The sequence below is a fragment of the Delftia sp. WSY_12 genome (genome assembly GCF_043104645.1).
GTDB classification, from domain to species: domain Bacteria; phylum Pseudomonadota; class Gammaproteobacteria; order Burkholderiales; family Burkholderiaceae_C; genus Comamonas; species Comamonas tsuruhatensis.
Genome location: NZ_JBICKW010000003.1, coordinates 337035 through 447944, shown reverse-complemented (window position 1 = coordinate 447944; position 110910 = coordinate 337035). Strand labels below are relative to the sequence as shown.

The 110910-nt window shown below is 68.6% G+C and carries 106 protein-coding genes and 1 tRNA gene (2 of these 107 running past the window's edge); 68 read left to right on the top strand and 39 right to left on the bottom strand.

All coding sequences use genetic code 11. The features are described from left to right. The 6 genes from recG to ubiA form a co-directional block, all read left to right on the top strand. Positions 1-2176, top strand: the 3' portion of a protein-coding gene (gene recG, locus ACF8LI_RS02305; protein WP_392411907.1) for an ATP-dependent DNA helicase RecG. 89 nt of this gene lie to the left of the window's left edge; 2176 of the gene's 2265 nt are visible here — the last part of the coding sequence; the start codon falls outside the window, past its left edge; its stop codon occupies positions 2174-2176. A 343-nt stretch (positions 2177-2519) separates the two neighbouring features. Then, positions 2520-3293, top strand: a complete 774-nt coding sequence (locus tag ACF8LI_RS02300; RefSeq protein ID WP_043789162.1) for an MHYT domain-containing protein — start codon at positions 2520-2522, stop codon at positions 3291-3293. A 226-nt stretch (positions 3294-3519) separates the two neighbouring features. Continuing rightward, positions 3520-4485 carry a LysR substrate-binding domain-containing protein gene (locus ACF8LI_RS02295; protein WP_016449154.1) on the top strand — a complete coding sequence of 322 codons (966 nt, stop codon included), beginning with the start codon at positions 3520-3522 and terminating at the stop codon, positions 4483-4485. A gap of 120 nt (positions 4486-4605) precedes the next feature. Beyond that, positions 4606-5193 carry a Dps family protein gene (locus ACF8LI_RS02290; RefSeq protein WP_016449155.1) on the top strand — a complete coding sequence of 196 codons (588 nt, stop codon included), beginning with the start codon at positions 4606-4608 and terminating at the stop codon, positions 5191-5193. A 50-nt stretch (positions 5194-5243) separates the two neighbouring features. Then, positions 5244-6041 carry a phosphatase PAP2 family protein gene (locus tag ACF8LI_RS02285; protein ID WP_016449156.1) on the top strand — a complete coding sequence of 266 codons (798 nt, stop codon included), beginning with the start codon at positions 5244-5246 and terminating at the stop codon, positions 6039-6041. Positions 6042-6167: 126 nt separating this feature from the next. Further along, the gene (gene ubiA, locus ACF8LI_RS02280) at positions 6168-7037 is read left to right on the top strand and encodes a 4-hydroxybenzoate octaprenyltransferase (protein WP_016449157.1); all 870 of its coding nucleotides are present in this window, start codon (positions 6168-6170) and stop codon (positions 7035-7037) included. A 74-nt stretch (positions 7038-7111) separates the two neighbouring features. Here the strand turns inward: ubiA and proC are convergent, their stop codons facing one another. From proC to ACF8LI_RS02260, 4 genes are all read right to left on the bottom strand, one after another. Further along, on the bottom strand, positions 7112-7951 hold the full coding sequence (gene proC, locus ACF8LI_RS02275; protein ID WP_043789166.1) for a pyrroline-5-carboxylate reductase: 840 nt from the start codon (positions 7949-7951) through the stop codon (positions 7112-7114). A gap of 32 nt (positions 7952-7983) precedes the next feature. Next, the gene (locus tag ACF8LI_RS02270; protein WP_280047574.1) at positions 7984-8775 is read right to left on the bottom strand and encodes a VOC family protein; all 792 of its coding nucleotides are present in this window, start codon (positions 8773-8775) and stop codon (positions 7984-7986) included. A gap of 38 nt (positions 8776-8813) precedes the next feature. After that, positions 8814-9830, bottom strand: a complete 1017-nt coding sequence (locus tag ACF8LI_RS02265; protein WP_016452013.1) for a tripartite tricarboxylate transporter substrate binding protein — start codon at positions 9828-9830, stop codon at positions 8814-8816. A 65-nt stretch (positions 9831-9895) separates the two neighbouring features. Beyond that, positions 9896-11593, bottom strand: a complete 1698-nt coding sequence (locus tag ACF8LI_RS02260; protein WP_071954198.1) for a thiamine pyrophosphate-binding protein — start codon at positions 11591-11593, stop codon at positions 9896-9898. A gap of 95 nt (positions 11594-11688) precedes the next feature. Here ACF8LI_RS02260 and ACF8LI_RS02255 point away from each other — a divergent pair, with 95 nt between their 5' ends. Next, positions 11689-12384 carry a GntR family transcriptional regulator gene (locus tag ACF8LI_RS02255; RefSeq protein WP_016449162.1) on the top strand — a complete coding sequence of 232 codons (696 nt, stop codon included), beginning with the start codon at positions 11689-11691 and terminating at the stop codon, positions 12382-12384. 7 nt (positions 12385-12391) lie between these two features. On the opposite strand, the gene ACF8LI_RS02250 is transcribed toward ACF8LI_RS02255, so the two are convergent. The 3 genes from ACF8LI_RS02250 to ACF8LI_RS02240 all read right to left on the bottom strand — a co-directional run bounded on the left by ACF8LI_RS02250 (position 12392) and on the right by ACF8LI_RS02240 (position 15895). Continuing rightward, positions 12392-13549, bottom strand: coding sequence for an esterase-like activity of phytase family protein (locus ACF8LI_RS02250; RefSeq protein ID WP_392411903.1), 1158 nt, complete (start codon positions 13547-13549; stop codon positions 12392-12394). A gap of 11 nt (positions 13550-13560) precedes the next feature. Further along, positions 13561-15057: a glycerol kinase GlpK gene (glpK, locus tag ACF8LI_RS02245; protein ID WP_392411901.1), complete on the bottom strand. Its 1497-nt coding sequence runs from the start codon at positions 15055-15057 to the stop codon at positions 13561-13563. Positions 15058-15130: 73 nt separating this feature from the next. After that, on the bottom strand, positions 15131-15895 hold the full coding sequence (locus ACF8LI_RS02240; RefSeq protein ID WP_016452008.1) for a DeoR/GlpR family DNA-binding transcription regulator: 765 nt from the start codon (positions 15893-15895) through the stop codon (positions 15131-15133). 277 nt (positions 15896-16172) lie between these two features. On the opposite strand from ACF8LI_RS02240, the gene ACF8LI_RS02235 reads away from it, so the two are divergent. The 27 genes from ACF8LI_RS02235 to ACF8LI_RS02105 all read left to right on the top strand — a co-directional run bounded on the left by ACF8LI_RS02235 (position 16173) and on the right by ACF8LI_RS02105 (position 34056). After that, positions 16173-17252, top strand: a complete 1080-nt coding sequence (locus tag ACF8LI_RS02235) for an ABC transporter ATP-binding protein (protein ID WP_017406111.1) — start codon at positions 16173-16175, stop codon at positions 17250-17252. Position 17253: 1 nt separating this feature from the next. Beyond that, a complete protein-coding gene (locus ACF8LI_RS02230) occupies positions 17254-18336 on the top strand; it encodes an ABC transporter ATP-binding protein (protein WP_016449167.1) in 1083 nt (360 codons plus the stop codon). Continuing rightward, positions 18333-19226 carry a carbohydrate ABC transporter permease gene (locus tag ACF8LI_RS02225; protein WP_016452005.1) on the top strand — a complete coding sequence of 298 codons (894 nt, stop codon included), beginning with the start codon at positions 18333-18335 and terminating at the stop codon, positions 19224-19226. The genes ACF8LI_RS02230 and ACF8LI_RS02225 overlap by 4 nt, the downstream gene beginning before the upstream one ends. Positions 19227-19302: 76 nt before the next feature. Further along, positions 19303-20118: a carbohydrate ABC transporter permease gene (locus ACF8LI_RS02220; protein WP_013804448.1), complete on the top strand. Its 816-nt coding sequence runs from the start codon at positions 19303-19305 to the stop codon at positions 20116-20118. Between the two features lie 174 nt (positions 20119-20292). Further along, on the top strand, positions 20293-20601 hold the full coding sequence (locus tag ACF8LI_RS02215; protein WP_016449169.1) for a DUF2160 domain-containing protein: 309 nt from the start codon (positions 20293-20295) through the stop codon (positions 20599-20601). 100 nt (positions 20602-20701) lie between these two features. Beyond that, a complete protein-coding gene (locus ACF8LI_RS02210) occupies positions 20702-22435 on the top strand; it encodes an ABC transporter substrate-binding protein (RefSeq protein ID WP_016449170.1) in 1734 nt (577 codons plus the stop codon). Positions 22436-22793: 358 nt separating this feature from the next. Continuing rightward, on the top strand, positions 22794-24383 hold the full coding sequence (locus ACF8LI_RS02205; RefSeq protein ID WP_392411899.1) for an FAD-dependent oxidoreductase: 1590 nt from the start codon (positions 22794-22796) through the stop codon (positions 24381-24383). 14 nt (positions 24384-24397) lie between these two features. After that, positions 24398-24544 (top strand): hypothetical protein, encoded by a 147-nt coding sequence (locus tag ACF8LI_RS02200; protein ID WP_191625539.1) that lies wholly within the window; start codon positions 24398-24400, stop codon positions 24542-24544. A gap of 359 nt (positions 24545-24903) precedes the next feature. Continuing rightward, a complete protein-coding gene (locus ACF8LI_RS02195; protein ID WP_016449172.1) occupies positions 24904-25065 on the top strand; it encodes a hypothetical protein in 162 nt (53 codons plus the stop codon). Beyond that, positions 25062-25430 (top strand): 50S ribosomal protein L14, encoded by a 369-nt coding sequence (gene rplN, locus ACF8LI_RS02190; RefSeq protein ID WP_016449173.1) that lies wholly within the window; start codon positions 25062-25064, stop codon positions 25428-25430. Before ACF8LI_RS02195 ends, rplN begins: the two co-directional genes overlap by 4 nt. A 10-nt stretch (positions 25431-25440) precedes the next feature. Beyond that, positions 25441-25761 (top strand): 50S ribosomal protein L24, encoded by a 321-nt coding sequence (rplX, locus tag ACF8LI_RS02185; RefSeq protein ID WP_016449174.1) that lies wholly within the window; start codon positions 25441-25443, stop codon positions 25759-25761. A gap of 10 nt (positions 25762-25771) precedes the next feature. Further along, positions 25772-26311, top strand: a complete 540-nt coding sequence (gene rplE / locus ACF8LI_RS02180) for a 50S ribosomal protein L5 (RefSeq protein ID WP_016449175.1) — start codon at positions 25772-25774, stop codon at positions 26309-26311. An 8-nt stretch (positions 26312-26319) separates the two neighbouring features. Further along, positions 26320-26625 (top strand): 30S ribosomal protein S14, encoded by a 306-nt coding sequence (rpsN, locus tag ACF8LI_RS02175; RefSeq protein ID WP_012202967.1) that lies wholly within the window; start codon positions 26320-26322, stop codon positions 26623-26625. Between the two features lie 20 nt (positions 26626-26645). Continuing rightward, complete coding sequence (rpsH, locus tag ACF8LI_RS02170; protein ID WP_016449176.1) at positions 26646-27041, top strand: 30S ribosomal protein S8; 396 nt, start codon at positions 26646-26648, stop codon at positions 27039-27041. A gap of 24 nt (positions 27042-27065) precedes the next feature. Beyond that, on the top strand, positions 27066-27599 hold the full coding sequence (gene rplF, locus ACF8LI_RS02165) for a 50S ribosomal protein L6 (protein ID WP_016449177.1): 534 nt from the start codon (positions 27066-27068) through the stop codon (positions 27597-27599). Between the two features lie 11 nt (positions 27600-27610). Next, positions 27611-27976, top strand: a complete 366-nt coding sequence (gene rplR / locus ACF8LI_RS02160) for a 50S ribosomal protein L18 (protein ID WP_012202970.1) — start codon at positions 27611-27613, stop codon at positions 27974-27976. Positions 27977-27991: 15 nt separating this feature from the next. Further along, a complete protein-coding gene (gene rpsE / locus ACF8LI_RS02155) occupies positions 27992-28513 on the top strand; it encodes a 30S ribosomal protein S5 (protein WP_016449178.1) in 522 nt (173 codons plus the stop codon). Positions 28514-28527: 14 nt separating this feature from the next. After that, complete coding sequence (gene rpmD, locus ACF8LI_RS02150) at positions 28528-28710, top strand: 50S ribosomal protein L30 (protein WP_012202972.1); 183 nt, start codon at positions 28528-28530, stop codon at positions 28708-28710. 11 nt (positions 28711-28721) lie between these two features. Continuing rightward, a complete protein-coding gene (gene rplO, locus ACF8LI_RS02145) occupies positions 28722-29153 on the top strand; it encodes a 50S ribosomal protein L15 (RefSeq protein ID WP_016449179.1) in 432 nt (143 codons plus the stop codon). A 24-nt stretch (positions 29154-29177) separates the two neighbouring features. After that, the gene (secY, locus tag ACF8LI_RS02140) at positions 29178-30497 is read left to right on the top strand and encodes a preprotein translocase subunit SecY (RefSeq protein ID WP_012202974.1); all 1320 of its coding nucleotides are present in this window, start codon (positions 29178-29180) and stop codon (positions 30495-30497) included. 132 nt (positions 30498-30629) lie between these two features. Then, a complete protein-coding gene (gene rpmJ, locus ACF8LI_RS02135) occupies positions 30630-30743 on the top strand; it encodes a 50S ribosomal protein L36 (protein WP_003050535.1) in 114 nt (37 codons plus the stop codon). 22 nt (positions 30744-30765) lie between these two features. Further along, the gene (gene rpsM, locus ACF8LI_RS02130; protein WP_012202975.1) at positions 30766-31131 is read left to right on the top strand and encodes a 30S ribosomal protein S13; all 366 of its coding nucleotides are present in this window, start codon (positions 30766-30768) and stop codon (positions 31129-31131) included. An 18-nt stretch (positions 31132-31149) separates the two neighbouring features. Beyond that, positions 31150-31554 (top strand): 30S ribosomal protein S11, encoded by a 405-nt coding sequence (gene rpsK / locus ACF8LI_RS02125; RefSeq protein WP_012202976.1) that lies wholly within the window; start codon positions 31150-31152, stop codon positions 31552-31554. Positions 31555-31644: 90 nt separating this feature from the next. Continuing rightward, complete coding sequence (gene rpsD / locus ACF8LI_RS02120; protein ID WP_012202977.1) at positions 31645-32268, top strand: 30S ribosomal protein S4; 624 nt, start codon at positions 31645-31647, stop codon at positions 32266-32268. A gap of 112 nt (positions 32269-32380) precedes the next feature. Beyond that, positions 32381-33379, top strand: coding sequence for a DNA-directed RNA polymerase subunit alpha (locus ACF8LI_RS02115; protein ID WP_012202978.1), 999 nt, complete (start codon positions 32381-32383; stop codon positions 33377-33379). A 186-nt stretch (positions 33380-33565) separates the two neighbouring features. After that, positions 33566-33958 (top strand): 50S ribosomal protein L17, encoded by a 393-nt coding sequence (gene rplQ, locus ACF8LI_RS02110; RefSeq protein WP_012202979.1) that lies wholly within the window; start codon positions 33566-33568, stop codon positions 33956-33958. A 21-nt stretch (positions 33959-33979) separates the two neighbouring features. Then, positions 33980-34056: transfer RNA gene (locus ACF8LI_RS02105), tRNA-Met, on the top strand. A gap of 82 nt (positions 34057-34138) precedes the next feature. Here ACF8LI_RS02105 and ACF8LI_RS02100 read toward each other — a convergent pair. Beyond that, the gene (locus ACF8LI_RS02100; RefSeq protein WP_016449180.1) at positions 34139-34456 is read right to left on the bottom strand and encodes a hypothetical protein; all 318 of its coding nucleotides are present in this window, start codon (positions 34454-34456) and stop codon (positions 34139-34141) included. Positions 34457-34750: 294 nt separating this feature from the next. Between ACF8LI_RS02100 and ACF8LI_RS02095 the strand changes: the two genes are divergently transcribed. Beyond that, a complete protein-coding gene (locus tag ACF8LI_RS02095; RefSeq protein ID WP_392411897.1) occupies positions 34751-36256 on the top strand; it encodes a DASS family sodium-coupled anion symporter in 1506 nt (501 codons plus the stop codon). A gap of 12 nt (positions 36257-36268) precedes the next feature. On the opposite strand, the gene ACF8LI_RS02090 is transcribed toward ACF8LI_RS02095, so the two are convergent. From ACF8LI_RS02090 to ACF8LI_RS02060, 7 genes are read right to left on the bottom strand one after another with little or no spacing between them, the layout of a single operon-like run. Then, on the bottom strand, positions 36269-36856 hold the full coding sequence (locus tag ACF8LI_RS02090; protein WP_016449182.1) for an alkylhydroperoxidase domain protein: 588 nt from the start codon (positions 36854-36856) through the stop codon (positions 36269-36271). After that, complete coding sequence (locus ACF8LI_RS02085; RefSeq protein WP_392411895.1) at positions 36853-37548, bottom strand: CMD domain protein; 696 nt, start codon at positions 37546-37548, stop codon at positions 36853-36855. Before ACF8LI_RS02085 ends, ACF8LI_RS02090 begins: the two co-directional genes overlap by 4 nt. Then, positions 37545-38657 (bottom strand): putative FMN-dependent luciferase-like monooxygenase, encoded by a 1113-nt coding sequence (locus ACF8LI_RS02080; RefSeq protein ID WP_392411893.1) that lies wholly within the window; start codon positions 38655-38657, stop codon positions 37545-37547. Before ACF8LI_RS02080 ends, ACF8LI_RS02085 begins: the two co-directional genes overlap by 4 nt. Further along, on the bottom strand, positions 38638-40329 hold the full coding sequence (locus tag ACF8LI_RS02075) for an ABC transporter ATP-binding protein (protein ID WP_199960541.1): 1692 nt from the start codon (positions 40327-40329) through the stop codon (positions 38638-38640). The genes ACF8LI_RS02080 and ACF8LI_RS02075 overlap by 20 nt, the downstream gene beginning before the upstream one ends. After that, a complete protein-coding gene (locus tag ACF8LI_RS02070; protein ID WP_252653280.1) occupies positions 40326-41282 on the bottom strand; it encodes an ABC transporter permease in 957 nt (318 codons plus the stop codon). The genes ACF8LI_RS02075 and ACF8LI_RS02070 overlap by 4 nt, the downstream gene beginning before the upstream one ends. Further along, the gene (locus ACF8LI_RS02065; protein WP_012202987.1) at positions 41279-42226 is read right to left on the bottom strand and encodes an ABC transporter permease; all 948 of its coding nucleotides are present in this window, start codon (positions 42224-42226) and stop codon (positions 41279-41281) included. Before ACF8LI_RS02065 ends, ACF8LI_RS02070 begins: the two co-directional genes overlap by 4 nt. A 28-nt stretch (positions 42227-42254) precedes the next feature. After that, entirely contained in the window at positions 42255-43928 is a 1674-nt protein-coding gene (locus tag ACF8LI_RS02060; protein WP_392411891.1) for a TIGR04028 family ABC transporter substrate-binding protein, read from the bottom strand. Between the two features lie 217 nt (positions 43929-44145). Between ACF8LI_RS02060 and ACF8LI_RS02055 the strand changes: the two genes are divergently transcribed. From ACF8LI_RS02055 to ACF8LI_RS02045, 3 genes are all read left to right on the top strand, one after another. After that, positions 44146-44730: an OsmC family protein gene (locus ACF8LI_RS02055; protein ID WP_392411889.1), complete on the top strand. Its 585-nt coding sequence runs from the start codon at positions 44146-44148 to the stop codon at positions 44728-44730. Positions 44731-44755: 25 nt separating this feature from the next. Further along, complete coding sequence (locus ACF8LI_RS02050) at positions 44756-45583, top strand: VOC family protein (RefSeq protein ID WP_392411886.1); 828 nt, start codon at positions 44756-44758, stop codon at positions 45581-45583. 116 nt (positions 45584-45699) lie between these two features. After that, a complete protein-coding gene (locus tag ACF8LI_RS02045) occupies positions 45700-46956 on the top strand; it encodes an Hsp70 family protein (protein WP_280047565.1) in 1257 nt (418 codons plus the stop codon). 167 nt (positions 46957-47123) lie between these two features. Here ACF8LI_RS02045 and rsmI read toward each other — a convergent pair whose 3' ends face one another. Then, positions 47124-48065, bottom strand: a complete 942-nt coding sequence (gene rsmI / locus ACF8LI_RS02040) for a 16S rRNA (cytidine(1402)-2'-O)-methyltransferase (protein ID WP_012202992.1) — start codon at positions 48063-48065, stop codon at positions 47124-47126. Here rsmI and ACF8LI_RS02035 point away from each other — a divergent pair. From ACF8LI_RS02035 to ACF8LI_RS02025, 3 genes are all read left to right on the top strand, one after another. Then, positions 48065-48481, top strand: coding sequence for a YraN family protein (locus ACF8LI_RS02035; protein WP_016450729.1), 417 nt, complete (start codon positions 48065-48067; stop codon positions 48479-48481). The two genes, rsmI and ACF8LI_RS02035, sit on opposite strands and share 1 nt — an antisense overlap. A gap of 73 nt (positions 48482-48554) precedes the next feature. Next, complete coding sequence (locus ACF8LI_RS02030; RefSeq protein ID WP_016451992.1) at positions 48555-49163, top strand: SIS domain-containing protein; 609 nt, start codon at positions 48555-48557, stop codon at positions 49161-49163. Next, positions 49160-49891 carry a BON domain-containing protein gene (locus ACF8LI_RS02025; protein WP_154835992.1) on the top strand — a complete coding sequence of 244 codons (732 nt, stop codon included), beginning with the start codon at positions 49160-49162 and terminating at the stop codon, positions 49889-49891. The genes ACF8LI_RS02030 and ACF8LI_RS02025 overlap by 4 nt, the downstream gene beginning before the upstream one ends. A gap of 199 nt (positions 49892-50090) precedes the next feature. Here ACF8LI_RS02025 and ACF8LI_RS02020 read toward each other — a convergent pair whose 3' ends face one another. The 4 genes from ACF8LI_RS02020 to ACF8LI_RS02005 all read right to left on the bottom strand — a co-directional run bounded on the left by ACF8LI_RS02020 (position 50091) and on the right by ACF8LI_RS02005 (position 54076). Then, positions 50091-51002, bottom strand: a complete 912-nt coding sequence (locus tag ACF8LI_RS02020) for an NAD(P)-dependent oxidoreductase (protein ID WP_279493536.1) — start codon at positions 51000-51002, stop codon at positions 50091-50093. Positions 51003-51102: 100 nt separating this feature from the next. Continuing rightward, on the bottom strand, positions 51103-52239 hold the full coding sequence (locus tag ACF8LI_RS02015) for a PilT/PilU family type 4a pilus ATPase (protein ID WP_016450725.1): 1137 nt from the start codon (positions 52237-52239) through the stop codon (positions 51103-51105). Positions 52240-52368: 129 nt separating this feature from the next. After that, positions 52369-53001 carry a cyclic nucleotide-binding domain-containing protein gene (locus tag ACF8LI_RS02010; RefSeq protein ID WP_016450724.1) on the bottom strand — a complete coding sequence of 211 codons (633 nt, stop codon included), beginning with the start codon at positions 52999-53001 and terminating at the stop codon, positions 52369-52371. 31 nt (positions 53002-53032) lie between these two features. Then, entirely contained in the window at positions 53033-54076 is a 1044-nt protein-coding gene (locus ACF8LI_RS02005) for a type IV pilus twitching motility protein PilT (RefSeq protein ID WP_016450723.1), read from the bottom strand. A 37-nt stretch (positions 54077-54113) separates the two neighbouring features. Here ACF8LI_RS02005 and ACF8LI_RS02000 point away from each other — a divergent pair, with 37 nt between their 5' ends. Beyond that, entirely contained in the window at positions 54114-54839 is a 726-nt protein-coding gene (locus tag ACF8LI_RS02000; RefSeq protein ID WP_392411883.1) for a YggS family pyridoxal phosphate-dependent enzyme, read from the top strand. 38 nt (positions 54840-54877) lie between these two features. Here the strand turns inward: ACF8LI_RS02000 and ACF8LI_RS01995 are convergent, their stop codons facing one another. After that, positions 54878-56161, bottom strand: coding sequence for a branched-chain amino acid ABC transporter substrate-binding protein (locus tag ACF8LI_RS01995; RefSeq protein ID WP_016451988.1), 1284 nt, complete (start codon positions 56159-56161; stop codon positions 54878-54880). Between the two features lie 26 nt (positions 56162-56187). Beyond that, positions 56188-56910: a TetR/AcrR family transcriptional regulator gene (locus tag ACF8LI_RS01990; RefSeq protein ID WP_016446678.1), complete on the bottom strand. Its 723-nt coding sequence runs from the start codon at positions 56908-56910 to the stop codon at positions 56188-56190. Between the two features lie 159 nt (positions 56911-57069). Here ACF8LI_RS01990 and ACF8LI_RS01985 point away from each other — a divergent pair, with 159 nt between their 5' ends. The 5 genes from ACF8LI_RS01985 to ACF8LI_RS01965 all read left to right on the top strand — a co-directional run bounded on the left by ACF8LI_RS01985 (position 57070) and on the right by ACF8LI_RS01965 (position 64681). Continuing rightward, a complete protein-coding gene (locus ACF8LI_RS01985) occupies positions 57070-58665 on the top strand; it encodes an AMP-binding protein (protein ID WP_392411880.1) in 1596 nt (531 codons plus the stop codon). A 16-nt stretch (positions 58666-58681) separates the two neighbouring features. Then, positions 58682-61975 (top strand): carboxyl transferase domain-containing protein, encoded by a 3294-nt coding sequence (locus ACF8LI_RS01980; protein ID WP_392411878.1) that lies wholly within the window; start codon positions 58682-58684, stop codon positions 61973-61975. Between the two features lie 102 nt (positions 61976-62077). Beyond that, positions 62078-63220, top strand: coding sequence for an alanine--glyoxylate aminotransferase family protein (locus ACF8LI_RS01975; protein WP_012203005.1), 1143 nt, complete (start codon positions 62078-62080; stop codon positions 63218-63220). A gap of 38 nt (positions 63221-63258) precedes the next feature. Next, the gene (locus ACF8LI_RS01970) at positions 63259-63678 is read left to right on the top strand and encodes an FKBP-type peptidyl-prolyl cis-trans isomerase (RefSeq protein ID WP_016446675.1); all 420 of its coding nucleotides are present in this window, start codon (positions 63259-63261) and stop codon (positions 63676-63678) included. 88 nt (positions 63679-63766) lie between these two features. After that, a complete protein-coding gene (locus ACF8LI_RS01965; protein WP_047219585.1) occupies positions 63767-64681 on the top strand; it encodes a DMT family transporter in 915 nt (304 codons plus the stop codon). Positions 64682-64690: 9 nt separating this feature from the next. Here the strand turns inward: ACF8LI_RS01965 and ACF8LI_RS01960 are convergent, their stop codons facing one another. Further along, positions 64691-65872, bottom strand: a complete 1182-nt coding sequence (locus ACF8LI_RS01960) for a Fic family protein (protein ID WP_043789210.1) — start codon at positions 65870-65872, stop codon at positions 64691-64693. A gap of 124 nt (positions 65873-65996) precedes the next feature. After that, positions 65997-67568 carry a nitric oxide reductase transcriptional regulator NorR gene (norR, locus tag ACF8LI_RS01955; protein ID WP_043789212.1) on the bottom strand — a complete coding sequence of 524 codons (1572 nt, stop codon included), beginning with the start codon at positions 67566-67568 and terminating at the stop codon, positions 65997-65999. Positions 67569-67688: 120 nt separating this feature from the next. Between norR and hmpA the strand changes: the two genes are divergently transcribed. Continuing rightward, entirely contained in the window at positions 67689-68915 is a 1227-nt protein-coding gene (gene hmpA / locus ACF8LI_RS01950) for an NO-inducible flavohemoprotein (RefSeq protein ID WP_343739836.1), read from the top strand. Positions 68916-69027: 112 nt separating this feature from the next. Here hmpA and ACF8LI_RS01945 read toward each other — a convergent pair whose 3' ends face one another. Then, positions 69028-69285: a DUF3297 family protein gene (locus ACF8LI_RS01945; protein ID WP_016446670.1), complete on the bottom strand. Its 258-nt coding sequence runs from the start codon at positions 69283-69285 to the stop codon at positions 69028-69030. Positions 69286-69405: 120 nt separating this feature from the next. Here ACF8LI_RS01945 and ACF8LI_RS01940 point away from each other — a divergent pair, with 120 nt between their 5' ends. Next, positions 69406-70710, top strand: a complete 1305-nt coding sequence (locus ACF8LI_RS01940; protein WP_074920757.1) for a DUF445 domain-containing protein — start codon at positions 69406-69408, stop codon at positions 70708-70710. 166 nt (positions 70711-70876) lie between these two features. Here the strand turns inward: ACF8LI_RS01940 and ACF8LI_RS01935 are convergent, their stop codons facing one another. Beyond that, positions 70877-71044 carry a hypothetical protein gene (locus ACF8LI_RS01935; protein ID WP_392411875.1) on the bottom strand — a complete coding sequence of 56 codons (168 nt, stop codon included), beginning with the start codon at positions 71042-71044 and terminating at the stop codon, positions 70877-70879. On the opposite strand from ACF8LI_RS01935, the gene ACF8LI_RS01930 reads away from it, so the two are divergent. Beyond that, positions 71043-73070 (top strand): ligand-gated channel protein, encoded by a 2028-nt coding sequence (locus ACF8LI_RS01930; RefSeq protein ID WP_154835977.1) that lies wholly within the window; start codon positions 71043-71045, stop codon positions 73068-73070. The two genes, ACF8LI_RS01935 and ACF8LI_RS01930, sit on opposite strands and share 2 nt — an antisense overlap. Before the next feature lie 121 nt (positions 73071-73191). Next, the gene (locus ACF8LI_RS01925) at positions 73192-74136 is read left to right on the top strand and encodes a siderophore ABC transporter substrate-binding protein (RefSeq protein ID WP_392411874.1); all 945 of its coding nucleotides are present in this window, start codon (positions 73192-73194) and stop codon (positions 74134-74136) included. On the opposite strand, the gene ACF8LI_RS01920 is transcribed toward ACF8LI_RS01925, so the two are convergent. Continuing rightward, positions 74112-75113 carry an arsenic resistance protein gene (locus ACF8LI_RS01920; protein ID WP_392408172.1) on the bottom strand — a complete coding sequence of 334 codons (1002 nt, stop codon included), beginning with the start codon at positions 75111-75113 and terminating at the stop codon, positions 74112-74114. The two genes, ACF8LI_RS01925 and ACF8LI_RS01920, sit on opposite strands and share 25 nt — an antisense overlap. A gap of 127 nt (positions 75114-75240) precedes the next feature. Continuing rightward, positions 75241-76923, bottom strand: coding sequence for a sigma-54 interaction domain-containing protein (locus tag ACF8LI_RS01915; protein WP_392411872.1), 1683 nt, complete (start codon positions 76921-76923; stop codon positions 75241-75243). A 221-nt stretch (positions 76924-77144) separates the two neighbouring features. Here ACF8LI_RS01915 and ACF8LI_RS01910 point away from each other — a divergent pair, with 221 nt between their 5' ends. Genes ACF8LI_RS01910 through ACF8LI_RS01885 form a run of 6 tightly spaced genes read left to right on the top strand, consistent with a single transcriptional unit; the run spans position 77145 to position 83887 of the window. Continuing rightward, positions 77145-78692 (top strand): acyl-CoA carboxylase subunit beta, encoded by a 1548-nt coding sequence (locus ACF8LI_RS01910; protein ID WP_017406246.1) that lies wholly within the window; start codon positions 77145-77147, stop codon positions 78690-78692. A gap of 28 nt (positions 78693-78720) precedes the next feature. Beyond that, complete coding sequence (locus ACF8LI_RS01905; protein ID WP_016451976.1) at positions 78721-79740, top strand: tripartite tricarboxylate transporter substrate binding protein; 1020 nt, start codon at positions 78721-78723, stop codon at positions 79738-79740. 10 nt (positions 79741-79750) lie between these two features. Further along, positions 79751-81859, top strand: a complete 2109-nt coding sequence (locus ACF8LI_RS01900) for an acetate--CoA ligase family protein (RefSeq protein WP_392411870.1) — start codon at positions 79751-79753, stop codon at positions 81857-81859. Then, entirely contained in the window at positions 81856-83217 is a 1362-nt protein-coding gene (locus ACF8LI_RS01895; RefSeq protein ID WP_074920747.1) for an acetyl/propionyl/methylcrotonyl-CoA carboxylase subunit alpha, read from the top strand. The genes ACF8LI_RS01900 and ACF8LI_RS01895 overlap by 4 nt, the downstream gene beginning before the upstream one ends. An 11-nt stretch (positions 83218-83228) precedes the next feature. Further along, positions 83229-83453: an acetyl-CoA carboxylase biotin carboxyl carrier protein subunit gene (locus ACF8LI_RS01890; protein WP_016446660.1), complete on the top strand. Its 225-nt coding sequence runs from the start codon at positions 83229-83231 to the stop codon at positions 83451-83453. After that, complete coding sequence (locus ACF8LI_RS01885) at positions 83450-83887, top strand: PaaI family thioesterase (protein ID WP_016451973.1); 438 nt, start codon at positions 83450-83452, stop codon at positions 83885-83887. Before ACF8LI_RS01890 ends, ACF8LI_RS01885 begins: the two co-directional genes overlap by 4 nt. A gap of 7 nt (positions 83888-83894) precedes the next feature. Here the strand turns inward: ACF8LI_RS01885 and ACF8LI_RS01880 are convergent, their stop codons facing one another. Genes ACF8LI_RS01880 through ACF8LI_RS01870 form a run of 3 tightly spaced genes read right to left on the bottom strand, consistent with a single transcriptional unit; the run spans position 83895 to position 86424 of the window. Next, positions 83895-84323, bottom strand: coding sequence for a hypothetical protein (locus ACF8LI_RS01880; RefSeq protein ID WP_016446659.1), 429 nt, complete (start codon positions 84321-84323; stop codon positions 83895-83897). 35 nt (positions 84324-84358) lie between these two features. After that, positions 84359-85738, bottom strand: a complete 1380-nt coding sequence (locus ACF8LI_RS01875) for a heavy metal sensor histidine kinase (protein WP_043789226.1) — start codon at positions 85736-85738, stop codon at positions 84359-84361. Then, a complete protein-coding gene (locus ACF8LI_RS01870) occupies positions 85735-86424 on the bottom strand; it encodes a heavy metal response regulator transcription factor (RefSeq protein WP_026062596.1) in 690 nt (229 codons plus the stop codon). Before ACF8LI_RS01870 ends, ACF8LI_RS01875 begins: the two co-directional genes overlap by 4 nt. 153 nt (positions 86425-86577) lie before the next feature. On the opposite strand from ACF8LI_RS01870, the gene ACF8LI_RS01865 reads away from it, so the two are divergent. The 7 genes from ACF8LI_RS01865 (at position 86578) to ACF8LI_RS01835 (ending at position 96013) form a co-directional block, all read left to right on the top strand. Beyond that, on the top strand, positions 86578-86988 hold the full coding sequence (locus ACF8LI_RS01865) for a hypothetical protein (protein ID WP_223275155.1): 411 nt from the start codon (positions 86578-86580) through the stop codon (positions 86986-86988). 176 nt (positions 86989-87164) lie between these two features. Further along, complete coding sequence (locus ACF8LI_RS01860; protein ID WP_392411867.1) at positions 87165-88466, top strand: TolC family protein; 1302 nt, start codon at positions 87165-87167, stop codon at positions 88464-88466. Positions 88467-88496: 30 nt separating this feature from the next. After that, positions 88497-89861 (top strand): efflux RND transporter periplasmic adaptor subunit, encoded by a 1365-nt coding sequence (locus tag ACF8LI_RS01855; RefSeq protein WP_392411865.1) that lies wholly within the window; start codon positions 88497-88499, stop codon positions 89859-89861. Positions 89862-89872: 11 nt separating this feature from the next. Continuing rightward, positions 89873-93046: a CusA/CzcA family heavy metal efflux RND transporter gene (locus tag ACF8LI_RS01850; protein ID WP_392411863.1), complete on the top strand. Its 3174-nt coding sequence runs from the start codon at positions 89873-89875 to the stop codon at positions 93044-93046. A 202-nt stretch (positions 93047-93248) separates the two neighbouring features. Then, a complete protein-coding gene (locus ACF8LI_RS01845; protein WP_392411861.1) occupies positions 93249-94736 on the top strand; it encodes a purine-cytosine permease family protein in 1488 nt (495 codons plus the stop codon). Next, positions 94733-95485, top strand: coding sequence for a carbon-nitrogen hydrolase family protein (locus ACF8LI_RS01840; RefSeq protein ID WP_016451966.1), 753 nt, complete (start codon positions 94733-94735; stop codon positions 95483-95485). Before ACF8LI_RS01845 ends, ACF8LI_RS01840 begins: the two co-directional genes overlap by 4 nt. A 177-nt stretch (positions 95486-95662) precedes the next feature. After that, complete coding sequence (locus ACF8LI_RS01835; protein WP_016446650.1) at positions 95663-96013, top strand: DUF4148 domain-containing protein; 351 nt, start codon at positions 95663-95665, stop codon at positions 96011-96013. Positions 96014-96082: 69 nt separating this feature from the next. Here ACF8LI_RS01835 and ACF8LI_RS01830 read toward each other — a convergent pair whose 3' ends face one another. Further along, the gene (locus ACF8LI_RS01830) at positions 96083-96505 is read right to left on the bottom strand and encodes a hypothetical protein (protein WP_016446649.1); all 423 of its coding nucleotides are present in this window, start codon (positions 96503-96505) and stop codon (positions 96083-96085) included. A 119-nt stretch (positions 96506-96624) separates the two neighbouring features. On the opposite strand from ACF8LI_RS01830, the gene ACF8LI_RS01825 reads away from it, so the two are divergent. After that, positions 96625-97647 carry a hypothetical protein gene (locus ACF8LI_RS01825; protein ID WP_026062354.1) on the top strand — a complete coding sequence of 341 codons (1023 nt, stop codon included), beginning with the start codon at positions 96625-96627 and terminating at the stop codon, positions 97645-97647. Between the two features lie 87 nt (positions 97648-97734). Here ACF8LI_RS01825 and ACF8LI_RS01820 read toward each other — a convergent pair whose 3' ends face one another. The 3 genes from ACF8LI_RS01820 to purU form a co-directional block, all read right to left on the bottom strand. Then, a complete protein-coding gene (locus tag ACF8LI_RS01820) occupies positions 97735-99246 on the bottom strand; it encodes an FAD-linked oxidase C-terminal domain-containing protein (protein ID WP_074920736.1) in 1512 nt (503 codons plus the stop codon). Between the two features lie 151 nt (positions 99247-99397). Further along, positions 99398-100321, bottom strand: a complete 924-nt coding sequence (locus ACF8LI_RS01815; RefSeq protein ID WP_017405258.1) for a LysR substrate-binding domain-containing protein — start codon at positions 100319-100321, stop codon at positions 99398-99400. Between the two features lie 19 nt (positions 100322-100340). Then, positions 100341-101189, bottom strand: coding sequence for a formyltetrahydrofolate deformylase (gene purU / locus ACF8LI_RS01810; RefSeq protein ID WP_013804418.1), 849 nt, complete (start codon positions 101187-101189; stop codon positions 100341-100343). 73 nt (positions 101190-101262) lie between these two features. On the opposite strand from purU, the gene ACF8LI_RS01805 reads away from it, so the two are divergent. Continuing rightward, positions 101263-103218 (top strand): bifunctional diguanylate cyclase/phosphodiesterase, encoded by a 1956-nt coding sequence (locus tag ACF8LI_RS01805; RefSeq protein ID WP_016451962.1) that lies wholly within the window; start codon positions 101263-101265, stop codon positions 103216-103218. 3 nt (positions 103219-103221) lie between these two features. Here the strand turns inward: ACF8LI_RS01805 and ACF8LI_RS01800 are convergent, their stop codons facing one another. Beyond that, a complete protein-coding gene (locus ACF8LI_RS01800) occupies positions 103222-104106 on the bottom strand; it encodes a ChaN family lipoprotein (RefSeq protein WP_392411859.1) in 885 nt (294 codons plus the stop codon). Between the two features lie 161 nt (positions 104107-104267). On the opposite strand from ACF8LI_RS01800, the gene ACF8LI_RS01795 reads away from it, so the two are divergent. Both ACF8LI_RS01795 and ACF8LI_RS01790 read left to right on the top strand, forming a co-directional pair. After that, a complete protein-coding gene (locus ACF8LI_RS01795; RefSeq protein WP_392411858.1) occupies positions 104268-106166 on the top strand; it encodes a type IV pili methyl-accepting chemotaxis transducer N-terminal domain-containing protein in 1899 nt (632 codons plus the stop codon). Positions 106167-106194: 28 nt separating this feature from the next. Next, a complete protein-coding gene (locus ACF8LI_RS01790; protein ID WP_016446642.1) occupies positions 106195-106866 on the top strand; it encodes a response regulator in 672 nt (223 codons plus the stop codon). Positions 106867-106870: 4 nt separating this feature from the next. Here ACF8LI_RS01790 and ACF8LI_RS01785 read toward each other — a convergent pair whose 3' ends face one another. The 3 genes in view from ACF8LI_RS01785 to ACF8LI_RS01775 are tightly spaced (at most 26 nt apart) and all read right to left on the bottom strand, a layout consistent with a single transcriptional unit that may run on beyond the window. After that, entirely contained in the window at positions 106871-108112 is a 1242-nt protein-coding gene (locus ACF8LI_RS01785; protein ID WP_392411856.1) for an MFS transporter, read from the bottom strand. Beyond that, entirely contained in the window at positions 108109-109176 is a 1068-nt protein-coding gene (locus tag ACF8LI_RS01780) for a class I SAM-dependent methyltransferase (RefSeq protein WP_392411854.1), read from the bottom strand. Before ACF8LI_RS01780 ends, ACF8LI_RS01785 begins: the two co-directional genes overlap by 4 nt. A 26-nt stretch (positions 109177-109202) precedes the next feature. Beyond that, on the bottom strand, positions 109203-110910 hold the 3' portion of the coding sequence (locus ACF8LI_RS01775; protein WP_392411852.1) for a TonB-dependent receptor. 287 nt of this gene lie beyond the right edge of the window; 1708 of the gene's 1995 nt are visible here — the last part of the coding sequence; its start codon lies beyond the right edge, outside the window — the gene reads right to left on this strand; the stop codon is at positions 109203-109205.

Sequence of the window (110910 nt, the reverse complement as noted above, 5' to 3'; positions counted from 1 at the left end):
CGCAGGCAAGGGCGGCGCCAGGAAGGCCGGCAAGGCCTCTGCCACTTCGGGCGACAAGGCCGCCTCGCCTGCACAGCCCGCCGCCAGGCCTGCCGCCAGTCCCGCGCAGAAGGCGCTGCAGAAAATGGGCCTGGTGCGCGACATCGACCTGGCGCTGCACCTGCCGCTGCGCTATGAGGACGAGACCCGCATCACCGCGCTGCGCAATGCGCGCGAAGGCGATACGGTGCAGATCGAGGCCACGGTCACCCACAGCGAAGTGCAGCTGCGCCCTCGCCGCATGCTCAAGGTCACGGTGGACGACGGCACGGCCGAATGCGTGCTGACCTTCTTCAGCTTCTACCCTTCGCACCAGAAAACCCTGTCCGTGGGCGCGCGGCTGCGCATACGCGGCGAGGTCAAGGGCGGCTTTTGGGGACGGCAGATGCTGCACCCCGCGTTCCGCGCGGCCGGGGGGGATCTGCCCACGGCGCTCACGCCCGTCTATCCGGTGGCGGCAGGACTGCCCCAGGCCTATATCCGCCGCGCAGCGGCCACGGCGATGCTGCGGGCCGACCTCTCCGATACGCTGCCCGCAGGAGAGCACCCGCCCGTGGCCCATTTCCACGGCAACGGCGGGCTGCCGCCGCTGTTCAGCCTGCGTGACGCGCTGCAGTTCCTGCACCATCCCACGCCCGATGTGGCCCTGGCCACGCTGGAAGACCATTCGCATCCGGCCTGGCAGCGCCTGAAGGCCGAGGAACTGCTGGCCCAGCAACTGTCGCAATACGAGGCCAAGCGCGAGCGCGCGCGGCTCAGGGCGCCCGTGCTGCGCGCATTGCCCATGGACAGCGCCCAGGGACTGACGCGCCAGTTTCTCGACCAGTTGCCCTTTGGCCTGACCGGTGCCCAGCAGCGCGTGGTGGGCGAGATCCTCGCCGACATGCAGCGCCGCATGCCCATGCACCGGCTGCTGCAGGGCGATGTGGGATCGGGCAAGACGGTGGTGGCGGCGCTGTCGGCCGTGGCCTGCATCGAGGCCGGCTGGCAGTGCGCGCTGATGGCGCCCACCGAAATCCTGGCCGAGCAGCATTTCGGCAAGCTGGTCGGCTGGCTGGAGCCGCTGCTGGCTCCGCTGGGCAAGCGCGTGGCCTGGCTGGCCGGCGCGCAGAAGAAGAAGGAGCGCACCGCCATGCTGGAGCTGGTCCGCAGCGGCGAGGCGGCCCTGGTGGTGGGCACGCATGCCGTCATCCAGGACCAGGTGGAGTTCAAGAACCTGGCGCTGGCCGTCATCGACGAGCAGCACCGCTTCGGCGTGGCCCAGCGGCTGGCGCTGCGCCAGAAACTCGCAGCCTCGGGCATGGAGCCCCATCTGCTGATGATGAGCGCCACCCCGATCCCGCGCACCCTGGCCATGAGCTACTACGCCGACCTGGATGTCTCCACCATCGACGAGCTGCCGCCTGGGCGTACGCCCATCGTCACCAAGCTCATTGCCGACAGCCGCAAGGACGAAGTCATCGAACGCATCGGCGCCCAGGTCGCCCAGGGGCGCCAGGTCTACTGGGTGTGTCCGCTGATCGAGGAAAGCGAGGCGCTGGACCTGTCCAACGCCACGGCCACCCACGCCTACCTCAGCGAGATGCTGCCCGATGTCATGGTCGGCCTGCTGCATTCGCGCATGCCCACGGCCGAGAAGAAGGCGGTGATGGAGCTGTTCTCGGCCGGCGTCATGGGCGTGCTGGTCTCCACCACGGTGATCGAAGTGGGCGTGGATGTGCCCAATGCCTCGCTCATGGTGATCGAGCATGCGGAGCGCTTTGGCCTGTCGCAGCTGCACCAGCTGCGCGGGCGCGTGGGACGGGGCGCTGCAGCTTCGGCCTGCGTGCTGCTGTATTCGGTGGGAGACAGCGGCCGCCTGGGCGAGACGGCCAAGGACCGGCTGCGTGCCATGGCCGAAACCAACGACGGCTTCGAGATCGCGCGGCGCGACCTGGAGATTCGCGGTCCGGGCGAATTCCTGGGTGCGCGCCAATCAGGCGCTCCCATGCTGCGCTTTGCCGATCTGGAGCAGGACCTGATGCTGCTCGACTGGGCCCGCGAGCTGGCGCCTCGCATGCTGGAGCAGCACCCGCAACTGGCCCAGCGGCATGTGGACCGCTGGTTGGGCGGCAAGGCCGAATTCCTCAAGGCCTGATGGGCCGGCCCCCGCTTGCGGGATGTTTCTGTTACGTATTTTTACGCGCACGGGCGCTGCCCGGTGGCGGCCTGCTCCGCAGGCCTGCAGCCCGCGCCAGGCAAGGTTTGCGTGTGCGTTGTAGCTGTCGGTAGGGAGCGCTTCATGCGGTCCTGGCGGTGACATCTGCGCGCGGCGACGGCATTGAGTATTTGTGACATTTTGGTACATTGAGTCGCAAAAAACAGGGTAGGTCCATCCGGGAGGGGATGGCCTGCCACTCCTCCCCACGCTTCCCCACGGGGAGGACGGCCGTGATCACTCTTGTGTTGTCCCATCTTTCTGAGAATGAGGAGCCGTCCACATGAATGAAGCCGTTCAAGCGAATGAACTCGTCGAGACCTCCTGGCGCATGGGCCTGGTGGCCCTGTCCTATGGCATTGCCGTGCTGGGCTCCTTCGTGGCCCTCACGGCGGCGCAGCGCATTCGCGGGCGCACGGGAATCAGCTGGCTGAATCTGCTGGCGGCCGGCACGGCGCTGGGCGGCATAGGCGTGTGGTCCATGCATTTCACGGGCATGCTGGCGCTGAACCTGGGCATGGGCTCGGGCTACTCCATGGTCGAAACCCTGGTGTCCCTGGTGGCTGCCGTCGCTGCGACCTCGGTGGCGCTGGCCTTTGTCGCGCGGCGGCCCGAAAGCGGGTTGCGCGTGCTGGGCGCCGGCACCCTGCTGGGCCTGGGCGTGGCCTTCATGCATTACCTGGGCATGTACGGCATGCGCTTTCCCGGCTTCATCGTCTGGTCCGTTCCCACCGTGGTGCTGTCCGTGGCCATTGCCGTGGTGGCGGCCAGCGCCGCTCTTTGGCTGTCGTTTCGCACCGGCTCGCTGGGCATGCGGGCGCTGGCGGCTGCCGTGATGGGGGCGGCAGTATGCTCCATGCATTACACGGGCATGGCCGCAGCAGACTTTGTATGCATTTCCGAGACACAGCGGTATGCTCGGCCGCAAGGTTTTGCCGTGATCAGCGCTTTGGACCTTCCCGTCTTTACCGTGATCGTGGCCATAGGCCTGGCAGCATTGATAGGCATGGACCAGCTCATGCAGCAGCGCGACCGGATGCGCCGGCCGCTGCACTAGGTGGATAAATGCAAAAAGCCGGCAGGTCGGGGAGCGCGCAGTGGTCATGCGTGGACGAGGACTGGCACAATCGAAATAGGACAAATCCTAGAGTCTGCACAGGAACTTTTGAGGGGAGCACCCCGGCAACCGGGCCGCAAGGCCTGGTTGCACAAAGGTTTCGGCCCAGGTTCCAGGTCTAAGACCATCGTATTTCCCGAGGTTCCCTCCCAGACACAGCTCGCCAATGACACTTACCGAACTCAAATACATCGTGGCCGTGGCACGTGAAAAGCATTTTGGCCGCGCCGCCGAAGCCTGTTATGTGTCCCAGCCCACGTTGTCCGTGGCGATCAAAAAGCTGGAGGAGGAGCTCGATGTCAAGCTCTTCGAGCGCAGTGCCGGCGAAGTGTCGGTCACGTCGCTGGGAGAGGAGATCATCCGGCAGGCGCAAAGCGTGCTGGAGCAGGCCGCCGAGATCAAGGAAATCGCCAAGCGCGGCAAGGACCCGCTGTCGGGCGTGCTCACGCTGGGCGTGATCTACACCATCGGCCCCTACCTGCTGCCCGATCTGGTGCGCAACTCCATCCTGCGCACGCCGCAGATGCCGCTGATGCTGCAGGAGAATTACACCATCAAGCTGCTGGAGATGCTGCGCACGGGCGAGATCGACTGCGCCATCGTCGCCGAGCCCTTCCCCGACACCGGCCTGGCGCTGGCGCCGCTGTATGACGAGCCCTTCATGGCTGCCGTGCCCAGCACCCATGCGCTGGCCCAGAAGGACCATGTCTCCACCAGCGATCTCAAGAACGAGACCATGCTGCTGCTGGGCTCGGGCCACTGCTTCCGCGACCATGTGCTCCAGGTCTGCCCCGAGTTCGCACGCTATGCCAGCAATGCCGAAGGCATTCGCCGCACCTTCGAAGGTTCGTCGCTGGAGACCATCAAGCACATGGTGGCCGCCGGCATGGGCGTGACCCTGGTGCCGCGCCTGTCCGTGCCCGCCGATGCGCTGGAGACCACGGCGCGCCGCCGCAAGACCGACGAGCCGCACATCCGCTACCTGCCCATCCTCGAGGACGACGGCTCGGCCCCGCCCACGCGCCGCGTGGTCCTGGCCTGGCGCCGCAGCTTCACGCGCTACGAGGCCATCGCCGCCCTGCGCAACGCGGTCTACGCCTGCGCCTTGCCCGGCGTCAAACGCCTGTCCTGATGACTGCACCGCTGCGCGGGCCGTGCCTCCAGGGCCACCGCGCTTGCGTTATCGTTGCTTTCGGTCTCCGGGCGGTCTGCCCGGGGCATATTCCATCCGTACGAAGTTGAAAGGGATCCCATGGCCAAAAATGCCAGCAAAGACAAGTCCGGTGCAAAGAAGCCAGAGGCCGTGCAGGCCGCCAAGACCGTGCAGGCAGCAACGGCCGATGTCGCACCGGTGTCCGTGCGCTCCAGCGCCATCCACATCGGCATCAGCGACAAGGACCGTGCCGCCATCTCCAAGGGCCTGTCGGCCCTGCTGGCCGACACCTACACGCTCTATCTGACAACGCACAACTTCCACTGGAACGTCACGGGCCCGATGTTCAACACACTGCACACCATGTTCATGGGGCAGTACACGGAACTGTGGAACGCCGTTGATCCCATCGCCGAGCGCATCCGCGCCCTGGGCCATTTCGCACCGGGTTCCTATGCCGACTTCGGCAAGCTCACCAGTCTGGCCGACGTGCCCCACGATCCGCCCAAGGCCCTGGAGATGGTGCGCATCCTGGTGGCAGGCCATGAAGCCGTGGCACGCACGGCGCGCAGCCTCTTCCCGCTGGCCGACAAGGCCAGCGACGAGCCCACGGCCGACCTGCTGACCCAGCGCCTGACCGTGCATGAGCAGACCGCCTGGATGCTGCGTGCCCTGCTTGAAGAGTGATGCTGCACATGTCCCAAGCACCTGCCACGGCCCGGGAGTGATGACCGCGCATGCTCCGGACCTGGATTGACGCACACGCCGCCACGAGCGGCCTGTGCCTGGTACTGGCCGCCTTGGGCGGCCTTTTTTTCTACCTGCGCCTGCCCGCCGCCGCGCGGCTGCGCCATGCAGGCCTGCCGATGCCACGCGCCGCATGGCAGGGCCTGGTTGCGGCGGGCCTGCTGGCCGCGCTGGCCCTGGGCGTGATGGTGCGAGACATGCTGGGCCTGGGCCAGCCCGCAGGCTGCGACTCCTGCACCGACTGGCCGGTGCTGGACGATGCCCTGCACCAGTGGCTTGCTGGCCATGCCACCGATGCCTGGGTGCGCCCCGTGGTCGCCTTCACCCAGCTGGGCCATGTGGGCTGGATGGTGTCGCTGTCTGTTGCCGTGCTGGCGCTGCTGCTGTGGCGCCGCGACTGGCTGCATGCGGCCGCCTGGGTGGTGGCCACGGCGGGAGTCGGCCTGTGGATACGCGCCATCAAGACCAGCGTGGGCCGCCCGCGCCCCGTGGGCGGCTGGGTGCCCGAGGGCGGCTTCAGCTTCCCCAGCGGCCACAGCGCCGGCACCTTCGTGCTCTATCTGATGCTGGCCTGGCTGCTGCTGCCGTACCTGCGGCCTGCCTGGCGCTGGTGCGTGGGCCTGGCGGCCCTGGCCGTTGCCCTGGGCGTGGGGGCCAGCCGCGTCGTGCTGCGCGTGCACTATGCCAGCGATGTGCTGGCTGGCTGGCTGCTGGGCCTGGCCTGGATGGCGCTGGTGATCTGTGCCGTGGAGTGGGCGCAAACCCGCGTTGCCGGCAGGCGCGGCTGAGGCGCGCCGCCGAGCCCGCCCGCCCAGCGGCGACAATGCGGGCATTTTCGAATGTGATGCGTGCGATGGTCGGCCCACGGCCGCCATCGGCGCCCAGACGCCATGCCTACCTCCTCCTCTACGCCCATGCCTGCGCCCCGGCGCAGCAAACTGTCGCTCTACCTGGACCTGGTCCGCTTCAACCGGCCGGCCGGCTGGCTGGTCCTGGTCTGGCCCACGCTGGCCGCACTGTGGGTGGCGGCGGGCGGGTTTCCGGGCTGGCATCTGCTGGTGGTCTTCGTGCTGGGCACGGTGCTGATGCGCAGCGCCGGCTGCTGCATCAACGACATCGCCGACCGCGACTTCGACCGCCACGTCAAGCGCACCACGCAGCGCCCCATCACCTCGGGACTGGTCTCGGTGAAGGAGGCCGCGCTGCTGGGCGCGGCCCTGGCCCTGGTCTCGCTGGGCCTGGTGCTGACCACGCGCTGGGAGGCCGTGGCCTGGTCCGTGCCCGCCGTGCTGTTCACCATCCTCTACCCGTTCACCAAGCGCTTCTTCGCCATGCCCCAGGCCTTCCTGGGCATTGCCTTCAACTTCGGCATCGTCATCGCCTTCGCCGCCGTACAGGGGCAGGTGCCCGCCACGGCCTGGATTCTGTGGTTGGCCAACATGTTCCTGGTGCTGGCCTATGACACCGAATACGCCATGGTGGACCGCGACGATGACCTCAAGATCGGCATGAAGACCTCGGCCATCACCCTGGGCCGCTTCGACGTGGTGGCCGTCATGGGTTTCTTCGTGCTCTGCGGTCTGCTCACGGTCTGGGCGTTGGCACCCTTCGGCCTGGCCTGGCCTTTCTGGCTGGGCCTGGCCGTGGCTGCGGCCCAGGTGATCTGGCACTTCACCCTGATCCGCCACCGCACGCGCGAAGGCTGCTTCGTGGCATTCAGCAAGAGCCACTGGATCGGTGCCAGTCTGTTCGCGGGTGTGGCGCTGGGGTTTGCGCTGCGCTGAGGGCTCAGCGCTGAAAAAACAAGGGAGGCCGGTGCCTCCCTTTTGCATGGTGCCTGGGGCGCGCTGCGCCGGGCTCAGCGGCCGAATTCGGCGGCCAGCTCCTTGGCCCGTGTTTCCGCCGCCCGCATGGCGGCCACGAAATGCTCGGGCACCTGCTGCGCCTGCAGGTGCGTGATGGCGGCGTGGGTGGTGCCTCCTTTGCTGGTGACGCGCTGGCGCAGCACGTCGGCGCTTTCGCTGGAGCGGGCGGCCAGCTCCGAGGCGCCCTGGAAGGTGGCCACGCCCAGGCGGTAGGACTGCTCGGCCGTGAGGCCCATGTCAACGCCAGCCTGTGTCATGGCTTCCAGGAACAGGAAGACATAGGCCGGGCCCGAGCCCGACAGGGCGGTCACGGCGTCCAGGTGCGCTTCCTGGTCGACCCAGACGAACTGGCCCGTGGTGGCCACCACCTGCTCGATGGCGCTCTTGCCTGCGGCATCGACCTGGGCGCGGGCGAACAGGCCCGTCATGCCCTTGCCCACCAGGGCCGGCGTGTTGGGCATGGCGCGCACGATGCGGCCCGTGCCCAGCCACTGGGCGATGGCGTCCGTGGGAATGCCGGCGGCCACGCTCAGGTGCAGGGCCTGGGCGGTGTGCGGCGCCACGGCCTGGGCGGCTTCCTTGAAGGTCTGGGGCTTGACGGCCCAGACCACGATGCCGGCACCGTCCAGCGCGCTGGCGGCGGCCGCGGCATCGGCATGGGCCGTGATGCCGAAGTTCGTGCGCAGCGCGTCGCGTGCAGCCTCGAAGGGTTCGACGACGACGATGCGGTCTGCGGATTGGCCCTGGCCGATCAGTCCGCCGATGATGGCGCTGGCCATGTTGCCGCCACCGATGAAGGCGATGACAGGGGAGGCTGTGGAAACGGTGTTCATGCTGGTGGCGGTGGAGAAGGAAAACGAAGAGTTTAGAGCGTGTTCCCACCGTGCCAGCGCATGTCCACGCCATGGCTGGCGGCCAGGTCCAGGGGCTGCGCCGGGGCGCCGGGCCGCTGGCGCAGGGTGAGCGCGCAAGGGCCCTCTCCGCGCGTGGCAAGGCGCTGGCGCAGTGCGTCGCAGGCCGCCAGTGCCTGCACGTCTTGCAGCAGCAGGTCGAACCCCGGCAATGCCAGCCGTGCGCCCTGGTTGTCCAGCTTCTCCAGCGGCAGGCCCGGGCCCAGCAGCGCCCGGTAGCGGTCCAGGCTGGCGTCCAGGTCGTGCACGGCGACGGTCAGCGAGGCTACGCCCAGCGCGCCGTTGGGATGCTCGCGCACGCTGCCTTCGGGCACGCGCAGCGCGCGCGGCGTGACGTCGCCGCACAGGAAGGGCAGGTCGGGCGTGGCGTGGCGCGCCGTCTGCCACAGCAGTTGCGCGCCATCGGGGCGCACGCGGCCTCCGTCCACGGGGCCGATCAGGGTATCCAGCCCCCGCCCGCGCGCCTCGGCCAGGGCCTGGGAGGTGCTTTGGGGCAGCAGGGCGAAGTCCACCAGCCCTTCGCCATGGTCGCGCAGCGTGCGGTACCAGCGCTCTTCGGGCGCCGGGGAGGTCCAGGCAATGATCTCCAGGTAGGCGCCATCGGCAAAGACGACCAGTGCGTTGTGCGAGGTGCGGCCCGGATGGCGGCCGCCGATGACGACCTGGAAGCCCAGCGCGCGGTAGTCCGCCACGGCGGCCTCGAGGTCCTGCACGGCGATGACGATGTGGTCCAGCGGAAGTGCCATGAATGCTCCTGTGTTGTAAGGGGGTGCCGTCCGGATTCTCAGTCTTCTAGCTGGATCTTGTTGTCCCGCACGAAGCGGCCCCAGCGCTCATATTCCTGGCGCACCCAGCGGTCGAGGGCGGGTCCGTCCGTGGCCATGACTTCGAAGCCCGACTGCATGAGCTTGCTGCGGATGTCGGGCGTGTTCAGCGTGGCCTGGAAGTCTTCGGTGAGCTTGTGCACCGTGGCGGCCGGCGTGGCGGAAGGCGCGAAGACGCCGATCCACGAATAGGCCTCGAAGCCCGCAAAGCCCGATTCGGCCACGGTGGGAACGTCGGGCAGCTCGGGCAGGCGCTTGAGGCCGGTCACCGCCAGCGGCTTGATCTTGCCCGCCGAAATCTGGCCGCGCAGCGCCGCGTAGCTGAGCAGCGTGAGGTCGGACACATTGCCCAGCACGGCCTGCACGGCCGGGCCGCCGCCGCCGTAGGGCACGTGCAGCACGTAGGTGCCCGAGCGGCGCTTGATGTCCTCCATCACCAGGTGGTTCATGGACCCCAGGCCGGTCGATGCGTAGCTGTATTTGCCCGGGTTGCGGCGCGCCAGCTCCAGGAAGCCGGCCAGGTCCTTGGCGGGCACCGAGGCCGAAGCGCCGATCACCAGCGGAAAGCGAAGCGCCAGCGACACGCCCGTGAAGTCCTTGAAGGTGTCGTAGGGCAGCCGGGACTTGGCGATGGGATTGATGGCATGGGTGTCGAAGCTGAACAGCAGGGTGTTGCCGTCCGGGGCCGACTTGGCCACGTACTGGGTGGCGATCTGGCTGGCGGCGCCGGGGCGGTTCTCGACGATCACCGACCGCCCGGCCACCTCGCCCAGGCGCGGCTGCAGTATGCGCGCGGCGATGTCGGTGCTGCCCCCTGGCGGGAAGGTGATGACCAGCTTGAGCGGGGCGGCACCCTGCGCGAACGCCGTGCCCGCCGGCCCCAGCAGGGATGCGGCGGCCATGGCCAGCAGCAGCTGGCGGCGGTAGAGGTGGCGTGAAGGGCTGCGTGTAGGGCTGCGTGAAGGGCGGCAGGGCATGGAAACTCCTTTTCAAGCGCATTGACGGGCAGAGGGGAGAGGGGGTCTGTGCGTGGGGCCTGGCGTCAACCCATCCATTGGCTCACCGGCACGGCCGTGTCCTGGAGCTCTTGCGAGATCACATCCACCAGCGCCGGGCCGTCGTGCATCAGCGCAGCCTTGAGCGCGGCCTCGAGGTCTGCCGGGTCATGCACCTGCCATGCCTTGACGCCGAAGGCCTCGGCCACGCGGGCATGGTGGGTGCGGTTGAAGTCGACGGAGAAGTAGCGTTCATCGTAGCCGGACTTCTGGCTGGCCTTGATCCAGCCGAACACGCTGTTGGAGAACACGATCATCTTCAGCGGCACGTTGCGGCGCACGATGGTTTCCAGCTCGCCGCAGGTGAAGCCGAAACTGCCGTCGCCCATGACCGCGACGACCACGGAATCGGGCTGGCCGATGGCTGCGCCAAAGCCGGCGGACATGGCAAAGCCCAGCGCCCCGTGCGCGCGGTTGGTGATGAAGTGCCGGCCGGCCTGGGGCGCGTCGAAATAGGCCGTGAAGTAGGGGCAGGGCGTGCCGGGGTCGGCCACCACGATGGCGCGCGCGGGCAGCAGGCGGTTGAGCGTGTCCACCACGCGCTCGGGCTTGATGGGGCGCTCCAGCGAGGCGGCCAGCGGCGCGAAGAAGGCCTGCTTGGCGGCGCGCGCGGTGGCCGCCAGCGCGGCGCCGTCCGCGGCATCGGCGGGGCGGCGGGCGATGCGCTGCTGCACGGCTGCGTGCAGCGCCTGCAGACCCAGCAGGGCGTCGCCCACCAGGGCCACGTCGGTGCGGTAGTTGGTGCCTATGGTCATGGCGTCCACGTCCAGATGGACGATGGTCACCTTGCGCGAGGGCATCTGCCAGTGCTCGGTGGTAGTGGAGCCGGCGCGTGCGCCGATGAACATCACCAGATCGGCCTGCGCCACCACGGCGCGCGTGGCCTCGACGCCGCCATTGGTGCCCACCACGCCGGCATTGAGCGGATGGCTGCCGGCAAGACTGCCCTGGCCGCTGACGCTGGAGCACACGGGCGCGTTGAGCAGGGTGGCCAGCGCATCCAGCGCGGCGCTGGCGCCCGCGATGAGCACGCCGCCGCCGCAGATCAGCACGGGGCAGCGGGCCGCCACCAGACGGTCGGCAGCCTCGGCCACGGCCGCCGGATCGGGGGCGGACCGGTAGGCCGGATAGTGGTCATGCCCTGGCTGGGCCCAGACATCGGCCGGATCCAGCGTGTGCTTTTGCACGTCATAGGGCAGGCAGATATGGGTGGCGCCGGGCCGGCCCGTGGTCATGGCGCGAAAGGCGCTGCGCACGGCATGCGGAATCTGGTCCACGCGGTCGATGGTGGTATTCCACTTGGTCAGCGGCCTGTACAGCGCCTGCTGGTCCAGTTCGGTCAGCGGGAACTTGCCACGCGCGCCCACGGAAACGTCCGAGGTGATGCCCAGCACGGGCACCGAGGACTCGTTGGCCTCGGCCAGGCCGGGCAGCAGGTAGGTGGCGCCGCCGCCGCTGGGGCCTTCGCACACGCCCACCTTGCCGGTGACGCGCGCATAGGCGTCGGCCATGTAGCCGGCGCTGCGCTCGTCCCGCGTGAGGATGTGGTCCATGCCGTGGTCCAGCCGCGCCATGGCGTCGTAGAAGGGCAGGCTGGTGTCGCCGCACAGGCCGAAGATGTGCTTGACGCCGTTGAGCTGAAGCATGCGGACCATGGCGTCGGCGCCATTGAAAGCGGTGGTCATGTCGGGAGTCTCCGGGCAGGTTGGATGAGGGGTTTTTAAGAATCCATTTCAGTATACTTAAAAGTATCCAAAGCGCCAGAGGGCACAATGGCGCCATGAAAATCTCCAACATCCGCCACGAACGGGGCTCCAGCGTCTACAGCACGCTGCGTGACATGGCCATTTCCTACGAGTTCAAACCGGGCGAGCGCCTGAGCGAGAGCGAACTGGCCCTGCGCCTGGGCGTGAGCCGCACGCCCGTGCGCGAGGCACTGACGCGGCTGGTGGCCGACGGTTTTCTGCTGCCCGCCAGCCGCGGCTACATGCGGCGCGAACTGGACGTGAAGGAGTCGCTGGACCTGTACGAGGCCCGCGTGGCCGTGGAGCGCGAATGCGTGCGCTTGGCCGTGGAGCGCGCCACCGATGCCCAGATCGACGAGGCGCGGGCCTATCTGGAGCAGAGCCAGCGCGTGGCCTCCGACACGCCGGTGCGGCAGCTGGTGGACCTGGACGAGGGATTCCATCTGCGCATTGCCGACATGGCTGGCAATGCCGAGCTGCGGCGCATGCTGGTGAGCCTGAACGAGCGCATCCGCTTCATCCGGTGGATCGACATGGAGAACGTGGGGCGCGCCTCCACCCAGCACGAGCACCTGGAAATCCTGCAGGCCTTGAGCGACCGCGACGCCCAGGCCAGCGAACGCCTGATGGCCGAGCACATCGGCCTGCGGCGCGAGCAGATCGTGGAGGCGATTGCGCGCGGTCTGACGCGCATCTACCTGCCGCAGGAGCAGGTGCAGGCCACGCCCTGAAGCGCCTTCAGGGGGCGCAGGGCGTCGAGGGCCGGTAGGCGGTGACCAGGATCTGGTTGGCCTGCGCCGGGTTGAAGTTGTCGTCGCTGGCGAACACCAGCACGCGCGTGCCATCGGGCAGCGGCGGGCCCCAGGCCATGGCCTCCATGTTGTCCAGCCGCCCTCGCTGAACCGTGGACAGGTCCGCAATCAGCTGCTTGGCTGCCACCTGCGGCGGGTTGCGCATGAAGCTGTCCATGGCCAGCGTATCGGGCGCTTGCAGGCCGATGCGGTACAGCCGCGCGCCAAAGCCGTGGCCCGGGCTGTAGGAGCGCTCCAGTACCAGCAGATGGTCGGGACCGTCCGGCAGGATTTCGCTGATGCCGTTGACCTCGCGCTGGGGCAGGGCCCAACTGGCGGCCGGCACGGCATCGGGCTGGTAGGCGATCTGGCGCAGCAGCCGGCCGTCGTCCAGGCTGACCAGGCTGATGCGCACGGGCGCGCCTGCCGTGGCGGCGCTGGCGCGCGGTCCGTCCTGGCGCAGCGGCGCCTCCAGGGCCAGCCAGGCCTGCTGTCCGTCCGGCGTGACGGCCAGCCCCTCGAAGCCGAAGTTCGAGCGCAGGCCCGGCCTGCCGTCCTTGTCCTTGAATGCGTAGAACCACCGCGCGATCTGGCGGCCCGTGGCGTCGGTCCTCACCAGCGAGGTGCCAAAGCCCCGGCCCGGGTCGCCTTCATCGGTCCACAGCAGGCCGCCGTCCGGCAGCAGGCGGATGGCTTCGGGGTCGGGCACGGGCTGGGTGGCGGGCGCAGCGTGGCGCGGGAGCAGCCGCTGGCCCTGGGCATCGCGCAGCGGGTGCAGCTCGGTGATCCGCGCCTGCCAGGGATTGGAGCCGGCGCGCTGCCCGGCAGGAACCTGCTCCACGCGCAGCCGCATCCAGCGTGCGGGCCCGCGCGCCGAGCGGTCATCGCTGATGGCCACGTAGTCGCCGCGCTGCGTGTCGTAGTCCAGGCCCGAGATGCCGCCGGTGGTGGCGCCATGGATGGGCTCATCGCGCGCAGTCGTGGTACTGCCCAGCCATTGCAGGCGTGCGCAGGCGGTGGGCTGCGGGACCGGCAGCGCCTGCGGTGGCGCGGCACAGCCGGCCAGCCACAGGCCGCAAGCAACCAGGCTGGCAAGCCGGCGCAAGACAGTCAGCCTCAGGCCGCCAGCGCGGTCTGGGCCACCGCATGCTCCCAGCGCGCCATCAGCTCGTCGGCGCGGTGCTTGTCCAGCGTGGGCACGAAGCGGCGCTCGGCCTTCCACAGCGCCGACAGTTCCTCGGTGCTCTGGTAGATGCCCGAGGACAGGCCCGCCAGGTAGGCCGCGCCCAGGGCCGTGGTCTCCACGCAGGCCGGGCGCACCACGGGAATGCCCAGCAGGTCGGCCTGGAACTGCATGAGCAGGTTGTTGACGCAGGCGCCGCCGTCCACGCGCAGTTCGCTCACCGGCGCGCCGCCGCTGGCCACCGCGTCGCGGCTCATGGCCAGCAGCAGGGCGGCGCTCTGGAAGGCGATGGATTCCAGCGCGGCCCGCGCAATGTGGGCCATGGTGGTGCCGCGCGTCAGGCCCGTGATGGTGCCGCGCGCATCGGGCTTCCAGTAGGGGGCGCCCAGTCCGGTGAAGGCCGGCACCATCATCACGCCGCCCGAGTCGGGCACGCTCTCGGCCAGTTGCTGCACCTGGCCGCTGTGCTCGATGGCGCGCAGCCCGTCGCGCAGCCACTGGACCACGGCGCCGCCCACGAAGACGCTGCCTTCCAGCGCATAGGCCGGCGCAGCGCTGGGCTGTGCCGCAGCGGTGGTCAGCAGGCCGTTGGCAGAGGTCTGGAACACGCCGCCTGTGTGCATGAGCATGAAGCAGCCCGTGCCATAGGTGTTCTTGGCCATGCCGGCGGAAAAGCAGGCCTGGCCGAAGAGGGCGCTTTGCTGGTCGCCGGCCACGCCGCCGATGGCGATCTCGCCGCCCAGCACCTCGGCTGCCGTGCGGCCGAAATCGGCGGCGGAAGGCAGCACCTCGGGCATCAGCGCGCGCGGAATCTCCAGCAGCGCCAGCAGATCGTCGTCCCACTGGTTGGTGTGGACGTTGAACAGCATGGTGCGGCTGGCGTTGGAGACATCGGTCACATGGCGGCGTCCGCCCGTGAGCTGCCAGATCAGCCAGCTGTCCACGGTGCCGAAGGCCAGTTCGCCGCGCTCGGCGGCGGCGCGTGCGCCATTGACGTTGTCCAGGATCCAGCGCAGCTTGGTGCCCGAGAAATAGGCGTCGATCAGCAGGCCGGTCTTGCCCTGGATGGTGTCGGCATGGCCGGCCTCGCGCAGCTGGGCGCACAGCGGCTCGGCGCGGCGGTCCTGCCAGACGATGGCGTGGTGCAGGGGCTGGCCTGTGGCGCGGTTCCAGACCACGGTGGTCTCGCGCTGGTTGGTGATGCCCAGGGCGCGGATGTCGGCCGCCGCCAGCCCGGCCTTGGCCAGGGCCTCGCGCGCCGTGGCCAGCTGGGTGCGCCAGATCTCGCGCGGATCGTGTTCGACCCAGCCGGGGCGGGGATAGATCTGCGGCAGCTCCAGCTGGGCAGAGGCCACGATGCGGCCCTGGGTGTCGAAGACGATGCTGCGCGAGCTGGAGGTGCCCTGGTCCAGGGCAAGCAGATAGGTCATGGTGCGGTATCCAGGAAAAGCAGGGCCGGTGCGCGTGTCCTGTGCGGGCGGTGGCGCAGCGGCTGCGGAAAACTTATTGCGCCACCACGCATTGCACCTCGGCTTCGCGAAGCAGTGCGTCGAAGGGCGCAGGGGGCGCGGTATCGGTGAACAGGCGGTCGATCTGGTCCAGGCGTGCCAGCTCCACCATGGCCTGGCGGTGGAACTTGCTGTGGTCGGCGGCCAGCCAGACCTCGCGCGACTGGGCAATGATGGTCTGGGCCACCTTGACCTCGCGCATGTCGAAGTCGCGCAGGCTGCCATCGGGCTCGATGGCCGAGATGCCGATCAGGGCGATGTCCACCTTGAACTGGCGTATGAAATCCACGGCGGCCTCGCCCACGATGCCCCGGTCGCGCGTGCGCACCACGCCGCCGGCCACGATGACTTCGCAGTCGGCGTTGGAGCTGAGGATGGCCGCCACGTTGAGGTTGTTGGTGATCACGCGCAGGCCCCGGTGCTTGAGCAGGGCCTGGGCCACGGCCTCGGTGGTGGTGCCGATGTTCAGGATCAGCGAGCAGCCGTTGGGAATGGCCTCGGCCACGGCGCGCGCAATGCGCGACTTGCCTTCGGCATGCAGCACCTGGCGCTGGGGGTGGCCCAGGTTCTCGACCGTGGCGCTGGGCACGCGCACGCCGCCGTGAAAGCGCACCATCAGCCCGGCATCTGCCAGCTTCTGAATGTCGCGGCGCACGGTCTGAAGCGTCACGCCCAGGATCTCGGCCAGCTGCTCCACCGTGGTGGACTGGCGGCTGCGGACTTCGTCCAGCAGCTGTAGTTGGCGGGGGTTGGTGTTCACGGCAAATCCATCGGAGGGGCGATCGGGGGGGCGGGTGGATGGTCGGGCAGTCAATCGGGCCGGGCGACGGGTTTATAGCGCATTTGACGCGGCCAGCCGTGGGCTGGGGAACTTTAAAACGAAGAAAAAGGAACAGCACCTAGGGTATGTGTTGATGGGCTGCGATCCGGAAAGAACAAAAATGAAGACGTTCGGGCCTTCAAACGCGCTTTGGAGGCCCGCCTTTCTCCTTGTTCAAATGCTGCCCCGGTGGCGGCCTCGTCAAAAGAGGGCAGTCGTGGAACTGGTGTTGGAGAGAATCAGCAAGCGTGTGGGCGGCCAGACCTGGCTGCACCCCATGCACCTGGAACTGGAAAGCCGCGCGGTGACCGTGCTGCTGGGCGCCACGCAGGCCGGCAAGACCAGCCTGATGCGCATCATGGCCGGCCTGGACGTGCCCACCGAAGGCCGGGTGCGCGTCGATGGCGTCGATGTGACCGGCATGCCCGTGCGCGAGCGCAACGTGGCCATGGTCTACCAGCAGTTCATCAACTATCCCTCGCTCACGGTGGCGGACAACATCGCCTCGCCGCTGAAGCTGCGCGGCGATCGCGACGTGGCGCAGCGCGTGCGCGCCCTGGCCGAGCGGCTGCACATAGAGATGTTCCTGGACCGCTATCCGGCCGAGCTGTCGGGTGGCCAGCAGCAGCGCGTGGCCCTGGCGAGGGCGCTGGCCAAGGGCGCTCCGCTGATGCTGCTGGACGAGCCGCTGGTCAACCTCGACTACAAGCTGCGCGAGGAACTGCGCGAGGAGCTGACCCAGCTGTTCGCCACCGGCAGCTCCACCGTGGTCTACGCCACCACCGAGCCCGGCGAGGCCCTGCTGCTGGGCGGCCACACGGCCGTGCTGCACGAGGGGGAGCTGCTGCAGTACGGCCCCACGGCGGAGGTGTTCCACCGACCCAATTCGCTGCGTGTGGCGCGGGCCTTCAGCGATCCGCCCATGAACCTGGTGCCCGCGCAGGCCGTGGACACCGGGTTGGAGCTGCCCGGCGGCGCGCGGCTGCCCATGGCGCTGCCGGTGGGCCTGGCCGTTGCCCGACCCCTGACCCTGGGCCTGCGCGCCAGCGCGCTGCGCCTGCAGGCCCGGCCCGGGGATGTGGCGCTGCAAGGCGTGGTGGAACTGGCCGAGATCTCGGGGTCGGACACTTTCGTGCATGCCACCACGCCCTGGGGCGAGCTGGTGGCCCAGGTCACGGGCGTGCACCACCTGGACCTGGGCAGCGCGGTCACGCTGCACCTGGACCCGGCCCATGCCTACGTGTTCGGCACGGACGGCGCGCTGCTGCTGGCGCCGGCGCGGCCCGGAGGACGATGAGATGGCCCGCATAGAACTCGATCTGGCCCACTCCTACAAGCCGAACCCGCAGCAGGACAGCGACTATGCGCTGCTGCCGCTGAGCATGGTCTTCGAGGACGGCGGCGCCTATGCGCTGCTCGGCCCCTCGGGCTGCGGCAAGACCACCATGCTCAACATCATGTCGGGCCTGCTGGTCCCCTCGCAGGGCAAGGTGCTGTTCGACGGCCGCGACATGACGCGCGCCACGCCCCAGGAACGCAACATTGCCCAGGTGTTCCAGTTCCCGGTGATCTACGACACCATGACCGTGGCCGAGAACCTGGCCTTTCCGCTGAAGAACCGCCGCATGCCTGCCGACCGCATCCGCGCCCGCGTGGGCCAGATCGCCGAGATGCTGGAGATGAGCGGCCAGCTCGACCAGCGCGCGGCGGGCCTGTCGGCCGACGCCAAGCAGAAGATCTCGCTGGGCCGGGGCCTGGTGCGGCCCGATGTCTCGGCCGTGCTGTTCGACGAGCCGCTCACGGTGATCGACCCCCAGCTCAAGTGGCAGCTGCGCCGCAAGCTCAAGCAGATCCACCACGAGCTGCGGCTCACGCTGATCTATGTGACGCACGACCAGGTGGAGGCCCTGACCTTTGCCGATCAGGTCGTGGTCATGACGCGTGGCCGTGCCGTGCAGGTGGGCACGCCCGCCCAGCTTTTCGAGCGGCCCAGCCACGCCTTCGTCGGCCACTTCATCGGCTCGCCGGGCATGAACTTCGTGCCGCTGCAGCAGGACGGCGGCCGGCTGCTGGCCGAGGGCCAGTACCTGTCCCTGCCCGCCGCACTGGCCAGCGTGGCGCCCGGCCTGCCCCTGAGCCTGGGCATACGCCCCGAGTACCTGGCACTGGCCTCGGCCGACGCGCCCGGTGCCGTGGCCTGCACGGTGGAGCGCGTGCAGGATGTGGGCACGCACCAGCTGCTGGTGGCGCGCCTGGGCGAGCGGCTTCTCAAGCTGCGCTGCGGCGCCGACGCCTTCCTGCCCGCCGCAGGGCAGACCGTCTGGGTGCAATTGCAGGGCCCCCACACCTGCTACTACGTCAACGAGGAGCTGCAGGCATGAGCCAGACCATCAAGCCCGTCAACCAGAAGGCCTGGCTGCTGATCCTGCCGGTCATCATCTGCGTGGCCTTCTCGGCCATCATCCCGCTGATGACGGTGGTGAACTACTCGGTGCAGGACATCATCAGTCCCGACCGGCGCGTGTTCGTGGGCACGGAATGGTTTGCCCAGGTCATGCGCGACGAGGAACTGCACTCGGCCCTGCTGCGCCAGATCGGCTTTTCGCTGGCCGTGCTGCTGGTGGAGATCCCGCTGGGCATCGCCCTGGCCCTGTCCATGCCGGCCCAGGGCTGGAAGGCCTCGGCGGTGCTGGTCGTGGTCTCGCTGTCGCTGCTGATTCCGTGGAACGTGGTCGGCACCATCTGGCAGATCTACGGCCGCGCCGATATCGGACTGCTGGGCGCGGCGCTCAACGCGCTGGGCGTGGACTACAACTACACGGGCAATGCCACCCATGCCTGGCTCACCGTGCTGGTCATGGATGTCTGGCACTGGACGCCGCTGGTGGCCCTGCTGTGCTACGCGGGCCTGCGCTCCATTCCCGACGCCTACTACCAGGCCGCGCGCATCGACGGCGCCAGCAAGTTCGCGGTGTTCCGCTACATCCAGCTGCCCAAGATGCGCGGCGTGCTGATGATCGCCGTGCTGCTGCGCTTCATGGACAGCTTCATGATCTATACCGAGCCCTTCGTGCTCACGGGCGGCGGGCCCGGCAATGCGACCACCTTCCTGTCGCAGTACCTGACGCAAAAGGCCGTGGGCCAGTTCGACCTGGGGCCGGCGGCGGCCTTCTCGCTGATCTATTTCCTCATCATCCTGCTGCTGTGCTTCATCCTCTACAACTGGATGCAGCGCGTGGGCACGGCAGACAAGGAAGGGGCAAAAGAATGATCACCACGCTCCCTTCGTTCACTGCCTCCTCGAGGGGGCTCGGCCTGCCTTGGGGTGGCCCTGCGGGAGGCCGGACATGACTGAAGACCGCCGTTTCCACAAGCGCACGCTGTTCCTCGTCGCCTACCTGCTGTTCGCCGTGCTGCCCATCTACTGGATGGTCAACATGAGCTTCAAGACCAACGAGGAGATCCTGTCGAGCTTCTCGTTGTGGCCCCAGCATTTCACCTGGGCCAACTACCAAACCATCTTCACCGACGCCTCCTGGTACTCGGGCTACATCAACAGCCTGATCTACGTGGCCATCAACACCGTGATCTCGCTGACGGTGGCGCTGCCGGCGGCCTATGCGTTCTCGCGCTACCAGTTCCTGGGCGACAAGCATGTGTTCTTCTGGCTGCTGACCAACCGCATGACGCCGCCGGCCGTCTTCCTGCTGCCCTTCTTCCAGCTCTACACCACGGTGGGCCTGATGGACACGCACATCGCCGTGGCCCTGGCCCACCTGCTGTTCAACGTGCCGCTGGCCGTCTGGATCCTGGAGGGTTTCATGAGCGGCATTCCGCGCGAGATCGACGAGACGGCCTATATCGACGGCTACTCCTTCCCGCGCTTTTTCCTCACCATCTTCCTGCCGCTGATCAAGGCCGGCGTGGGCGTGGCGGCCTTCTTCTGCTTCATGTTCAGCTGGGTGGAACTGCTGCTGGCGCGCACGCTGACCAGCGTGAACGCCAAGCCCATCGTGGCGACCATGACGCGCACCGTCTCGGCCTCGGGCATGGACTGGGCGACGCTGGCGGCGGCGGGCGTGCTGACCATCGTGCCGGGCGCCATCGTGATCTGGTTCGTGCGGCATTACATCGCCAAGGGGTTCGCAATGGGGAGGGTGTGAGGCACCCCCTGAGGCGCTTGCGCGCCTTCCCCCCGTGGCACGGCGCCTCTCTACCCGCTTCGCGGGGGAGGGGGACGACAGCCTCGCGGCGGGGCGGCCCTTGCTTGCTGTCCCTCGCTTGGGGCCGCGCCAGTTTCGACGGGCAGTGGTTTTTGTTTCTGAAAGGACTCGTCAATGTTTTCCTGGATGGCCTGGACGCTGCCGGTGGCGGTGTTCTTCAGTTGCATCGTGCTGATGCTGGTGGGCATGACGCTGTGGGAGTTGCGCAGCCCGACCGTGATGCGCAAGGGCTGGCTGCCGATGGCGACGACGCGCGGGGACCGGCTGTTCATCGGGCTGCTGCTGGCGGCCTATGTCAATCTGGCCTGGGTGGGGCTGGGCGAGAAGATGGCGCAGTGGTTCTCGCTGGAGGCCGAGCCTTCGGTGTGGATCAGTTTCGTGCTGTCCATGCTCGTGCTGGCCGTCGTGATGCGCAAAGGCTGATCACTTCATTCCATTTATCGACAGCCGGGTCCGAAGCTCCCCCGGGGCCCGCTGGTGCATGTGCATGTCGGGGAGACAGCAAGAATCTAGGAGACGGCAGATGAAACAACGACTTCACACCATCGCCCTCGCGGCGGCCCTGCTGGCGGCGGGGCAGGCGGCCTGGGCCGGAGAGGCGGAAGCCAAGAAGTGGATCGACGCGGAGTTCCAGCCCAGCACGCTGTCCAAGGACCAGCAGATGGCCGAGATGAAGTGGTTCATCGAGGCGGCCAAGAAGCTGCAGGCCAAGGGCGTCAAGGAGATCGCCGTGGTCTCCGAGACCATCACCACGCACGAGTACGAGAGCAAGACGCTGGCCAAGGCCTTCACCGAGATCACGGGCATCACCGTCAAGCACGACCTGATCCAGGAAGGCGACGTGGTCGAGAAGCTGCAGACCTCGATGCAGTCGGGCAAGTCCATCTATGACGGCTGGATCTCCGACTCCGACCTGATCGGCACGCACTACCGCTACGGCCGCATCATGAGCCTGACCGACTACATGGCCGGCGCCGGCAAGGACTTCACCAATCCGGGCCTGGACATCAAGGACTTCATCGGTACCAGCTTCACCACCGCGCCCGACGGCAAGCTCTACCAGCTGCCCGACCAGCAGTTCGCCAACCTCTACTGGTTCCGCGCCGACCTCTTCGAGCGCAAGGACCTCAAGGACAAGTTCAAGGCCAAGTACGGCTACGAGCTGGGCGTGCCGCTGAACTGGAGCGCCTACGAGGACATCGCCGAGTTCTTCACCAACGACGTCAAGCAGATCGACGGCAAGCCTGTCTACGGCCACATGGACTACGGCAAGAAGGACCCCTCGCTGGGCTGGCGCTTCACCGATGCCTGGCTGTCCATGGCCGGCGCGGCCGACAAGGGCATTCCCAACGGCATGCCCGTCGATGAATGGGGCATCCGCGTGGCCGACGACAAGTGCACGCCCGTGGGCGCCTCGGTCTCGCGCGGGGGCGCCACCAACTCGCCGGCCGCCGTGTTCGCGCTTACCAAGTACGTGGACTGGATGAAGAAGTATGCGCCCAAGGAAGCCATGGGCATGACCTTCGGCGAGTCCGGCCCCGTGCCGGCCCAGGGCCATATCGCGCAGCAGATCTTCTGGTACACCGCCTTCACGGCCGACATGACCAAGCCCGGCCTGCCCGTGGTCAATGCCGACGGCACGCCCAAATGGCGCATGGCGCCCGGCCCCAACGGGCCGTACTGGAAGGACGGCATGCAAAACGGCTACCAGGACGTGGGCAGCTGGACCTTCTTCAAGGACCATGACGCCAACCGCACGGCCGCCGCCTGGCTCTACGCGCAGTTCGTCACCGCCAAGACCACCAGTCTCAAGAAGACCATCGTCGGCCTGACGCCCATCCGCGAAAGCGACATCCGCTCCAAGGCCATGACGGACATGGCGCCCAAGCTCGGCGGCTTGGTCGAGTTCTACCGCAGCCCCGCCCGCGTGGCCTGGACGCCCACTGGCAACAACGTGCCCGACTATCCCAAGCTGGCCCAGCTGTGGTGGAAGAACGTGGCCCAGGCCGTCACCGGCGAGAAGACGCCCCAGGGCGCCATGGACAACCTGGCCGAGGAAATGGACCAGGTCATGGCCCGCCTGCAGCGCGCAGGCATGGCGCACTGCGCGCCCAAGCTCAACCCCAAGGGCGACCCGGCCAAGTGGCTCAGCGACAAGCAGGCGCCGTGGAAGAAGCTGGCCAATGAAAAGCCCAAGGGCGAGACGATTGCGTATGACACGCTGCTCAATGCCTGGAAAAACGGAAAAGTTCGGTAAAAGCACCCCCTGAGGCGCTGACGCGCCTTCCCCCGTATGCACGGCGCCCTCTCTCGCTTCGCGGGAGGGGGACGACGCCCTCGCCGCGAGGCGGCTCTTGCTCGGCGTCCCTGAGTTGGGCCGCGCCGGTTTTGGACGGCATGCCCTGTGCTGGCATCGCAGTCCATCGTTGGGGCTTCCGGGGTCGCAAAAACACAAAACGAAAGATAGCGAAGAAAAAAATACAAAAACGAGCGAAAATAGCGGAAAACCCGATTCCGTCCCCTTCGCATTGGGCGCAGGCGTGGCGTCCCGGGTGCTGACATGGCGGCTACATGGCGCCCTGTTAACTTGCCCCACATTCCTTCGTCGAAGATCCATGTCCCTCGCTGCTTCCCCTCTGCCCACCGGCCGCGCCGCCCTGCTGGAACGCCTGGCCCAGCCTGAAACCTACGATCTGGCCATCATCGGCGGCGGTGCCACCGGCCTGGGCGTGGCCCTGGACGCGGCGGCGCGCGGGTTCAAGGTCGTGCTGGTGGAGTCGCATGACTTCGCCAAGGGCACGTCCTCGCGTGCCACCAAGCTGGTCCATGGCGGCGTGCGCTACCTGGCGCAGGGCAACATCGCCCTGGTGCGGGAAGCGCTGCATGAGCGCACCACGCTGCTGCACAACGCGCCCCACCTGGCGCAGCCGCTGGCCTTCGTCATGCCGTCCTACAAGCTGCTGGACACGCCGTTCTATGGCATCGGCCTCAAGATGTATGACGCGCTGGCCGGCAAGGCAGGCCTGGGCGCCACGGAATTCCTCTCGCGCTCCAGCACCGTGAAGTGCCTGCCCACCGTGCGGCAGCAGGGCCTCAAGGGCGGCGTCAAATACTGGGACGGCCAGTTCGACGATGCCCGACTGGCGCTGGCGCTGGCCCGCACGGCCGCTGCCAAGGGCGCGCTGCTGGTCAACTACTGCCCCGCACATGAACTGCTGCACGAAGGCGGCAAGGTCGCCGGCCTGATCTGCGAAGACTCGGAATCCGGCCAGCGCTTCACGCTGCGCGCCAAGTGCGTGGTCAACGCCACCGGCCCCTGGGTGGACCTGTTCCGCCAGCAGGACGCCGAGGCCCAGGGCCGTCCCGTCAAGCCCATGGTCGCGCCCAGCCAGGGCGTGCACGTGGTCGTGGACCGCGACTTCCTGCCCAGCGACCATGCCCTGCTCGTGCCCAAGACGGCCGATGGCCGCGTGCTCTTTGCCGTGCCCTGGCTGGGCAAGGTCATCCTGGGCACCACCGACACGCCGCGCAACGACCTGGCGCGCGAACCCCTGCCTTTCCCCGAAGAACTGGACTTCATCCTCACCGAGGCAGGCCGCTACCTCACGCGCCAGCCCACGCTGGCCGACGTGCGCAGCATGTGGGTGGGCCTGCGCCCGCTGGTCAAGCCCCAGGACGACGATGGCGAAAACACCAAGAAGATCAGCCGCGAGCACACCGTCATGTCCAGCCGCACCGGCCTGGTGACCGTCACGGGCGGCAAGTGGACCACCTACCGCGCCATGGCCGAAGACGTGCTCTCCGAATGCTTTGCCATCGGCCGCCTGCCGCACCGCCCCGGGGGTGTCACGGCCCGCCTGCCGCTGGCCGGCGCCCCGGCCGAGTCCGCCGTGCACCACCGCATGAACCAGATCCAGGGCCTGCATTCCTACGGCACGGAAGCCTCGGCGGTGCAGGCGTTGCCGGGCAACGACGAATGGCTGGCCGACGGCCTGAACGAAGCCATGGTGCGCTTTGCCGCGCGCTTCGAATACGCGCGCACCGTGGAAGACGTGCTGGCGCGCCGCAGCCGCCTGCTGTTCCTCGATGCGCGCAAGGCCGCCGAAGTGGCCCCGCGCGTGGCGGCCATCCTCCAGGAGGAGCTGGGACACGACGCCGGCCTGGCGGACTTCATGCCGCTGGCGGCGCAGTACCTGCCTGCCTGATCCTGTCCATCTCCATGCACAACGCCCTGCAACGCAGGGCGTTGTGCTTTCTGCGTAAGACGCTTGCGCCACGCATGATTGTCAAAATTGATGAATATATGTACTCGATTGGTTTTATGAATGAGAATGCGGTTCATGGCGCCCAGCTTCAGTGCCAGTGAACAGCAGCCAGCACAAGGCTGACGAGGGAGGGAAGCAAAAAGAAAGCGCTTGAAAGTGCGTTTTCCGCAGGGCAAGGGCCGCGCCCAAGCCCGACGCGGTGGCCCCAAAGCCGCTGCGCGGTCTGTGCCGTCGTCGGCGCGGTCCGTCCGCAGCCAACAATTGCGTTGAGTCTGCCACCCTTTGCCGAGCCCGCGTGGCTCGGCTTTTTTATGGGCGTCTCCGGTGGCATGGGCCGCTCGGGAGGCCCGGGCGGCCCCTCGGTTGCCGGCACCCTTGTGGGCGTTGCGCAACGCTGCCGGGCAGGGGCGGGAAAAGTCGCTAAGGGTTTGACGCGCAAAGGAATTTCTGGGACAATCCCATGCTTCACGTGAAAATCGTGAAGTTATCTGCCCAGTGGAAGCGCCGAGAAATGGTTTTTGGCGTGGACGACGGGCCCAAGACTGACTGGCTGCTCGCGGCCCTTGAGAAGACTCTGGGGCTGTCGGGTGTTTGCTGGAGCAAGTTGGGAATATTGAAATGATCCAAACAGAATCTCGGTTAGAGGTTGCCGACAACACCGGCGCGAAGTCTGTTCAGTGCATCAAGGTGCTGGGCGGTTCTCATCGTCGCTATGCGAGTGTTGGTGACATCATCAAGGTGAGCATCAAGGAAGCTGCACCGCGTGGACGCGTCAAAAAAGGCGAGGTCTACAGCGCGGTCGTGGTGCGCACGGCGAAGGGTATTCGCCGCGCTGATGGCTCGCTCGTCAAGTTCGACGGCAATGCCGCCGTGCTGCTGAACGCCAAGCTGGAGCCTATCGGCACCCGCATCTTTGGCCCCGTGACTCGTGAACTGCGCAACGAAAAGTTCATGAAGATCGTGTCCCTGGCACCTGAAGTTCTCTAAAGGAAGCACCATGAACAAGATTCGCAAGGGCGACCAAGTCATCGTGCTGACCGGCCGTGACAAGGGCAAGCAAGGCGTGGTCTCGGCTCGCAAGGACGACTCCCACCTGCTGATCGACGGCATCAACCTGGTGAAGAAGCACGTCAAGCCGAACCCCATGAAGGGCACCACCGGCGGCATCGTGGAAAAGGCCATGCCTATCCACCAATCCAACGTGGCCATCTTCAATGCAGCGACCGGCAAGGCCGATCGCGTGGGCATCAAGGTGCAAGCCGACGGCACGCGCGTTCGCGTGTTCAAGTCCAACGGCGCCGAAATCAAGGCGGCCTAAGGGGTAACACATGGCACGACTGCAAAAACTGTATCGCGAAAAGATCGCGGCTGAACTGAAGGAAAAGTTCGGCTACACCTCCACCATGGAAGTGCCCCGCCTGACCAAGATCACCCTGAACATGGGTGTGAGCGAAGCCGTGGCCGACAAGAAGGTGATGGACAACGCCGTGGCCGACCTGACCAAGATTGCTGGTCAGAAGCCCGTGGTGACCAAGGCCAAGAAGGCTATCGCCGGCTTCAAGATCCGCGAAGGCCAGGCCATCGGCTGCATGGTGACCCTGCGTGGCGTTCAGATGTATGAATTCCTGGATCGTTTCGTCACCGTGGCTCTGCCCCGCGTGCGTGACTTCCGTGGTATCTCCGGCCGTTCGTTCGACGGTCGCGGCAACTACAACGTCGGCGTCAAGGAACAGATCATCTTCCCCGAAATCGAGTACGACAAGGTGGACGCTCTGCGTGGTCTGAACATCAGCATCACGACTACGGCAAAGACCGACGACGAGTGCAAGGCACTGCTCGCCGCTTTCCGTTTCCCCTTCAAGAACTGAGGTGGCGCATGGCTAAAGTTGCATTGATTCAGCGCGAACTCAAGCGCGAAAAGCTGGCGGCCAAGTACGCTGCCAAGTACGCAGAACTGAAGGCAATCGCCGCTGACGCAAAGCGCAGCGACGAAGAGCGCGACGCCGCTCGCCTGGGCCTGCAGAAGCTGCCCCGTAACGCGAACCCCACTCGCCAGCGCAACCGCTGCGAGATCACGGGTCGTCCCCGTGGCACCTTCCGTCAATTCGGTCTGGGCCGCGCCAAGATCCGTGAACTGGCCTTCGCTGGCGACATCCCCGGTGTCACCAAGGCCAGCTGGTAAGCAAGCAGGAGAGATTAAACATGAGCATGAGTGATCCCATCGCTGACTTGCTGACCCGCATCCGCAATGCACAAATGGTCTCCAAGACCACCGTGACGGCTCCTTCCTCCAAGGTCAAGGTTGCCATCGCCCAGGTGCTGAAGGATGAAGGCTACATCGACGGCTTCCAAGTGAAGACCGACGCTGGCAAGTCCGAACTCGAAATTACCCTGAAGTACTACGCCGGCCGTCCGGTGATCGAGCGCATCGAGCGCGTGAGCCGTCCCGGCCTGCGCGTGTACAAGGGCCGCGACGCAATCCCCCAGGTCATGAACGGTCTGGGCGTGGCCATCGTCACCACTCCCAAGGGCGTGATGACGGATCGCAAGGCACGCGCCACCGGCGTGGGCGGCGAAGTGCTGTGCTACGTGGCCTAACGGACATTAAGGAGAAATACTGAAATGTCTCGCGTAGCAAAGACTCCCGTGGCCATCCCCGCAGGCGTGGATGTGTCCATCAAGGCTGACCAGATCAATGTGAAGGGCACCGGCGGCACGCTGTCGCTGGCCCAGAACGTTCTGGTGAAGATCTCCAACAACGAAGGCAAGCTGTCTTTCGAGCCCGTCAACGACTCGCGCGAAGCCAACGCCATGAGCGGCACCATGCGTCAGCTGGTGAACAACATGGTGGTGGGCGTGAGCAAGGGCTTCGAGAAGAAGCTGTCGCTGGTCGGCGTGGGCTTCAAGGCTTCGGCCTCTGGCGCCAAGCTGAACCTCGCGATCGGCTATTCGCACCCGGTGAACTTCGAAATGCCGGCCGGCATCACTGTTGCCACCCCCACGCCCACGGAAATCGTGGTCAAGGGTGCTGACCGCCAGGCCGTTGGCCAACTGGCTGCTGAGATCCGTGCCGTTCGTCCTCCCGAGCCCTACAAGGGCAAGGGCATCCGTTACTCGGATGAGAAGGTCGTGATCAAAGAGACCAAGAAGAAGTAAGGAGCTGCATTATGTTGACCAAGAAAGAGCAGCGTCTCCGTCGTGCCCGCCAGACCCGCATCCGCATTGCACAGCAAGGCGTGGCACGTCTGAGCGTGAACCGTACGAACCTCCACATCTACGCAAGCGTGGTGTCGGAAGACGGCACCAAGGTGCTGGCTTCGGCCTCGACTGCCGAAGCCGAAGTGCGCACCCAACTGGGCGCCATCGGCAAGGGTGGCAACGTGGCTGCCGCTACGCTGATCGGCAAGCGCATTGCCGAGAAGGCCAAGGCTGCAGGCGTGGAGAAAGTGGCTTTCGATCGCGCTGGTTTCGCATACCACGGCCGCGTGAAGGCTTTGGCAGAAGCCGCTCGTGAAGCCGGCCTGCAGTTCTAAGCGGAGCGGATAGAAATGGCAAAGTTTTCTCCCAAGGTGCAAGACGAAGGTCGTGACGACGGTCTGCGCGAAAAAATGATCGCGGTGAACCGCGTCACCAAGGTTGTGAAGGGCGGTCGTATCCTCGGCTTCGCTGCACTGACCGTGGTTGGCGACGGTGATGGCCGTGTTGGCATGGGCAAGGGCAAGTCCAAGGAAGTGCCTGCAGCCGTGCAAAAGGCGATGGAAGAATCCCGTCGCAACATGATCAAGGTGTCCCTGAAGAACGGCTCGATCCATCACACCGTGATGGGTCAGCATGGCGCAGCATCCGTGATGCTGAACCCCGCTCCCAAGGGTACCGGCATCATCGCCGGCGGCCCGATGCGCGCCGTCTTCGAAGTGCTGGGCATCACCGACATCGTGGCCAAGAGCCATGGCTCGTCGAATCCCTACAACATGGTCCGCGCGACTTTTGACGCTCTGAAGAACTCCACGACCCCTTCGGAAGTGGCAGCCAAGCGCGGCAAGTCGGTTGAAGACATCTTCACCGCCTGATCGGAGTCAATCACATGACAACGCAACAAACCGTGAAGGTGCAACTGGTGCGCAGCCCCATTGGCACCAAGGAATCGCACCGCGCCACCGTCCGTGGCCTGGGCCTGCGCAAGCTGAATAGCATCAGCGAACTGCAGGACACGCCTGCTGTGCGCGGCATGATCAACAAGATCAGCTATCTGGTCAAAGTCCTCTGAAAGGATTGATGATGGAACTCAATAGCATCAAGCCTGCAGCAGGTGCCAAGCATGCCAAGCGCCGTGTCGGCCGCGGCATCGGCTCCGGCCTGGGCAAGACTGCCGGCCGTGGTCACAAGGGCCAGAAGTCGCGTTCGGGTGGCTACCACAAGGTGGGCTTCGAAGGCGGTCAAATGCCTCTGCAGCGCCGTCTGCCCAAGCGTGGCTTCAAGTCGCATCTGCTGAAGTTCAACGCAGAAGTGACCCTGTCCGCTCTGGAACAGCTGGGCCTGGCCGAAGTCGATCTGGCAGCTCTGAAGCAAGCCGGTCTGGTTGGTGAAATCGCAAAGGTGGTCAAGATCATCAAGAGCGGTGAAATCAGCAAGGCTGTCAAGCTCAACGGCATCGGCGCTACCGCCGGCGCCAAGGCTGCCATCGAAGCTGCCGGCGGCAGCATCGCCTGATTAATGATCTGAAAGAAGACATCCGTGGCTACTAGCGCAGCTCAAATTGCAAAAACCGGAAAATTCGGCGATCTTCGCCGCCGTCTGGTTTTTCTGTTGCTCGCGCTGGTCGTTTACCGCATCGGGGCTCATATCCCCGTGCCGGGCATCGATCCAGCGCAGCTGCAGCAGCTGTTCAATGGCCAGCAGGGCGGCATTCTCAATCTGTTCAACATGTTCTCGGGTGGGGCGCTGTCGCGCTTCACGGTGTTCGCACTGGGGATCATGCCGTACATCTCGGCATCGATCATCATGCAGCTCATGACCTACGTGGTCCCTACATTCGAGCAGCTGAAAAAGGAAGGTGAATCGGGTCGTCGCAAGATCACCCAGTACACCCGCTATGGCACTCTGGGCCTGGCGATTTTTCAGTCCCTGGGAATTGCCGTGGCTCTGGAAAGCTCCGCAGGTCTGGTTCTGAGCCCCGGTTTCGGCTTCCGCCTCACGGCGGTGGTCAGCCTGACGGCCGGCACCATGTTCCTGATGTGGCTCGGTGAACAGATCACGGAACGTGGTCTGGGCAACGGCATCTCGATCCTCATCTTTGGAGGTATCGCCGCAGGTCTGCCGAGCTCCATCGGTGGTCTGCTGGAGCTGGTGCGCACCGGTGCCATGAGCATCCTGGCCGCGATCTTCATCGTTCTCGTGGTGGCAGCCGTGACGTACTTCGTCGTGTTTGTCGAGCGGGGACAGCGCAAGATCCTGGTGAACTATGCGCGTCGTCAGGTGGGTAACAAGGTGTATGGCGGTCAGTCTTCGCACTTGCCGCTGAAGCTGAACATGGCGGGGGTCATTCCTCCCATCTTCGCTTCCTCGATCATCTTGCTGCCGGCGACCGTTGTGAACTGGTTCAGTGCAGGGGAATCCATGCGCTGGCTGAAGGACATTGCTAGCACGCTGACCCCCGGTCAGCCGATCTATGTGATGCTCTACGCCACCGCCATCATCTTCTTCTGCTTCTTCTACACGGCCCTGGTGTTCAACAGCCGGGAAACCGCCGACAACCTGAAGAAGAGTGGTGCCTTCATCCCCGGGATCCGTCCCGGTGACCAGACGGCCCGCTACATTGACAAGATCCTGGTTCGCCTGACCCTGGCTGGTGCGGTGTACATCACATTCGTGTGCTTGTTGCCCGAGTTCCTGATCCTGAAGTACAACGTCCCGTTCTACTTCGGTGGTACATCACTGCTGATTATTGTGGTGGTGACCATGGACTTCATGGCCCAGGTGCAGAACTACATGATGTCGCAACAGTACGAATCGCTCCTCAAAAAGGCGAACTTCAAAGCGACACTTGGCAATTGAACTAAGTGATGGGCCTGGCCGGCGGTGCCGGCGGGTCCAGTAAGAGTTAGTAGACGCCCATTCGATCTATCCATCGCGGGCATGTTTCCCGGTCGATAGGCCGTAACGGATGTAGAGTTTTAGGAGAATGAAATGAGAGTTTCGGCTTCGGTCAAAAAAATCTGCCGTAACTGCAAGATCATCCGCCGCAAGGGTGTGGTGCGAGTGATCTGCACGGACCAGCGCCACAAGCAGCGCCAGGGTTGATAGGAAAGTTTGAGGACGAATAATGGCACGTATCGCTGGCATTAACATCCCGCCGCATCAGCACGCTGAAATCGGCCTGACCGCTATCTATGGGATCGGTCGCACCACTGCACGCAAGATCTGCGAAGCCGCTGGCATCGCATATTCCAAGAAAATCAAGGAACTGACTGACGGCGATCTGGAAAAGATCCGCGATCAGCTGACTTCCCTGACGCTGGAAGGTGATCTGCGTCGCGAAACAACGATGAACATCAAGCGTTTGATGGACATCGGTTGCTATCGCGGTTTCCGTCATCGTCGTGGCCTGCCCATGCGTGGTCAGCGTACCCGCACGAATGCACGTACCCGCAAGGGTCCGCGCAAGGGTGCCGCGGCTTTGAAGAAATAAAGAGATTGAAAGATCACTATGGCTAAGTCTCCCGCAAACAACGCTGCACAGCGCGTTCGCAAGAAAGTCCGTAAGAACATTTCGGACGGCATTGCCCACGTGCACGCTTCGTTCAACAACACGATCATCACCATCACCGACCGCCAAGGCAACGCTCTGTCGTGGGCCTCGTCGGGTGGCCAGGGCTTCAAGGGTTCGCGCAAGTCGACTCCCTTCGCTGCCCAGGTGGCTTCGGAAGTGGCTGGTCGTGCTGCCATCGAACAGGGCATCAAGAACCTGGACGTCGAAATCAAGGGTCCCGGTCCCGGCCGTGAATCCTCGGTTCGCGCCCTGGGCGCCCTGGGCATCCGCATCACTTCCATCGCGGACGTGACGCCGGTTCCCCACAACGGCTGCCGCCCTCAAAAGCGCCGTCGTATCTAAGCTTTTTCACCAAGCCCACCGCCGCCCAGATGTGTAACATCGCGGGCGGCTCCCGTGCTTGTGCACGGCAGATGACACAAAGGAAATCAAGTGGCACGCTATATCGGCCCCAAGGCCAAACTCTCCCGCCGTGAAGGCACTGACCTGTTCCTGAAGAGCGCACGTCGCTCGATCGCCGACAAGTCCAAGTTCGACACCAAGCCCGGTCAGCACGGCCGCACTTCCGGTCAGCGTACTTCCGACTTCGGCCTGCAGCTGCGTGAAAAGCAGAAGGTCAAGCGCATGTACGGCGTGCTGGAAAAGCAATTCCGCCGCTACTTCGAAGCCGCCGACAAGAAGAAGGGCAACACCGGTGCCAATCTGCTGTCGCTGCTGGAGTCGCGTCTGGACAACGTGGTGTACCGCATGGGCTTCGGCTCGACCCGCTCGGAAGCGCGTCAGCTGGTGTCGCACAAGGCCATCACGGTCAACGGCCAATCCGTCAACATCCCTTCCTACATGGTGAAGGTGGGTGACGTGGTCGCCGTGCGTGAAAAGTCCAAGAAGCAGGCCCGCATCGTCGAAGCCCTGCAACTGGCTGGTCAAGTCGGTTTCCCCGCATGGGTGGAAGTGTCGGCCGACAAGGCTGAAGGCACGTTCAAGAAGTCGCCTGACCGCGACGAGTTCGGTGCAGACATCAACGAATCCCTGATCGTTGAGTTGTACTCGCGTTAATTCCGCGCAGCGACATTTCTGTAAAACCGTCCCCCAGCCGCGAGGCATCGCGCTGGGGTGCTTCACCAGCCTTACCGGTGTAACGAGCCGGGGGTATTGAGAGGAAGTCTGCATGCAAACCAATTTGCTGAAGCCCAAGACGATCAATGTCGAGCAGCTTGGCCACAATCGCGCCAAAGTTGTTCTGGAGCCGTTTGAGCGTGGCTACGGCCATACGCTGGGCAATGCCCTGCGCCGTGTCCTGCTCTCGTCCATGGTGGGTTACGCAGCGACGGAAGTGACGATTGCTGGTGTGTTGCACGAGTACTCGTCCATTGACGGTGTCCAGGAAGATGTGGTCAACATCCTGCTGAACCTCAAGGGTGTGGTGTTCAAGCTGCACAACCGCGACGAGGTCACGCTCTCCCTGCGCAAGGATGGCGAAGGCGTCGTGACGGCGCGCGACATCCAGACGCCCCACGACGTGGAAATCATCAACCCTGATCATGTCATCGCCAACCTGTCGCAAGGCGGCAAGCTGGACATGCAGATCAAGGTCGAGAAGGGCCGCGGCTATGTGCCCGGCAACGTGCGCCGCTATGGCGACGAGTCCACGAAGTCGATCGGCCGTATCGTGCTGGACGCTTCGTTCTCGCCCGTCAAGCGCGTGAGCTACGCCGTCGAATCGGCCCGCGTTGAACAACGCACCGACCTCGACAAGCTGGTGGTGGAGATCGAAACCAATGGTGCGATCACTGCCGAGGACGCCGTGCGCGCCTCCGCCAAGATCCTGGTGGAACAGCTCGCCGTGTTCGCTCAGCTGGACGGCGGCGATATCGCCAGCGTCTTCGATGCTCCGGCCGGTGGCCGTGGTGCCGCAACCGCCTTTGATCCCATCTTGCTGCGTCCCGTGGACGAGCTGGAACTCACCGTGCGTTCGGCCAACTGCCTCAAGGCAGAGAACATCTACTACATCGGCGACCTGATCCAGCGTACCGAAAACGAGCTGCTCAAGACCCCCAACCTGGGTCGCAAGTCGCTCAACGAGATCAAGGAAGTCCTGGCTTCCCGCGGTCTGACGCTGGGCATGAAGCTGGAGAACTGGCCGCCTGCTGGCCTGGAAAAGCGCTAAGCACTATAATTGCGGGCTCTCCTTTTTGGAGAGCCTCAGTGCCTCGGGCAGTACCTGATACGGCTGCCCGAATTAATCAACAACTTGCGCAAATTCGGTTGAGGCAAGCTGCAGATCCGGTAACGGGTCCAGGCTTGTATCCTTGTTTGCGCAAGCCCTAATTACATATTTTAGGAATAAAGCACCATGCGTCACGGTCACGGCCTCCGCAAACTCAATCGCACCTCTTCGCACCGCCTGGCGATGCTGAAGAACATGATGAATTCGCTCATCGAGCACGAAGCCATCAAGACCACCGTTCCCAAGGCCAAGGAACTGCGCCGCGTGATCGAGCCCATGATCACCCTGGCCAAGGTCGACACCGTTGCCAACCGCCGCCTGGCATTCGACCGCCTGCGCGACCGCGACAGCGTGACCAAGCTCTTCAACGAGCTGGGCCCCCGCTTCGCAAAGCGTCCTGGTGGCTACACCCGTATCCTGAAGATGGGCTTCCGCGTGGGCGACAACGCCCCCATGGCCTTCGTGGAACTGGTCGAGCGCGCTGAAGAAGGCGCCGCCGAAGCCAAGGCAGCTGAATAATCTGCTATAATTTTAGAATACCGCGCGATGGAGCAGTCTGGTAGCTCGTTGGGCTCATAACCCAAAGGTCGGAGGTTCAAATCCTTCTCGCGCAACCAAATTGAAAAGGGCTACGACAACTGTCGTAGCCCTTTTTTCATGCCCTCGCGCCAGGGCAAAGGCCAGGCAGACAGCCCGGCATCAGCCGCCCAGCTGGTTGCCGATGCGCTGGCCCAGCCGCAGGCGCACGCGGTGGGCGATTTCCTGGGCGGCATCGGGGCTGAGCACCTCGCTGATGTGCAGCAGCTCGGTGTAGTGCATGTACAAGAGGCCGCGCAGGGTCTTGAAAGCGGCCTCGTGGTCGCCGCCGCAGACGCTGGCGTCATCGGCCAGCACGCGCTCCACCACGCCGGCCTGCAGCAGCGGGATCTTGCAGATGACGGCGTGGCGGGCGATCTCCAGGTCGATCTCCTGGAGCCGGCATTCCCATTCCTCGGGCAAGAATCGGTTGGCTGGCATGTCGGCTTTTCTCCTTTTTTCACTGCATGGGTACACCGGGGCGAAAGGCTCCCGGTCTGGGGATGCTGTCATGTGAGCGGGGCTCGGTGGCCTGGGTCGCCAGGTTTACTGGCCCGGCCTTGATGCCTGTCAAACTTCGGTGGCGCAGGCGCCCGCTGGAAGCCGGGCTCATGCTGCACTGCATCATGATGTCAGTCATGCGGCGCGGCCGCCAGTGCCCGTGCAGGCTGGTGGGCTTTTGCTCCCGGCAGGCCATGCTCTCTCGGCGCCGCTCCGGCAACGCAAAGGATCCACATGCTCGAGAAGATTGCCTCGCTGTTCCGCTACTTCAAGTCGGCCGTGCCGTTCCGGCTGGTGCCGGCGCTGATCGCCACCGCCGTGCTGTTCGGGCTGCTGCTGGTGCCCGTGCCCGAGGGGCTGACGCCCAAGGGCTGGCAGCTGGTGGCCATTTTCCTGACCACCATCGTGGCCATCATTCTCAAGGTCATGCCCATTGGCGTGATGGCCTTGATGGCCATCGTGATCGTCTCGCTGTCCCAGGTCACGTCAGGCTCGTCCAAGGGCGCAGTCACCGATGCGCTGAGCAGCTTTTCCAGCCCGCTGATCTGGTTGATCGTGGTGGCCATCCTGATCTCGCGCGGCCTCAAGAAGACGGGGCTGGGCAACCGCATCGGACTGATGTTCATCGCGCTGCTGGGCAAGCGGACCATCGGCATCGGCTACGGCCTGGCGATCTGCGAGCTGGTGCTGGCACCGTTCACGCCCAGCAACACGGCGCGCGGCGGCGGTATCGTGCACCCCATCATGAAGTCCATCGCCAATGCCTTCGAGTCGGACCCGGCCAAGGGTACGCAGGGCAAGGTGGGCACCTATCTGGCCCTGGTCAACTACCACGCCAATCCCATCACGTCGGCCATGTTCCTGACTGCCACGGCGCCCAATCCGCTGGTGGTGGACTTCGTGGCCAAGGCCACGGGCCAGGCGCTGCACCTGAGCTGGACCACCTGGGCGCTGTACATGCTGCTGCCGGGCCTGCTGTGCCTGCTGCTGATGCCGCTGGTGATCTACCTTCTGTCGCCTCCCGAACTCAAGGCCACGCCCAATGCCGTGGAGTACGCGCGCAGCGAGATGGCACGCATGGGGCCGCTGTCGGGCAAGGAGCGCGTGATGCTGGGCACCTTCGGCCTGATGCTGCTGCTGTGGGCCAACGTGCCGCAGATGCTGTTCGGGCCTGCCTTCACGCTGGACCCGACGGTGGTCGCCTTCCTGGGCCTGTTCGTGCTGATCATCACGGGCACCATCGACTGGGATGACGTGCTGTCCGAGAAAAGCGCCTGGGACACGCTGGTGTGGTTCGGCGCCCTGGTCATGCTGGCCGAGCAGCTCAACAAGCTCGGCGTGGTGTCCTGGTTCGCGGTGGGGATGAAGAACGCCATCGTCGCCAGCGGCCTGGACTGGCTGCCGGTGGCGGCAATCCTGGTGGGCGTGTTCGTGTTCTCGCACTACCTGTTCGCCAGCACCACGGCCCACATCAGCGCCATGATGCTGGCCTTCCTGACCGTGGGCGCCCAGCTGATTCCTGCCGACTATGTCGTGCCCTTCATGCTGATGATGACGGCCGGCTCGGCCATCATGATGACGCTGACCCACTACGCCACCGGCACTTCGCCCATCATCTTCGGCAGCGGCTATGTCACGCTGGGCAACTGGTGGCGCGTGGGCGCGGCCATGTGCGTGATCGAGCTGCTGGTCTTTGCCGTGCTCGGCAGCGCCTGGTGGAAGCTGCTGGGCCTGTGGTGAGGGCGAAAGCCCTCATGCGGTGGTCCGTGGCTCGCCCAGCGACAGCATGAGCCGGTTGGCCCAGTTGAAGAAGGCCGTGCCGTGCAGCACATCGGAGATGGCGGCATCGTCCAGGCCGGCGGCGCGCAGCGCATCAATGTGGGCGGGCTCCAGCGCAGGCGGCGTCTGGGTCAGCGCCACGGCCGCCGTGACGATGGCGTTCCAGCGCGGCCCCAGGTCCGTGCCCGGGCCTTCGTCGAGCAGGCGCTGCACGTCGCCGCCCCGGCGCGAGAAGTGCGTGGCAAAGCGCGCATGGACCGAGGCGCAGTAGATGCAGCCATTGGCGCGCGAGGTGGCAGCGGCCGCCAGCTCCCGCTCGGCACGCGGCAGGCCGGCGTCGGGGTTGTAGAAGATGTCCTTGTCGGTGCGCGTGCGTGCGCCCAGCGTGTCGGGGTCGCGCGCCAGCAGGCGGAAGTAGGGCGACTGCGCGCGTGAGGCATCGACCAGGCCTGCATGGTGGCGTTCGGTCAGCTCGCTTTCGTCCAGCGGCTCAATCCATGGCAGCCAGTCGAGCTGTTCCTGGGTGAAGACCTGGGGAGCGGCGGAGTTCGTTGAGGTCATGGCTGGGCTTGCAGGGTGGTGGGTTGATGGGCGGCCGGGGGCGCGGGGCGTGCAGCCAGCACGCGCAGCCCCGCCACCACGCGGATCTGGAAGGACAGGAAGGACGCCAGCTGGGACACGATGACGATGTCCGTCTCGCTCCAGCCCGCCTGTTGCAGCGCCTGCAGGGCCCCGGCGCTGGCGTCGCGCGGGTGGTAGGCCAGCAGGTGGGCATGGGCCAGCGCCGCGGCCAGGCGCGCGCCCAGCAGCGCGGCATGGGCCGGGTCCACGGCATAGGCGGGGCCGCTCTGGTCCTCGCGGCTCAGCGGGCCTGCCGGGTAGCGGCCGTACGGCCCGTGCGGGCCGCTGCCGGGCTGAAGGCTTTGTGCACGGCCCCGCACGACTTCGGATGCCACGGCGACAGCCAGTTCCGCATCTTCGGCCGCCAGCGCCTTCGCATAGAAGGCGGCGCTGCGCGGCTCGCCATGCAGCCCGGCCGTGAAGGCGGCCAGGGCCAGCCGCTCGCGCAGCGAGACCGTGCCGGGCACGGGCTCGGCGGGCGTGAACAGGGCGGCAAAACTCTGCTGGGCCTGCGTGCGCGCCTCGGTGCGGTGGCGGCGCACGCGGTCCAGGGCGCTGCCGGGGGTGATGCCGGCGAGGTGGTCGATGACGTCGTCCGGAAAACGGGGCTGTACGGTGGTGTTCATGGTCATGCGGCTTGCAGCAGTCCGGCCCGGGCTGCGGGGAGGGAAGAGGGTGCCTGCAGATCTGCACGGCGCCAGCCCAGGGCTGGTGCCACATGGGCGGCCGTCAGCTCGATGGAGCGCAGGATGGCGTCGTGCGGCGGGTCGATGGAATGCACCTGGAAGACGATGTCGCTCACGCGCGCCAGCGCCGTGTCGGCGCGCAGCGAGGCGATGACCTCGTCGGGCGTGCCCACATGCACGTCGTAGGCGGCGATGAGATCGGTCAGCGGCGCCTGTGGATCGACGCGGGCCGCCCACTGCGAGGGCTGGGCGGCATGGCGCCGGGCCACGCGGCGCAGGCCGGCCTCGGCCCAGCGCAGCGCCTCGTCTCGGCGGTCGGCAACGAACAGCGTGCGCGAGCCCAGGATGCGCGGCGCCCGCCCTGCGGGCAGGCGGGCGAGGTAGGCGTCGATGATGGGGTTCTGGATCTCGGACAGCGTGGCCTGCGGCGCGCCTTCGGGCCGTGGCTGGGTGCGCGACAGCATCAGGCCGTCGCCGTTGGCCCCGGCCCGCGCGCCGCCCTCGGCCGAGAACGTGGCCTGCCAGACGCGCTCCAGCAGCTGCGGCGCGGCCGGGTACAGGTGCACGCCACCGGCCAGCGCGCGCCCGGCCCAGGCGTCCTGCAGCACGCCGAAGTTGCGCGCGAAGACGGCGCCGCGCTCGGCGCCCTGCACGCCAAAGGCCTCGAAGGATTCGGCCGTGCCGCCCGTGCCCAGGCCCACTTCCAGGCGGCCGCCGGTCAGCAGGTCCAGCACGGCCGCATCCTCGGCCACGCGCAGCGCGTTTTCCAGCGGCAGCGTGATCACGCCCGTTCCGATGCGGATGCGCCGCGTGCGCGCCGCCACATGGGCCAGGAAGACGAAGGGCGAGGGCAGGCCGCCCTCGCTTTCATGGAAATGGTGCTGGGCTACCCAGGCCGAGTCGAAGCCCTGGGCCTCGGCATGGGCGATCTGCTCGGCCACCAGGCGGTAGCGCTCGCCGGCCGGCGCATCGTCGAGCAGGCGGCTGAAGAAGCCCAGGCGCGGGCCGGTGCGGGAGCCGTGGCCACGGTTGGTATCAGGCGGGGTGAGGGACAAAATCAATGCTCCTTTTGCCGGGAATGGCGTCCATGAGTTCGCGTGTGTAGTCGCTGGTGGGGCGCTGGAACACCTCCTCCACGCTGCCCGCGTCCACCACCCGGCCCGCGCGCAGCACCGATACCGTGTCGGCGATCTGGCGCACCACGGCAAGGTCGTGCGAGATGAAGAGATAGGTCAGCCCCAGGTCCTGCTGCAGCTGGGCGAGCAGGGCCAGGATCTGCGCCTGCACCGTCACGTCCAGGGCCGATACGGCCTCGTCCAGCACCAGCACCTGCGGCTGCAGCACCAGGGCGCGCGCAATCGCCACGCGCTGGCGCTGGCCGCCCGACAGCGCATGCGGGCGCCGCTGCAGCACGGCGGCCGGCAGGCCCACGCGCTCCAGCATGTCGTGCACGCGCCGGCGGCGCTCATCGGCCGGCAGCGGGTCGAAGTTCAGCAGGGGCTCCTCGATGATGTCGAACACGCTCTGGCGCGGGTCCAGAGAACTGAACGGGTTCTGGTAGACCAGCTGCACGCGGCGGCGCAGCTGGCGCAGGGCCTCGCCGCGCAGGCCCGTGACCTCGGTGCCTTCGATGCGGATGCGGCCCGCCGTGGGCCGGCCCAGGCCCACGATGGCGCGGATGGTAGTGGTCTTGCCCGAGCCCGACTCGCCCACGATGGCATGTGTGCTGCCCCGGCGCACGCGCAGCGACACGCCGTCCACGGCGCGGAAGATGCCGCGCCCGTGGGCCGAGGCATGGCCGGGCGCCGCGAACTCGTGCACCAGGTCCTCGACTTCGATGGCCCAGTCATCGGCCGTGGCGGGCCTGGGCGTGCGGCGCGGCGCGGGCGCCAGCGAAGGCGCATCGGCCAGCAGCCGCCGCGTATAGGCGCTTTGCGGATTGCGCAGCAGCTCCAGCGTGGGGCCCTGCTCCTGGATGCGGCCGCCCTGCATGACGACCAGGCGGTGCGAGCGGTCGGCCGCCACGCCCAGGTCATGCGTGACCAGCAGCACGGCCGTGCCGGTCTCGCGGCGCAGCGCGTCGATCAGGTCCAGGATGCGCCGCTGCACGGTCACGTCCAGCGCGCTGGTGGGCTCGTCGGCAATGATGAGGGCGGGCCGCAGCGCAATCGCAATGGCGATCAGCACGCGCTGGCGCATGCCGCCCGACAGTTCGTGCGGATACTGGCGTGCGCGCAGCGCGGGCTGGGACAGGCCCACGCGGGCCAGCAGCTCCAGCACGCGCGCCTGCACGGCCGTGCGGTCGCGCAGTCCGTGGATGCGCAGGATCTCGCCCACCTGGTCGCCCACCGTGCGCACGGGGTTCAGCGACATGGTGGGGTCTTGCGGCACCAGGCTGACCACGCGGCCGCGGATGGCGTTCCAGCGTGCGGCCGGCCAGCCCGAGACCTCGGTGCCCTGCAGGCGGATGCTGCCGTGCTCGCGGTGGCCGTTGTCGGCCAAAAGGCCGATCACGGCCTGGGCCGTGGTGGTCTTGCCCGAGCCCGATTCGCCGACCAGGGCCACCACCTCGCCCGGCGCCACGGAAAACGACACGCCGTGCACCACGCGCTGCGCCTGGCCTGCGGCATCGCGGTAGGCCACGGCCAGGTCCTGCACTTCGAGCACGGGAGCGGTCGTTGCCACCGCTGGTGCGGCGTGGATGCGTTCCTCGATGGCGGCGCTCATGCAGGCCTCCGTGCGAAGGCCGTGGCGATGCGGTTGGCCGCCAGCACCACGGCCACCACGATCAGGCCCGGCGCCGTGGTCAGCCACCAGGCGGTGGCGATGTAGTTGCGGCCCTCGGCGATCAGCAGCCCCCATTCGGGCGTGGGCGGCGGCGCGCCGTAGCCCAGAAAACCCAGGGTGGAAATCGCAAGGATCGCCGAGCCGAACTGCAGCGCCGCCATGGCGATGACCGAGGTCAGCGAGTTGGGCAGCACATGGCGCCACAGCACGGCGGCAAAGCGCCCGCCGCTGCCAAAGGCGGCCTCCACGTAGTCGGAGCGGCGCACGCGCACCACCTCCGAGCGCACCAGGCGCGCGAAGCTGGCCACCGAGACCACGCCCACGGCAATGGCCGCGTTGATGGTGCCAAAGCCCAGCACGATGATGATGGTCAGCGACAGCAGCAGCGAAGGCACGGCCAGCAGCACATCGACCAGGCGCATCAGCGCATCTTCCGTGCGCCCGCCCGTGGCCCCGGCCAGCAGGCCGATCAGCGTGCCCACGGCCAGGCCCACGCCCACGGCCACGAAGGCGCCCGACAGCGAATGCACGGCGCCATGCACCACGCGCGCCCACAGGTCGCGCCCCAGCGCGTCCGTGCCCAGCCAGTGCGCGGCGCTGGGCGCCAGCAACTGCTGGCCGGCCTGGCCCGCGATCGGGTTCTGGTGGGCAAACCAGCCGGGCGCCAGCGCCCACAGCGCGGCCACGGCAATCACCAGCCAGGCCAGGGCCAGCGTGGGTGGCAGGCGCTTCAGGGATTGCAGGCGGGCCGGCAAGGCGAAGCTGCGGTGCGGGGCGGCTGGCGCAGGGGCCAGGGACGACGCTGGCAGCGCCGTGGGAATGGGAGTAGGAGTGGCGGGCGCGGCCTGGGCATCCAGGGCCGGGGAAAGAGCGCTTGAGACGGCAGTGTTCATGGCCGGTTCTCCACGGAATGGCGCAGGCGCGGATCAAGCAGCGGGTACAGCAGATCCACGGCGAGGTTGATGAGGACGAAGGCGGCGGCCGAGACGACCACCACGGCCTGGAGCACGGCCGTGTCCTGGTTGCCCACGGCCTGCTGGGTCAGCGTGCCCAGGCCATTGAGGCCGAACACGGCCTCCGTCACCACGGCGCCGGCCAGCAGCTCGCCGAACAGCACGCCGGCAATGGTCAGCGTGGGCAGCAGGGCATTGCGTGCCACATGGCGCAGCAGCACCCAGCGGCGCGAGGCGCCCTTGGCCCGCGCCACGGCCACGAAGGGCTGGGCCAGCACGGCGTCGATATTGCGCAGCAGCACCTGGGCCAGCGGCGCCGAGATCGGCACGGCCAGGGTCAGCGTGGGCAGCACCAGTCCTTCCCAGGGGCCGGGATTGATCACGGCGATCCAGCCCAGGCGGAACGACACCACCTGGATCAGCATGATCCCCAGCCAGAACACGGGTACCGAGACAAAGACCGAAGGCAGCGAATACAGCGCGTTGCGCAGCCAGGCAAAGGGCGCCAGGCTGGCAGCCGCCGCCAGCGCCACGGCCAGCAGCGCGGCTGCGGCAAAGCCCAGGGCCGCGAGCTTGAGCGTGGGCGGCAGGCTGGTGGCCAGGCCCTGGCTCACCGGCACGCCGGCCTGCAGCGAATAGCCGAAATGGCCCGTGAGGAACTGGCCCAGCGTGTGCAGGTACTGCTGCCACACGGGCTGGTCCGAGCCGTAGGCCGCGCGGATGTCGGCAATCTCCTGCGGGCCCAGGCCCAGCTCGGGGTTCAGAAACTTGATCAGCACGGCGTCGCCCGGCAGCAGCTGCAGCAGGATGAACGAGACCGTGAAGGCCGCCCACAGCACCAGGGCGGCCTGTGCGATGCGGCTGAGCAGATAGCGGCGCGGCATGGGAGCGGTTCCTCAGGGTGCGATCCGGTCAGCGCCTGGCCAGCCAGGTGCTGTAGAAGCTGGGCCGGCCCACGGCCTCGAAGCCCACGTCGCGCACCCAGCCTGCGCCCGCAAAGGCCTGGGGTTCCTCGAAGATGGGGATCACATAGGCCTGGTCGATCAGGTAGTTCTGCACTTCGCCGGCCAGCGCCAGGCGCCTGGCGGCATCGGTCTCGGCCGCGATGGCGTCGAACAGGCCGTTGAGCCTGGCGTCCTCGAAGGACTTGACCTTCTGGCTCACGCCGCCCTTTTGCAGCAGCACGTTGCGGTTGGTCGGGTAGTAGTTGCTCTTGATCACGTCGGGATCGGCGCGGCCCACCATGCCGGGCAGCACGCCGGTCTTGTCGGGGTCCAGCGTGTCCACCGCGCGGCTGCCCGCGTCGCCCGACAGCACGTTGAGCTTGATGCCCAGGCGGGCCCACTGCTGGGCCACCAGCTGCAGCGTCTCCTTGTTCTGCGGCTGGGGCAGGGACTCGTAGGTGGAGAGCACGAAATCGCGGCCGTCCTTCTGGCGCAGGCCGTTGGCGCCCAGCGTCCAGCCGGCCTCGTCCAGCAGCTGTTTCGCCTTGGCCTCGTCATAGGCCAGCTTGGCCGACAGGTCCACGAAGCCGGCCGCCGTGGAGGCAATCACCGAGCGCGCCTGCGGATAGCGCGGCGAGAACAGCGTCTCCACGATCTCCTTGGCATTGGTGCCGTGCAGCAGGGCCTGGCGTACCTTCAGATCGGCCACCAGGGCGTTGTCGGGGCGGATGGCCACGCTGTTGTTCACGCCGCGCGTGGGAGGGGCGTAGATGCTGAACTTCTGGTCCTCGACGCGCTTTTCGTCATAGGCCTGGATCTGGCGGATCAGCCCGGCCTGGCCGGCCAGCAGCGCGCCGATGCGCACGCTGTCCTCGGGCGTAACGATGAACTTCACCTCGTCCAGCCGCGCGCGGCCCTGGTGGGCCAGCTTGGCGGGACCCCAGGCGTAGTCCTTGCGCACCTTGAGCACCAGCTCCTTGCCCAGCGTCTCGCTGGCCACCACGAAGGGGCCGGAGCCGATGATGCGCGTGGCGTCGCCCAGCTCCTCGAAGGGGCGGTCCAGCGTGGCCGGCGAGACCAGGCCCGAGCCGATCACCGAGGTGCCCTGCAGGAAGCCCGGCGAAGGCTTCCTGAAGAAGAACTTCACCGTCAGCGGATCGACCACTTCGCTGCGCTCGTAGTTGTTGATCACCTCGGACACGGGCTGCTTGAGCGCCTTGTTGCCCAGGCCATAGGTGTCGAAGTTGCGCGCCACGGCCGCTGCGTCCAGCGGCGTGCCGTCGGAGAAGGTCACGCCGGGGCGCAGCTTGAAGCGGTACTCGGTGGCGTCGGCATTCACGGTCCAGGACTCGGCGATCCAGGGCTGGATCTCCAGCGTCTTCGGGTCCTGGTAGGTCAGCTTGTCGGTGATCTGGTTGAGCACGCCGCCGTTGGGATAGAAGCCTCCGGCCGGCGGATAGAGGTTGGTATGGGCCTGCTGCTCCAGGTAGACCAGGGTGCCGCCTTCCACGGGCCCAGCAGCCGCGCCTGCCTGGGCCGTATCGGCCTGCCTGGAGCACGCCGCCAGCAGCAGGCTGCTGCCCGCCAATACCGCTATCGCGGCCTTCCATGCCACCTGACCCGCCTTCGATTGGGAAAACACGTTCGTACCTCGCCGCCGCTGGGGCGCTGAAAAACAAGACTGCCGGCCACAGGACCGGCTCCATGTTTTTCATGCTATCGATGCCAAATATTTGCGCTCATATATTGAGTTGCATCGTTATTTGGAAAACGACTAAGGGATGGGGGCCCCGCATATCTGCCCAGTGCATAAGCGCAGACGGATTCGTTTGTTTGCCGCGCATGCGGCGGTCCCAACAATGGGCTGGTACTTCTTCACCGAAAGCCCGTCCATGAGCCATCTCAACGAATACCTCGCCGAAAAGCGCGCCGCCGTGCTCGCCCGCAGCGCCGCCGTCGCGGCCGGCACGGCCCAGCCCGCCCACCTCAAGGCCCATGTGCGTGCCGAGGGCCGCAGCGGCGTGCGCCGCCTGCGCATACGCGAGCACCAGGTCATCAGCGACAGCCCACCCGACTTCGCGGGCTACAACCTCGGCCCCAGCTCGCCCGAGCTGCAGCTGGGCGTGCTGGGCACCTGCGTCACCCACATCTTTCTGATCCAGGCGGCCGAGCGACAGGTGCCCGTGGAGAGCCTGGAGGTCGAGGTCACGGGCATCATCGATCCGCGCGGCGGCAGGCCCGGCCACGAGGCCACGCCCATCTGGCCGCATGAGATCGGCTACACCGTGCACATCGACTCGCCGGCCAGCCGCGCCGAGATCGATGCGCTGTTCGAGGCCGTGGAGCGCACCTGCCCCATCCTCAACCTGCTGCGCAATCCGCAGAACATCCGCGCCGAAGTGCGCCACACCGACTCCAGCGCCGCCGCGCGCCTGGCGGCCTGAACACCGTGCGGAAAGCACCCCTGCCATGACCCTGCCACTCGACCACATCGTCATCGCGGTCCAGGACCTGGAACGCTCCATTGCCGACTACACCGCGCTGGGCTTCAACGTGCTGCGCGGCGGCGAGCATCCGGGTCGCTCCACGCACAACGCCCTGGTGGTGTTTGCCGACGGCGCCTACTTCGAACTCATCGCCTGGCGGGCGCCCGCGCCCGAGGAACGCTGGTGGCAGCAGCTGCAGCGCCATGGCGAGGGCATTGTCGATTTCGCGCTGCTGCCCACCGAGACCGGCGCCGTGGTTTCCGCCGCCCAGGCGCGCGGGCTGGACTACGAGGCGCCCTACGAAGGCGGCCGGCTGCGCCCCGACGGCGCGCAGCTGCGCTGGCGCAACGCACGCGCCCGCAGCCAGGACCTGGGCGACCTCACGCCGCGCGCCCTGCGCGTGCCTGAGGGCGATGCGCGCGTGCATGCCAACGGCGCCACCGGCGTGGCCCGGCTGCACGTGGCCGTGCATGACCTGCGGGCCAGCCTGGCGCGCTGGCGCGCGCTGCTGGGCGAGGGCGCCGACATCGGCGAGGCCCGCCTGTCGGCCGATGGCGGCGCCTACCGCGCCTCGCTGAAGCTGGGGGGCACGGGGCCGGGCGCCACCGAGCTGGTGCTGTCTGCCCCAGCCCAGGGCGTGGCCACGGGCGCCCTGGGCCACCGGCTGGCCACGCGCGGCGAAGGCCCTTATGCGATCGGGCTGGACGTGCGGCGGCCTGCGCCTGCACGGGCACTGGACGAGGCCGCCACGCATGGCGTGCGCATCGTGCTCGCCCAGGATTCCCTGCCCCGGGAAACCGCTGCCGCCTAGGCGCAATGCGCGGGCGATAGAATGGCGCCCCGCTGACACCCATGCCCACTCCGGTGGGCGTTTTCGTTGCAGCCGCTGCAGCCTTCGCAGGCTGCCGTGGCGCGGCGCCGCTTGCCATGACGACTGCTTCCTCTCCTGCCACGCTGGGCATAGATTTCGGTACCTCCAACTCCGCCATGGCCTGGCGCGTGCCCGGCCAGCCCGCACGCCTGCTGCCGCTGGAAGGCGATGCCTGCGGCATGCCCACGGCGCTGTTCTTCCATACGGATGAGCACAGCACGCATTTCGGGCGCGACGCCATGGCCCAGTACCTGGATGGCGAGCCGGGCCGGCTCATGCGCTCGCTCAAGAGCCTGCTGGGCAGCGCGCTGCTGCAGGAAAAGACGGCCGTGCACGACCAGCTGGTCAGCTACCAGGATGTGATCGGACTGTTCCTTCGCCGCGTGGCCGACCGGGCGCGTGCCTCGCTGGACGGGCGCCTGCCCGAGCGCGTGGTGCTGGGCCGGCCCGTGCACTTCGTGGATGACCATCCCGAGCGCGACCGCCAGGCCCAGCAGGCCCTGGCCGACGCCGCGCGCGCCGCAGGCCTGGGCGAAGTGGATTTCCAGATGGAGCCCATCGCCGCCGCGCTGGACTACGAGCAGCGCCTCACGCAGGAATCCGTGGTGCTGGTGGTGGACATCGGCGGCGGTACCTCCGACTTCACCGTCGTGCGCCTGGGGCCCGAGCAGGCCGGCCGCCGCGACCGCCGCGACGACATCCTGGCCACCAGCGGCGTGCACATCGGCGGCACGGACTTCGACCACCGGCTCAACCTGGCCCAGCTCATGCCGCTGCTGGGCTACCGCCACACCGGCCCCAGCGGCCGCGAAGTGCCCAGCCGCGTGTTCTTCGACCTCTCGACCTGGCACCTGATCCAGTGGCTGTACTCGCCCAAGGCCCTGGCCGAGGCGCGCAACCTGCGCACCGACTACAGCGACCAGCGCCTGCACAAGCGCCTGATGGACGTGCTGGAACTGCGCGAAGGCCACCGCCTGGCTGCCGTCGTGGAGCAGGCCAAGATCGAGGCCTCCACGCGCCATGCCGAGTCGCCCATCGAACTGGGCTGGCTGGAATCGGGCCTGTCCGCCGCCATCTCGCCCGAGGTGCTGCACGAGCAGCTGCAGGGCCCGCTGCAGCAGGTCGTGGCCTGTGCCCAGGATTGCCTGCGCCTGGCCGGCGTGGCGCCCCAGGCGCTGGACGCCATCTACCTCACGGGCGGCTCGTCGGCCCTGCGCACGCTGCGCGATGCGCTGCGAGAGGCCTTCCCCGGCGTGCCGCAGGTCGAAGGCGACCTGTTCGGTGGCGTGGCCACCGGCCTGGCGTACGCATAAGTCCCCCTGAGCGGCTGCGCCGCTTCCCGTTGCACGGCGCCCCCTCTCGCTACGCGGGGGGCGTACGGGCAACCGGCGACACCCTCGCGGCGGGGCGGCGCGGCCGGCGTAGGCCCTTGCTCGGTGTCCCTGAGGGTGAAGGCCATTGTGGTGCTGCCACCTTGGGCTTAATCCTCTATCGGGTCCTCCTCGGCGGCCTGCTTGATCGCCAGCGCGGCGTCATAGAGGCGGTTGCGCGGTGCGCCCGTGATCTCGGCGGCCAGGCGCACGGCCGTCTTGGTGGGCAGCTCGGCCAGCAGCAGGCGCAGCACGCGCAGGGCGTCGGCGTCGGCCTCATCGCCACCCAGGGCCACCGGGTGCAGCACCACGGCGAACTCGCCCTTGCTGCGCTGGGGCACGGCCTGCAGCCAGGCCGGCAGCGCGCTGGCGGGCATGGTGGCAATGTCCTCGAACTGCTTGGTGATCTCGCGCGCCAGCGTCACCGGGCGCTCGCCCAGCGTGGCCAGGGCGGCGGCCAGGTCGGCAATGCGGTGCGGCGCCTCCAGCAGCACGGTGCAGCGCGGCTGCAGCGCCAGTTGCTGCACGGCGGCCAGGCGCTCGGCCGACTTGGTGGGCAGAAAGCCCGCGAAGACGAAACCTCCCTCGCCCTGCGAAGGTGTGACCGCGCCGGCCACACTGATGGCCGCCGTGATGCTGCTGGCGCCGGGCAGCGGAATGCAGCGCAGGCCTGCCGCCTGCACGGCCGCGCACAGGCGCGCGCCGGGGTCGCTGACGCCGGGCGTGCCGGCATCGCTGACATAGGCGATGCGCTGGCCCTGCTGCAGCCGGGCCACGATCTGCTGTGCCGCCTCGGCCTCGTTGTGCTGGTGCACGGCCAGCAGCTGGCTGCCGGGGCGGTCCAGTCCATAGGAGCGCAGCAGGCCCTGGGTGTGGCGCGTGTCCTCGCAGGCCACGCAGTCCACCAGCTGCAGCACATGCAGGGCGCGCAGGCTGATGTCGGCCAGGTTGCCTATGGGGGTGGCCACCACGTAGAGGGCGCCCTGCGGATAATGCTGGGATGCCGCAGCATCCTTGGCTGCGCCCAGCGCGGTGGCGAAAGAGGTAGTCAATGGGTTTCCTTGCGAAAAAGCCGGCAGGCGCGGGGCCGTCTGCCCTCACGACCCGGCACCGGGGCCAGCAGGCCGAGGATGCGGCGCTGGCCCATCTGCAGGCGGCCGGCCTGCGTCTGGTCGAGCGCAATTATCGGACGCCGGGGCGCGGCGGCGGCGAGATCGACCTCATCGTGCAGGCGCGCGACGGCACCGTGGTCTTCGTCGAGGTGCGCAGCCGTGGCACGCGCGCCTTCGGCGGTGCCGGCGCCAGCATAGGCGCCACCAAGCAGCGGCGCATCGTGTTTGCCGCGCGCCACTACCTGATGCGATGGGCCGCGCCGCCGCCGTGCCGCTTCGACGTGGTGCTGGTCGAGCCCGGAGCCGGGCCTGCCGTGCAGTGGCTGCAGGCCGCCTTTGATGCCGAAGGCGCCTGATCCGTTACCGCTGCAGCACAAATAACGCCTGGCTACGAAAGACTTCAGGGGCGGCAGTTATCATCGGGCCTCCATGCTTGAGCAACGTATCCAACAGCATTTCATCGACAGCGCCGACCTGAAATACCAGGCCGCCCAGGCGCTGAGCCAGCCCATTGCGTCAGCGGTACAGGCCATGCTGGCCTGCGTGACCAGCGGCGGCAAGGTCCTGGCCTGCGGCGCTGGCGCCTCGGCCAGCGACGCCCAGCTCTTCGCCGCCCTGTGCGTGGCCGGTTTCGAGCGCGACCGGCCTGAGCTGGCCGCCGTGGCCCTGGTGTCCGACGGCGGCCTGCTGGGCACCGTGGGCGCCACGGGCTCGGGCGGCAACGCCACCCAGTACCTGGCGCGCCAGATACGCGCCCTGGGCCAGCCCGGCGACCTGCTGCTGGTGCTGTCCGCCACGGGCAACGACGTGGCCGTGCTGGAGGCCCTGGATGCCGCCCATGAGCGCGACATGATGGCCGTGGTGCTGACCGGCCGCACGGGCGGCTCCCTGGCCGGCCGCGTGCGCGAGACCGATGTTCTGATCTGCGTGCCGCATGACCGTGCGGCGCGCGTGCGCGAAACCCATACGCTGGTGCTGCACTGCCTGTGCGACGGCGTGGATGCCCAGTTACTTGGTGAACAGGAGATGCCTCTATGAAGTTCCGTTGGTCCCGCGCCGCCTGCGGTGTGCTCGCCGTTGCGTCCCTGGGCGCCGCCCTGTCGGGCTGCGTCGCCCTGGTGGGCGGCAGCGCCGTGATGGCCGGCATGTCGGTGGCGGACCGCCGCACCACCGGCACCCAGGTGGAAGACCAGGGCATCGAGCTGCGCGCCAACAACCGCATCTCCGAAGTGCTGGGCGACAAGGCCCATGTCAACGTCACCAGCTACAACCGCCAGGTGCTGCTGACCGGCGAGGCCGGCAACGAGGCCGACCGCCAGACCATCGAGAAGCTCGTGCGCGAGCAGCCCACGGTGCGCAATGTCTTCAACGAAGTGGTGGTGGCGCCCTTCACCTCCACGCTGAGCCAGCGCTCCAAGGACACCCTGATCACCACCCAGGTCAAGGCCAGCCTGCTGGACGCCAAGGACATCCAGGCCTCGGCCTTCAAGGTCGTGACCGAGAACAAGGTCGTCTTCCTGATGGGCATCGTCACCCCGCGCGAAGCCAAGCGCGGCGCCGAGATCGCCCGCGGCATCAACGACGTGACCAAGGTCGTGCGCGTGGTGGAAGTCATCTCCGAGGACGAACTGGCCCGCATGCAGCCGCAGTCCGCCCCCGTGGTCACCGACGACTCCGGCAAGGCCGCCGCAGCCCGCGCCCCCTCCAGCCCCACGGAAAGCAGCCTGTCCACCCCCGTGGGCGCCACCGTCACCCCGGTGAAATGATCACTGCCGCCTGAAAGCAAAAGCCGGAACATGTTCCGGCTTTTTGTTTTGGACATAGGAAGATCTCGTTCCTCAGGGCATAGCACTTGAATCTGGCAGGGCCTAAAGCCAGGGACACCAAGCAAGGGCCGCCCCGCAGCGATGGTGTCGTCCCCCTCCCTTGCGAAGCAAGTAGAGAGGGGGAAGCGGCATAAGCCGCTCAGGGGGTGAGCCTCTTGATGAGGCTGGAGGTATCCCAGCGCCTGCCCCCCATCTGCTGCACATCGGCATAGAACTGGTCCACCAGGGCCGTGACGGGCAGGCGGGCGCCGTTGCGCTGGGCCTCGGCCAGCACCAGGCCCAGGTCCTTGCGCATCCAGTCCACGGCAAAGCCGAAGTCGAACTTGCCCTCGGCCATGGTGCGGCCGCGATTGTCCATCTGCCAGCTCTGGGCTGCGCCCTTGCCGATGACGTCGAGCACGGCGGGAATGTCCAGGCCCGCGTGCTGGCCGAAGGCGATGGCCTCGGACAGGCCCTGGACCAGGCCGGCGATGCAGATCTGGTTGACCATCTTGGTGAGCTGGCCGGCGCCGCTGTCGCCCATCAGCGTGCAGGCGCGCGAGAAGGCCATGGCCACGGGCTGCATGGTGGCGAAGGAGGCCTCGTCACCGCCGCACATCACGGTGAGCTGGCCGTTCTGGGCGCCCGCCTGGCCGCCCGAGACGGGTGCGTCGATGAACTGCAGGCCCAGCTCCAGCCCGGCCGCATGCAGCTCGCGCGCCACTTCGGCCGATGCCGTCGTGTGGTCGGCAAAGATGGCGCCGCGGCGCATGCCCGCGAAGGCGCCGTCCGGCCCCAGCACGACCGAGCGCAGGTCATCGTCATTGCCCACGCAGCTGAACACGATGTCGGCGCCGGCCACGGCCTCGCGCGGCGTGGCCGCATGGCCGCCGTTGAACTCCTCGCACCAGGCGCGGGCCTTGGCCTGCGTGCGGTTGTAGACCGTGACGCGGTGGCCTGCCGTGGCCAGGTGGCCGGCCATGGGATAGCCCATGACGCCCAGTCCCAGGAAGGCTACGGAGAGGGGAGCGATGGCCGCATAGCTGCGGGCGGCGATGGAGGAGTCGGACATGGGGGATTCCTGAGAGGTGGTGGGAGCGGGTGGCGCAGGGGCGCGCGGTGTGCGGCCCTGGAAGGAGCCGGTGTCCCGGCTCGGCGCGCTGAAGGCGCGTTCAGACGATGGCGAAATGCTCGGTGCCCGCCGCCAGGTCCAGCGACTTGGCGCGCTGGCTGCCCAGCTTGATCTGCAGCCGCAGGTCGTTGACCGAGTCCGCATTGCGCAGGGCATCCTCGTAGGTGATGAGGTTGGACTCGAACAGGTCGAACAGCGCCTGGTCGAAGGTCTGCATGCCCAGGTTGCGGCTTTTCTTCATGATCTCCTTGATCTCGGTGACTTCGCCCTTGAAGATCAGGTCGGAGATCAGCGGCGAGTTGAGCATCACCTCGATGGCGGCCACGCGCCCCTTGCTGTCCTGCTTGGGCAGCAGGCGCTGGGAGACCATGGCGCGCAGGTTCAGCGACAGGTCCATCAGCAGTTGCGGGCGGCGCTCTTCGGGGAAGAAGTTGACGATGCGGTCCAGCGCCTGGTTGGCGCTGTTGGCGTGCAGCGTGGCCAGGCACAGGTGGCCGGTTTCCGAGAAGGCGATGGCGTGCTCCATGGTCTCGCGGTCCCGGATTTCGCCCATGAGGATCACGTCCGGTGCCTGGCGCAGGGAGTTCTTGAGCGCTGCTTCCCAGCTGTCCGTGTCCAGGCCCACCTCGCGCTGCGTGACCACGCAGTTCTTGTGCGGGTGCACGAATTCGATGGGGTCCTCGATGGTCACGATGTGGCCGTAGGAATTCTCGTTGCGCCAGTCCACCATGGCGGCCAGCGTGGTGGACTTGCCCGAGCCCGTGGCGCCGACCAGGATGCACAGGCCGCGCTTGGTCATGGTCACTTCCTTGAGCACCTGGGGTACGCCCAGGCTGTCGATGGTGGGCAGGGCCAGCGGAATCGTCCGCATCACCATGCCCACGCGGCCCTGCTGGATGAAGGCGTTGACGCGAAAGCGCCCTATGCCCGGCGGCGAGATGGCGAAGTTGCACTCCTTGGTGCGCTCGAAATCGGCGATCTGCTTGTCGCTCATGACGGAGCGCGCCAGCGTCAGCGTGTGCACCGGCGACAGCGGCTGCGGCGACACCTTGGTGATGCGCCCGTCGATCTTGATCGCCGGCGGGAATTCCGCCGTGATGAACAAGTCGCTGCCGTTGCGGCTGACCATGAGCTTGAGCAGGTCGTTGATGAACTTGGTGGCCTGATCTCTTTCCATTGCCGTATTCCCCCGGGCATTGCGCACCGTCGTGGCGCGCAGGTTGTTTTGTTATGTGCAGGTGGTCCGGTCCGGCCCGGATGGGCCAGGCGTCCTCATATTCGACTCATTCGCCGACTCATTCGCCATCTAAGTGTGCTGCTCCTCGCCCAGGCGCACGCTGATGGCACGCAGCCGGAACGAGAGCTTGCGCGCCAGCAGCGCCATCAGCTTGGCGGCCAGCGCGGCATCCTTGACCATCATTTCGTCCAGCGCCTCTGCGCTGAGCACGCCGATCTCGCAGTCGGTCAGCGTGGTGCAGCTGGAAAAGCGCGGCCCGCCGTCGAGCAGCGACATCTCGCCGAGGATGTCGCCGGGCCGTGTCTGCGCCAGGCGCATGCGCTCGCCCCAGGGCTGCTGGCGCTCCACGGCGATCTGGCCGGACAGCACCACCGCCATGAAGCTGCCGTTCTCCTCCTGGCGGATCACGTCGCGCTGCGGCGCCACGGCCGCGTAGATGAAGTATTCGCTCAGCCGGTGCAGGCTGGCTGCGTCAAGCTGGCCCAGGTAGCGGTCGCGCGACCACAGCTGCTCCAGCTGGGTGACGCTGCCGCGCGGCAGCCGCGTGGCGCCCACCTCGATGGCGCGCGCCTCCCAGGGAACGGGAGGCGTGTGCGGGTCCATGAAGCCATGCGCCGCCAGCGTGGTCGTGAAGAAGGCCGACTCGGAGGCCGGGGCCGAAGGGTCCTGGCCGCTTCGCAGCTTGCGGAAAATGCTTTTCATGGCGCGTGGCGAGAGGCTGGGCCGGTGGCGGTCAGCCCGGGAAGTTGTCCGGTATCTTGGCCTTGGCGCGCGCTTCGGCCGGGCTGATCAGGTTGCGCCGCACCAGATCGGTCAGGTTCTGGTCCAGCGTCTGCATGCCCACATTCTGACTCGTCTGGATGGTGGAGTACATCTGGGCCACCTTGGCCTCGCGGATCAGGTTGCGGATGGCGCTGGTGCCCAGCATGATCTCGTGGGCCGCGATGCGGCCCTGGCCGTCCTTGGTCTTGCACAGCGTCTGCGAGATCACGGCCTGCAGCGATTCGGAAAGCATGGCGCGCACCATCTCCTTTTCCTCGGCGGGGAAGACGTCGATGATGCGGTCGATGGTCTTGGCGGCGCTGGAGGTGTGCAGAGTGCCGAAGACCAGGTGGCCCGTCTCGGCCGCGGTCATGGCCAGGCGAATGGTTTCGAGGTCACGCATTTCGCCCACCAGGATGGCGTCCGGGTCCTCGCGCAGCGCCGAGCGCAGGGCGGCCGAGAACGACTGCGTCATCGGCCCGACCTCGCGCTGGTTGATCAGGCACTTCTTGGAGTCGTGCACGAATTCGATGGGGTCCTCCACCGTCAGGATGTGGCCGTACTCGGTCTCGTTGAGGTGGTTGACCATGCCGGCCAGCGTGGTGGACTTGCCCGAGCCCGTGGGGCCGGTCACCAGCACCAGGCCGCGCGGCTTCAGGGCCAGGTCGGCGAAGATGCGCGGCGCGTTGAGCTGCTCCAGCGTCAGGATCTTGCTGGGAATGGTACGGAAGACGGCGGCCGCGCCCCGGTACTGGTTGAAGGCGTTGACACGAAAGCGCGCCAGCCCCTCGATCTCGAACGAGAAGTCCACCTCCAGGAACTCCTCGTAGGCCTTGCGCTGGGAGTCGCTCATGATGTCGTAGACCATGGCGTGGACGGTCTTGTGGTCCAGCGGATCGACATTGATGCGGCGCACATCGCCGTGCACGCGGATCATCGGCGGAAGCCCCGCGGACAGGTGCAGGTCGGAGGCCTTGTTCTTGACGCTGAAAGCCAGCAATTGGGTGATGTCCACGGAGTTCGCTCCCTCGTTTGGTACGCTGGCGGCAATTATGACGACGATTGAAAACAAGCTTCAACAGATTCACGAACGGATTGCCTCGGCCTGCGCGCAGGCGGGCCGGGCGGCCGGCTCGGTGCAGTTGCTGTCCGTCTCCAAGACCTTCGGCGCCGACGCCGTGCGCGAGGCCGTGCTGGCCGGCGAGCGCAGCTTTGGCGAGAACTACATCCAGGAAGGCGTGGACAAGATCGCCGCCGTGCGCGCCATGGGCCTGCCGGGCGGCGAGGCCCTGCAATGGCATTGCATAGGCCCCATCCAGAGCAACAAGACGCGCCTGGTGGCCGAGCATTTCGACTGGGCCCAGACCGTGGACCGCCTGAAGATCGCCGAACGCCTGTCGGCCCAGCGCCCCGAAGGCCTGGCGCCGCTGCAGGTCTGCATCCAGCTGAACGTGGATGGCGGCGAGACCAAGGCCGGCGTGGCGCCCCAGCAGGCGCTGGAGCTGGCCGCCGCCATCGTGCAGCTGCCGCGCCTGGTGCTGCGCGGCGTGATGAGCATTCCCGACGATGTGCCGGGCTTCGAGGCCCAGCGCGAGGTGCATGCCCGCGCCACGGCCGTGTTCGCGAAGATCCGCGCCAGCGGCCTGCCGGGGCTGGAGCGCTTCGACACGGTATCCATGGGGATGACGGGCGACCTGGAAGCGGCCGTGGCCGCCGGATCGACCATGGTGCGCGTGGGCAGCGGCATCTTCGGCCAACGAAACTACGCCCCGCATTGAGCGGGGCGTAGCTGGCTTGGCTGGCGGGGCAGGCCGCCTCAGCGCCCGCCTGGCCGCTTCATCTGGCAGTCCGTGGGCAGCTCCACCTGCTCGGGCGTGTAGACGGCGTCGGTGCGAAAGCCGTAGTTCGTGCCTTCCCAGCCGGTCTTGACCAGCTTGCCATCCACGGGCGCGATGGTGTTGACCACCTGGGGCAGCAGCAGCTGGTGGTCCTTGCCGCGCATGCGCACGGGGCCGACCACGGTGTCCATCTGCAGGTCCTCCAGGGCCAGCGCGATCTTCACAGGTTCGGTGGACTGTGCCTTGGCCATGGCGGCGGCCAGCATGCGCGGCACCAGGTCCATGCGCGGGGCCAGGAAGTCCTTGCCCATGCGGGCCTTGTATTCCTGGGCGCGGGCGTCGGCCAGCGGGCGGCCGGCCTGGCCCGGGTGCCATTCGGCCACCCAGGTCAGCTGGCCGATGCGGGTCTGGGCGAAGGATGTCACCGTGCCCGGCATGCCGCCTGCGCTGTGGTTGAAGTAGCGCAGGTCATAGCCCGAGTCGGCCGCCGACTTGAGCAGCAGGGTCAGGTCCTGCCCCCAGTTGCCCGTGATCACCGAGTCCGCACCCGTTTCCTTGATCTTGGCCACGTAGGGCGCGAAGTCCTTGACGCGGCCTATGGGGTGCAGCATCTCGCCCGTGAACTGGATGTCGGGCCGGGCCGCGCTCACCATCTGGCGCCCGTAGGCCGCCCACTGCTTGCCGTGGGCGTAGTCCTGGTTGAGCAGGTAGACCTTGCGGATGCCCGGCTGGGTCTTGATGTAGCTGGCAATCGCCTGCATGCGCATGGCGGTGTTGGCATCGAACATGAAATGCCAGAAGCTGCAGGCCTTGCCCGTCAGCTCGGGGTCGATGGAGGAGTGGTTGAGCACCAGCACCTCCTTGCCCGGATTGCGCTGGTTGTGGCGCGAGGCCGCCTGCACCAGGGCTGCCACCACCGACGAGCCCGATCCCCCGGTCACCACCACGCGCGCGCCCTGGTCTAGGGCCGCCTGCAGCGCGGCCTGGCTTTCCTGGGCCGAGAGCTTGCTGTCGAACTGCAGCAGCTGCAGCTTCGCCCCGTTGAACAGCCCGCCCTTGGCGTTCACGTCCTCGACCGCGTACTGCACGTGGTCGCGCATCAGCTCGCCCGTGCTGACGAAGGGGCCGGACAGCGGATCGATGAAGGCGATCTTGAAGCTGTCGGTTCCCTGGGCGTGGGCGGCCGTGCTGCACAGCAGGGCGGCGGCGAGTGCCATGGATGGCTGGGAATATCGTCGGATGCAATGGCGGCGGATCGGCATGTCTTGTCTCCTCGAAGGAATGGTCGTCAGTCCTTGCCGGGCGGCTCGGCCCGGGGCCGGCTGCGCCGTGCAGGCGTCTTTTTCGCGGGGGATGCGGCAATGGCTTCGGGCGCGGTGGCTGGCGCCGTGCGCAGGCCCAGCACGCGGCTTGCCAGCTCGGTCAGCTCGGCCACCATCTCGGCCGTGCCCAGGCGGCCGCCTGGGCGGTACCAGTTGTAGAGAAAGCCCGGCAGGCTGCAGGCGGCCTGGGCGGTGATGCGTGTCTCGCGAAAGTCCAGGTGGCCGCTGGCGCGGCCTTCTTCGAGCAGCGCGCAGAACTGGCGGTAGAACTGGCGCGCCAGCGTGCGCGAGGCCTTCATGTACGCCGGACTGAAGGCCTGGGGCTCGCGGTAGGGAAAGAAGGCCGCCGGATAGTGGGCAATGGTGGCCGCGATCAGGCGCTGCAGGCCGTCCACGGCCTTCTCGTGCGCGGCGCGCGGATCGTCGGCCGCGAAGTCCAGCACCGTGAAGCAGGCCTCGGTGGGTGCCCAGCACAGGGTCTCGAAGATCTCCTGCTTGTTGCGGAAGTAGTAGTAGACGAAGGGCTTGGTCACGCCCAGGGCCTGGACGATCTGCTCCATCGTGGTGTTGGCGTAGCCGTTGCGGTCGAACAGGGCTTCGGCCGCCTTGAGGATGCGTTCGCGCTTTTCATCGGAGCCGGCCGTGGGAAGGCGCTGGCGGCCGCGCGGGGTGACAGGGGGCTTGGGCATGCGGGAAATCTCGTGTCGCGTCGGTGGCTGCGATGGTTATACCGATGGGTAGCAATGTTCTACCAGCGGGTATATATTGGCAAGCCGCTGGACCCCAAAACAAATCAAGGCTATCCCTTAGGACTGGTTCCGGGATGGCCAGACACCCAGGAGACAAGCATGGCGGATTCCGAGACCCTCATTCCCCTGCATGAGGCCCTGCGCCGCAATGCGCGCAACCACCCCGGCCGCGACGCCTACATCTGGTATGGCCGCCACATCAGCTGGGCCGAGATGGATGCGGCCAGCGACGCCTTTGCCGCGCGGCTGCAGGCGCTGGGCGTGGGCCGGGGAGAGCCCGTGGCGCTGTTCATGAACAACTGCCCGCAGTACATCGTGGCGCACTACGGCATCCAGAAGGTCGGCGCCATCGTCTGCCCCTGCGGGCCGCTGAACAAGGAGCATGAGCTGCAGTACCAGCTCGATGACCTCCAGGCCCGCGTCATCGTCGCGGCCGATGTGCTGCTGCCCGTGGTGGACAAGGTGCGCGCCAGCACGGCGCTCAGGTATGTGCTGGCCGTGCGTTATGGCGACTGGCTTCCTGAATCGGCCACGCTGGCGCTGCCGCCCGAACTGCAGGTCCCCGTGCAGCCGCTGCCCGAGGGCGTGGAATCGTTCTGGGATGTCATGCACAGCGGCGCCAAGCCCGTGCCCGTCGATGTCGCCATGGACGATGTCTCGCTGATGACCTATACCTCGGGCACCACGGGCCTGCCCAAGGGCGCCATGCTCAGCTACGGCAACGCGGCCAGCAAGACGGCCGGCGCCTCCAGCGCCACGGGCGTGAACGCCGGCGACATGCTGCTGGCCGTGGCGCCGCTCTATCACATTGCCGGCATGTCCATGGGCGTGAACATGCCCGTGCACAGCGGCGCCGCCTGCGTGCTGCTGCACCGCTTCGACCCGCTGGCCGTGGCCCAGGCGCTGGAGCGCTACCGCGTGACCTGGTGGTACAGCATCGCGCCCATGAACGTGGCCGTGATGCAGCTGCCGGGCGTGGAGGCCATGGACTTTTCCGCGCTGCGCCGCAACACGGTGACCAGCTTCGGGATTGCCTACACCGAGGAGCTGGCGCGGCAGTGGAGGCGCTTCACCCCGAACTGCATCTCCAGCGAGGCGGCCTACGGCCTCAGCGAGACCCACACCATGGACACCACCATGCCCGGCGATGCCATCCGCTGGGGCACGCACGGCAAGCCGCTGCCCGGCAACGAGGTGCGCATCATCGACCCCGAGACCGGCGAGCCCCTGCCGGCCGGCGAAGTGGGCGAGATCACCATCCGCGGCCCTGGCAACTTCAAGGGCTACTGGAACAAGCCCGAGGCCACGGCCAGAACCCTGAAGAACGGCTGGGTCCACACGGGCGACATGGGCCGCTTGGACGCCGAGGGCTACCTGACCTTCATCGGCCGCTTCAAGGAAATGATCAAGGTCTCGGGCTACAGCGTCTTCCCCGAGGAGGTGGAGGCCATCCTCATCAAGCACCCGGCCGTGGCCCAGGCCGCCGTGATCGGCGTGCCCGACCCGCAAAAGGGCGAGGTCGTGCGCGCCTTCATCGTCACGCGGCCGGGCCAGCAGATCGCGGCCGAGGACCTGGTGCAGTGGTCGCGCGAGAACATGGCCCGCTACAAGGCGCCGCGCGAGGTGCGTTTCATCGAGGCGCTGCCTGCCACCGGAGCGGGCAAGGTGCTGCGTCGCTTGCTGCGCGATCAATGAGAAAGACCGAAGACCCATGTTCCAGAAGATCCTGATTGCCAACCGCGGCGAGATCGCGCTGCGCATCGTGCGCGCGCTGCGCGAGCTGGGTGTGCCGAGCCTGGCCGTCTTTGCCGCAGACGATGCGCAGGCGCCCCATGTATCCGCTGCCGATGCAGCCGTGCCCCTGGACGCCAGCGGCCCCTCGGCCTACCTGGACGGCGCCCACCTGCTGCGCATTGCGCGCGAGCACGGCTGCGACGGCATCCATCCGGGCTACGGCTTTCTCAGCGAGAACGCCGGCTTTGCCCAGGCCTGCGCCGACGCGGGACTGCGCTTCATCGGCCCTGCACCCGCCCATCTGGCGCTGCTGGGCGACAAGGCCCGCGCACGCGATCTGGCGCGCCGCTGCGGCGTGCCGCTGATGCCGGGCAGCAGCGAGGCTGTCACGCTGGAACAGGCCCAGGCCTTCTTCGAGGCGCAGCAGGCCGGGGGTGCCAGCGGCATCATGGTCAAGGCCATCGGCGGCGGCGGCGGGCGCGGCATGCGCGCCGTGGCGCGTGCCGAGGACCTGCCCGCTGCCTACGAGCGCTGCCGCAGCGAGGCGCGCGCCGCCTTCGGCGTGGACGGTGTCTATGTGGAGCGTCTGATGACGGGCGCGCGCCATATCGAGGTACAGATCCTGGGCGACGGCGGCGCCGCCCCCATCGCGCTGGGCGAGCGCGAATGCACGCTGCAGCGGCGCTTCCAGAAGCTGGTGGAGATCGCGCCCAGCCCCAGCCTGGCGCAGCCGCTGCGCGAGCGCATTACGCGCGACGCGCTGCGCATGGCCGCCGAGATCGGCTACGAGAGCCTGGGCACCTTCGAATTCCTGGTCGATGCCGCCTCCGACTCCCTGCCCTATGTCTTCATCGAGGCCAACCCGCGCCTGCAGGTCGAGCACACCATCACCGAGGAAGTCTTCGGCATCGACCTGGTGCAGGCCCAGACCCGCATTGCGGCGGGCGATCACCTGGGCGAGCTGGGCCTGGATGCCAGGACACCCCCCGCGCCGCGCGGCTATGCCATGCAGTGGCGCATCAATGCCGAGACGCTGGATGCCGCAGGCCATTCGCGCCCGGGCAGCGGACGCATAGGCGCATTGCAGTGGCCGGCCGGCCCCGGCATCCGCATCGACACGCATGCGGTGGCGGGAGCCAGCCCCTCGCCGCACTACGACACGCTGCTGGCCAAGCTCATCGTGCACAGCAGCCGGCCGCGCTTCGAAGACGTGCTTCGCCGCGCACGCCGCGCGCTGGACGAATGCCGCATCGACGGGCTGGCCACCAACCTGCCGCTGCTGCAGGCGCTGGCCGGCCGGCCCGAGATGGCGTCGCAGGCCGTGCACACACGCTGGCTTGAAGAGGCCCTTCCAGAATTGGTGGCGGACGCCCAGGCGCTGGCCGAAGGCGCGCGCCGCACGGCCGTGGCCGCCGATGTTGCGATGACTGCCGAGGCTGCTGGCGCGCCGATCCCCGAAGGCGCCCTCACGGCGCCCATGCCGGCGCGCATTGTCCAGTGGAGCGTGGCCGTGGGCGATGCCGTGTCCGCCGGTGCCGAGCTGGGCGTGCTCGAAGCCATGAAGATGGAGCATGTGCTGCTGGCGCCGCAGGCCGGCGCCATCACCCAACTGCTGGCCGAGGCCGGTGCCTATGTGGCCCAGGACCAGCCCCTGCTGGTGCTGGCCGCCGCCGAAGGCGTGCAGGCCGACGCACGCGCGCAGCAGATCGCCCAGGACCCGGACCACATCCGCGCCGACCTGCGCCGCGTCATCGACCGCCATGCCTTCACGCTGGACACTGCCCGCCCCGAGGCCATGGCCAAACGCCATGCCCAGGGCGGCCGCAGCGCGCGCGAGAACATCGCCGATCTTTGCGATGAGGGCAGCTTCATCGAGTACGGCGCGCTGGCCATTGCCGCGCAGACGCGCCGGCGCAGCATGGACGACCTGATCGCCAACACGCCGGCCGACGGCATGGTCACGGGCATGGGCTCCATCAACGGCGCGCAGTTCGGCCAGGAGCGCTCGCGCGCCGTCGTCATGGCCTATGACGCCACCGTGCTGGCCGGCACCCAGGGCGCGCGCAACCATGCCAAGACCGACCGCATGCTGGGCATTGCGCTGGCGCAGAAGCTGCCCGTGGTGCTGTTCGCCGAAGGCGGCGGCGGGCGGCCCGGCGATACCGACACGCCCGTGGTCGCCGGCCTGCATGTGCACACCTTCGCGGCCTATGCGGCCCTGTCGGGCCAGGTGCCGGTGATCGGCATTGCACACGGCCGCTGCTTTGCGGGCAATGCAGCCCTGCTGGGCTGCAGCGACGTCATCATCGCCACGCGCGCCAGCACCATCGGCATGGGCGGGCCAGCCATGATCGAGGGCGGTGGCCTGGGCGTGTTCCGCCCTGAAGAGATAGGACCCAGCGGCATCCAGCATGCCAATGGCGTGATCGACGTGCTGGTCGAGGACGAGGCCCAGGCCGTGGCTGCAGCGCGCCACTATCTTTCGTTCTTCCAGGGCCGCACCACGGACTGGACCGCGCCCGACACGCGCGCCCTGCGCCATGTGGTGCCCGAGAACCGGCTGCGTGCCTATGACACGCGTGCGGCCATGGCGCATCTGGTGGACGAAGGCAGCCTGCTGCTGCTGCGCACGGGCTTTGGCGCAGGCATCCACACCGGGCTGGCGCGCATCGAAGGCCGGCCCGTGGGGCTGATGGCCAACAACCCCTCCCACCTGGGCGGCGCCATCGACGCCGATGCGGCCGACAAGGCCGCGCGCTTCATGCAGCTGTGCAACGCCCATGGCCTGCCCATCGTGAGCCTGGTGGACACGCCCGGCTTCATGGTCGGCCCCGAGATCGAGAAGACGGCCCAGGTGCGCCATGTCAGCCGCCTGTTCGTCACGGCGGCCAAGCTGCGCGTGCCGTATTTCAGCGTGGTGCTGCGCAAGGGCTACGGCCTGGGGGCCATGGGCATGACGGCGGGCAGCTTCCATGCGCCGGTGTTCAACGTGGCCTGGCCCACGGGCGAGTTCGGCGCCATGGGTCTTGAAGGCGCCGTGCGCCTGGGCTTTCGCAAGGAACTGCAGGCCCTGCCCGAGGGCGCCGAACGCAACGCCCTGTTCGACCGGCTGCTGGCCCAGCAGTACGCCCACGGCGAGGCCATGCACATGGCCGGCACGCTGGAGATCGACGCCGTCATCGACCCCGCCGACACGCGCGCCTGGCTGTCGCGCGGCCTGGCGGGGGCGCGCGTGGCACCCGCCCAGGCGGGCTTCGTGGACACCTGGTAGGCCCTGAAAACGCTGCAGGCGGCGTGCTAAGCTGATCCTCTTTTCGACGAACACGATGGCGGGCCCGCTCAAGCGGGCCCCGCTGCCTCTGGAGACCTTCCCATGCCCGGACTTCTGCCCGATATCGATCCCGACGGCCTGCTCGAATTCTCGGTGGTCTACACCGACCGCGCGCTCAACCACATGTCCAAGCGCTTCGCGGGCGTGATGCAGGACATCCTCACCACGCTGCAGGAGGTCTACCACGCCCACACGGCCGTGCTGGTGCCGGGCAGCGGCACCTTCGGCATGGAGGCCGTGGCGCGCCAGTTCGCCAATCGCGAAAAGGTGCTCATCGTGCGCAACGGCTGGTTCAGCTACCGCTGGACGCAGATCTTCGAGGAAGGCGGCCTGGGCGGTGGCGCCGTGGTCTGCAAGGCCCGCCGCCAGGGCCCGGGCAGCCAGGACCCCTGGGCGCCTTGCGCGGCCGAGGACGTGGCCGCCGCCATCCGCACCGAGAAGCCCAAGGTCGTGTTCGCGCCCCATGTGGAGACGGCCAGCGGCATCATCCTCAGCGACAGCTACCTGCGCGCCGTGGCCGATGCCGCGCACGAGGTGGGTGCGCTCTTCGTGCTGGACTGCGTGGCCTCGGGCGCCATGTGGGTGGACATGGAAAAGACCGGCGTGGACGTGCTGATCAGCGCGCCGCAAAAGGGCTGGAGCAGCTCGCCGTGCTGCGCCATGGTCATGCTCTCGCAGCGCGCGCGCGAAGCCATCGAGCACACGCAAAGCTCCAGCTTCTCCTGCGACCTCAAGAAGTGGATGCAGATCGCCGAGGGCTACGAAAAAGGCCAGCACGCCTACCACACCACCATGCCCACCGACGCCCTGGTCCGCCTGCGCGACGTGATGCTGGAGACGCGCGCCTACGGCTTCGCCAAGGTGCGCGACGAGCAGATCGCCCTGGGCGCCAAGGTGCGCGCCCTGCTGGAGTCGCGCGGCTTTCCCAGCGTGGCGGCCGAAGGCTGGAAGGCCCCCGGCGTGGTCGTCAGCTACACCACCGACCCCGGCATCCAGAGCGGCAAGAAGTTCATGGAAGCCGGCCTGCAGACCGCCTCGGGCGTGCCCCTGCAGTGCGACGAAGGCCCGGACTTCAAGACCTTCCGCATCGGCCTGTTCGGCCTGGAAAAATGGCATAACGTGGACCGCACCGTCGGCCACATCGCCAAAGCGCTGGACGACATCGGTGTCCCCGCCAAGGCGTGAACCGAACCCGCTGCAAACATTGCATTGAAAGAGCCCTCATGAACAAGACCCTCACCACCCTGGCCGCCTCCTGCGGCCTGATGCTCGCCGCACTGACCGGCGTGGCGGCCCATGCGGCCGAACCCGTCACCACGGCCAGCGGCCTGGTCTATGAAAGCCTCAAGGAAGGCACAGGCGCCAGCCCCAAGGCCAGCGACACGGTGCGCGTGCACTACCGCGGCTACTTCCCCGACACGGGCAAGGACTTCGACAGCTCCATCACGCGCGGCCAGCCCATCGAGTTCCCCCTGACCGGCGTGATTCCCTGCTGGACCGAAGGCGTGCAGAAGATGAAGGTCGGCGGCAAGGCCAAGCTGACCTGCCCGCCCTCCATCGCCTACGGCAGCCGTGGCGCGGGCAGCGTGATCCCGCCCAACGCCACGCTGAACTTCGAGGTGGAACTGCTGGGCATCAAGTGATGGCCGGCCCGCTGGCCGGGCCATCCCCCGCCTGATGCGAAGCCGGCCTGCGGGCCGGCTTTTTCACGGTCGCTGAAAGGAAGACGTCGTGGACCCACGCAAACCGCTGGACGCGCGCGCCGCCGCGCTGATGCTCATGCTGTGCCTGATCTGGAGCCTGCAGCAGATCCTGCTCAAGGCCACGGCCGATGCCATCGCGCCCACGCTGCAGATCGCGCTGCGCTCGGGCGCGGGCGCCGTGCTGGTGTGGCTGTTCATGCGCTGGCGCGGCATGCGCGTGCAGTGGGGCGACGGCAGCTGGCGCCCGGGCCTGGCCGTGGGCACGCTGTTTGCGCTGGAATTCCTGCTGGTGGGCGAGAGCATCAACCACACCTCGGCCGCCCATGTGGTGGTCTTCCTGTATTCCGCTCCCGTGTTCGCGGCGCTGGGCCTGCACTGGAAGCTGCCCTCGGAGCGCCTGGCGCCGCTGCAATGGCTGGGCATCGTGCTGGCCTTTGCCGGCATTGCGCTGGCCTTCCTGGGCGGCGGCAAGCCTTCGAAGGCAGCCGGCGCCGCCATGCTGCTGGGCGACCTGCTGGCGCTGGCCGCCGGCGTGGCCTGGGGCGCCACCACGGTGGCCATCCGCACCACGCGGCTGGCATCGCTGCCCGCCGCGCAGACCCTGCTCTACCAGCTGGCCACCGGCTTTGCGCTGCTGCTGCCCGCCGCCTTCCTGCTGGGCCAGACCCGCTTCGAGCCCACGCCCCTGGCCTGGGCCGGCCTGGCCTTCCAGTCCGTGCTGGTCTGCTTCGTGAGCTTCCTGGTCTGGTTCTGGCTGCTCACGCAATACCTGGCCTCGCGCCTGGGCGTGTTCTCTTTCATGACGCCCATCTTCGGCGTGGTCTTCGGGGCCTGGCTGCTGAGCGAGCCCATCGAGCCCAACTTCCTGGCCGGGGCACTGATGGTGCTGGCAGGGGTGCTGCTGGTGAGCGGGTATGGGTGGCTGAAGTCGCTCAGGCGGTGAGGCCAGGGATCAGGCCGGCCGGGGTAGCGGATCCGTGCCCTCGTTGAGCACGGAAAGATAGCGCTGATAGCTGAAGACCCGGCCTCGCTTGCGGCCGGTCACTTCCTCGATGATGCCCAGGCGCTGCAAGTCGGCGAGCGCCGTGTTGACGGTGGGCGAGGACAGTCCCGTCTGCCGGACCAGCTGGTTGGACGTCAGGAAGGGGTTGAGCTGGAACAGGTCGTGGATGCGCAGCGTGGAGCTGGCGCGTTCGCCTTCGGTCGCGATGCGTTCGCGGTCCTGCCTGAACAGATCGACGATATGCGTGGCGGCCTCGAAGGCCTGGTTCGCGGTCTGTGCCACGCCGGTGAGAAAGAAGTCGAGCCAGGCTTCCCAATTGCCGTTCTCGCGCACTTCCTGCAGCAGCCGGTAGTACTCGGCCCGGTGCGTCTTGAGAAATAGGCTGAGGTAGAGCAGCGGCTTGTTCAGCACGCCGTTGATGCAGAGATACAGCGTGACCAGCAGGCGGCCAATACGGCCATTGCCATCGAGGAACGGATGCAGTGTCTCGAATTGCACGTGCAGCAGGCCGGCCTTGATGAGGGCGGGCAGGCGGGAGGCATCTTCGTGCATGAAGCGTTCAAAGGCGTCGAGGCAGGGGCCGAGCTCGTTGACAGGCGGCGGCACAAACAAGGCATTGCCTGGACGCGTGCCGCCAATCCAGTTCTGCGAGCGCCGGAACTCGCCGGGGCTCTTGGTGCCGCCGCGTCCGCTTTGCAACAGCCGGCCATGCATCTCGCGGATCAGGCGCAGTGACAGCGGCAGGTCCCGCAGGCGCTCCAGTCCGTACATCATCGCGTCCACATAGTTCGAAACTTCGCGGATGTCGTCGATGGGCTGGCCCGCCTGGGCCTCGGCTTCGAAGCGCAGCAGGTCCGACAGCGTCGATTGCGTGCCCTCGATCTGCGAAGAAAGCACGGCCTCCTTGCGCACGTACATGTAGAGGAACAGCTCCTGGCGGGGCAGCAGCATGGTGATGCCATCGAGCCGTCCCAGCGCACGCTCAGCAAGGCTGAGCTTTTCCAGGAGCGCGAGCACATCGATGGCCGGCTCCGGCGGAAGCGGTGGCGGCACGAAGGCGCGCACCTTTTCGCCCGCTGCGGATGTCTCGATGAAGCGGCCAAGCCGCTGGCTGGTAGGGGAATCGGGCATGGGCTGACTATGGCTTCGGACGCTTATTTAAGCAAATGCGGTTTTTCTTAAATAACGAGAGAGCCAAGTTAAGCAGACTTAAATAAGCCTTCGTCTCAAGGCGGCGGGCCGGCCGCATGACCCCTCATGCCAGTCCCAGCCGCCGCGCCAGCCGCTGCAGGTTGGCGCGGTCCATCTGCAGCTCGCGTGCGGCGGCGGCCCAGCTGCCGTGGTGGCGCTGCAGGCTGGCCTCGATCAGCTGGCGCTCGTAGCTCTCCACGGCATTGCGCAGGCCTTGGGGGCTGGCGCCGGGCGATGCGACCTGTGGGACGGGCAGGGTCGGGGTGGCCGTCGCCGGGGGCTGCGCGTCATCCCGGAGATCGGCCTGCCCCAGCGTGACCATGCGTGCCCGGCTACCGGCCGGAGTGCCGGAGGGCGCACGGCTGAGCGCCCGCAGCACGCCGCGGCTGATGAGGTGCTCCAGTTCCCGGACATTGCCGGGCCAGTCCTGGGCGAGCAAGGCCGATTGCGCAGCGGGGTGCAGGCGCAGTCCGCCCAGGCCCAGGCGCGAACGGTTTTCCTCGAGGAAGAAGCCGGCCAGCATCAGCACGTCGCTGTCGCGCTCGCGCAGCGCGGGCACGCGCAGCGGATAGACGCTCAGGCGGTGGAAGAAATCGGCGCGCATGCGGCCGGCCGCCACTTCGGCGGCCAGGTCACGGTTGGTGGCGGCGATCACGCGCACGTCCACATGGTGCTCGCGGTCCGAACCCAGGCGCTGCAGCTGTCCGCTTTGCAGCACGCGCAGCAGCTTGGCCTGCACGGCCAGGGACAGCTCGCCCACTTCGTCCAGGAACAGCGTGCCCTGGTCGGCCTGCTCGAACTTGCCGCTGCGCTCGGACAGCGCGCCCGTGAAGGCGCCGCGCACATGGCCGAACAGCTCGCTTTCGACCAGGTTGTCGGGCAGGGCCGCGCAGTTGATGCTGACCAGCGCCCGGCCCGCGCGCGCCGACTGGGCATGCACGGCCTGGGCCACCAGTTCCTTGCCCGTGCCGGTCTCGCCCGTGATCAGCACATTGAGGTCGCTGGCCGCGACCAGGGCGATGTCCTTTTGCAGCGCGCGCATGGCCGGGCTCTGGCCGATCAGCGGACGCGATGAATCGCCCCCCGGGGCGGCGCCGGGTGCGGGCAGGGCGCGCGCACTGCGCGCCAACCGGCGCAGCCGCTCGGCCGTGGTCACGGTGGCCGCCGCCAGGTTGCTGAAGGCCTGCAGCGCCGCCAGCGCGGCCGGGTCGGCAAAGCGCCCCGGGTCCAGCGCGTCCAGCGTGAGAAGGCCCCAGGGCAGGCCGCCGGTCTGCAGCACGCAGCCCATGCAGTCGTGCACCTCCAGCGGCCCGTGGCCCTGGGCCACCAGGCCGTCATAGGGATCGGGCAGCGGGCTGTCTGGCGCAAAGCGCATGGCCTGGCCCGCGGCCAGCAGCTGGGCGAAGCGCGGGTGCTCGGCAATGCGAAAGCGCCGGCCCAGCGCATCGGGCACCAGGCCGTCGATGGCCACGGGCCGCAGCCACTCGCCTTCCAGGCGCAGCAGGGCGGCGGCATCGGCCGGCAGCACGGCGCGCAGGGCTGCCAGCAGGCGGCGAAAGCGCTCGCGCTCAGGCAGGTCCTGGGCCAGGTCGGCCACCAGGGGGGTGAGGGCGTGCAGGGCGGTGGATGTGGTCATAAAGACTGCGATGGCTGTCAAAAGGACTCGATTTGACGGGAGTCATATTGACGCATGAAACGCCAAGCCCTTGTTCTTCAAGGGTCGCGGGACTGGCACGGCCCTTGCCTTTGTCAAGGCATGTCCGACATCGCACCGGGCATGTCCGTTCCCGTACCCAAGGAGTTTTCCGTGCTGACCGACCGCCAACGTGCCATCGTCCAATCCACCGTTCCGCTGCTTGAAACCGGCGGCGAAGCGCTGATCACGCATTTCTACCAAACCATGCTGGGCGAGTACCCCGAGGTGCGCGCCCTGTTCAACATGGCCCACCAGCAAAGCGGCGCCCAGCCGCGTGCCCTGGCCTACAGCGTGCTCATGTACGCCAGGCACATCGACCGGCTGGACGCCCTGGGCGACCTGCCCGCGCAGATCATCAACAAGCACGTTGCGCTGCAGGTGCAGCCCGAGCACTACCCCATCGTCGGCACCTGCCTGCTGCGCGCCATCCGCGAAGTGCTGGGCGCCGAGATTGCCACCGACGAGGTCATAGCCGCCTGGGGCGCCGCCTACCAGCAGCTGGCCGACATCCTGATCGGCGCCGAGCGCCAGGCCTATGACCGCACGGCGGCGGCCGAAGGCGGCTGGCGCGGCGAGCGCGCCTTCGTGGTCGAGGACAAGGTGCAGGAAAGCGCCGAGATCACGTCCTTCTACCTGGTGCCCGCCGACGGCGGCCCCGTGATCGCCCACCAGCCCGGCCAGTACATCGGCCTGCGCCTGGTGGTGGACGGCCAGGAGCAGCGGCGCAACTATTCCCTGTCCGCACCTGCAGACGGGCGCAGCCTGCGCATCAGCGTCAAGCGCGAGGCGGGTGGCAAGGTCTCCAACTTCCTGCACGACCGGGTCCAGGTCGGCGACACGCTGCAGCTGTTCCCGCCCGCAGGCCACTTCACGCTGCAGCCCGGCGAGCGCCCGCTGGTGCTGATCAGCGGCGGCGTGGGCATCACGCCGACCCTGCCCATGCTGGACGCGGCCTTGCCGACCCGGCGGCCCGTGGTCTTCATCCACTGCGCACGCGAGCGCGGGGTGCATGCCTTCCGCGAGCATGTGGATGCGCTGGCTGCCGTGCATCCGCAGCTCACCCGTTACTACTGCTATGACCGGGCGGAGGAGGGCGATGGGGTCGATGCGCAGGGCCTGCTGACCGCCCGCCAGCTGGGTGAATGGCTGCCCGCCGTGGATGCCGATGTCTACTTCCTGGGGCCTCGGCCGTTCATGCGGTCGGTGAAGGAATCGTTGAAGGCCCTGGGGGTGCCGCAGGAGCAGGTGCGGTATGAGTTTTTTGGGCCGGCCGAGGCGCTCCAGTAGGCTTTGCCGGAGCCTGCCCTGGGTGGTTTCTGGCTCTGCCGCACCCCGGGCATGCCTTTGTCGCGCCCCTTGTAGCACCTCTGTGGCAAGAGGTGCGACAAGGTCCGAAGGCTCAGCGGTAGAAGGCTTGCACGGTGCCCTTGAGCTTGATCAGCAAGGGCCTGCCCTTGCGATCCACCGTCTTGCCCGCGGGCACCTTGATCCATCCCTCGCTCACGCAATACTCCTCCACGTCGAACCGCTCCTTGCCGTTGAAGCGGATGCCGATGTCGTGCTCGAACACGGCCGCCACGTGGTGCGGGCTGCGCGGGTCGATGGACAGGTGGTCGGGCAGGGCGGGGCGCTCGGCGGATGCGTTGGCGTCGGTCATGGTCTTGTTCTCGCAAGAGGGTTCTGAAGAAAGCCGGTATTGTCCGCGCAATCCGGGGTCAGGCGCTGGCTGACAGGCATTGGCGGCAGGCATCGCCACGCGGGGCCCGGCGGGCGTCGTATGCTGCGCTCCATGCTGTCGCCAGAGCAACGTCAAACATTGAAGTCGGCCAAGCGCCTGCCGCTGGCGTTGCTGCTGCTCATGGCGCTGGGCTTCGTGGCCTCGTCGGTGGCGGCAGCGCACTGGCAGCAGGTGCCGCTGTGGCTGGCCTGCATCAAGGCCGTGACCGAGGCCTCGCTGGTCGGCGCGCTGGCCGACTGGTTTGCAGTGTCTGCCCTGTTCCGGCACATTCCGCTGCCCGTGGTCGGGCGCCACACGGCCATCATTCCGCGCAACAAGGACCGCATCGGGCTGAACCTGGCGAATTTCGTGCGGGACAAGTTCCTGGACGGGCCTTCGCTGGTGGCGCTGATCGAGCGCCACGATCCCGCGCGCGTGCTGGCGGGCTGGCTGACCTCACCGGCCAACAGCACGCTGCTGGGGCGGCAGGTGGCGCGGCTGGCGCTGGCGGCGCTGGAGATGGTGCAGGACCGGCAGGTGGAGCGCTTTCTCTCGCACTCGTTCAAGGCCTTGCTGGAGCATCTGGACCTGCCGCGCGCGGCGGCGGACCTGCTTTCGGGCCTGACCCAGGACGGGCGCCACCAGGCCGTGCTCGACGATGTGCTGGCGCGCGTCAGCGGCGTGCTGCGCGAATCCGAGACCCATGTGCTGATCGCCCGGACCATCGTGCTGTGGCTCAAGCGCGAGCATCCGCTCAAGGAAAAGATGCTGCCTACGGACTGGCTCGGCGACAAGGGTGCCACGGCCATCGCCGGGGCGCTGGACAGCCTGCTGCAGGACATCGCCAGCGATCCCGGGCACCACATGCGCAAGGCGTTCGATGCCTCCGTGCAGCGGCTGATTGACCGGCTGCAGTCCGACCCGGCCATGGCCGATCGCGCCGAGCGCCTGCGCGACTACCTGCTGCACGACGAGAAGCTGGCCGGCTACCTGCGGGCGCTGTGGCTGGGCCTGCGCGCCAGGCTGCAGGCGGACCTGGCCAACGAGCATTCGCAGGTGGCGCGCAAGACCGCCGCCATGGGCCGCTGGCTGGGCCAGTCGCTGGCGCACGACGAGGCGCTGCGCCACTCCATGAACGAACGCCTCAAGCGCTGGGCCCAGGCGCTGGCGCCCGATGTCTCGCAGTTCCTGGCCCAGCACATCGCCGACACCGTGCGGCGCTGGGATGCGCGCGAGCTGTCCGAGCTGATCGAGCTGCACATCGGCAAGGACCTGCAGTACATCCGCATCAATGGCACCGTGGTCGGCGGTGCCGTGGGGCTGCTGCTGTTCCTGGTCTCCAATGCGGGGCGGCTGTGGTCCTGATCTTCGTATCAGGATGTTGCCTGTCGGCCACATCGGGCCAACTTTACAAAGCCGCCGTGTTCGCCGGAACGCCGTGAATCGGGCCGGGCGCCGCACGCGCCCGGGCACTGGCGGCCCTGCATGTCATTGATGAACAAGGCAACATTCAGCATCCTGAATGAATTGCTCACAGATCGGTCCGCTTGTAAAGAAAAACAGCAGCTGCGCTGTCGTCGGCCAGGCCGTTGTCGTCGGGAAAATAAAATAAGAACGATTCGCACTCATCAAAAACAACAGAGCGGATGCGCACCCCGGTCGTTCGACCGTCCGTGATTCTTCTTGCGAGCTTTCCCATGCACAACTGCACAGCCCCCGCGGCGGGCCGTGGCTTTGCCCTGTCCGCCCTTTGCACCTCCCTGCGTGCTTCGTTTCCCTCCACCGTCGTTCCCCTGCGCCGCACCGCGCTGGGCGCCTGCCTGGGCCTGCTGGCCTCGGGCAGCGCGCTGGCCCAGGCAGCAGACGGGGCCGCGCTGGAAACCCTGGTCGTGACGGCCAGCGGCTTCGAGCAGGAGATCAGCCAGGCGCCGGCCTCGATCTCGGTGATCACGCGCCAGGAACTGGAGCAGGGCGCCTACCGCAACCTGCACGATGCCCTGCGCGATGTGCCCGGCGTGATCCTCACGCCCTCGGACAACAACTCCAACGACATCTCGTTGCGCGGCATGGGCGCCAACTACACCCTGATCCTGGTGGACGGCAAGCGCATGAGCACGCGCGAGACCCAGACCAACGGCAGCACGGGCACGGACCAGAGCTGGATTCCGCCGCTGGAGGCCATCGAGCGCATCGAGGTGGTGCGCGGCCCCATGTCCTCGCTGTACGGCTCGGACGCCATGGGCGGCGTGATCAACGTCATCACGCGCAAGGTGGCGAAGAACTGGCATGGCTCGGTGCGCGCCGACGCCACGCTGCAGGAGCGCTCCACCTCGGGCGATGCCTACCAGACCAACTTCTACCTGTCAGGCCCGATCAAGACCGACCTGCTGGGCCTGAGCCTGTACGGCAACTACGGCAAGCGCGACCAGGACCGCATCTACCAGGGCTACAACAAGAGCGACAACCGTTCGCTGAACCTGCGCCTGGCGCTGACCCCCAGCAAGGACCACGACCTGATCGCCGAGATCGGCACTTCGCGCCAGCACTTCGTTTCGTCGCCTGGCATGACCCTGCTGCCCACCGATGCGCCCAGCGACCGCAAGTTCGAGCGCGAGAACTACTCGCTGCAGCACAAGGGCCGCTGGGGCTGGGCTTCCTCCGACACCTATCTGCAGCGCGAGGAAACGCGCAACCTGTCGCGCGACATGACCATCAGGAACACGGTGTTCAACAGCAGCTGGGTGGCGCCGCTGGGCCGCCAGCACCTGCTGACCACGGGCGTGTACTACAACCAGCAGGACCTGCGCGACACGACGACCAATACGCTGCCGGACTCGGCGCGCACCACGGCCGATCGCACGCAGTACGCCTGGTTCGCCGAGGACGAGTGGCGCCTGCGCGAGAACTTCGCCCTGACCGGCGGCCTGCGCTACGACCACGACAGCAAGGGCGGATCGCAATGGAGCCCGCGCCTGTACGGCGTGTGGAACCTCGACGCGCAATGGACCGTCAAGGGCGGCGTGTCCACCGGCTTTCGCGCGCCCTCGCTGCGCCAGACCCTGGGCGACTGGGGCCAGTCCAGCCGCGGCGGCAACATCTACGGCAACCCCGACCTGAAGCCCGAAACCTCGCTGAGCAAGGAACTGGGCGTGCTCTACAACAACGGCGCCGGCCTGTCGGCAGGCCTGACGGTGTTCGACAACGAGTTCAACGACAAGATCACGCGCATCGCCTGTCCCGAGTGCGGACCGGCCAACTCCTCGGGCAACACGCCCACCACCAACGTCAATATCGACAAGGCCATCACGCGCGGCATCGAAGCCACGTTCAAGGCCCCGCTGGCGCGCACGCTGGACCTGAGCAGCAGCTACACCTTCACCAAGTCCGAGCAAAAGAGCGGCGAGTTCGCGGGGCAGCCGCTGAGCCAGCTGCCGCGCCACATGCTCAACCTGGCGCTGAACTGGAAGCCTTCGCAGCAATGGGCGGGCTGGGCCAAGCTGTCCTACCGGGGCAAGGAAAGCCAGCCCACGGGCGGCCGTTCGGCGCGCACCTGGGTGGCCGGCAGCTATGCCATGTTCGACATGGGCGGCTCCTACAACTACAGCAAGGACGTGACCTTCTACGCAGGCATCTACAACCTGTTCGACAAGGACGTGTACTACGAGGACTACGCCACGGTGCAGGACGGCCGGCGCTACTGGATCGGCATGAACGTGAAGTTCTAGGCATCCCGGCCGCAAGGGCGGCCGCTGCCCGTGGCCTGCGGATCGGGCCGCGCCGCTTCCCGGCGCGGCACCCGCCTCCGGAGGCCGGAACTCCTTTCATTTTTTCCTGGGATTCTTTGCCATGACCTTCGATATCACGCGCCGTGCGGCGGCGCTGGCCCTGCCGGCCTTGTTCCTGGGGACTGCGGTGGCGGCCCCGCTGTCCGTGCGGCATGCCGGGGGAATGACCAGCCTGCCCGGCGCACCCCGGCGCGCGGTGGTTTATGACCTGGGGGCGCTGGATGCACTGCATGCGCTGGGCGTGCCCGCGTCGGCGGTCGCAGGCGTGCCCCGGGCGCAGCTGCCCCGGTACCTGGACAGCTTCGCGCAGCGGCCTGCGGCGGGCGGGCTGTTCGAGCCCGACTACGAGGCGCTGAGCCGGCTGGCGCCCGACCTGATCGTCGTGGGCGGGCGCTCGGCCGGCAAGGCCGAGGTGCTGGGACGCATCGCGCCCACGCTGGACCTGAGCGTCAGCGGCAAGCACATGCTGGCCGATATCGAACGCAACATCGCCACGCTGGCGCTGCTGTTCGGCCGCCAGGCGCAGGGCCGTGCGCTGGTGCAGCGCCTCCACGCCGAGCTGCAGGGCCTGCATGCCCAGGCCTCGCAGGCCGCGCCGGGCCTGCTGCTGATGGCCGTGAACGACAAGCTCCTGCCGCAGGCGCCGGGATCGCGCTTCGGCTTTCTGTTCGATGTGTTCGGCGCGCGCTCGGCGCTATCGGCTGCGCAACTGCCAGCCCGCGGCACCGCCCACGGCTTCGCTGATGTGGCGCGGCTGGACCCCGAGTGGATCTACGTCATCGACCGCAACACGGCCACGGGCCAGGCGGCAGGCGGCGGCGAGATCATGGCTTCGCGCAAGGTGTTCGACAACGCGCAGATCCACGCCACGGCGGCCGGCCGCAAGGGGCAGGTCGTCTTCCTCGATCCCAAGGGCTGGTACCTGATGGGCAGCGCCGGGCCGACGGCGCTGCTGGACAACATGGCGCAGCTGCGCCAGGCCTATGGCGCTGCGTCATCGCGTTGACCGCGGGCCAGGGCCGGCTCCCGGTCCCGGCCCCACAGCGCAATCACGCGCACATAGGCCAGCTCGGCCAGCAGCTCCACCAGCGTCTGCGTGACGATGACGGCCGGCAGCACGGGAATGGCGCCAGGCACGGCCAGGGCCAGCGGCAGCACGACCAGCGAATTGCGCGTGCCCGCGCTGAACGCGACCGCTCGGCCTGCGGGCGCTGGAAGCCGGAAGGCACGCGCCACCAGCCAGCCCAGCGCGGGCGCTGCCACCGCAAAGGCCGCGTAGACGGGCACCACGCTCCAGGCCGCGTGCGTGGCCGGGCCCAGTTGGGGCAGCACGGAGGCGATCACCACGAACAGCACCAGCGCGGTGGCCGGCACGGGCAGCAGGCCCAGCCATGCCGAGGCGCTGGCGCCGCGCCGGCTGCGGGCCGCCCACCACTGGGTGGCAGCGGCCAGGGCCAGCGGCACGGCGATCAGCCACACGAACGCATGCAGGAAAGGCCCCGCCTGCACGAGCCGCGCCGCATCGTCGCCCAGGAACAGGCCCAGGTAGCCGGGCAGGGCCAGCATCTGCGCGATCAGCAGGGCCGGCGTGGCCGCCAGCAGCAGGCGCGCATCGGCGCGTCCCAGGTGGGAGAAGGTGACCACGTAGTCGATGCAGGGCGCCAGCAGCACCAGCAGCGCGCCCAGGCGCAGCAGGGGGTCGGCGGGCAGGAACTGCAGCAGGGCCCAGACCAGCAGCGGCACCACGATGAAGTTGGCCGTCATCAGCGCCGCCAGGAAGCGCACCTGGCCGAAGGCGCACCGCAGCTCGGCCAAAGGCACCTGCAAGAAGGTCACATAGAGCATCAGTGCCAGCGCGGGGTTGATGGCGCGCTCCAGCACGCCTGTGCCGGGCAGCGCCCAGGCGGCAACTGCGGCCAGGGCCACGGCGGCGAAGTAGATGGGGATCTGGCGCTGTTCGAGCGCGTCTCGGGTGTCTTGCATTCAGGAGGCCGATGGCGGCGGGTACGGGGCGGGTACGCGGATGTGGGGCGGATGTGGGGCGCCTAGTATGGCAACGGCACAGCCGGCCCGCTGCTTCATTCCCCTGCAGACCCTGGGCCCGCAGGGATCAGCCCTGGTTTGCCGCGCCCAGCACCTTGTACAGATAGGAGCGCGAGATGCCCAGCTCCTGCGCGGCCAGCTTCTTGTTGCCGCCGCAGCGTGCGATGGCGTCGAGGATGGCGTTGCGCTCCTGGTCCTTGAGCGGGGCCACGGCGCCGGTGGCGGGCAGGCCGGGCTCGGCAACGGGCGAAGGCCGTGCGCCGGCCAGCGGGTCCTCGTGGCGCGCGAAGTTGTCCACGCCCAGCAGCTGGCCGTCGCAGAACACCAGGGCCTCTTCCACGCGCTGTCGCAGCTGGCGCACATTGCCGGGCCAGGCCTGCCGGGCCAGGTAGGGCATGACGCCGGGCGCGATGCGGGGCAGCGCAATGCCGTTGCGCTCGCAGAACGACTGGGCAAAGCGCTGCACCAGGGCCGGGATGTCCTCCAGGCGCTGGCGCAGGGCCGGCACATGCAGCACCACGCCGCTGAGGCGGTAGAACAGGTCCAGCCGGAAGCGGCCGCTGTCGATGAGGCCGCGCAGGTCGCGGTGCGTGGCGGCCACGATGCGGAAGTTCACCTGCCGGCCGCTGTGCGCGCCTAGGCGCTGCACCTGGCGGTCCTCCAGCACGCGCAGCAGCTTGACCTGGATCTCCATGGGAATGTCGGCCACTTCGTCGAGGAAGAGGGTGCCGCCCTCGGCCTGCTCCAGCTTGCCGGGCTGGCCCTGCCTGCGCCCGCCCGTGAAGGCGCCGGCCTCGTAGCCGAACAGCTCGGACTCGATCAGCGTGGCCGGCAGCGCCGCGAGGTTGAGGCTGACCAGGGGCGCGTCGGCATCGCGCCCGCGCGCATGCAGGGCCTGGGCCACCAGCTCCTTGCCGCTGCCGCTCTCGCCCAGGATGAGCACGGGCACGTCCAGCCGCGCCACGGCGTCGATCTCGCGGGCCAGCCTTTGCATGGGGGCACTGGCGCCCACCATCTGCGCCGTGGGCGTGCCGCCGCGCAACTGGCTCAGTTCGCGCTTGTAGTGCTGCACCTCGTCATGCAGCTGGTTCAGCCGCTGCTGCATGCGGTTGAGTGCCTCCACGCCGCTGAAGCTGACCTGGCCCACGGCGCCCACCACGGCGCCGCCCTCGTAGACCGGCATGCGGTTGACGATGCGGCTCACGCCAGGCCCCAGCTGCTGCAGGTCGCCGATCTCGGCCCGGCCGCTGCGCACCACGTGGGGCAGGCGCGAGTTGGGGATCACGTCCTCGGCGCGCCGGCCTGCGGCCGTGCCGGGCGCCAGGCCGAAGAACTTCTCGTGCACGGGGCTGATGTAGCGCATCAGCCCTTCATGGTCGGCCACCGTGATCGCCTGGTACGGGTTGGTCAGGAACATGTTGAGGATGGCGAAGGCGAAGGGCACGCTGGCCACCATGTCGAACAGCGCCGCCGCCTCGTCGGCCGGGCGCAGCAGGGCGACCTCGCCCTCGGCATCGGCCAGCACCACGGCCACATGGCGGGCCACCGTGCCGCGCGGGCCCGGTGTTTCCACGTGCAGCAGCTGGCCATGGCCGATGGGGTTGTGCCCGTCGCCGTGCGCGCGGGCCAGGGCCTCGGTGACGGCTGCATGCAGCAGCGGCTCCTGCGCCAGGCCCAGCCGCGCCACGGGCTCGGGCGAGTCGCGTCGCCAGACGAGAACGCCGAATCGGTGGTCGGGGGAGCTGGACATGGGCATGGCGGGCAGTGGCTGGGTGAACGCACTCTAGCGGCGCGCAGGCCACGGGTCTGTCCCCGTGGTGTCTCCATTGAAGACAGTACCCAACCCGTGTCTTCGAGGTTGTCCTTGATGTGGACACACGCAGGTCGATTGTGGAAAAAATCCTTTGAATTCAACGCGCTGCGTTCTGGCACGCCTTGTGCATCTCTACAGGCACAAGGAGACACGACGACATGAGCTGGCAACCCGAAGTGGACGAGATCGCATACCGCCGCGCGCTGGCGGCCAAACTGGGCGGAGAGGACAAGGTGGCGCGGCACAAGGCCGCCGGCAAGCTCACGGTGCGCGAGCGCATCGATGCCTGCACGGACGCGCAGTCCTTCGTGGAGGTGGGCTCGCTCACCGGCTCGGGCCAGTACGACGGCCTGGGCAGGCTGACGGACTTCACGCCCTCCAACCTCATCATGGGCCGGGCGCGCGTGGGCGGGCGGCCCGTGGTCGTGGTGGGCGACGATTTCACGGTGCGCGGCGGCGCCAACGACGGCGCCGTGGGCGACAAGCTGATCTTTGCCGAGAAGATGGCGCACGACCTGCGCCTGCCCATGGTGCGCCTGGTGGACGGCACGGGCGGCGGCGGCTCGGTGCGCAACATCGAGACCAAGGGCTACACCAGCGTGCCCACCATGAAGGTCTGGAGCCAGGTGGTGCAGAACCTGTCCACCGTGCCCGTGGTCTCGCTGGCCCTGGGCTCGGTGGCCGGCATGGGCGCGGCGCGCGTGGCCTCCAGCCACTACTCGGTGATGGTCAGGGAGACCGCCCAGCTGTTCAATGCCGGCCCGCCCGTGGTGGCGCGCATCGGCCAGAACGTGACCAAGAACGAGCTGGGCGGCAGCCAGGTGCACACGCGCAACGGCGTGGTCGATGACGAGGTGGCCACCGAGCAGGAAGCCTTCGAGCGCGTGCGCCGCTTCCTGTCCTACCTGCCATCGTCGGTGTACGAGCTGCCTGCGCGCACCGCGCCACAGGACGATCCGCGGCGGCGCGACGAATGGCTGCTGTCGGCCATTCCGCGTGATGGCCGCAAGGTCTACAAGATCCGGCCCATTGTCGAATGCCTGGTCGATGAGGGCTCCTTCCTGGAGACGGGCCGCCACTGGGGCCGGGCCATCGTCACGGGGCTGGCGCGCATCGACGGCTGGCCCGTGGCCGTGGTGGCCAGCGACCCGTACTTCTACGGCGGTGGCTGGGACGGCCCCTCGGCCGAGAAGTTCACGCGCTTCGTGGACATGGCCCAGACCTTCCACCTGCCCGTGGTCAACCTGGTGGACATCGCGGGCTTCCAGATCGGCGTGGAGGCCGAGAAGGCCGGCGTCATGCGCTACGGCGTGCGCGCCCTGGCCGCCGTCTACCAGGCCACCGTGCCTTGGTGCAGCATCCTCATCCGCCGCGCCTACGGCGTGGCGGCGGCGGGCCACCAGCACATGGGCCGCTTCAACTTCCGCTATGCCTGGCCCTCGGCCAACTGGGGCTCGCTGCCCATCGAGGGCGGGCTGGAGGTGGCCTACAAGGCCGAGATCGAAGGCGCCGACGACCCCGTGCAAAAGCGCGCCGAGATCGAGCAGCGCGTGCGCAGCCTGACCTCGCCCTTCCGCACGGCCGAGGCCTTCGGCATCGACGAGGTGATCGATCCGCGCGACACGCGCGCCCTGCTCAGCGAATTCGTGGAACTGGCCGCGCCGCTGCGCGAGGCCGGAGCGCCGCAGTTCGGCCTGCGGCCCTGAACGCATAAAAACCCAAGGAGACAAAGCAATGGCAACCAGACAACCGCGCGCGCCCTCGCGCCGCACCGCCCTGGCCCTGTGCCTGGCGCCCTGCCTGACCATCTGCGCCGCGACGGCGGCCCAGGCCCAGGCCCCCCAGGAGGACAAGTGGCCCACGCGCCCCGTGCGCATCGTGGTCGGCTTCCCTGCAGGCTCGTTCACCGACACCATTGCACGCGCGCTGTCCGAGCCGCTGAGCAAGTCGCTGGGCCAGCCCGTGGTGGTGGAGAACAAGCCCGGCGCCAACGGCGCCATCGGCGTGGGCGAGGTGGCGCGCGCCGCGCCCGACGGCTACACCCTGCTGGTCACCAACTCCAGCAGCATCACCATCAACCCCCAGATCTACAAGAAGATCACCTACCGCGCCAAGGACTTCGCGCCCATCACCATGGTGCTGGATGCGCCCTTCATCCTCACCGTCAACCCCGAGTGGGCGCAGAAGCACCAGATCCGCTCGGCCAAGGACGTGATCGCATTCGCCAAGGGCCATCCCGACAAGCTCAGCTACGGCTCGGCCGGCCCCGGCAACATCGCCCACCTGGCCTATGCGGCCTGGAGCAACCGCACGGGCGTGAAGACCACGCATGTGCCCTACAAGAGCGCATCGCAGGCGCAGATGGCCGTGCTCAGCGGCGAGCTGGACACGCAGTTCGACACCTGGAGCGCGCTGCCCCACATCGCCAGCGGCAAGCTCGTGGCGCTGGCCGTCACCGCGCCCCGGCGCATGCAGCAGCTGCCCGAGGTGCCCACCATGGCCGAGGCCGGCTATGCCGATTTCGACGTCACCTTCTGGGCCGGCCTGCTGGCGCCCGCAGGCACGCCGCCGGCCATCGTCAACCGGCTCTACGAGGCCTCCAGGGGCGTGCTGCAGGACGCCCGCATCCGCGCCGTGCTCAGCAGCCAGGGCGAGCCCGTGATGATGCCGCCCGCGCCGTTCGGCCAGCGCATCGCCAAGGAAGTGGCCGACTGGGGCCAAGTCATCCAGCGCGAAGCCTTGTCTTTGGATTGATGAGGTACGCATGTCTCTGTTGCAAGCACTGAACCCCCGCTCCGTCGCCATCCTTGGCGCATCCGACAACCCCATCAAGGCCGGTGGCCGGCCCATCGACTACCTGCGGCGCCATGGTTTCGCAGGCCGCATCCTGCCCGTCAATCCCAAGCGCGCCGAGGTCCAGGGCCTGGCCGCCTACCCCTCGCTGCGCGCGCTGCCCGAGGCGCCCGATGCCGTGGTCATCAGCCTGCCCGGCGAGGACGTGGCCGCCGCCATCGACGACTGCGTGGCCGTGGGCGCGCGCCTGGCTGTGATCTATTCCTCGGGCTTTGCGGAGCTGGGCGAGGAGGGCCGCCGGCAGCAGGCCGACCTGGTGGCGCGGGCGCGCCGTTCGCCAGGCGGCGGGCTGCGACTGTTCGGCCCCAACTGCCAGGGCGTGGCCAACTTCGCCACGGGCGCCATCCTCAACTTCTCGACCATGATCAACGAGAACGCGCCGGCCGACGGCCCCGTGGCCATCGTCAGCCAGAGCGGCGCGGGCGCGGCCATTCTCTACGGCGGCCTGCGCCGCGCGGGCATCGGCGTGCGCTACATGCTGTCCACGGGCAACGAGGCCGATGTCTGCGCGGCCGAGGCCGTGCGCGCCGTGGTCGAGGATGAAGGCATCCGCCTGGTCGTGCTCTACATCGAGACGCTCAGGCAAAGCGCCTGGCTGGCCGAGGCCGCGCGGCTTGCCCATGCGCGCGGCGTCACCATCCTGGCCGTGAAGGCCGGCCGCACGCGCGCAGGCCAGGCCACGGCCAGCTCGCACACGGGCGCGCTGGCGGCCGAGGACGCGCTGGCCGATGCCTTCCTGCGCCAGCACGGCATACCGCGCCTGGCCGACTTCCGCGAGCTGATCGACTACGCGCCGCTGTTCCTGTCCCAGCCCGCGCCGCGCGGTCGTCGCGTGGTCAGCATCAGCAATTCGGGCGCCACCTGCGTGCTGTCGGCCGACGCGGCCGAGGAATACGGGCTGGCCCTGGAGCCGTTCGATGCCGCCACGCTGGACGGCCTGTCCCAGGCCCTGCCGTCCTATGTCACGGCGCGCAATCCCATCGACATGACCACAGCCCTGCTGGGCAGGCCGCAGACCTTTGGCGACACGCTGCGGGCCTTGTCGGGCAGCGGTGCGGCGGACCTCGTTCACGTGGGCTTCCCGATCGGCGGCGAGGGCTATGACTTCGCCGACTTCGCGGGCCAGGCCAGCCGCTTTGCGCGCGATACCGGCGTGCCCATTGCGGTCAGCGTCAACCAGGACTGGGTGGCCCAGGCCTTCCAGGACCAGGGCGTGCCCACCTTCTGGAGCGAACGCGCCGCCATGCGCGGCCTGGCGCTGCTGGCCGAGCAGGCCGGTGGCAGGCAGGCACAGGTGCCGTCTGCCGAGGCATCGGTGCCGGTGGCGGCCTCCCGCTCCCTCACGCTTGACGAGCCCTCCAGCCTGTCCGAACTCGCCCGCGCCGGCCTGCCGGTGATGCGCCATCTGGTCTGCAGGAGCGAGGACGAGGTGCGCGCCGCCATCGAGTCCCTGCCACGGCCCCTGGTGGCCAAGGGCGTGTCCGCCGATCTCTCGCACAAGTCCGAGCATGGCCTGGTGCGGCTCAACATCCGCGAGGCGGAGCAGGCGCTGCAGGCCTTTGGCGACTTCGCCGCCACGCTGGCCCGCCTGGGCGCGGCCGATGGCGGCCTGCTGCTGGGAGCCCAGCACAGGGCCGACTTCGAGCTGGCGCTGGGTGCCCATGTGGATGCCGAATTCGGCGTGGTGGTCATGGTCGGCCAGGGCGGCGTGCTGGTGGAGGCGCTCAGGGACGTGCAGTTCCTTGTCGCCCCCTTCAGTGCGCGGCAGGCGCTGGATGCCCTTGCGCGCCTGTCCATCGCCCCGGCCTTTGCGGCCGTGCGCGGCATGCCGGCCGTGGAGCTGGACGCCGTGGCCGCCATGATGGTGAGGCTGGGCGACTGGATGCTGGCCCAGGGCGGGCGCGTGCAGTCGGTCGATGCCAATCCCGTGCTCGTGGCGCGCGGCGCACAGGCGCCGGTCATCGTCGATGCGGTGGTGGCCGTGGCCGCCGCGCCAGCGGTCTCCTCGGAGGCGGCATGAGCGGCGCCCCGCACCCCATCCGCCGCGTGCTGGTCGCCAACCGGGGCGCCGTGGCCGCACGCGTGATCCGCACGCTGCGGCGCATGGGCCTTGAATCCGTGGCCGTGTACTCCGAGGCCGATGCCAGCCTGCCCCATGTGCGCGCGGCCGACCATTCCGTGTGCATAGGCCCTGCGCCCGCCGCGCAAAGCTATCTGGACCAGGCGCGGCTGCTGCAGGTGGCGCGCGAGACCGGCGCCGATGCCGTGCACCCGGGCTACGGCTTTCTCTCCGAGAACGCGGAGTTCGCCGAGGCCGTGCAGCGCCAGGGCCTGTGCTTCATCGGCCCCTCGCCGCACTGGATACGCACGCTGGGCCACAAGACCCAGGCGCGGGCCTTCATGGCCGCCCAGGGCATGCCGCAGGCGGCCAGCTCGGCCGTGCTGCACAGCGTGCAGGAGGCGCAGGCGGAGGCGGCGCGCATCGGCTTTCCCGTGCTGGTCAAGCCCGCAGGCGGGGGCGGCGGCATCGGCATGCTGCCCGCGCACGATGCACCGCAGCTGGAGGCCGCCTGGTCCAAGGCCAGCGGCATGGCCGCCAAGTACTTCGGCACGGCCGAGCTGTACCTGGAAAAGCTGATCGAGGCGCCGCGCCACATCGAGTTCCAGGTGCTGGCCGACCGCCATGGCGAGGTGCGCGTGCTGTTCGAGCGCGACTGCTCGGTGCAGCGCCGCCACCAGAAGGTGGTGGAAGAGGCCCGCCCCGCAGGCATTCCCGCGCAGGCCCTGGCCGACATGCGGCAACTGCTGGCCGGCCTGCTGGCGCGCACGGGCTATGACGTGATCGGCACCGTGGAGATGCTCTACACGCCGCAGCACGGCTTTGTCTTCCTGGAGATGAACACGCGGCTGCAGGTCGAGCATGCGGTGACCGAGGAGATCACGGGCATCGACATCGTCGAGGCCCAGATCCGCCTGGCCGCCGGCGAGCGCATGCGGGAGGTGCTGCCCGCCGAACCCGTGGCCCGCGGCCATGCCATCGAGGCGCGCATCTATGCCGAGGACCCCGTGCGCTTCCTGCCCTCGCCAGGGCGCCTGGACCGCTTCGAGATGCCCCAGGGCGAAGGCCTGCGCGTGGAGACCGGCTATGCCCAGGGCTGCAGCGTCACGCCCTTCTACGACCCCATGGTCGCCAAGCTCGTGGCCCATGGCAGCGACCGCGCCCAGGCCATCGCACGGCTGCGCCAGGCACTGGCGCAGACCCGCATCGAGGGCGTGAAGACCAACATCCCCTTCATCGAACGCATCCTGGGCCACGCCGATTTCCTGGACCTGCGCATCGACACCGGCATCGCCCAGCGCGTACTGGCCCCCCTTTGAAAGCCCTACCCATGACCACCACCCCGAACCTGATCACAAGCCCCATCGCCGGCCTCGTGGCCGCTGTGGAAGCCGCCGAAGGCGGCACCGTCGCCCTGGGCGACACCCTCATCATCGTGGAGTCCATGAAGATGGAGATTCCCGTGGAAAGCGAGGTGGCAGGCGTCGTGCGCCGCATGCTCGTGGCCGTGGGCGAGCCGGTGGCCGAAGGCCAGGCGATTGCGGAGATCGGATGAACGCCGTTGGAATCTCCACCACCCCGGACCTGGAGGCCGCCGCGCTGGCGCGCGGCTACTTCGGCATCGACGTGCCCTTCATGTCCCACATCGGCCTGGAGCCCGTGAGCCTGGCGCCCGGCCTGGCGCGCACGCGGCTGCCCATGCGCCCGCACCTGGCCAACAGCCGGGGGCATGGCCATGGCGGCGCGCTGATGAGCGCGCTGGACTTCACGCTGAGCGCGGCCGCGCGCTCGTCCAACCCGCTGGGGCTGGGCGTGGTGACCATCGAGATGAGCACGCATTTCCTGGCATCGGCCACCACCGACCTGCTGATCGAGGCCCGCGTGCTGCGCGCAGGCGCGCGCACCGTGTTCTGCGAGGGCAATGTGCTGGACAGCGCGGGCCAGGCCGTGTGCACGGCGCGGGCCGTGTTCAAGCTGATCGCGCTGTAGCCTGGCTTCAGGCGCCGTCGCCTTCGGGCGCCGGCGGCAGCAGATGCTGGCCGATCTGCTGCCAGGCCTTGGCCGCGTCATGCTGGCCGCCGAACATGTGGCAGCTGGCGGCCGTCATGGCCAGGCGGCCGTTCTCGGGCTCCAGGTCGAACGCCAGCTCGCATTGCGCTGCGGCGTTGCGCCACATCACCACGGCGTCTGGCGATTCTTCCTTTTGCAGCGCATGGGCTTCGGCCATCCAGGCCTGGGCCAGGCGAAACGCGCCCTCGGCCTGGTCGGGGTCGGCCTTATGGGCCAGATAGAAATGCTTGCCGGCCTGCTGCCACAGCGCCCGGGCCTGGGCGAAATCCTGGGTGGCGGCCCGCTGTGCCTGGGCCACCAGGGCATTGCCTTCGGCCAGCAGCGTTGCGTAGGAGGAGGGGGCGTCTTGCGTCATGGGGCGCCATTGTGCCGCCGCTCCGGTGCCTGTGTTCAGGCCGGGGAATCGCGCGGCGGGCTCGGGCTGTCGGGCAGTTCCAGGCCGATGCGCGTGAAGCCGCCCTCGGACTCGGCAAAGCAGCGCCCGCCGTGCATGCGCGCGATGGCGGCCACGATGGCCAGGCCCAGGCCATGGTTGCGGTCGGCCTGGCTGCGCGCGGCGTCGGCGCGGTAGAAGCGGTCGAACAGGCGCGGCAGGTGGACGGGATCGATGGCCGGGCCCCGGTTGAGCACCGCCAGCGCCACATCGCCGGCGCCCCCGTGGTGGGTACAGGGCCGCGCGCCGATCTGCACGGTGATGGTGGAGCCGCGCTGTGCATAGCGTGTGGCATTGCCCAGCAGGTTGGACAGCGCCCGGCGCAGCAGCCGCGCATCGACCTCGGCGGCCGCGTCGCCCTGGACGACGACCTGCAGGTCGGCCTCCTGCAGCGCGGCCTCGTGGAAGTCGATGACCTCGTGGGCCAGCGCGGCCAGGCTGGCCCAGGGCGCCAGGCGCGCGCCCTGGCCCCGGTCGGCCTGGGAGAGAAACAGCATGTCGGCCACGATGCCGGCCATGCGCCGCAGGTCCTCCAGGTTGGAAGCCAGCACCTCGCGCAGCTCGGCCTCGCTGCGCGGCTTGCGCAGGGCCAGCTCGCAGCTGCTGATCAGCGTGGTCAGCGGCGTGTTCAGCTCATGGGCCACGTCGGCGTTGAAGGCCTCCATCTGCCGGTAGGCCACGGACAGCCGCTCCAGCAGGGCGTTGAACTGTGCGATCAGCGGCCGCAGCTCCTGCGGCTGCCCGCTGTCGTCCAGGCGCCGCTGCAGGTCCTGGGCCGACAGCTGGCGCGTCTGCTCGGTCAGCTGTCGCAGTGGCGCCAGGCCCAGGCGCACCAGCCAGATGCCGGTCAGCGACACCAGCAGGGCGCCGCCCACGGCAGCCAGGGCCAGCGTCCAGGCCAGCAGGGACAGTTGCCGGTCGTCTTCGGCCCGGTCCAGCGTGAGCTGGGCACGGGCCTGCTGGCCGGAGTCGGCCAGCACGACCTCGAAGCTGCGCTGCAGCGTGCGGCCGGGATTCTTGGGCGTGCGCAGGCGTTCGTAGAGCACGCGGCCCTGCAGGTCGGTGATGCGCAGCGACATCTCGTCCAGGCCCGTGAGAAAGTCGTCCAGCATGTGGGCCAGCCCGGCTTCGTTGTGGGCGCTGCGGCTTTCCGTCATCAGGTGCAGCACGGCCTGCTGCTTGAGGTCCAGCGTCTCGTGCTGGTGCTGCTCCAGCGTCATCGATGCCACCCCGTAGACGGCCGCGCACACCAGGCCCAGGCCCAGCATGGTCTGCAGGGCCAGCCAGCGCGACAGGCGCCGGCCCAGATGGGGAATGTCGGCAGGGGCAACGCTCACGGTGCGCGCGACTCCAGCACATAGCCCATGCCGCGCACCGTGTGCAGCAGCGGCTGCGCGAAGGGCTGGTCCAGCTTCAGGCGCAGGCGGCGCACGGCCACCTCGACCACATTGGTCTCGCTGTCGAAATTCATGTCCCAGACCTGGGAGGCCAGCTCGGTGCGCGACAGCACCTCGCCCTGGCGGCGCAGAAGCAGGCTCAGCAGGTTGAATTCCTTGGCCGTCAGGTCCAGGCGCTGGCCGGCGCGCGTGGCGCGGCGGCGTATCAGGTCCAGCTCCAGGTCGGCCATGCGCAGCGTGGTGGCCTCGGCCGCAGGCTGGGCCGTACCGCCGCCGCGGCGCAGCAGCACATGCATGCGCGCCACCAGTTCGGAGAAGGCAAAGGGCTTGACCAGGTAGTCGTCGGCGCCGCCTTGCAGGCCGCGCACGCGGTCCTCCACCTGGCCGCGCGCCGTCAGCATCAGCACCGGCGTCTGGCGCGATTGGCGCAGCGCCGCCAGCACGGCCAGGCCGTCGATGCCGGGCAGCATGCCGTCGAGCACGATGAGGTCGTAGGCCAGCTCGGTGGCCAGGTGCAGGCCGTCGATGCCGTTGTGCGCGACATCGACCACGAACCCCTCCTCGGTCAGGCCCTTGCGGAGGTAGTCGGCCAGCTTGGTTTCGTCTTCGATGACCAGGACTTTCATGCCGAGCATTGTCGGGGCAGGCAAGGGTTTTCGGAGATGACAAATTTGTCATGTGCCCGACAGCGCCGGGTCGCTGCGCCGCCCTAGACTCGCCGGCATGGGGCAGTCGCGATTGGGGTCAAACGCCATGCCCGACAATCCCGCACTTCTGCCATGCCCTCTTCCATGACCCGGCCCCGTCTTGCCGCCCTTGCCATCCTCGTGATCGCGCTGCTGTTCCAGTGGACCTGGATGGCGGCCGCTGCGCTGTGCCGCCACGACGGGCATGAGACCCGGCACTTCGGCCACCATGTCCATGGCGTGAGCCTGCACGGCATGGGCGCCGAGCGCCATGCGGGCACGGGCACGGATGCCGAGTCCGGCCCGCCTGCGCAAAAGGCCGACCAGGGCCTGCAGTCCTCGCTCAGCGTGGACTGCTCCATGTGCCACGCCTGGGTGGCCGCTGCCACACAGCACTGGCAGGCGGCGCCGGTGGCCCCGCCGCCCGCGCAATTCGCCGAGCCGCTGCGCCGGCATGCCTCGGCCGTGCTGCTGCGCCCCGACCGGCCCCGCTGGCAGGGCTGACGCTCCTGCAGCCGCCGGCCGGGCATTCGGCGTTCATCGCCCTGTTTCGCCCCGGACCGGCATTTTCCAGAAATCCCTTCGCGCGCAGCGGCCCTCGTCCGTGCGCGCCCTGTGGCGTGGGGCCTGATCGACCAAGCGATCACGCCTGATCCGCGCTGCGGGCAAGGAGCCCGTGTATGTCTTTTCCTTCGTCCTTTCCGTCGAGGACAGCCTTCGCACCGTGGGTGCTGGCGGCGCTGGCCGCCTGCGGCGTCGTGCAGGCCGCCGAGCCACCGGCCGATTCGGTGGCGCCACCCGCCTTTGCAGGCGCATCCCTTCCTGATGGCCCGCCGCTGGACCTGCAGCAGGCACTGGTCCTGGCGCTGGACGGCAATCCCGGCCTGCGCGCGGCCCGCCAGGCGCTGGCCGCCACGGAGGGGGCCGTGCTGCAAAGCCAGGCCCGGCCAAATCCCGAGCTGGCCTGGTCGCAGGAGGACACGCGCCGCAGCACCCGCACGCTGACCGTGCAGCTGAACCAGACCCTGGAAGTGGGCGGCAAGCGCGAGGCCCGCATGCGCGTGGCCGAGCGCGGCCGCGACCTGGCCCGCGCCGAACTGGCAGGGGCCGAGGCCGCGCTGCGCGCCGATGTGGGCGCGGCCTTTTTCGGCGTGCTGGCCGCGCAGCAGCGCGTGGTCCTGGCCGGGCAGACGCTGGAGATCGCCAGCAGCGCGCGCGAGGCGGCGGCCCGGCGCGTGGCGGCCGGCAAGGTGGCGCCGCTGGAGGAGACCCGGGCCCGCGTGGCCGAGTCCGGCGCCCTGCTGGAGCAGGCCCGGGCCCGCTCTGCCCTGCGCGTGGCGCGCGGCCAGCTGCAGGCGCTGTGGGGCGAGAGCGTGCGCCCCTTCGGCCAGGCCGAGGGCGCCGTGGACGCGCTGCCCCAGCTGCCGGAACTGGCAGCCCTGCAGCAGCGCATCGAACAGGCTCCCGCCGTGCTGCGTGCGCGCCAGGCGCTGGAGCAAAGCCGCGCCACGGCCGAGCTGGAGCGTGCACGGCGCCTGCCCGATCCCACCGTCAGCCTGGGCGTCAAGCGCGCCACCGAGGTCGGGCGCAACCAGCTCGTGGTCGGCGTCTCCGTGCCCCTGCCCGTGCTCGACAGCAACCGGGGCAACCAGCTGCAGGCCCTGCGCCTGGCCGACCAGGCCGAGGAGCAGTTGCTGGCCACGCGCGTTCAGCTGCAGGCCCAGCTGTTCGAGGCGCGCGAGCTGCTGCAGTCCAGCCGCGAGCAGGCGCGCCAGCTGGCCGAGGAGGTGCTGCCCACGGCGCGCACGGCCTACGAGCTGGCCTCGCGCGGCTTTGCGCTGGGCAAGTTCGGCTACCTCGACGTGCTGGACGCGCAGCGCACCTGGTCCGAAGCGCGCAGCCAGTACCTGGACCAGCTGCTGGCCACGCACCGCGCTGCCGCCGACATCGACCGCCTGCTCGGCACCGAATCCGGCCTCTGATTCCGATAGCAACCTGATTGCATCCAGACCATGAACACCAAGCCCTCCTCCTCCCCCCTGGCACCGCGCCGCACCCTCGTGGCCATTGCCGTCATCCTGGCCGTGGGTGCGCTGGCCGCCACGCTGATCCTGCGCAGCGGCCCGCCGGGTGCCGCCAAGGCCGACAGCCATGGCCACGGGCACAGCGAGGCCGCAGGCCATGCCGATGGCGAGCACCACGGCGCTGCAGCCGGAGATGGCCACAAGCACGACGAAGGCCATGCCGACGATGAGCACCATGAAGATTCCAAGGCGGAAAAAGCCGAGGCCAAGCCCGCCGCCAAACCCGCAGCCACCGCCGAAGCCGGCCATGGCGACGACGAAGGCCTGATCGCCATGGACGCCCAGCGCATGCAGGCGGCCGGCGTGCGCCTGGCCGAGGCCGGCCCGGCCACGGTGCGCTCCGTGCTGCAGCTGCCCGGGGAGATCCGCTTCAACGAAGACCGCACGGCCCACGTCGTGCCGCGCGTGGCCGGCATTGCCGAGAGCGTTCCCGCCAACCTGGGCCAGAACGTGAAGAAGGGCCAGCTGCTGGCCGTGCTCAGCAGCGCCGCCGTCTCCGAGCAGCGCAGCGAACTGCTGGCCGCCAGCAAGCGCCTGGAGCTGGCCCGCACCACCTATGCGCGTGAAAAGCAGCTGTGGGAGGAAAAGGTCTCGGCCGAGCAGGACTACCTGCAGGCGCGCCAGGCGCTGCGCGAGGCCGAGATCGCCGTCTCCAACGCCCAGCAGAAGCTGGCCGCCACGGGCGCCGGTGCCGGCGGTGGTGCGGGCGGGCTCAACCGCTTCGAGCTGCGCGCGCCGTTTGACGGCGTGATCGTGGAAAAGCACCTGTCCGTGGGCGAGGCCGTGCAGGACACCACCCAGGTCTTCACCATCTCCGACCTGCGCAGCGTCTGGGCCGAGATGCGCGTGGCCGCGCCCGACCTGCCCGCCGTGCGCGTGGGCGAGAAGGCCACGGTGCGCGCCACGGCCTTCGACTCCTCGGCCACGGGCGAGGTGGCCTATGTGGGCGCCCTGATCGGCCAGGACACGCGCACGGCCCCCGCGCGCATCACCCTGCCCAACCCCGACGGCGTGTGGCGCCCGGGCCTGTTCGTGAATGTGGAGCTGACGGCATCGTCCCGGCAGGCGCCGCTGGCCGTGGCCACGCAGGCACTGCAGAAGATGGAGCAGCAGACCGTGGTCTTCGTGCCCGTGCAGGGCGGTTTCCGCGCCCAGCCCGTGCGCGTGGGCCGCAGCGATGGCAAGGCCACCGAGGTGCTGGACGGCCTGAAGCCCGGCCAATCCTACGTGGCCGAGGGCAGCTTCATGCTCAAGGCCGAGCTGGGCAAGGCCAGCGCCGAACACAGCCACTGATCGGAGAGTCCATGTTTGAACGCATCATCCGATTCGCCATAGAGCAGCGCTGGCTGGTCCTGCTGGCCGTGCTGGCCATGGCGGGCCTGGGCATCTACAACTACCAGCGCCTGCCCATCGACGCCGTGCCCGACATCACCAATGTCCAGGTGCAGATCAACACCCAGGCCAGCGGCTACTCGCCGCTGGAGACCGAGCAGCGCGTCACCTATCCCATAGAGACGGTGATGGCCGGCCTGCCCCACCTGGAGCAGACGCGCTCGCTGTCGCGCTACGGGCTGTCCCAGGTCACCGTGGTGTTCAAGGACGGCACGGACATCTACTTCGCGCGGCAGCTGGTGGGCGAGCGCATACAGCAGGCGCGCGACAGCCTGCCTGCTGGCATCACGCCCACGCTGGGCCCCATTTCCACGGGCCTGGGCGAGATCTACCTGTGGACCGTGGAGGCCGAGGACGGTGCGAAAAAGCCCGACGGCACGCCCTACACGCCCATGGACCTGCGCGAGATCCAGGACTGGGTCATCAAGCCGCAGCTGCGCAACGTGCCCGGCGTCACCGAGATCAACTCCATCGGCGGCTACGCCAAGGAGTACCTGGTGGCGCCCGCGCCCGAGAAGCTGGCCGCCTACGGCTTCACGCTGGCCGACATCGTCACCGCCCTGCAGCGCAACAACGCCAACGTGGGCGCCGGCTACATCGAGCGCCAGGGCGAGCAGTACCTGATCCGCGCGCCGGGCCAGGTCGGCGGCATCGCCGACATCCGCGAGGTCATCGTGGGCTCGGCCCAGGGCCAGCCCATCCGCATCCGCGATCTGGCCGAGGTCGGCCTGGGCCAGGAGCTGCGCACGGGCGCGGCCACCGACAACGGCCGCGAGGTGGTGCTGGGCACGGTGTTCATGCTGATCGGCGAGAACAGCCGCACCGTCTCGCGCGCCGTGGACCAGCGCATGGCCGAGATCAACCGGGGCCTGCCCCCGGGCGTCAAGGCCATCACCGTCTACGACCGCACCAACCTGGTGGACAAGGCCATCGCCACGGTCAAGAAGAACCTGGTGGAGGGCGCGGCCCTGGTGGTGGTCATCCTCTTCCTGTTCCTGGGCAACCTGCGCGCGGCGCTGATCACGGCGCTGATCATCCCGCTGTCCATGCTGTTCACCTTCACGGGCATGGTGCACTACAAGGTCAGCGCCAACCTCATGAGCCTGGGGGCGCTGGACTTCGGCATCATCATCGACGGCGCCGTGGTCATCGTGGAGAACTGCGTGCGCCGCCTGGCCCATGCGCAAGAGGCGCGCGGACGGTCGCTGACGCGCAGCGAACGCTTCCATGAAGTCTTCGCCGCCGCGAAGGAGGCGCGCCGCCCGCTGCTGTTCGGCCAGCTCATCATCATGGTGGTCTACCTGCCCATCTTCGCGCTCACGGGTGTGGAGGGCAAGATGTTCCACCCCATGGCGCTCACGGTGGTCATTGCGCTGGCCGGCGCCATGCTGCTGTCCATCACCTTCATCCCGGCGGCGATTGCGCTGTTCATGGGCGACAAGGTGGCCGAGAAGGAAAACCGCCTCATGGGCTGGGCACGCCGCGGCTATGCGCCCGTGCTGGCGCGCGTCATGGCCGCGCCCGCCGTGGTGCTCACGGCCGCCGCCGTGGCCGTGGCGCTGAGCCTGCTGCTGGCCACGCGCCTGGGCAGCGAGTTCGCGCCCAACCTCAACGAGGGGGACTTCGCCATCCAGGCGCTGCGCATCCCCGGCACCAGCCTTACGCAGTCGCTGGAAATGCAGATGCAGATCGAGAAGGCGCTCAAGAAGGAGTTCCCCGAGATCGACCGCGTGTTCGCGCGCACCGGCACGGCCGAGATCGCCTCCGACCCCATGCCGCCCAACATCTCCGACGGCTACATCATGCTGAAAGCCCGCAGCGAGTGGCCCGACCCGGCGCGCCCGCGCGATGAGCTGCTGGCCGCCGTGCAGGCGTCGGTGGACCGCATCCCGGGCAACAACTACGAGTTCTCCCAACCCATCCAGCTGCGCTTCAACGAGCTGATCTCGGGCGTGCGCAGCGACGTGGCCGTGAAGATCTTCGGCGACGACATGGCCGTGCTGGAAAAAAGCGCCCAGACCGTGGCCGGCATGCTGCAGCAGATCGCGGGCGCCTCCGAGGTCAAGGTCGAGCAGACCACGGGCCTGCCCATGCTCACCGTGCAGATCGACCGCGAAAAGGCCTCGCGCTACGGCCTGAACATGGGCGATGTGCAGGACGCCATCAGCACCGCCATGGGCGGCACCGAGGCCGGCACGGTGTTCGAGGGCGACAAGCGCTTCGACATCCAGGTGCGCCTGCCGGACGCCGTGCGCAACGACCTGCAGGCCCTGAGCCGCCTGCCCATCGCCCTGCCGCGCGGGGCGGACGGGCGCATCGGCTTCGTGCCGCTGTCGGCCGTGGCCACGTTCGAGACCGCGCCCGGCCCCAACCAGGTCAGCCGCGAAGACGGCAAGCGCCGCATCGTGGTCAGCGCCAATGTGCGCGGGCGCGACATGGGCTCCTTCGTGGGCGAGGCACAGCAGAAGCTGCAAGGCCTGTCGCTGCCGCCCGGCTACTGGACGCGCTGGGGCGGCACCTTCGAGAACCTGGAGTCGGCCACGCGCCGCCTGCAGATCGTCGTGCCCGTGGCCCTGCTCATGGTCTTCGTGCTGCTGTTCGCCATGTTCGGCAATGTGCGCGACGGGCTGGTGGTCTTCACGGGCATTCCGTTCGCGCTCACGGGCGGCATCCTGGCGCTGTGGCTGCGCGACATACCGCTGTCCATCTCGGCGGCGGTGGGCTTCATCGCGCTGTCGGGCGTGGCCGTGCTCAACGGCCTGGTCATGATCTCCTGGATCAGAACCTTGCGCGAACAGGGCGCCAGCGTGCCCGACGCCGTGACCGAGGGCGCGCTCACCCGGCTGCGCCCCGTGCTGATGACGGCCCTGGTGGCCTCGCTGGGCTTCGTGCCCATGGCCATTGCCACGGGCACGGGCGCCGAGGTGCAGCGGCCGCTGGCCACGGTGGTGATCGGCGGCATCCTGTCATCCACGCTGCTGACCCTGCTGGTGCTGCCGCTGCTGTACCGGCTGGTGCATCGCAATGATCCGTCGGAAGCCAGCGGCACAGACCCCGCGCCCGCCGCGCCGGCACCTGCCGTGTGACGCGGCGCCCGGGCAGCACCCGGGCGGCCACTTTGGAACCCGCTGCAGCCTGGCTGCAGCGGGTTTCTTCATGCCCGGGATATCCCGGGCCACACATCTTTGCCCATCGATGTGAACCTCGCGCATTTGGCATGGAGCGGCTGCGAGCCCCTGCCTAGAATTCGTCCCACAACAGCAAGGACAACGGGAGGGAGACAAGGCCATGAACAGCCCCGCCAGCGGACAGCACGGCCGTGCCCGCATCGCCGTGGAGAGCCGGTCCATCGACTGCATTCCCGACAGCGAGCGCCACGCGCGGCTCGCCGACCAGGGGCCGTTCTGGTTCCTGGGCAACTTCCACTTCTTCACGCTTTCCATCGGCTTCGTCGGCCCGTCGCTGGGGCTTTCCGCGCCCTGGAGCGCCCTGGCCGGGACGCTGGGCATCATGTTCGGCACGCTGTTCATGGCGCTGCACGGCGCGCAGGGGCCGCAGCTGGGGCTGCCGCAGATGATCCAGTCGCGCGCGCAGTTCGGCTTTCGCGGTGTCACCCTGCCGCTGTGCGCCACGCTGCTGGTGTTCACGGGGTTCAACGTCGTCAACGTCTCGCTCATCATGCAGGGCATGCAGGCCGTGTTCGGCCTGCCGCCCGTGCCCACCGCGTGCGTGGCCGTGGCCGTGGGCGCGCTGCTGGCGGTCTGCGGCCACGATGTGATGCACAAGGCCTTCCGCCATGCACTGGTGCTGGCGCTGCCCCTGTATGCGCTGGCCACGCTGGCGTTGCTGGCAGGCGTGGGCGAGCCCGCCTTGCACGGTCGGTCGGAGCCATTGCCAGGATTCGCATGGAGCGCCTTTGCCGCGCAGTTCACCATCGCGGCCAGCTACAACATCTCCTATGCGCCCTATGTGTCCGACTATTCGCGCTACCTGCCGCGCCACACTGCGCCCCGGCGCCTGATCGCAGCCATCTTCCTGGGTGCATCGCTGTCCGGGGCCTGGATGATCGGGCTGGGCGCCTGGATGGCGCAGCGGCTGCAGGCCGGGGACGCGCTGGCGGCGCTGGGACGGATCGGCACCGGCCTGTTCCCGGGCGCGGACCGGCTGCTGCCTGCCCTGGCCGTCGTGGCCTTCCTGCCCATCATCGCGTTGAACACGTACAGCGCGGCGCTGACCGTGCTCACGGCGGCGGATTCGCTGGGCGGCATGCGGCCCACGCGCGCCGCCCGTATTTTTGCCATCGCGGCGATCAGCGTCGGCATCCTCGCGTGCGTGCTGTCCATCCAGGGCAGCGGCGTGGCACTGCTGCACTCCTTCCTGGCGCTGCTGCTGTACTTCCTGGTGCCATGGACGGCGGTCAACCTCGTGGACTACTTCCTGGTGCGCAAGGGCCGCTACGCCATCGCCGATTTCTTCACGCCACAGGGCATCTACGGCGCCTGGGGCTGGCGCGGCATCTGCGCCTATCTGGGCGGCTTTGCGGCCATGGTGCCCTTCTTCCACATCCACGACGCCACGGACGGCCATGCGGTCTTCGTCGGCTGGGCTGCGCAGCGGCTGGGCGGCGTGGACTTCGCCTGGCTGCCGGGCATTCTCGTCGCCGGCAGCCTTTACTGGGGGCTGGCCCGCACCCTGGATCTGCAGGCCGAGGAGGCCGCCCGTTGCCAGCCGCGGCAGGACAGCCACCTTTTGCATCCCAAGGAGCGCACACCATGACGGAGCACCGCATCCGCATCATCCAGCCCCGTCTGCGTGATGGCGACATTGCCGGCAACCTGGCGATGACGCTGAAGACGATCAGGGCCAGCGCGGGTCAGGCCGACCTGCTGGTCTTTCCCGAAACCTGCATCAGCGGATTTCCCCGGCCCGACAACGTGGCGCAGCTGGCCGAGCCGCTGGACGGCCCCTCGGCCACCGCGCTGCGCGAGGCCGCGCGGCAAGCCGGCGTGGCCGTCGCCATCGGCCTGGCCGAAGCAGACCAGGGCCGCCGCTTCAATGCCGGCCTGCTGATCGATGCCGACGGGCAGGTGCTGCTGCACTACCGCAAGACCATGCTCTACGACTCGGACCAGGGCGTGTTCGAGGCAGGTGAGCGCTGGCCCACATGCGAATGGCGCGGCCTGCGGCTGGGAATGCTGATCTGCTTCGACATCGAGTTTGCGGCACCGGCCCGCGCGCTGGGTGCGCAGGGCGTGGACCTGATCGTGCTGATGGACGGGATGATGCACCCCCACGGCCACATCCATCGCCACGCCGTGCCCGTGCGTGCGATGGACAACCAGTGCTACATCGCCATGGCCAACCGCGTGGGCCCTGGCGACAGCTACGCTTTCAGCGGAGGCAGCCAGTTCGCCGATCCCTTCGGCCAGACGCTGGCGCGCATCGCGGGCGATGCCGAGGGCCTGCTGGACGTGCGCCTGGACCCTCTGGCGCCCGGCCGTGCGCGTGCGCAGTACCGGGGCTGACGAGCGCCGAGGCGCCACCGTGGCGCGGTCATCTGTGTCGGTTGTATGACAGCAATGTCACCATCCTGTGGGGGTGGCGTGGGGGGGCGATTTCTACATTGGAGTCCTCTCCCCGGCGTTCCGCCTTGCGGGGCGTGGGGAGAACGAATCACCAACGTTCTTTGAAAGGGACACACCATGTCGCAACGCCGTTTCACCCCCGCTACCCTGATCGCCGGCCTGGTCGCATCGGCAGCGCTGCTGCTGCCGGGCATGGCATCGGCGGCCGGGTACATCCACCCGGCCAACAACGAGGCGGGTGCCGTCGTCCATCCCGAACATTTCAAGAGCAGCAAGACGCGCGCCCAGGTGACGGCCGAGGCCGAGGCGGCCGTGCGCCAGGGCGGCACCTCGCGCTTCAATGCCGGCGTCTACCCGGCGCCTGCACCGCAGACCGGTGGCGGCAAGACGCGGCAGGAAGTGATCAATGAACTGATCAACGAAACGCCTGCCCAGCGCGATGCACGCCAGCGTGCCATGGGTGGTTGATGCACGTGCGGGGCGATGCAATGCTGCCCCGCAGCAGCCGTATCAGGGGATGACCGACGCGCCGCGCGGCTACGAGCCTGCGGCGCGTTCCGCTTCCTCGGCCTCATGGGCGCGTGCGATGGCCAGGATCACGTCGCGCGCCAGGCGGCGCTTGGGTACGGGAAGGCGCAGGTAGATCTTGAACAGCTCGTTGTCCTCGTAGCCCAGGCCGGCGGACCAGCTGCCCTTGGGCTCACGCACCTCACGCGCCGGCTGCGGCGCGCGCAGGAACTCCTCCAGCGGCACCTGCAACCAGTCGGCCAGCGCAGCAAGTTTCTTGGTGTTGGGCATGGTCTTGCCCAGCAGCCACAGACGCACGCCGTGCTGCGACATGGGCTTGCCCCAGAAGCGTGTGTTGAATTCGCGCTCCAGCACCGAGGGCTTGGCTTCATAGCCACGGGCCTCCAGGGAATCACGTAATTTCTGCGCAAACCGCTGCTTCGCATCCTGCATGCGGGCACGCTATGGGATAAGTCTGATTGTGCAGTGAGTATTGTGAAAAATCACATATCAGGTGTGATTGATAGTTAACATCAAAGACTCAACCAGAAATCACAAGCACAGGAGGGCCCATGCGCTGGCAACGAGTGTGGCTGCTGCCTGCGGGCCTGGCCCTGCTGCTGGGCGGTTGCGGCGGTGACGATGGCGAGGTGCTGACCGTGCGGGCTGCGCCCTGGGGCGCCGCCTCGGGCGTGTCGATAGGGCAGGTGCTGCAGGACAGGTCGGCCTGCGCGCGCAGCAGCTGGCGCAGCGTGGGAGACGGCAGCGGCGGGCGCATCGTCGAGTACGCCTGCGAGCGCGCAGGCGTGCGTGACTACCTGCAGGCCAGTCTGCGCCAGGAGGTCGGGCCACTGCAGCGCGCCGCCGAAAGCGAACAGGCCCGGTTCGAGGCGCGGTTGCGTGGCGAATGGCGTGAGCTGCTCGTGCTGGAGCGGCAGCGGCAGGAGATGCTGCGGCGCCACGCGCAGGAGGCGCAAAGGGATGCCGACCACAGGCAGCGGCACCTGGAGGATCTGCGTGTGCTGGGGGACATGAAGGAGTGCGGCAGCTTCCGTCCGCAAAGCCTCAGTGCCGAGGCCGCGCCGCAGCGCCTGGTGCTGGCAGCCCAGGCCTGTGCGCAGGCCGGGCGCGCGGCCGGGCATGTCTATGCGCGCGAGCGGGAGCGGACGCTGGTGCGGCTGCGCGCGGCCCTGCCGCGCTACGACGAGGCCCGGCTGGGCCGCGAGGCGGCCTTGCAGGCGATGGACCGCACCCTGGAGCAGCAGGAGGCGGCGCTGCGCCGGCTGGAGGAAGACCGCCCCGAGGCGGGCGAGCGCATACGCCGCTCATTGGCCGCGCGCATGGAGGCCATGCGCCTGCGGCTGGGCCAGGTGGGCCGCGTGCGCGAGCTCACGCGCTGGAGCGTGGCCGGCGCACGCGTGGTCTACCTGGACACGGCCCTGGCCATGGAGTGCGGCGTGCGCACGCTGACCGAAGCCACGCCGCTGGACACCCTGGTCGAAGACCTGGGCGAGGGCCAGGCCGTGCCCCGCCAGGGAGGCGCATTGGCCCGGGCGCTTGACGGACTGTGGGCGCGCTGCCTGCAGCAGCCCTGATGGCGGGAAGGACTGCACGGCGCCGGTTGCACGTCGCACGGCGCCGGTTGCACCGCGCCCGTTGCACCACGCCGGTTGCACCACGCCTCAGAATCTCGGCAGGTCCGGGTGTGAGATCTGGCCGCCGCGCACCAGCATCTTTCCGTATTCGGCACAGCGGTTGAGCGTGGGAATCACCTTGCCGGGGTTGAGCAGGGCCTGCGGGTCGAAGGCGGCCTTGAGCGCGAACATCTGGTCGTTCTCGGCCGTGGTGAACTGGGTGCACATGGAGTTGAGCTTTTCCACGCCCACACCATGCTCGCCCGTGACCGTTCCGCCCATGGCCACGCTGGTCTCCAGGATGTCGGCGCCGAACAGCTCGCAGCGGTGCAGCTCGTCGGGGTCGTTGGCATCGAACAGGATCAGCGGGTGCAGGTTGCCGTCGCCCGCGTGGAAGACGTTGGCGCAGCGCAGGCCGTATTTCTTTTCCATCTCCTGGATGGCCAGCAGGATGTCGGCCAGGCGCTTGCGCGGGATGGTGGAGTCCATGCACATGTAGTCGGGGCTGATGCGCCCGCTGGCGGGAAAGGCGTTCTTGCGCCCGCTCCAGAAGCGCAGGCGCTCGGCCTCGCTTTCGCTCACCGTGATGGCCGTGGCGCCGGCGCCGCGCAGCACTTCGCTCATGTGGGCGATCTCTTCCTCGACTTCCTCGGGCGTGCCGTCGCTCTCGCACAGCAGGATGGCCTCGGCCGTGAGGTCGTAGCCGGCCTTGACGAAGTCCTCGACGGCGGCCGTCATGGGCTTGTCCATCATCTCCAGCCCGGCCGGGATGATGCCCGCCGCGATCACGGCGGCCACGGCGTCGCCGGCCTTGCGCACGTCGTCGAAGCTGGCCATGATGCAGCGCGCCAGCTGGGGCTTGGGGATCAGGCGCACGGTGACTTCGGTGGTCACGGCCAGCATGCCTTCGCTGCCGACCAGGATGGCCAGCAGGTCGAAGCCCGGCGTGTCCAGCGCCATGGAGCCGAACTCCACCGGCTCGCCCTCCACCGTGAAGCCGCGCACCTTCAGCACGTTGTGCACGGTCAGCCCGTACTTGAGGCAGTGCACGCCGCCCGAGTTCTCGGCCACGTTGCCGCCGATGGTGCAGGCGATCTGGCTGCTGGGATCGGGCGCGTAGTACAGGCCCAGGGGCGCGGCGGCCTCGCTGATGGCCAGGTTGCGCACGCCGCACTGCACCACGGCCGTGCGGCTGGCGGCATCGACCTGGAGGATCTTGTTGAACTTGGCCAGCGACAGCGTCACGCCCATGGGATGGGGCAGGGCGCCGCCCGACAGCCCGGTGCCTGCGCCGCGTGCGATCACGGGCACCTGGATGGCGTGGCAGGCGCGCAGCACGGCCTGGACCTGGGCCTCGGTCTCGGGCAGGCAGACCACCAGGGGGCGCTGGCGGTAGGCCGTGAGTCCGTCGCATTCATAGGGGGTGGTGTCCTCGGCGTTCCACAGCAGGGCATGCGCGGGCACATGGCGGGCCAGCGCGGCCACGACCTCGGCCTGGCGCCGTGCGCGTTCGGAGGCCGTGGGCTGCTGGTGGGCGGCATCGGCGGCGGCCGACGCCATGGCGCCGGGGGCAGGGCTGGCTGGGGAGCTGGCGGAAGTCATGGGGCCTGACTTTAGGCGATGCCGCCGTCTTTGTGCAGCGGGACTGCGCTGATGTTTATTGCAACGGCGCGTGAAATCCGCGAAATCCGTGAATTCCGTTGTGGGCGCCTCAGCAGGCCATCGCCCTCTTCAACCATTCAGCAAAGGCCGCGCATTCCCAGCGGTCCATGGTGCCGGTGCGCCAGCACAGGTAGTGGGCATGGGGGCTGGCCGTGTCCATGTCGAACAGGCGCACCAGGGTGCCGTTGTCCATCCAGGGTGCGCCCAGCTTGTGGCGCACCAGGGCAATGCCCATGCCGGCCGAGGCCGCGTCGCACATCAGGCCGATGTCGTTGAACTGCGAGCCCTCGTGCGGCTCGGGCCAGTCCAGGCCGGTGGCGCCGAACCAGGTGCGCCAGGGCTCCAGCGGGCTGCGCAGCAGGGGCATGCCTTCCAGGTCCTGGGGCTGCTCGAAGGGGCCATGCTCGCGGATGAAGGCCGGCGAGGCCAGCGGCGTGACCACGTCGCGCGCCAGTTCGATGTGCTCCACGTCGGCGTAGTGGCCGGGGCCGAAGCGCACCATCAGGTCGGCATCCTCGGCCACCACGTCCAGCAGCGGGATGGAGACCTGCAGGGCGATGTCGATCTCGGGATAGGTTTCCGTGAACTGGCGCAGGCGCGGGATCAGGATCACGCGCGCAAAGGTGGGCGTGACCGCCAGCTTGAGCCTGCGGCGGCCCGGCGCCGTCACCTCGCCCGGAAAGCGCTGCAGCGCGCCCAGGCCCTCGCGCACGTGGGACAGGTAGGCGCTGCCTTCGGTGGTGAGCGAAAAGTCCGAGCGGCCGAACAGCCGCGTGCCCAGGATCTGCTCGAGCTGGCGCACGCGGTGGCTGACGGCGCTGGGCGTGACGCACAGCTCCTCGGCCGTCTGCGTCACGCTGCGCAGCCGCGCCAGCGCCTCGAAAGTGAGCAGGCACTGTATGGGCGGGATGCGGCGGGCGCCGCTGCCGGGCGGGGCAAAGCCGCTGCCGGCGGCAAGGGTCACGTTCGCCATGGGCGGCCGGGAGCCGGCTTCAGCGGAAGACCACGGTCTTGTGGCCGTTGAGGATGACGCGGTGCTCGCTGTGCCACTTGACGGCGCGGGCCAGCACCTGGCTCTCGGTGTCGCGGCCGCGGGCCGTGAGGTCTTCCACGGTGTCGGTGTGGTCGGCGCGGGCCACGTCCTGCTCGATGATCGGGCCTTCGTCCAGGTCGGCCGTCACATAGTGGGCCGTGGCGCCGATCAGCTTCACGCCGCGGTCATGGGCCTGGTAGTAGGGCTTGGCGCCCTTGAAGCTGGGCAGGAAGCTGTGGTGGATGTTGATCGCGCGGCCGGCCAGCTTGGTGCACAGGTCGTTGGACAGCACCTGCATGTAGCGCGCCAGCACCACGAGTTCGGCGCCTTCGGCCTCGATGATCTCGAACTGCTTTGCCTCGGCCTGGGCCTTGGTGGCAGCCGTGACGGGGATGTGGTGGAAGGGGATGTTGTAGCTGGCCGCCAGCTGGTAGAACTCGCGGTGGTTGCTGATGATGGCGCGGATGTCCACCGGCAGCAGGCCGCTCTTCCAGCGAAACAGCAGGTCGTTGAGGCAGTGGCCTTCCTTGCTGACCATGAGCACGGTCTTCATGGCTTCTGCCTTGGTGTGCAGGCGCCACTTCATCTGGTACTGGCCGCCCAGGTCGGCCAGGGCCGCCCTCAGAGCCGCGGGATCGCAGCCGTTGCAGGCAAATTGCACGCGCATGAAGAACAGTCCGGTGGCCGGGTCGTTATACTGCGCGGCCTCTTCGATGTTGCCGCCTTGCTCGAGCAGGAAGCCCGAGACGGCATGTACCAGACCGAGCCGGTCGGGGCACGAAAGGGTAAGAATATAGGCTTGGGTCATAGCGGCGCAATTGTCGCAGCATGCACACGACCCTGCGCAAGTCACACGTTCTGGGAACGTTCTGAGGAACCACATGCAAGATCAGGGAGAGCAGCCCCGAATACCGCTCTGGGGCGCATTGACCCTGTATGTGTGCGCAGGTCTGCTGTGGCTCTGGGGCGTGGAATGGCTGCTGGCGCACCTGCAGATACCGCCCGGGCCGGCAGCGCAGCGGCGCATGCTGTCCTCGGTGGCCCTGGTGCTGGTCACGGCCGTGGGCGGCGGCTGGCTGCTGTGGCGCATGCGCCGTGGAGAGCGCACTGCCCATGCCGCGATGGCTGCCGGGCGGGAGGCCGACGAACGCCAGCGCCTGGCCGCCGCCGTGGTGGACAACACCATGGAGGGCGTGGTCGTCACCGATGCGCGCAGCCGCATCCTCTCGGTTAACAGCGCCTTCACGCGGCTGCTGGGCTATACCGAGCAGGAGATGCTGGGCAAGACCCCGCGCATGTTCAAGTCCGGCCGCCACGACAAGGCCTTCTACGAGGCCATGTGGGACAGCATGCAGGCCACGGGCCACTGGCAGGGCGAAATCTGGAACCGCCGCAAGAACGGCGAGGTCTTTCCCGAGCGCATGTCGCTCAGCGCTGTCAAGGACGCACAAGGCAAGGTCACGCACTACGTGTGCATGTTCACCGACATCTCGGCCGAGAAGGCGCGCGAGGCCCAGCTCGAATTCCTGGCCCACCGCGACATGCTCACCGGCCTGCCCAACAGCGTGCGCTTCACAGCGCTGCTGGAAGACGCCGTGGCCGAGGCGGCCGCCGAGCAGGGCACGCTGGCCGTGATGCTGCTGAACATCGATCGCTTCAAGGACGTCAACGACAGCTACGGCCACGCCATCGGCGACCAGGTGCTGCGCCACATCGCCGCCCGTGTGCACGATTCCCTGGGTCCCCAGGACCTCATAGGTCGCATGGCCGGTGACGAACTGGCCGTGCTGTGCAAGGGCATGAGCGAGCGCGGCGACGCCATCGCCCGTGCACGGCAACTGATCGCGGCGGCCGGCCAGCCCTGGAGCTCGCCGGACGGCCTGTCCGTCATGGCCGGCGTCAGCGTGGGCATCTGCATGTACCCCTCCCATGCCGGCAATGCCCAGGACCTGCTGCAGGGCGCGCATGCGGCCGTCTACGGCGCCAAGTCGCGCAGCGGCCGTGCCTGGTGCTTCTTCGAGGAAGACATGACCTCGGCCGCGCGCGAGCGCCTGGCCATGGAGGCACGGCTGCGGCAGGCCATAGACCTGGGCCACCTGCGCCTGTACTTCCAGCCCCAGATCGACCTGGCCACTGGCCGCCTGGTGGGCGCCGAGGCCCTGGTGCGCTGGCTGGACCCGGACGAGGGCCTCATCTCCCCGGCACGCTTCATTCCCGTGGCCGAAAGCTCGGGCGTCATCGGCGCGCTGGGCCTGTGGGTGCTGCGCGAGGCCTGCGCCCAGGGCCAGCGCTGGCGCGATCAGGGCCTGCCCGAGATGACCATCGCGGTCAATGTCTCGCTGCACCAGTTCCTGCTGACCGACATCGCCGGTGCCACCGCCGACGCGCTGGCCGCCACGGGCTTCGCTCCGCACTGCCTGGAGCTGGAGATCACCGAAAGCGCCCTGGCCGAGCGCCCCGAGGAGGCCCTGGCCGTCATGCGCCGCCTGCGCGCCCAGGGCCTGCGGCTGGCCATCGACGACTTCGGCACCGGCTATTCCTCGCTGGCCCACCTCAAGCGCTTCCCGCTGGACCTGCTCAAGATCGACCAGGGCTTCATCCGCGACATCCCGCACAGCGCCGACGACATGGCCATCAGCGGGTCGGTGATCGCGCTGGGGCATGCCATGGGGCTGAAGGTGCTGGCCGAGGGCGTGGAGACGGCCGAGCAGCTGGCATTCCTGCGCGGCAAGGGGTGCGACTTCTTCCAGGGCTATCTGTGCAGCAAGCCCATGCCTGCGCAGGCGTTCGGCGAGTGGGTCTCGGGCAACGAGGGGATGTGGGCCGTGCAGGGGTGAAGCTCAGTCCACCCGACCCGCATCCGCCCGCGGTGCCGGCGGGTTCCTGAACTTCTCGCGCAGCTCTGCGCAGTGGTCCTTGGCGGGCAGGGCATCCGTCTTCTGCAGCCAATCCACATCCGAGGCCTGCGCCACCGATGTCTCCCCCGCCTGCGCCACGGCCACCTTGGCGCCTGCGGCCTCGGGCAGCCAGGTGGGAATGCCCACGCCGCGCAGTACGTGGCCGCGCCCGGCCACCAACAGCACGGTCTTGCCGGGCTTGACTGCGGCCCTGGCCACCTCGGCCATGCTGGCGTCGCGGGCCAGCTGGATGCGGGCCATGGGCGCCAGCTGGGTGTCGGGCAGCAGGCCGCAGTGGCCTTCGCGGATGGCGTCGAGCTGGCGCTGCCAGGCTTCGGGCGGCAGGTGGGTGTCCAGGTTCTGGTTGCGCATGGCCTGCTTCATGTCGGCGCGGGGCAGGTTGCCGCCCAGCACGGGCACGCCTGCGCGCACGGCGGCCATGACCACGCCGCGGTAGCGCGGCCAGGGCCAGGCGGCGTCCTGCCATTGCAGGGCCTGCTGCACAGCGTCCTCGGAGGCATCGCGCGCCAGGCTGGCCGTGGAGCCCGTGCGCGGCGCCATCTCGATCACCAGCGCGGCCAGGCGCTCCTGCGTGGCCAGCTGCTGCACCGTGGCCTGTTGCCAGGCCTGGTGGGCCGCCGCATCGTGCTGCTCGCCCAGCAGCACCAGAGGTGCGTCGGACCAGCGCTGCAGCTGCTGCGTCCAGTCCCGCGCCGGTGTGGAGGAGCTGGCGCAGCCGGCAAGGGCTGCCGCCAGCCATGCGGCCGCAGCCAGGCCGGCAAGGCGCGGGGTGCGGATGAAGGGGCGGGGGATGGAGCGGACTTGCATGGCCCCATGCTAAACACTGGCCTTGCCCGGGGCCCCCATAGGCCCTGTGGGCATTGGGGGCAGTTGAAAGGATCCTAGGAATCGGGGCGGGGGCACGGCGCAAACGGGTGGCGCTTGATTCAGGTCAAGACGCGCAAATGTGCCGTGGCTACAGTGCGACCATGCATGGCAAGCCCTCGCTTTCGACCAAGCTGCTGCTCATGGGCGCGGCCTGCCTGCTGGCGGCCGTAGCATCGATCGGCTTCACGCTGTGGGTGGCCTGGCAGCTGGAGGGCGGCGCGGCCGCCGTGAACGAGGCCGGGCGGCTGCGCATGAGCATGGTGCGCATGGCCATGGCGCGCCAGAACGAGGCGCCTGCGCAGTGGCAGGCGCGCGCGCAGCAGTTCGACGCCAGCCTGGACCTGCTGCGCAGCGGCGACATGTCGCGCCCGCTGTTCGTGCCCTGGAGCGACGAGGTCAGGGCGCGCTACGAGCGCATACGCCGCGACTGGAGCGCGCTGCACGCGCGCTGGCAGGCCGAGGACCAGGCTGATGCGCAGGCCATCATGGGCAGCGCCGACGCCTTCGTGCGCGAGGTGGACGGCTTTGTCGAAGCCATCGAGGACCGGCTCTCGCGCTGGACGGCCATCCTGCACCTGTTTCAGATGTGTCTGATGGCGCTGGCCATCATCGCGGCCGTGAGCTTCATGGCCACCAGCTACTGGCTGGTGCTGCATCCCGTGGGCCAGCTGCGCTCGGCGCTGGAGCGCATGCGGCGCGGACACCTGGACACGCGCATGAGCGTGGAGGTGGACGACGAGTTCGGCCAGCTGGCGGCCGGCTTCAACCTCATGGCCCAGTCGCTGCAAAGCTCGCACGCCGAATTGGAAGACAAGGTGCGCGAGAAGACCGCCAGCCTCAACGTGCAGCACCAGCAGCTGCAGGCGCTGTACGCGGTCAGCGTGCAGGCCTCCGAGGCGGCCAGCCTCCGGGCCCTGGCCGAAGGGTTCGTGCGCCAGATCCGTGTGGCAGCCCAGGCCGATGCGGCCACGGTGCGCTGGTCCGACGAGGCCAACGAGCGCTATGTGCTGCTGGCCGGCGACGGCCTGCCCCAGTCCATGTCGGTGCAGGAGCACTGCCTGCACACGGGCGCCTGCCTGTGCGGCCAGCCGCGCGAGCAGGCGCGGCTGCGCGTGATCCCCATCACGCCGGCCAGCGACCTGCAGCTGCCCCACTGCCGCGAGGCCGGCTTCGAGACCGTGGTCAGCATCCCCGTGCAACTGCAGCAGCGCCTGTTGGGCGAGGTCAACCTGTTCTTTCGCTCCACCGTGGTGCTCACGGACGACATGCGCGACCTGCTGTCCGCCATGGCGCGCCACCTGGCCAGCGCCATGGAAAGCCTGCGCGCCACGGCGCTGGAGCGCGAAGCCGCCGTGGCCGAGGAGCGCGGCCTGATCGCGCGCGAGCTGCATGACTCCATTGCCCAGTCGCTGGCCTTTCTCAAGATCCAGACCCAGCTGCTGCGCGACGCCGTGGCCAAGGGCCGCGACGAGGCGCGCGACCGCAGCCTGGGCGAGCTGGAAGTGGGCGTGCGCGAATGCTATGCCGACGTGCGCGAGCTGCTGGTGCATTTCCGCACGCGCACCAGCGCCGAGGACATTGAGGCCGCGCTGCGCGCCACGCTGTCCAAGTTCGAGCACCAGACGGGCATTGCCACCTCGCTGAGCATGACGGGCCAGGGCCTGCCGCTGGCGCCCGATGTGCAGATCCAGGTGCTGCACATGGTGCAGGAGGCGCTGTCCAACGTGCGCAAGCACGCGGGGGCCAGGCATGTGCAGCTGCGCGTGGGGCGCCACCCCTGGCGCTTCGAGGTCAGCGACGACGGCTGCGGCTTCGTCCCCGCCGACGTGGCGCCGGACTCGCTGCATGTGGGCCTGGGCATCATGCGCGAGCGCGCCCTGCTGGCCCAGGCGCTGGTCCATGTCCACTCCCGCCCGGGCGAGGGCACGCGCGTGCTCATCGAGCTGCCGCCGTCGGCCTCAGCCGGCGCGCCAGCGCAGGCCCTCCCCTCGAACGCGTGACACGCTCCCGCAAGAAAAAGACCGCCCCATGTCCTTCTCCAGCCCCATCTCCGTCTTCGTCATCGACGACCACACGCTGTTCCGCCGCGGCCTGATCGCCCTCATCGCCCAGGACGCAGGCCTGCGCGTGGTCGGCGAGGCCGGCGACGCGGGCGAGGCCCTGCGCCTGGTGCCCGCGCTGGCGCCCCAGGTCATCCTGCTGGACAACCACCTGCCGGGCGTGCCGGGCGTCGATGCCATCGCGGGCCTGCGGGCCGCATCGCCCGGCAGCCGCGTCGTCATGCTCACCGTGAGCGAGGACGGCCAGGACCTGGCGGCCGCGCTGCGCAACGGCGCCCAGGGCTATCTGCTCAAGACCATCGACGGCGACCTGCTGTCCGAAGCCCTGCGCCGCGCCGCGCGCGGCGAGCCTGTGGTCAGCCCCGAGATGATGGGCAAGCTGGTGGCCGCCTTCCAGTCCCAGGGCGCGCCCGAGCCCCAGGCGCCCGAGCCGGACGAGGCCCCGGCCTCGCCGCTGTCCCCGCGCGAGGAAGAGGTGCTGGTCCAGATCGCCCGGGGCGCCAGCAACAAGGAAATCGCCCGCACGCTGGACATTGCCGAGACCACGGTCAAGATCCATGTGCAACACATCCTGCGCAAGCTGGGCCTGAGCTCGCGCGTGCAGGCGGCGGTGTATGCATCGGAGCGGCAGCGGGATTAGCGGGCTACGCCGTGGCTGAAGCCCAACCATCCCCCGCACACCGCAGCGCCCACACCCACGCCAGCGCGGCCGCCACGGTCAGGCCGGTGAGCATGGCCACTGCGCCCATGGCGTCCAGCGCCACGCCGGCGGCCAGCGGCACCAGCATGCGGCTGGCGGCGAACAGGCTGGCCTGCAGGCCGTAGTCGAAGGCCTGCCAGCGCGGGCGGGCGAATTGCATCATCAGTCCGAAGACGCAGGCCGAGGAGGCGCCCATGGCTGCTGCCACGCAGGCCACGGCCGCGATCAGGCCCGGGGCCGGGGCGCCGGCTGCGATGACGGCCGCCAGCAGCGCCAGCGCCGCCACGTTGCAGCCCGCATACAGGGGCAGGGCGCGCCGGGTGCCCAGGCGGCGCGTGAGCAGGGGCGAGGCCGCGCCCGCCAGCGCGGCCACCACGCCGCCGCCCATGCCGGCCAGCAGGGCGGCCTGGGCGGGCGCGAAGCCGTGGTCCAGCATCAGCGGCTTCAGGTAGAACCAGGCCGCGCCGATGAAGGGGAAGTAGCTGACCAGCACCAGGGTCCAGCGCCAGGCGCCGGGCTGGGCGCCATAGCCGCGGACCATGGCGGCCAGTCCAGCTTTGGGCGCAGGCAGCAGCACAGGCGAGGGCGCATCCCCGGGCTCATGGCGCACCATCCAGGCCAGCAGCAGGGCGCCCAGGGCCAGCGCGCCGGCCAGGCAGAGGAAGGGCGCGCGCCAGCCCCATTTCGCCTGCATGAGCAGCATCATCCCGCCGCCCACGATGGCGCCCAGCGACAGCGCCGCTGCGCGCACGCCCCCGGCGCGCATGCGCTCGGACGCGGGCAGCAGGCGGATGGCCAGGGCGCTGACGGGAATGTCGGCCCAGGTGGCGGCCAGCGCGGCCGCGAAGGCCAGGCCGAACAGCCACAGGCGCTCGGCCAGCAACTGCTGCCAGCCCAGGGCCAGCAGCACGGCCGCATAAGCCAGGCACAGGGCCAGCGCCCAGGCGCGGTAGCGCGGCTGGCCGTTCGCGCTGCGCGCTTCCACGGGCGCGGCCAGCGCGAACTTGATGAGCGCGGGCAGCCCCGCCAGCTGGAACAGGCCGATGGCCGTGCCCGACCAGCCATGCTGGCGCATGACCAGGGGCAGGCCCAGCCAGAGGTAGACGCTGGGGGCGGTGAGCGCCAGGTGCAGCCAGCCGAAAAGTGCCTGGAGCAGCCAGACAGGGCGGGGAGCTGCGGCCGTCATGGCGCGGCCTTGCGGGCAATGAGCACGGCCAGCGGCGCCATCGGAAACTCGCGCGACTCGATGCGTTCGATGCGCTCGAAACCCGCCTGCGCCAGCAGCGCCTGCAGCTCGCCGCGCCGCGTCACGCTGCGGCCCAGCAGGCGCATGGGCAGGTAGTAGGGCAGGGTGCGCAGGGCCGATTCGGGCGCGTCGTCCACCTCCGCATGGGCGCAGACGAAGACGCCGCCGGGCGCCAGCGCGTCGAACACCTTGGCCACCACGGCTGCCACATCGGGCACGAAGTGCAGCACGGACGAGCACCAGACTAGGTCGTAGCCGCTGCCTATGCCGTCCGTGGCCAGGTTGCCGCCCAGGGCGGTGAAGCGGTCGGACAAGCGGGACTGGCGGGCGTTGTCCGCCGCCACGGCCACGGCCTCGGGCCAGTCGAAGACGCTGGCCTGCAGCGCGGGCTGCTGGCGCAGCAGGGCCAGCGCGATCCAGCCGGGGCCGCCGCCCAGGTCCAGCATGCGGCGCGCGGCGCCTGCCTCGGGAACCTGCTGCAGCAGGTTCAGCGTGGCAGGCACGCTGACGGCGCGCTGCTCCTGGCCGATCTGGGCGCGTGCGGCGGCGGCCCAGCCTTCGGCATTGCCCGTGGCCAAGGGGGCGCTGCAGGCCGAGCTGTCCCCGGCAGGGCCGTGCTCGACCAGGCCGCGCAGCAGCGTGGCGGAGTGGCGCAGCGAGCGCAGGCGGAACAGCCAGGCCGCGCCGCAGGACTCGGGCGATGCGCTGTGCAGGTAGCGCAGCGCATCGGTGGCCAACAGGTAGCTCACGGGCTCGTGCTGGCCGCGCCGCAGCAGGCCCATGCTCCACAGCAATTCCAGCCAATGGGAGGTATTGGCCTCGTTCCAGCCCTGGGCCTGGGCCAGCTCGGCCGGCGTCTGGGGCGTGGCCAGCCGGTCCAGTGCCCCCGATTCGAGGGCCAGCACCAGGGCCTCGGCCTGCACCTGGGCGGCGGCCAGGTCCCACAGCGGCTGAAGGGCGTGGGAGGGGGCGTGGGTAGGGGATTCGCAGCGGGGTGTATTCATCGGAAGGTCCTTTTCACGAAAGGGAGTCACATGCGCCAGGTCAGCCGCACGCCGAACTCGCGCGGCGGGCTGTAGACCACGACCTGGCCGTTGAGGTAGCCCACGGCGTCGTAGCGGCGGTTGGCGGCATTGCGCAGGTAGGCGGCGATTTCCCAGGACCCCTGGGCATAGCCGGCCGACAGGTTGAGCAGCCCGTAGCCGGGGCGGCGGTAGGCGTTGGCGGCGTCCAGGTAGACCTTGCCCGTGCCCTGCACGGCGGCCTGCGCCCACCAGCGGCCGGGCGCGTCGTAGCGCAGCGCCACATGGGCCGTCATGTCGGGCGCAAACGGGTTGCGGTGGCCGTCGTAGACGGCGGCGCCGTCGCGGAAGCTGCCGAAGCGCGTGCGGTTCAGGCCCAGGGCGGTCTGCAGCTGCCAGCCGCCGCCGAACACATAGTCCAGCTCGAAGTCCGCACCCGTGGAGCGCGCCCGCGCCGCATTGGTGATGTAGACCACGCCCGGCAGGCCCATCTGCTGCACCTGCATGTCGCGCACCTGCTGGGTGTAGACCGAGGCCGCATAGCGCAGGCGCTGCCCCAGCAGCCGGCCCTTGGCGCCGATCTCCCAGGCGCGCACGGTCTCTGGCTCGTAGGCCGCATAGCCCATGGCCGGAGAGAACACGTTGAAGCCGCCCGCGCGGTAGCCCTCGCTGAGGCTGGTGTAGACCTGGCCCTGGGGCGACCACTGGTATTGCAGCGAGAGCTTGGGGCTCAAGCGCGACCAGTCGTCGCTGCGCGCCGCCGCGCCCACGGGGGCCAGTTCCACGCGGTTGCGCTCCACGCGCGCGCCGGACGCCAGCGTCCAGCGCTCGGACAGCGGGACGGTCCAGTGCGTGAACAGCGCCGCCGTGCTGCCCTTGAGTCCGGCCGTGGGCCGCATCAGCGCGGCGGGCAGCTTTTGCTCGTAGCGCAGGTCATGGTCGTCGCGGTCCAGGTACAGGCCGGCCAGCCAGCGCGCGTTCCACAGGCCTGCGGCCTCGCCCTCCAGGCGCAGTTCCTGCGAGGTCGTGGCCAGGCGGTAGTCGCGCCGTACATGGAGCAGGTCGGCGCTCTGGAAGTCCGTGTCCTGCAGCACGCGGTCGTCGAAGACATTGCGTGCGGTGATGGAGCGCAGCCGCAGGCCCGAGGCAAAGCGGTGCGAGACATCGAGCGACAGTGTCTGCCCGCGCGAGCGGTTCCAACTGTCCGTACCCGAGTTCACCGTGGCGCGCGGCGCGGCAATGCTGCCCCATTGCGCGGCGCCGTCGTCCCAGCGCTGCTGGGCGTAGCGCAGTGTGGCCTCGGTCTCGGCCGTGGGCGTCCAGCGAAGGGCCAGGCGGCCGCTGGCGCGCTCGCGGTCGTCCATGCGGGCGCCACTGCCCTGCTGTCGTATGAATCCGTCCTGCGCGCGCCACTCGCCCGACAGGCCGATGTAGAGCTGGCCCGGCACCAGGGCACGGCCCAGCTCGAAGCTGCCCGCGCGCTGGCCGTGGTTGCCGGCCTCGGCGCTGATCGATGCATAGGGCGCGTCGCCGGGCTGGCGCGTGACGATGCTGACCACGCCCGCTTCGGCATTGCGGCCGTACAAGGTCGATTGCGGGCCGCGCAGTACCTCCACGCGGTCCACGCCCTGCAGGTTGTGCTCGAAGCCCTGGGCCATCAGCGTGGGCACGCCATCGACCAGCAGCAGCGTGGATGAGGAGAACGACACGAAGTTG

What these genes read in the sequence shown, in the direction of transcription:
- ACF8LI_RS02300 (WP_043789162.1), top strand. Translation starts at nt 2,520, where the DNA reads ATGAATGAAGCCGTTCAAGCGAATGAACTCGTCGAGACCTCCTGGCGC.
- ACF8LI_RS02285 (WP_016449156.1), top strand. Translation starts at nt 5,244, where the DNA reads ATGCTCCGGACCTGGATTGACGCACACGCCGCCACGAGCGGCCTGTGC.
- ACF8LI_RS02230 (WP_016449167.1), top strand. Translation starts at nt 17,254, where the DNA reads ATGGCCCGCATAGAACTCGATCTGGCCCACTCCTACAAGCCGAACCCG.
- rplX (WP_016449174.1), top strand. Translation starts at nt 25,441, where the DNA reads ATGAACAAGATTCGCAAGGGCGACCAAGTCATCGTGCTGACCGGCCGT.
- ACF8LI_RS02050 (WP_392411886.1), top strand. Translation starts at nt 44,756, where the DNA reads ATGACCCTGCCACTCGACCACATCGTCATCGCGGTCCAGGACCTGGAA.
- ACF8LI_RS01945 (WP_016446670.1), bottom strand. Translation starts at nt 69,285, where the DNA reads ATGACCGACGCCAACGCATCCGCCGAGCGCCCCGCCCTGCCCGACCAC.
- ACF8LI_RS01835 (WP_016446650.1), top strand. Translation starts at nt 95,663, where the DNA reads ATGTCGCAACGCCGTTTCACCCCCGCTACCCTGATCGCCGGCCTGGTC.
- ACF8LI_RS02085 (WP_392411895.1), bottom strand. Translation starts at nt 37,548, where the DNA reads ATGACCATGAACACCACCGTACAGCCCCGTTTTCCGGACGACGTCATC.
- rplQ (WP_012202979.1), top strand. Translation starts at nt 33,566, where the DNA reads ATGCGTCACGGTCACGGCCTCCGCAAACTCAATCGCACCTCTTCGCAC.
- ACF8LI_RS02095 (WP_392411897.1), top strand. Translation starts at nt 34,751, where the DNA reads ATGCTCGAGAAGATTGCCTCGCTGTTCCGCTACTTCAAGTCGGCCGTG.
- ACF8LI_RS01970 (WP_016446675.1), top strand. Translation starts at nt 63,259, where the DNA reads ATGAACAAGACCCTCACCACCCTGGCCGCCTCCTGCGGCCTGATGCTC.
- ACF8LI_RS01990 (WP_016446678.1), bottom strand. Translation starts at nt 56,910, where the DNA reads ATGCCCAAGCCCCCTGTCACCCCGCGCGGCCGCCAGCGCCTTCCCACG.
- ACF8LI_RS01815 (WP_017405258.1), bottom strand. Translation starts at nt 100,321, where the DNA reads ATGGCGAACGTGACCCTTGCCGCCGGCAGCGGCTTTGCCCCGCCCGGC.
- rpmJ (WP_003050535.1), top strand. Translation starts at nt 30,630, where the DNA reads ATGAGAGTTTCGGCTTCGGTCAAAAAAATCTGCCGTAACTGCAAGATC.
- ubiA (WP_016449157.1), top strand. Translation starts at nt 6,168, where the DNA reads ATGCCTGCGCCCCGGCGCAGCAAACTGTCGCTCTACCTGGACCTGGTC.
- ACF8LI_RS01840 (WP_016451966.1), top strand. Translation starts at nt 94,733, where the DNA reads ATGACGGAGCACCGCATCCGCATCATCCAGCCCCGTCTGCGTGATGGC.
- ACF8LI_RS01960 (WP_043789210.1), bottom strand. Translation starts at nt 65,872, where the DNA reads ATGCCCGATTCCCCTACCAGCCAGCGGCTTGGCCGCTTCATCGAGACA.
- ACF8LI_RS02015 (WP_016450725.1), bottom strand. Translation starts at nt 52,239, where the DNA reads ATGGAAAGAGATCAGGCCACCAAGTTCATCAACGACCTGCTCAAGCTC.
- hmpA (WP_343739836.1), top strand. Translation starts at nt 67,689, where the DNA reads ATGTCCGACATCGCACCGGGCATGTCCGTTCCCGTACCCAAGGAGTTT.
- ACF8LI_RS02270 (WP_280047574.1), bottom strand. Translation starts at nt 8,775, where the DNA reads ATGGCACTTCCGCTGGACCACATCGTCATCGCCGTGCAGGACCTCGAG.
- ACF8LI_RS01885 (WP_016451973.1), top strand. Translation starts at nt 83,450, where the DNA reads ATGAACGCCGTTGGAATCTCCACCACCCCGGACCTGGAGGCCGCCGCG.
- ACF8LI_RS01930 (WP_154835977.1), top strand. Translation starts at nt 71,043, where the DNA reads ATGCACAACTGCACAGCCCCCGCGGCGGGCCGTGGCTTTGCCCTGTCC.
- ACF8LI_RS02255 (WP_016449162.1), top strand. Translation starts at nt 11,689, where the DNA reads ATGAAAATCTCCAACATCCGCCACGAACGGGGCTCCAGCGTCTACAGC.
- ACF8LI_RS01980 (WP_392411878.1), top strand. Translation starts at nt 58,682, where the DNA reads ATGTTCCAGAAGATCCTGATTGCCAACCGCGGCGAGATCGCGCTGCGC.
- ACF8LI_RS01865 (WP_223275155.1), top strand. Translation starts at nt 86,578, where the DNA reads ATGCCCTCTTCCATGACCCGGCCCCGTCTTGCCGCCCTTGCCATCCTC.
- ACF8LI_RS01800 (WP_392411859.1), bottom strand. Translation starts at nt 104,106, where the DNA reads ATGCAAGTCCGCTCCATCCCCCGCCCCTTCATCCGCACCCCGCGCCTT.
- ACF8LI_RS01785 (WP_392411856.1), bottom strand. Translation starts at nt 108,112, where the DNA reads ATGACGGCCGCAGCTCCCCGCCCTGTCTGGCTGCTCCAGGCACTTTTC.
- ACF8LI_RS02295 (WP_016449154.1), top strand. Translation starts at nt 3,520, where the DNA reads ATGACACTTACCGAACTCAAATACATCGTGGCCGTGGCACGTGAAAAG.
- ACF8LI_RS01890 (WP_016446660.1), top strand. Translation starts at nt 83,229, where the DNA reads ATGACCACCACCCCGAACCTGATCACAAGCCCCATCGCCGGCCTCGTG.
- norR (WP_043789212.1), bottom strand. Translation starts at nt 67,568, where the DNA reads ATGACCACATCCACCGCCCTGCACGCCCTCACCCCCCTGGTGGCCGAC.
- ACF8LI_RS02025 (WP_154835992.1), top strand. Translation starts at nt 49,160, where the DNA reads ATGAAGTTCCGTTGGTCCCGCGCCGCCTGCGGTGTGCTCGCCGTTGCG.
- ACF8LI_RS01850 (WP_392411863.1), top strand. Translation starts at nt 89,873, where the DNA reads ATGTTTGAACGCATCATCCGATTCGCCATAGAGCAGCGCTGGCTGGTC.
- ACF8LI_RS01790 (WP_016446642.1), top strand. Translation starts at nt 106,195, where the DNA reads ATGTCCTTCTCCAGCCCCATCTCCGTCTTCGTCATCGACGACCACACG.
- ACF8LI_RS02030 (WP_016451992.1), top strand. Translation starts at nt 48,555, where the DNA reads ATGCTTGAGCAACGTATCCAACAGCATTTCATCGACAGCGCCGACCTG.
- ACF8LI_RS01985 (WP_392411880.1), top strand. Translation starts at nt 57,070, where the DNA reads ATGGCGGATTCCGAGACCCTCATTCCCCTGCATGAGGCCCTGCGCCGC.
- ACF8LI_RS01825 (WP_026062354.1), top strand. Translation starts at nt 96,625, where the DNA reads ATGCGCTGGCAACGAGTGTGGCTGCTGCCTGCGGGCCTGGCCCTGCTG.
- ACF8LI_RS01910 (WP_017406246.1), top strand. Translation starts at nt 77,145, where the DNA reads ATGAGCTGGCAACCCGAAGTGGACGAGATCGCATACCGCCGCGCGCTG.
- ACF8LI_RS01995 (WP_016451988.1), bottom strand. Translation starts at nt 56,161, where the DNA reads ATGCCGATCCGCCGCCATTGCATCCGACGATATTCCCAGCCATCCATG.
- rpmD (WP_012202972.1), top strand. Translation starts at nt 28,528, where the DNA reads ATGACAACGCAACAAACCGTGAAGGTGCAACTGGTGCGCAGCCCCATT.
- ACF8LI_RS01830 (WP_016446649.1), bottom strand. Translation starts at nt 96,505, where the DNA reads ATGCAGGATGCGAAGCAGCGGTTTGCGCAGAAATTACGTGATTCCCTG.
- ACF8LI_RS02075 (WP_199960541.1), bottom strand. Translation starts at nt 40,329, where the DNA reads ATGAGCGCCGCCATCGAGGAACGCATCCACGCCGCACCAGCGGTGGCA.
- ACF8LI_RS01915 (WP_392411872.1), bottom strand. Translation starts at nt 76,923, where the DNA reads ATGTCCAGCTCCCCCGACCACCGATTCGGCGTTCTCGTCTGGCGACGC.
- ACF8LI_RS01905 (WP_016451976.1), top strand. Translation starts at nt 78,721, where the DNA reads ATGGCAACCAGACAACCGCGCGCGCCCTCGCGCCGCACCGCCCTGGCC.
- ACF8LI_RS02260 (WP_071954198.1), bottom strand. Translation starts at nt 11,593, where the DNA reads ATGACCACCGCTTTCAATGGCGCCGACGCCATGGTCCGCATGCTTCAG.
- rpsM (WP_012202975.1), top strand. Translation starts at nt 30,766, where the DNA reads ATGGCACGTATCGCTGGCATTAACATCCCGCCGCATCAGCACGCTGAA.
- glpK (WP_392411901.1), bottom strand. Translation starts at nt 15,057, where the DNA reads ATGACCTATCTGCTTGCCCTGGACCAGGGCACCTCCAGCTCGCGCAGC.
- ACF8LI_RS01870 (WP_026062596.1), bottom strand. Translation starts at nt 86,424, where the DNA reads ATGAAAGTCCTGGTCATCGAAGACGAAACCAAGCTGGCCGACTACCTC.
- rplN (WP_016449173.1), top strand. Translation starts at nt 25,062, where the DNA reads ATGATCCAAACAGAATCTCGGTTAGAGGTTGCCGACAACACCGGCGCG.
- ACF8LI_RS01920 (WP_392408172.1), bottom strand. Translation starts at nt 75,113, where the DNA reads ATGCAAGACACCCGAGACGCGCTCGAACAGCGCCAGATCCCCATCTAC.
- rplE (WP_016449175.1), top strand. Translation starts at nt 25,772, where the DNA reads ATGGCACGACTGCAAAAACTGTATCGCGAAAAGATCGCGGCTGAACTG.
- ACF8LI_RS01780 (WP_392411854.1), bottom strand. Translation starts at nt 109,176, where the DNA reads ATGAATACACCCCGCTGCGAATCCCCTACCCACGCCCCCTCCCACGCC.
- ACF8LI_RS02035 (WP_016450729.1), top strand. Translation starts at nt 48,065, where the DNA reads ATGGGTTTCCTTGCGAAAAAGCCGGCAGGCGCGGGGCCGTCTGCCCTC.
- ACF8LI_RS02010 (WP_016450724.1), bottom strand. Translation starts at nt 53,001, where the DNA reads ATGAAAAGCATTTTCCGCAAGCTGCGAAGCGGCCAGGACCCTTCGGCC.
- ACF8LI_RS02100 (WP_016449180.1), bottom strand. Translation starts at nt 34,456, where the DNA reads ATGCCAGCCAACCGATTCTTGCCCGAGGAATGGGAATGCCGGCTCCAG.
- ACF8LI_RS01935 (WP_392411875.1), bottom strand. Translation starts at nt 71,044, where the DNA reads ATGGGAAAGCTCGCAAGAAGAATCACGGACGGTCGAACGACCGGGGTG.
- ACF8LI_RS02045 (WP_280047565.1), top strand. Translation starts at nt 45,700, where the DNA reads ATGACGACTGCTTCCTCTCCTGCCACGCTGGGCATAGATTTCGGTACC.
- rplO (WP_016449179.1), top strand. Translation starts at nt 28,722, where the DNA reads ATGGAACTCAATAGCATCAAGCCTGCAGCAGGTGCCAAGCATGCCAAG.
- ACF8LI_RS02225 (WP_016452005.1), top strand. Translation starts at nt 18,333, where the DNA reads ATGAGCCAGACCATCAAGCCCGTCAACCAGAAGGCCTGGCTGCTGATC.
- ACF8LI_RS01795 (WP_392411858.1), top strand. Translation starts at nt 104,268, where the DNA reads ATGCATGGCAAGCCCTCGCTTTCGACCAAGCTGCTGCTCATGGGCGCG.
- ACF8LI_RS02020 (WP_279493536.1), bottom strand. Translation starts at nt 51,002, where the DNA reads ATGTCCGACTCCTCCATCGCCGCCCGCAGCTATGCGGCCATCGCTCCC.
- ACF8LI_RS01925 (WP_392411874.1), top strand. Translation starts at nt 73,192, where the DNA reads ATGACCTTCGATATCACGCGCCGTGCGGCGGCGCTGGCCCTGCCGGCC.
- ACF8LI_RS02070 (WP_252653280.1), bottom strand. Translation starts at nt 41,282, where the DNA reads ATGAACACTGCCGTCTCAAGCGCTCTTTCCCCGGCCCTGGATGCCCAG.
- ACF8LI_RS02195 (WP_016449172.1), top strand. Translation starts at nt 24,904, where the DNA reads ATGCTTCACGTGAAAATCGTGAAGTTATCTGCCCAGTGGAAGCGCCGA.
- ACF8LI_RS02210 (WP_016449170.1), top strand. Translation starts at nt 20,702, where the DNA reads ATGAAACAACGACTTCACACCATCGCCCTCGCGGCGGCCCTGCTGGCG.
- rpsN (WP_012202967.1), top strand. Translation starts at nt 26,320, where the DNA reads ATGGCTAAAGTTGCATTGATTCAGCGCGAACTCAAGCGCGAAAAGCTG.
- ACF8LI_RS02055 (WP_392411889.1), top strand. Translation starts at nt 44,146, where the DNA reads ATGGGCTGGTACTTCTTCACCGAAAGCCCGTCCATGAGCCATCTCAAC.
- ACF8LI_RS01820 (WP_074920736.1), bottom strand. Translation starts at nt 99,246, where the DNA reads ATGGCGTCGGCCGCCGCCGATGCCGCCCACCAGCAGCCCACGGCCTCC.
- rpsE (WP_016449178.1), top strand. Translation starts at nt 27,992, where the DNA reads ATGGCAAAGTTTTCTCCCAAGGTGCAAGACGAAGGTCGTGACGACGGT.
- ACF8LI_RS01900 (WP_392411870.1), top strand. Translation starts at nt 79,751, where the DNA reads ATGTCTCTGTTGCAAGCACTGAACCCCCGCTCCGTCGCCATCCTTGGC.
- ACF8LI_RS02265 (WP_016452013.1), bottom strand. Translation starts at nt 9,830, where the DNA reads ATGCCCTGCCGCCCTTCACGCAGCCCTACACGCAGCCCTTCACGCCAC.
- proC (WP_043789166.1), bottom strand. Translation starts at nt 7,951, where the DNA reads ATGAACACCGTTTCCACAGCCTCCCCTGTCATCGCCTTCATCGGTGGC.
- ACF8LI_RS02215 (WP_016449169.1), top strand. Translation starts at nt 20,293, where the DNA reads ATGTTTTCCTGGATGGCCTGGACGCTGCCGGTGGCGGTGTTCTTCAGT.
- ACF8LI_RS01845 (WP_392411861.1), top strand. Translation starts at nt 93,249, where the DNA reads ATGAACAGCCCCGCCAGCGGACAGCACGGCCGTGCCCGCATCGCCGTG.
- ACF8LI_RS01895 (WP_074920747.1), top strand. Translation starts at nt 81,856, where the DNA reads ATGAGCGGCGCCCCGCACCCCATCCGCCGCGTGCTGGTCGCCAACCGG.
- ACF8LI_RS02290 (WP_016449155.1), top strand. Translation starts at nt 4,606, where the DNA reads ATGGCCAAAAATGCCAGCAAAGACAAGTCCGGTGCAAAGAAGCCAGAG.
- ACF8LI_RS02200 (WP_191625539.1), top strand. Translation starts at nt 24,398, where the DNA reads ATGCACAACGCCCTGCAACGCAGGGCGTTGTGCTTTCTGCGTAAGACG.
- rpsK (WP_012202976.1), top strand. Translation starts at nt 31,150, where the DNA reads ATGGCTAAGTCTCCCGCAAACAACGCTGCACAGCGCGTTCGCAAGAAA.
- ACF8LI_RS01975 (WP_012203005.1), top strand. Translation starts at nt 62,078, where the DNA reads ATGCCCGGACTTCTGCCCGATATCGATCCCGACGGCCTGCTCGAATTC.
- ACF8LI_RS02115 (WP_012202978.1), top strand. Translation starts at nt 32,381, where the DNA reads ATGCAAACCAATTTGCTGAAGCCCAAGACGATCAATGTCGAGCAGCTT.
- ACF8LI_RS01880 (WP_016446659.1), bottom strand. Translation starts at nt 84,323, where the DNA reads ATGACGCAAGACGCCCCCTCCTCCTACGCAACGCTGCTGGCCGAAGGC.
- rplF (WP_016449177.1), top strand. Translation starts at nt 27,066, where the DNA reads ATGTCTCGCGTAGCAAAGACTCCCGTGGCCATCCCCGCAGGCGTGGAT.
- rpsH (WP_016449176.1), top strand. Translation starts at nt 26,646, where the DNA reads ATGAGCATGAGTGATCCCATCGCTGACTTGCTGACCCGCATCCGCAAT.
- ACF8LI_RS01940 (WP_074920757.1), top strand. Translation starts at nt 69,406, where the DNA reads ATGCTGCGCTCCATGCTGTCGCCAGAGCAACGTCAAACATTGAAGTCG.
- ACF8LI_RS01860 (WP_392411867.1), top strand. Translation starts at nt 87,165, where the DNA reads ATGTCTTTTCCTTCGTCCTTTCCGTCGAGGACAGCCTTCGCACCGTGG.
- purU (WP_013804418.1), bottom strand. Translation starts at nt 101,189, where the DNA reads ATGACCCAAGCCTATATTCTTACCCTTTCGTGCCCCGACCGGCTCGGT.
- ACF8LI_RS02065 (WP_012202987.1), bottom strand. Translation starts at nt 42,226, where the DNA reads ATGCCGCGCCGCTATCTGCTCAGCCGCATCGCACAGGCCGCCCTGGTG.
- ACF8LI_RS02220 (WP_013804448.1), top strand. Translation starts at nt 19,303, where the DNA reads ATGACTGAAGACCGCCGTTTCCACAAGCGCACGCTGTTCCTCGTCGCC.
- ACF8LI_RS02000 (WP_392411883.1), top strand. Translation starts at nt 54,114, where the DNA reads ATGACGACGATTGAAAACAAGCTTCAACAGATTCACGAACGGATTGCC.
- ACF8LI_RS01805 (WP_016451962.1), top strand. Translation starts at nt 101,263, where the DNA reads ATGCAAGATCAGGGAGAGCAGCCCCGAATACCGCTCTGGGGCGCATTG.
- rplR (WP_012202970.1), top strand. Translation starts at nt 27,611, where the DNA reads ATGTTGACCAAGAAAGAGCAGCGTCTCCGTCGTGCCCGCCAGACCCGC.
- ACF8LI_RS02090 (WP_016449182.1), bottom strand. Translation starts at nt 36,856, where the DNA reads ATGACCTCAACGAACTCCGCCGCTCCCCAGGTCTTCACCCAGGAACAG.
- ACF8LI_RS02205 (WP_392411899.1), top strand. Translation starts at nt 22,794, where the DNA reads ATGTCCCTCGCTGCTTCCCCTCTGCCCACCGGCCGCGCCGCCCTGCTG.
- ACF8LI_RS01855 (WP_392411865.1), top strand. Translation starts at nt 88,497, where the DNA reads ATGAACACCAAGCCCTCCTCCTCCCCCCTGGCACCGCGCCGCACCCTC.